This is a genomic window from Streptomyces malachitofuscus (assembly GCF_055571035.1).
Window position 1 is genome coordinate 338,450 of sequence record NZ_JBVIGA010000002.1, and the last position, 113,391, is coordinate 451,840.

The 113,391-nt window shown below is 69.3% G+C and carries 119 protein-coding genes and 3 pseudogenes (2 of these 122 only partly in view); 78 read left to right on the plus strand and 44 right to left on the minus strand.

What is annotated here, in order from left to right; genetic code table 11:
- Together ACZ44S_RS04085 and ACZ44S_RS04090 are read left to right on the plus strand one after the other, a co-directional pair.
- A protein-coding gene (locus ACZ44S_RS04085; protein WP_285512841.1) for a helix-hairpin-helix domain-containing protein crosses the window boundary here: on the plus strand, positions 1-625 show its 3' end. The gene continues 1,217 nt to the left of window position 1, outside the view; 625 of the gene's 1,842 nt are visible here — the last part of the coding sequence; the start codon falls outside the window, past its left edge; its stop codon occupies positions 623-625.
- A gap of 425 nt (positions 626-1,050) precedes the next feature.
- On the plus strand, positions 1,051-1,188 hold the full coding sequence (locus tag ACZ44S_RS04090) for a hypothetical protein (RefSeq protein ID WP_352230210.1): 138 nt from the start codon (positions 1,051-1,053) through the stop codon (positions 1,186-1,188).
- 304 nt (positions 1,189-1,492) lie between these two features.
- Here the strand turns inward: ACZ44S_RS04090 and ACZ44S_RS04095 are convergent, their stop codons facing one another.
- From ACZ44S_RS04095 to ACZ44S_RS04190, 20 genes are all read right to left on the minus strand, one after another.
- Positions 1,493-2,485, minus strand: coding sequence for an MSCRAMM family protein (locus tag ACZ44S_RS04095; protein WP_285512842.1), 993 nt, complete (start codon positions 2,483-2,485; stop codon positions 1,493-1,495).
- 36 nt (positions 2,486-2,521) lie between these two features.
- Positions 2,522-3,307: an SPDY domain-containing protein gene (locus ACZ44S_RS04100; RefSeq protein WP_466924211.1), complete on the minus strand. Its 786-nt coding sequence runs from the start codon at positions 3,305-3,307 to the stop codon at positions 2,522-2,524.
- A 60-nt stretch (positions 3,308-3,367) separates the two neighbouring features.
- On the minus strand, positions 3,368-3,856 hold the full coding sequence (locus tag ACZ44S_RS04105) for a hypothetical protein (RefSeq protein WP_285512844.1): 489 nt from the start codon (positions 3,854-3,856) through the stop codon (positions 3,368-3,370).
- 29 nt (positions 3,857-3,885) lie between these two features.
- Positions 3,886-4,755: an SPDY domain-containing protein gene (locus tag ACZ44S_RS04110; RefSeq protein ID WP_285512845.1), complete on the minus strand. Its 870-nt coding sequence runs from the start codon at positions 4,753-4,755 to the stop codon at positions 3,886-3,888.
- Positions 4,756-4,779: 24 nt separating this feature from the next.
- The gene (locus tag ACZ44S_RS04115) at positions 4,780-5,400 is read right to left on the minus strand and encodes an HAD family hydrolase (protein ID WP_285512846.1); all 621 of its coding nucleotides are present in this window, start codon (positions 5,398-5,400) and stop codon (positions 4,780-4,782) included.
- Positions 5,397-6,542, minus strand: a complete 1,146-nt coding sequence (locus ACZ44S_RS04120) for an MFS transporter (protein WP_285512847.1) — start codon at positions 6,540-6,542, stop codon at positions 5,397-5,399. The genes ACZ44S_RS04115 and ACZ44S_RS04120 overlap by 4 nt, the downstream gene beginning before the upstream one ends.
- Complete coding sequence (locus ACZ44S_RS04125) at positions 6,539-7,765, minus strand: ATP-grasp domain-containing protein (RefSeq protein WP_285513052.1); 1,227 nt, start codon at positions 7,763-7,765, stop codon at positions 6,539-6,541. Before ACZ44S_RS04125 ends, ACZ44S_RS04120 begins: the two co-directional genes overlap by 4 nt.
- Positions 7,766-8,065: 300 nt before the next feature.
- Positions 8,066-8,368, minus strand: a complete 303-nt coding sequence (locus tag ACZ44S_RS04130; protein WP_285512848.1) for a hypothetical protein — start codon at positions 8,366-8,368, stop codon at positions 8,066-8,068.
- Positions 8,369-8,400: 32 nt separating this feature from the next.
- Complete coding sequence (locus ACZ44S_RS04135) at positions 8,401-9,636, minus strand: MFS transporter (protein WP_285512849.1); 1,236 nt, start codon at positions 9,634-9,636, stop codon at positions 8,401-8,403.
- Positions 9,633-10,151, minus strand: coding sequence for a regulator (locus ACZ44S_RS04140; protein WP_285512850.1), 519 nt, complete (start codon positions 10,149-10,151; stop codon positions 9,633-9,635). Before ACZ44S_RS04140 ends, ACZ44S_RS04135 begins: the two co-directional genes overlap by 4 nt.
- Positions 10,148-10,990, minus strand: a complete 843-nt coding sequence (locus ACZ44S_RS04145; protein WP_285512851.1) for a winged helix-turn-helix transcriptional regulator — start codon at positions 10,988-10,990, stop codon at positions 10,148-10,150. Before ACZ44S_RS04145 ends, ACZ44S_RS04140 begins: the two co-directional genes overlap by 4 nt.
- Positions 10,991-11,032: 42 nt before the next feature.
- Entirely contained in the window at positions 11,033-11,446 is a 414-nt protein-coding gene (locus tag ACZ44S_RS04150) for a hypothetical protein (RefSeq protein ID WP_285512852.1), read from the minus strand.
- A 9-nt stretch (positions 11,447-11,455) separates the two neighbouring features.
- The gene (locus ACZ44S_RS04155) at positions 11,456-11,899 is read right to left on the minus strand and encodes a hypothetical protein (protein WP_285512853.1); all 444 of its coding nucleotides are present in this window, start codon (positions 11,897-11,899) and stop codon (positions 11,456-11,458) included.
- Positions 11,896-12,378, minus strand: a complete 483-nt coding sequence (locus ACZ44S_RS04160; RefSeq protein ID WP_285512854.1) for a hypothetical protein — start codon at positions 12,376-12,378, stop codon at positions 11,896-11,898. The genes ACZ44S_RS04155 and ACZ44S_RS04160 overlap by 4 nt, the downstream gene beginning before the upstream one ends.
- A 100-nt stretch (positions 12,379-12,478) precedes the next feature.
- Entirely contained in the window at positions 12,479-12,820 is a 342-nt protein-coding gene (locus ACZ44S_RS04165; protein ID WP_285512855.1) for an SH3 domain-containing protein, read from the minus strand.
- 147 nt (positions 12,821-12,967) lie between these two features.
- Positions 12,968-13,717 carry a hypothetical protein gene (locus ACZ44S_RS04170; protein WP_285512856.1) on the minus strand — a complete coding sequence of 250 codons (750 nt, stop codon included), beginning with the start codon at positions 13,715-13,717 and terminating at the stop codon, positions 12,968-12,970.
- Between the two features lie 17 nt (positions 13,718-13,734).
- On the minus strand, positions 13,735-14,433 hold the full coding sequence (locus tag ACZ44S_RS04175; RefSeq protein ID WP_285512857.1) for a hypothetical protein: 699 nt from the start codon (positions 14,431-14,433) through the stop codon (positions 13,735-13,737).
- A gap of 18 nt (positions 14,434-14,451) precedes the next feature.
- The gene (locus tag ACZ44S_RS04180) at positions 14,452-14,937 is read right to left on the minus strand and encodes a hypothetical protein (RefSeq protein WP_285512858.1); all 486 of its coding nucleotides are present in this window, start codon (positions 14,935-14,937) and stop codon (positions 14,452-14,454) included.
- A complete protein-coding gene (locus ACZ44S_RS04185) occupies positions 14,934-15,485 on the minus strand; it encodes a DUF4913 domain-containing protein (RefSeq protein WP_285513053.1) in 552 nt (183 codons plus the stop codon). Before ACZ44S_RS04185 ends, ACZ44S_RS04180 begins: the two co-directional genes overlap by 4 nt.
- Before the next feature lie 249 nt (positions 15,486-15,734).
- A complete protein-coding gene (locus ACZ44S_RS04190; protein ID WP_285512859.1) occupies positions 15,735-16,490 on the minus strand; it encodes a DNA-methyltransferase in 756 nt (251 codons plus the stop codon).
- Between the two features lie 510 nt (positions 16,491-17,000).
- Here ACZ44S_RS04190 and ACZ44S_RS04195 point away from each other — a divergent pair.
- The 51 genes and pseudogenes from ACZ44S_RS04195 (at position 17,001) to ACZ44S_RS04445 (ending at position 63,905) form a co-directional block, all read left to right on the plus strand.
- The gene (locus ACZ44S_RS04195) at positions 17,001-18,134 is read left to right on the plus strand and encodes a C40 family peptidase (protein ID WP_466924222.1); all 1,134 of its coding nucleotides are present in this window, start codon (positions 17,001-17,003) and stop codon (positions 18,132-18,134) included.
- A gap of 169 nt (positions 18,135-18,303) precedes the next feature.
- Positions 18,304-18,669 carry a hypothetical protein gene (locus ACZ44S_RS04200; RefSeq protein ID WP_285512861.1) on the plus strand — a complete coding sequence of 122 codons (366 nt, stop codon included), beginning with the start codon at positions 18,304-18,306 and terminating at the stop codon, positions 18,667-18,669.
- A 222-nt stretch (positions 18,670-18,891) separates the two neighbouring features.
- A complete protein-coding gene (locus ACZ44S_RS04205; RefSeq protein WP_285512862.1) occupies positions 18,892-19,206 on the plus strand; it encodes a DUF6112 family protein in 315 nt (104 codons plus the stop codon).
- A complete protein-coding gene (locus ACZ44S_RS04210; protein WP_285512863.1) occupies positions 19,206-19,898 on the plus strand; it encodes a hypothetical protein in 693 nt (230 codons plus the stop codon). The genes ACZ44S_RS04205 and ACZ44S_RS04210 overlap by 1 nt, the downstream gene beginning before the upstream one ends.
- A 35-nt stretch (positions 19,899-19,933) precedes the next feature.
- Positions 19,934-21,313: an SCO6881 family protein gene (locus ACZ44S_RS04215; protein WP_285512864.1), complete on the plus strand. Its 1,380-nt coding sequence runs from the start codon at positions 19,934-19,936 to the stop codon at positions 21,311-21,313.
- A gap of 81 nt (positions 21,314-21,394) precedes the next feature.
- Positions 21,395-22,867, plus strand: a complete 1,473-nt coding sequence (locus ACZ44S_RS04220; protein ID WP_285512865.1) for an SCO6880 family protein — start codon at positions 21,395-21,397, stop codon at positions 22,865-22,867.
- Positions 22,868-22,979: 112 nt separating this feature from the next.
- Positions 22,980-23,441, plus strand: a complete 462-nt coding sequence (locus ACZ44S_RS04225; protein ID WP_285512866.1) for a DUF6238 family protein — start codon at positions 22,980-22,982, stop codon at positions 23,439-23,441.
- A 28-nt stretch (positions 23,442-23,469) separates the two neighbouring features.
- Positions 23,470-25,005: a VirB4 family type IV secretion system protein gene (locus ACZ44S_RS04230; protein ID WP_285512867.1), complete on the plus strand. Its 1,536-nt coding sequence runs from the start codon at positions 23,470-23,472 to the stop codon at positions 25,003-25,005.
- Positions 25,002-25,568 carry a hypothetical protein gene (locus ACZ44S_RS04235; RefSeq protein WP_285512868.1) on the plus strand — a complete coding sequence of 189 codons (567 nt, stop codon included), beginning with the start codon at positions 25,002-25,004 and terminating at the stop codon, positions 25,566-25,568. The genes ACZ44S_RS04230 and ACZ44S_RS04235 overlap by 4 nt, the downstream gene beginning before the upstream one ends.
- Before the next feature lie 106 nt (positions 25,569-25,674).
- The gene (locus tag ACZ44S_RS04240) at positions 25,675-25,845 is read left to right on the plus strand and encodes a hypothetical protein (RefSeq protein ID WP_285512869.1); all 171 of its coding nucleotides are present in this window, start codon (positions 25,675-25,677) and stop codon (positions 25,843-25,845) included.
- Positions 25,835-26,764 carry a hypothetical protein gene (locus ACZ44S_RS04245; protein ID WP_285512870.1) on the plus strand — a complete coding sequence of 310 codons (930 nt, stop codon included), beginning with the start codon at positions 25,835-25,837 and terminating at the stop codon, positions 26,762-26,764. Before ACZ44S_RS04240 ends, ACZ44S_RS04245 begins: the two co-directional genes overlap by 11 nt.
- 238 nt (positions 26,765-27,002) lie before the next feature.
- On the plus strand, positions 27,003-27,389 hold the full coding sequence (locus tag ACZ44S_RS04250) for a hypothetical protein (RefSeq protein ID WP_285512871.1): 387 nt from the start codon (positions 27,003-27,005) through the stop codon (positions 27,387-27,389).
- Positions 27,390-27,533: 144 nt separating this feature from the next.
- Entirely contained in the window at positions 27,534-28,238 is a 705-nt protein-coding gene (locus ACZ44S_RS04255; RefSeq protein ID WP_285512872.1) for a hypothetical protein, read from the plus strand.
- A 48-nt stretch (positions 28,239-28,286) separates the two neighbouring features.
- Positions 28,287-28,796: a hypothetical protein gene (locus ACZ44S_RS04260; RefSeq protein WP_285512873.1), complete on the plus strand. Its 510-nt coding sequence runs from the start codon at positions 28,287-28,289 to the stop codon at positions 28,794-28,796.
- A 184-nt stretch (positions 28,797-28,980) separates the two neighbouring features.
- Positions 28,981-29,892, plus strand: coding sequence for a DUF8094 domain-containing protein (locus tag ACZ44S_RS04265; RefSeq protein WP_466924382.1), 912 nt, complete (start codon positions 28,981-28,983; stop codon positions 29,890-29,892).
- Positions 29,893-30,116: 224 nt separating this feature from the next.
- Positions 30,117-30,563 (plus strand): hypothetical protein, encoded by a 447-nt coding sequence (locus tag ACZ44S_RS04270; RefSeq protein ID WP_352230211.1) that lies wholly within the window; start codon positions 30,117-30,119, stop codon positions 30,561-30,563.
- A gap of 47 nt (positions 30,564-30,610) precedes the next feature.
- Positions 30,611-31,354, plus strand: a complete 744-nt coding sequence (locus ACZ44S_RS04275; RefSeq protein ID WP_285513055.1) for a glycosyltransferase family 2 protein — start codon at positions 30,611-30,613, stop codon at positions 31,352-31,354.
- Positions 31,347-31,664, plus strand: coding sequence for a hypothetical protein (locus ACZ44S_RS04280; protein ID WP_285512875.1), 318 nt, complete (start codon positions 31,347-31,349; stop codon positions 31,662-31,664). The genes ACZ44S_RS04275 and ACZ44S_RS04280 overlap by 8 nt, the downstream gene beginning before the upstream one ends.
- A gap of 9 nt (positions 31,665-31,673) precedes the next feature.
- The gene (locus ACZ44S_RS04285) at positions 31,674-32,159 is read left to right on the plus strand and encodes a hypothetical protein (protein ID WP_285512876.1); all 486 of its coding nucleotides are present in this window, start codon (positions 31,674-31,676) and stop codon (positions 32,157-32,159) included.
- Positions 32,160-32,490: 331 nt separating this feature from the next.
- Positions 32,491-32,949 carry a hypothetical protein gene (locus ACZ44S_RS04290; protein WP_285512877.1) on the plus strand — a complete coding sequence of 153 codons (459 nt, stop codon included), beginning with the start codon at positions 32,491-32,493 and terminating at the stop codon, positions 32,947-32,949.
- The gene (locus tag ACZ44S_RS04295) at positions 32,946-34,133 is read left to right on the plus strand and encodes a hypothetical protein (protein WP_285512878.1); all 1,188 of its coding nucleotides are present in this window, start codon (positions 32,946-32,948) and stop codon (positions 34,131-34,133) included. Before ACZ44S_RS04290 ends, ACZ44S_RS04295 begins: the two co-directional genes overlap by 4 nt.
- Positions 34,134-34,571: 438 nt before the next feature.
- Positions 34,572-35,069, plus strand: a complete 498-nt coding sequence (locus ACZ44S_RS04300; RefSeq protein WP_285512879.1) for a hypothetical protein — start codon at positions 34,572-34,574, stop codon at positions 35,067-35,069.
- 100 nt (positions 35,070-35,169) lie between these two features.
- Positions 35,170-35,595 (plus strand): hypothetical protein, encoded by a 426-nt coding sequence (locus ACZ44S_RS04305; protein ID WP_285512880.1) that lies wholly within the window; start codon positions 35,170-35,172, stop codon positions 35,593-35,595.
- Entirely contained in the window at positions 35,592-36,437 is an 846-nt protein-coding gene (locus ACZ44S_RS04310; RefSeq protein ID WP_285512881.1) for a relaxase/mobilization nuclease, read from the plus strand. The genes ACZ44S_RS04305 and ACZ44S_RS04310 overlap by 4 nt, the downstream gene beginning before the upstream one ends.
- Positions 36,438-36,650: 213 nt before the next feature.
- Positions 36,651-37,409: a hypothetical protein gene (locus tag ACZ44S_RS04315; RefSeq protein ID WP_285512882.1), complete on the plus strand. Its 759-nt coding sequence runs from the start codon at positions 36,651-36,653 to the stop codon at positions 37,407-37,409.
- A 654-nt stretch (positions 37,410-38,063) separates the two neighbouring features.
- Positions 38,064-38,471 carry a hypothetical protein gene (locus ACZ44S_RS04320; protein ID WP_285512883.1) on the plus strand — a complete coding sequence of 136 codons (408 nt, stop codon included), beginning with the start codon at positions 38,064-38,066 and terminating at the stop codon, positions 38,469-38,471.
- Positions 38,472-38,491: 20 nt separating this feature from the next.
- Positions 38,492-38,728 (plus strand): hypothetical protein, encoded by a 237-nt coding sequence (locus ACZ44S_RS04325; protein ID WP_285512884.1) that lies wholly within the window; start codon positions 38,492-38,494, stop codon positions 38,726-38,728.
- 19 nt (positions 38,729-38,747) lie between these two features.
- Positions 38,748-39,131 carry a hypothetical protein gene (locus ACZ44S_RS04330; protein ID WP_285512885.1) on the plus strand — a complete coding sequence of 128 codons (384 nt, stop codon included), beginning with the start codon at positions 38,748-38,750 and terminating at the stop codon, positions 39,129-39,131.
- The gene (locus ACZ44S_RS04335; RefSeq protein WP_285512886.1) at positions 39,128-39,931 is read left to right on the plus strand and encodes an SPDY domain-containing protein; all 804 of its coding nucleotides are present in this window, start codon (positions 39,128-39,130) and stop codon (positions 39,929-39,931) included. Before ACZ44S_RS04330 ends, ACZ44S_RS04335 begins: the two co-directional genes overlap by 4 nt.
- 25 nt (positions 39,932-39,956) lie before the next feature.
- The gene (locus ACZ44S_RS04340; RefSeq protein WP_285512887.1) at positions 39,957-40,313 is read left to right on the plus strand and encodes a hypothetical protein; all 357 of its coding nucleotides are present in this window, start codon (positions 39,957-39,959) and stop codon (positions 40,311-40,313) included.
- The gene (locus ACZ44S_RS04345) at positions 40,304-41,125 is read left to right on the plus strand and encodes an SPDY domain-containing protein (protein WP_285512888.1); all 822 of its coding nucleotides are present in this window, start codon (positions 40,304-40,306) and stop codon (positions 41,123-41,125) included. Before ACZ44S_RS04340 ends, ACZ44S_RS04345 begins: the two co-directional genes overlap by 10 nt.
- 73 nt (positions 41,126-41,198) lie before the next feature.
- On the plus strand, positions 41,199-41,711 hold the full coding sequence (locus ACZ44S_RS04350) for a hypothetical protein (RefSeq protein WP_285512889.1): 513 nt from the start codon (positions 41,199-41,201) through the stop codon (positions 41,709-41,711).
- Positions 41,712-41,713: 2 nt separating this feature from the next.
- Positions 41,714-42,484 (plus strand): SPDY domain-containing protein, encoded by a 771-nt coding sequence (locus ACZ44S_RS04355; RefSeq protein WP_285512890.1) that lies wholly within the window; start codon positions 41,714-41,716, stop codon positions 42,482-42,484.
- 32 nt (positions 42,485-42,516) lie between these two features.
- Positions 42,517-44,307 (plus strand): type IV secretory system conjugative DNA transfer family protein, encoded by a 1,791-nt coding sequence (locus tag ACZ44S_RS04360; RefSeq protein WP_285512891.1) that lies wholly within the window; start codon positions 42,517-42,519, stop codon positions 44,305-44,307.
- Positions 44,304-44,561, plus strand: coding sequence for an XF1762 family protein (locus tag ACZ44S_RS04365; RefSeq protein ID WP_285512892.1), 258 nt, complete (start codon positions 44,304-44,306; stop codon positions 44,559-44,561). The genes ACZ44S_RS04360 and ACZ44S_RS04365 overlap by 4 nt, the downstream gene beginning before the upstream one ends.
- A 169-nt stretch (positions 44,562-44,730) precedes the next feature.
- Positions 44,731-44,952 (plus strand): hypothetical protein, encoded by a 222-nt coding sequence (locus tag ACZ44S_RS04370; RefSeq protein WP_285513056.1) that lies wholly within the window; start codon positions 44,731-44,733, stop codon positions 44,950-44,952.
- Between the two features lie 202 nt (positions 44,953-45,154).
- Complete coding sequence (locus tag ACZ44S_RS04375; RefSeq protein ID WP_285513057.1) at positions 45,155-46,297, plus strand: AAA family ATPase; 1,143 nt, start codon at positions 45,155-45,157, stop codon at positions 46,295-46,297.
- Positions 46,294-48,093, plus strand: coding sequence for a hypothetical protein (locus ACZ44S_RS04380; RefSeq protein ID WP_285512893.1), 1,800 nt, complete (start codon positions 46,294-46,296; stop codon positions 48,091-48,093). The genes ACZ44S_RS04375 and ACZ44S_RS04380 overlap by 4 nt, the downstream gene beginning before the upstream one ends.
- Before the next feature lie 235 nt (positions 48,094-48,328).
- Entirely contained in the window at positions 48,329-48,931 is a 603-nt protein-coding gene (locus ACZ44S_RS04385) for a restriction endonuclease subunit S domain-containing protein (RefSeq protein ID WP_285512894.1), read from the plus strand.
- Positions 48,932-49,122: 191 nt separating this feature from the next.
- On the plus strand, positions 49,123-49,533 hold the full coding sequence (locus ACZ44S_RS04390; RefSeq protein ID WP_285512895.1) for a hypothetical protein: 411 nt from the start codon (positions 49,123-49,125) through the stop codon (positions 49,531-49,533).
- A 67-nt stretch (positions 49,534-49,600) separates the two neighbouring features.
- Complete coding sequence (gene trpA / locus ACZ44S_RS04395; RefSeq protein WP_466924385.1) at positions 49,601-50,368, plus strand: tryptophan synthase subunit alpha; 768 nt, start codon at positions 49,601-49,603, stop codon at positions 50,366-50,368.
- Positions 50,361-50,804 (plus strand): hypothetical protein, encoded by a 444-nt coding sequence (locus ACZ44S_RS04400; RefSeq protein WP_285512897.1) that lies wholly within the window; start codon positions 50,361-50,363, stop codon positions 50,802-50,804. The genes trpA and ACZ44S_RS04400 overlap by 8 nt, the downstream gene beginning before the upstream one ends.
- 216 nt (positions 50,805-51,020) lie before the next feature.
- Positions 51,021-51,782, plus strand: a complete 762-nt coding sequence (locus ACZ44S_RS04405) for a hypothetical protein (protein ID WP_285512898.1) — start codon at positions 51,021-51,023, stop codon at positions 51,780-51,782.
- Complete coding sequence (locus tag ACZ44S_RS04410) at positions 51,779-53,050, plus strand: DNA cytosine methyltransferase (RefSeq protein WP_285512899.1); 1,272 nt, start codon at positions 51,779-51,781, stop codon at positions 53,048-53,050. Before ACZ44S_RS04405 ends, ACZ44S_RS04410 begins: the two co-directional genes overlap by 4 nt.
- A pseudogene (locus ACZ44S_RS04415) lies at positions 53,050-54,167 on the plus strand (DnaB-like helicase N-terminal domain-containing protein). The gene ACZ44S_RS04410 and the pseudogene ACZ44S_RS04415 overlap by 1 nt, the downstream one beginning before the upstream one ends.
- A gap of 61 nt (positions 54,168-54,228) precedes the next feature.
- Positions 54,229-54,456 (plus strand): hypothetical protein, encoded by a 228-nt coding sequence (locus ACZ44S_RS04420; RefSeq protein WP_285512901.1) that lies wholly within the window; start codon positions 54,229-54,231, stop codon positions 54,454-54,456.
- A 107-nt stretch (positions 54,457-54,563) separates the two neighbouring features.
- Entirely contained in the window at positions 54,564-58,160 is a 3,597-nt protein-coding gene (locus tag ACZ44S_RS04425; protein WP_285512902.1) for a DEAD/DEAH box helicase family protein, read from the plus strand.
- Positions 58,157-59,602, plus strand: a complete 1,446-nt coding sequence (locus tag ACZ44S_RS04430; protein WP_285512903.1) for a restriction endonuclease subunit S — start codon at positions 58,157-58,159, stop codon at positions 59,600-59,602. Before ACZ44S_RS04425 ends, ACZ44S_RS04430 begins: the two co-directional genes overlap by 4 nt.
- A gap of 23 nt (positions 59,603-59,625) precedes the next feature.
- Positions 59,626-61,146, plus strand: a complete 1,521-nt coding sequence (locus ACZ44S_RS04435) for a class I SAM-dependent DNA methyltransferase (RefSeq protein WP_285512904.1) — start codon at positions 59,626-59,628, stop codon at positions 61,144-61,146.
- A gap of 40 nt (positions 61,147-61,186) precedes the next feature.
- The gene (locus ACZ44S_RS04440) at positions 61,187-62,731 is read left to right on the plus strand and encodes an AAA family ATPase (protein WP_285512905.1); all 1,545 of its coding nucleotides are present in this window, start codon (positions 61,187-61,189) and stop codon (positions 62,729-62,731) included.
- Complete coding sequence (locus ACZ44S_RS04445) at positions 62,706-63,905, plus strand: restriction system modified-DNA reader domain-containing protein (RefSeq protein WP_285512906.1); 1,200 nt, start codon at positions 62,706-62,708, stop codon at positions 63,903-63,905. The genes ACZ44S_RS04440 and ACZ44S_RS04445 overlap by 26 nt, the downstream gene beginning before the upstream one ends.
- Positions 63,906-63,975: 70 nt before the next feature.
- Here the strand turns inward: ACZ44S_RS04445 and ACZ44S_RS04450 are convergent, their stop codons facing one another.
- The gene (locus ACZ44S_RS04450) at positions 63,976-64,410 is read right to left on the minus strand and encodes a peptide deformylase (RefSeq protein ID WP_285512907.1); all 435 of its coding nucleotides are present in this window, start codon (positions 64,408-64,410) and stop codon (positions 63,976-63,978) included.
- Between the two features lie 313 nt (positions 64,411-64,723).
- On the opposite strand from ACZ44S_RS04450, the gene ACZ44S_RS04455 reads away from it, so the two are divergent.
- The 4 genes and pseudogenes from ACZ44S_RS04455 (at position 64,724) to ACZ44S_RS04470 (ending at position 69,959) form a co-directional block, all read left to right on the plus strand.
- Positions 64,724-64,963, plus strand: a complete 240-nt coding sequence (locus tag ACZ44S_RS04455) for a DUF317 domain-containing protein (RefSeq protein ID WP_466924247.1) — start codon at positions 64,724-64,726, stop codon at positions 64,961-64,963.
- A gap of 133 nt (positions 64,964-65,096) precedes the next feature.
- Entirely contained in the window at positions 65,097-66,449 is a 1,353-nt protein-coding gene (gene istA / locus ACZ44S_RS04460; RefSeq protein ID WP_435834921.1) for an IS21 family transposase, read from the plus strand.
- Positions 66,446-66,685 (plus strand): annotated as a pseudogene (locus ACZ44S_RS04465) (ATP-binding protein); the annotation flags it as partial. The gene istA and the pseudogene ACZ44S_RS04465, both read left to right, overlap by 4 nt.
- Before the next feature lie 133 nt (positions 66,686-66,818).
- On the plus strand, positions 66,819-69,959 hold the full coding sequence (locus tag ACZ44S_RS04470) for a Tn3 family transposase (RefSeq protein ID WP_101253924.1): 3,141 nt from the start codon (positions 66,819-66,821) through the stop codon (positions 69,957-69,959).
- Positions 69,960-69,986: 27 nt separating this feature from the next.
- On the opposite strand, the gene ACZ44S_RS04475 is transcribed toward ACZ44S_RS04470, so the two are convergent.
- From ACZ44S_RS04475 to merA, 4 genes are all read right to left on the minus strand, one after another.
- Positions 69,987-70,502, minus strand: coding sequence for a hypothetical protein (locus ACZ44S_RS04475; protein WP_006554636.1), 516 nt, complete (start codon positions 70,500-70,502; stop codon positions 69,987-69,989).
- Between the two features lie 64 nt (positions 70,503-70,566).
- Entirely contained in the window at positions 70,567-71,208 is a 642-nt protein-coding gene (gene merB / locus ACZ44S_RS04480; protein WP_101253925.1) for an organomercurial lyase MerB, read from the minus strand.
- A 70-nt stretch (positions 71,209-71,278) separates the two neighbouring features.
- Positions 71,279-71,701, minus strand: a complete 423-nt coding sequence (locus ACZ44S_RS04485) for a MerR family transcriptional regulator (RefSeq protein WP_285512909.1) — start codon at positions 71,699-71,701, stop codon at positions 71,279-71,281.
- 21 nt (positions 71,702-71,722) lie between these two features.
- Positions 71,723-73,159: a mercury(II) reductase gene (gene merA / locus ACZ44S_RS04490; protein ID WP_101253926.1), complete on the minus strand. Its 1,437-nt coding sequence runs from the start codon at positions 73,157-73,159 to the stop codon at positions 71,723-71,725.
- A gap of 121 nt (positions 73,160-73,280) precedes the next feature.
- On the opposite strand from merA, the gene ACZ44S_RS04495 reads away from it, so the two are divergent.
- The 11 genes and pseudogenes from ACZ44S_RS04495 (at position 73,281) to ACZ44S_RS04545 (ending at position 80,996) form a co-directional block, all read left to right on the plus strand.
- Positions 73,281-73,664: an ArsR/SmtB family transcription factor gene (locus ACZ44S_RS04495; RefSeq protein WP_039958748.1), complete on the plus strand. Its 384-nt coding sequence runs from the start codon at positions 73,281-73,283 to the stop codon at positions 73,662-73,664.
- A 22-nt stretch (positions 73,665-73,686) separates the two neighbouring features.
- Complete coding sequence (locus tag ACZ44S_RS04500; protein WP_006554631.1) at positions 73,687-74,013, plus strand: hypothetical protein; 327 nt, start codon at positions 73,687-73,689, stop codon at positions 74,011-74,013.
- Positions 74,010-74,555, plus strand: a complete 546-nt coding sequence (locus tag ACZ44S_RS04505; RefSeq protein ID WP_006554630.1) for a TlpA family protein disulfide reductase — start codon at positions 74,010-74,012, stop codon at positions 74,553-74,555. Before ACZ44S_RS04500 ends, ACZ44S_RS04505 begins: the two co-directional genes overlap by 4 nt.
- On the plus strand, positions 74,552-75,544 hold the full coding sequence (locus ACZ44S_RS04510) for a cytochrome c biogenesis CcdA family protein (RefSeq protein WP_006554629.1): 993 nt from the start codon (positions 74,552-74,554) through the stop codon (positions 75,542-75,544). The genes ACZ44S_RS04505 and ACZ44S_RS04510 overlap by 4 nt, the downstream gene beginning before the upstream one ends.
- A gap of 78 nt (positions 75,545-75,622) precedes the next feature.
- Positions 75,623-76,984 (plus strand): dihydrolipoyl dehydrogenase family protein, encoded by a 1,362-nt coding sequence (locus ACZ44S_RS04515; protein ID WP_101253927.1) that lies wholly within the window; start codon positions 75,623-75,625, stop codon positions 76,982-76,984.
- A gap of 182 nt (positions 76,985-77,166) precedes the next feature.
- Positions 77,167-78,261, plus strand: coding sequence for a recombinase family protein (locus tag ACZ44S_RS04520; RefSeq protein ID WP_420882448.1), 1,095 nt, complete (start codon positions 77,167-77,169; stop codon positions 78,259-78,261).
- The gene (locus ACZ44S_RS04525; protein ID WP_285512910.1) at positions 78,258-78,410 is read left to right on the plus strand and encodes a hypothetical protein; all 153 of its coding nucleotides are present in this window, start codon (positions 78,258-78,260) and stop codon (positions 78,408-78,410) included. Before ACZ44S_RS04520 ends, ACZ44S_RS04525 begins: the two co-directional genes overlap by 4 nt.
- Positions 78,411-78,496: 86 nt before the next feature.
- On the plus strand, positions 78,497-78,709 hold the full coding sequence (locus ACZ44S_RS04530; protein WP_240958103.1) for a hypothetical protein: 213 nt from the start codon (positions 78,497-78,499) through the stop codon (positions 78,707-78,709).
- Positions 78,706-79,281, plus strand: coding sequence for a GNAT family N-acetyltransferase (locus ACZ44S_RS04535; protein ID WP_240958102.1), 576 nt, complete (start codon positions 78,706-78,708; stop codon positions 79,279-79,281). The genes ACZ44S_RS04530 and ACZ44S_RS04535 overlap by 4 nt, the downstream gene beginning before the upstream one ends.
- 662 nt (positions 79,282-79,943) lie before the next feature.
- Positions 79,944-80,480 (plus strand): annotated as a pseudogene (gene istB / locus ACZ44S_RS04540) (IS21-like element helper ATPase IstB); the annotation flags it as partial.
- A 63-nt stretch (positions 80,481-80,543) separates the two neighbouring features.
- Positions 80,544-80,996, plus strand: a complete 453-nt coding sequence (locus ACZ44S_RS04545) for an SPDY domain-containing protein (RefSeq protein WP_285512911.1) — start codon at positions 80,544-80,546, stop codon at positions 80,994-80,996.
- Between the two features lie 177 nt (positions 80,997-81,173).
- On the opposite strand, the gene ACZ44S_RS04550 is transcribed toward ACZ44S_RS04545, so the two are convergent.
- The 6 genes from ACZ44S_RS04550 to ACZ44S_RS04575 all read right to left on the minus strand — a co-directional run bounded on the left by ACZ44S_RS04550 (position 81,174) and on the right by ACZ44S_RS04575 (position 90,003).
- Complete coding sequence (locus ACZ44S_RS04550) at positions 81,174-82,070, minus strand: DUF5655 domain-containing protein (protein WP_285512912.1); 897 nt, start codon at positions 82,068-82,070, stop codon at positions 81,174-81,176.
- Between the two features lie 311 nt (positions 82,071-82,381).
- Entirely contained in the window at positions 82,382-83,899 is a 1,518-nt protein-coding gene (locus ACZ44S_RS04555; protein ID WP_285512913.1) for a UvrD-helicase domain-containing protein, read from the minus strand.
- Positions 83,883-86,015 (minus strand): ATP-dependent nuclease, encoded by a 2,133-nt coding sequence (locus ACZ44S_RS04560; protein ID WP_466924258.1) that lies wholly within the window; start codon positions 86,013-86,015, stop codon positions 83,883-83,885. The genes ACZ44S_RS04555 and ACZ44S_RS04560 overlap by 17 nt, the downstream gene beginning before the upstream one ends.
- A 177-nt stretch (positions 86,016-86,192) precedes the next feature.
- Positions 86,193-88,196: a Shedu anti-phage system protein SduA domain-containing protein gene (locus ACZ44S_RS04565; RefSeq protein ID WP_466924260.1), complete on the minus strand. Its 2,004-nt coding sequence runs from the start codon at positions 88,194-88,196 to the stop codon at positions 86,193-86,195.
- A 375-nt stretch (positions 88,197-88,571) separates the two neighbouring features.
- A complete protein-coding gene (locus ACZ44S_RS04570; protein ID WP_352230214.1) occupies positions 88,572-89,705 on the minus strand; it encodes a hypothetical protein in 1,134 nt (377 codons plus the stop codon).
- Positions 89,596-90,003: a DUF6233 domain-containing protein gene (locus ACZ44S_RS04575; RefSeq protein ID WP_352230212.1), complete on the minus strand. Its 408-nt coding sequence runs from the start codon at positions 90,001-90,003 to the stop codon at positions 89,596-89,598. Before ACZ44S_RS04575 ends, ACZ44S_RS04570 begins: the two co-directional genes overlap by 110 nt.
- Positions 90,004-90,154: 151 nt before the next feature.
- On the opposite strand from ACZ44S_RS04575, the gene ACZ44S_RS04580 reads away from it, so the two are divergent.
- A complete protein-coding gene (locus ACZ44S_RS04580; protein ID WP_285512917.1) occupies positions 90,155-91,378 on the plus strand; it encodes a hypothetical protein in 1,224 nt (407 codons plus the stop codon).
- 157 nt (positions 91,379-91,535) lie between these two features.
- Complete coding sequence (locus tag ACZ44S_RS04585) at positions 91,536-91,700, plus strand: hypothetical protein (protein WP_285512918.1); 165 nt, start codon at positions 91,536-91,538, stop codon at positions 91,698-91,700.
- Positions 91,701-92,086: 386 nt separating this feature from the next.
- On the opposite strand, the gene ACZ44S_RS04590 is transcribed toward ACZ44S_RS04585, so the two are convergent.
- Positions 92,087-92,770, minus strand: coding sequence for a DUF6308 family protein (locus ACZ44S_RS04590; protein WP_285512919.1), 684 nt, complete (start codon positions 92,768-92,770; stop codon positions 92,087-92,089).
- Between the two features lie 765 nt (positions 92,771-93,535).
- On the opposite strand from ACZ44S_RS04590, the gene ACZ44S_RS04595 reads away from it, so the two are divergent.
- Positions 93,536-93,730, plus strand: a complete 195-nt coding sequence (locus ACZ44S_RS04595; RefSeq protein WP_285513059.1) for a helix-turn-helix transcriptional regulator — start codon at positions 93,536-93,538, stop codon at positions 93,728-93,730.
- An 864-nt stretch (positions 93,731-94,594) separates the two neighbouring features.
- Here ACZ44S_RS04595 and ACZ44S_RS04600 read toward each other — a convergent pair.
- Both ACZ44S_RS04600 and ACZ44S_RS04605 read right to left on the minus strand, forming a co-directional pair.
- Entirely contained in the window at positions 94,595-94,723 is a 129-nt protein-coding gene (locus tag ACZ44S_RS04600; RefSeq protein WP_466924265.1) for a hypothetical protein, read from the minus strand.
- The gene (locus tag ACZ44S_RS04605) at positions 94,720-95,859 is read right to left on the minus strand and encodes a PucR family transcriptional regulator (RefSeq protein ID WP_466924267.1); all 1,140 of its coding nucleotides are present in this window, start codon (positions 95,857-95,859) and stop codon (positions 94,720-94,722) included. Before ACZ44S_RS04605 ends, ACZ44S_RS04600 begins: the two co-directional genes overlap by 4 nt.
- 87 nt (positions 95,860-95,946) lie before the next feature.
- Between ACZ44S_RS04605 and ACZ44S_RS04610 the strand changes: the two genes are divergently transcribed.
- Both ACZ44S_RS04610 and ACZ44S_RS04615 read left to right on the plus strand, forming a co-directional pair.
- On the plus strand, positions 95,947-97,002 hold the full coding sequence (locus ACZ44S_RS04610) for a ferredoxin reductase (protein WP_466924269.1): 1,056 nt from the start codon (positions 95,947-95,949) through the stop codon (positions 97,000-97,002).
- A 7-nt stretch (positions 97,003-97,009) separates the two neighbouring features.
- The gene (locus ACZ44S_RS04615) at positions 97,010-98,128 is read left to right on the plus strand and encodes a fatty acid desaturase family protein (protein WP_466924271.1); all 1,119 of its coding nucleotides are present in this window, start codon (positions 97,010-97,012) and stop codon (positions 98,126-98,128) included.
- A gap of 218 nt (positions 98,129-98,346) precedes the next feature.
- Here the strand turns inward: ACZ44S_RS04615 and ACZ44S_RS04620 are convergent, their stop codons facing one another.
- The 6 genes from ACZ44S_RS04620 to ACZ44S_RS04645 all read right to left on the minus strand — a co-directional run bounded on the left by ACZ44S_RS04620 (position 98,347) and on the right by ACZ44S_RS04645 (position 103,021).
- The gene (locus ACZ44S_RS04620) at positions 98,347-100,032 is read right to left on the minus strand and encodes a ribonuclease J (RefSeq protein WP_466924273.1); all 1,686 of its coding nucleotides are present in this window, start codon (positions 100,030-100,032) and stop codon (positions 98,347-98,349) included.
- A 199-nt stretch (positions 100,033-100,231) separates the two neighbouring features.
- The gene (locus ACZ44S_RS04625; RefSeq protein ID WP_466924276.1) at positions 100,232-100,555 is read right to left on the minus strand and encodes a sulfurtransferase TusA family protein; all 324 of its coding nucleotides are present in this window, start codon (positions 100,553-100,555) and stop codon (positions 100,232-100,234) included.
- Positions 100,552-101,817 (minus strand): MFS transporter, encoded by a 1,266-nt coding sequence (locus ACZ44S_RS04630; RefSeq protein ID WP_466924279.1) that lies wholly within the window; start codon positions 101,815-101,817, stop codon positions 100,552-100,554. The genes ACZ44S_RS04625 and ACZ44S_RS04630 overlap by 4 nt, the downstream gene beginning before the upstream one ends.
- Positions 101,818-101,907: 90 nt before the next feature.
- Positions 101,908-102,006, minus strand: a complete 99-nt coding sequence (locus ACZ44S_RS04635) for a hypothetical protein (RefSeq protein ID WP_466924389.1) — start codon at positions 102,004-102,006, stop codon at positions 101,908-101,910.
- Entirely contained in the window at positions 101,958-102,272 is a 315-nt protein-coding gene (locus ACZ44S_RS04640) for a hypothetical protein (RefSeq protein WP_466924282.1), read from the minus strand. The genes ACZ44S_RS04635 and ACZ44S_RS04640 overlap by 49 nt, the downstream gene beginning before the upstream one ends.
- A 71-nt stretch (positions 102,273-102,343) precedes the next feature.
- The gene (locus ACZ44S_RS04645; protein WP_466924285.1) at positions 102,344-103,021 is read right to left on the minus strand and encodes an ArsR/SmtB family transcription factor; all 678 of its coding nucleotides are present in this window, start codon (positions 103,019-103,021) and stop codon (positions 102,344-102,346) included.
- A gap of 195 nt (positions 103,022-103,216) precedes the next feature.
- Here ACZ44S_RS04645 and ACZ44S_RS04650 point away from each other — a divergent pair, with 195 nt between their 5' ends.
- The 4 genes from ACZ44S_RS04650 (at position 103,217) to ACZ44S_RS04665 (ending at position 106,012) form a co-directional block, all read left to right on the plus strand.
- Positions 103,217-103,708 carry a VOC family protein gene (locus ACZ44S_RS04650; protein ID WP_466924287.1) on the plus strand — a complete coding sequence of 164 codons (492 nt, stop codon included), beginning with the start codon at positions 103,217-103,219 and terminating at the stop codon, positions 103,706-103,708.
- The gene (locus ACZ44S_RS04655; RefSeq protein ID WP_466924289.1) at positions 103,705-104,058 is read left to right on the plus strand and encodes a YciI family protein; all 354 of its coding nucleotides are present in this window, start codon (positions 103,705-103,707) and stop codon (positions 104,056-104,058) included. The genes ACZ44S_RS04650 and ACZ44S_RS04655 overlap by 4 nt, the downstream gene beginning before the upstream one ends.
- Positions 104,059-104,065: 7 nt before the next feature.
- Complete coding sequence (locus ACZ44S_RS04660; protein ID WP_466924292.1) at positions 104,066-105,286, plus strand: RNA polymerase sigma factor; 1,221 nt, start codon at positions 104,066-104,068, stop codon at positions 105,284-105,286.
- 462 nt (positions 105,287-105,748) lie between these two features.
- On the plus strand, positions 105,749-106,012 hold the full coding sequence (locus ACZ44S_RS04665; protein WP_466924295.1) for an SHOCT domain-containing protein: 264 nt from the start codon (positions 105,749-105,751) through the stop codon (positions 106,010-106,012).
- A gap of 598 nt (positions 106,013-106,610) precedes the next feature.
- Here ACZ44S_RS04665 and ACZ44S_RS04670 read toward each other — a convergent pair.
- Positions 106,611-108,047 (minus strand): MFS transporter, encoded by a 1,437-nt coding sequence (locus ACZ44S_RS04670; RefSeq protein WP_466924298.1) that lies wholly within the window; start codon positions 108,045-108,047, stop codon positions 106,611-106,613.
- Positions 108,048-108,158: 111 nt separating this feature from the next.
- Here ACZ44S_RS04670 and ACZ44S_RS04675 point away from each other — a divergent pair, with 111 nt between their 5' ends.
- Entirely contained in the window at positions 108,159-108,815 is a 657-nt protein-coding gene (locus tag ACZ44S_RS04675; RefSeq protein WP_466924300.1) for a TetR/AcrR family transcriptional regulator, read from the plus strand.
- Positions 108,816-108,978: 163 nt separating this feature from the next.
- On the opposite strand, the gene ACZ44S_RS04680 is transcribed toward ACZ44S_RS04675, so the two are convergent.
- The 3 genes in view from ACZ44S_RS04680 to ACZ44S_RS04690 are tightly spaced (at most 4 nt apart) and all read right to left on the minus strand, a layout consistent with a single transcriptional unit that may run on beyond the window.
- A complete protein-coding gene (locus ACZ44S_RS04680; RefSeq protein ID WP_466924302.1) occupies positions 108,979-110,403 on the minus strand; it encodes an NADH-quinone oxidoreductase subunit N in 1,425 nt (474 codons plus the stop codon).
- Complete coding sequence (locus tag ACZ44S_RS04685; RefSeq protein WP_466924305.1) at positions 110,400-111,905, minus strand: complex I subunit 4 family protein; 1,506 nt, start codon at positions 111,903-111,905, stop codon at positions 110,400-110,402. The genes ACZ44S_RS04680 and ACZ44S_RS04685 overlap by 4 nt, the downstream gene beginning before the upstream one ends.
- A gap of 4 nt (positions 111,906-111,909) precedes the next feature.
- Positions 111,910-113,391, minus strand: partial view of an NADH-quinone oxidoreductase subunit 5 family protein gene (locus tag ACZ44S_RS04690; protein WP_466924307.1) — the 3' portion only. It continues 468 nt past the right edge of the window; 1,482 of the gene's 1,950 nt are visible here — the last part of the coding sequence; the start codon falls outside the window, past its right edge — the gene reads right to left on this strand; its stop codon occupies positions 111,910-111,912.

Sequence of the window (113,391 nt, forward strand, 5' to 3'; positions counted from 1 at the left end):
CACGGTGGCGTTCCGCTCGGTGGCCGACGTCGCCCGCCGCACGCGGCTGTCGGCGAAGCTGATGGAGCAGCTGGCCACCGCCGGGGCATTCGATGGCCTCGGAGTGAACCGGCGCACCGCCCTGTGGTCGGCCGGCGCCTATACCGGCGAGATCCAGGACGTCCTGCCGGGGTTGGACGACCTGGCGCCCGCGCCGGAGTTGCCGGTCATGACCGCGGCCGAGGCGACTGCCGCCGACCTCGACGCCTCCGGTGCCAGCGCCACCACCCACCCGGCACAGCACCTCCGTGCCCTGCTGGCCTCACACGGGGCACAGCCTGCGCGCGAGGCCCGTGACCTGGCCGACCAGACCCGGGTGCGGGTCGGCGGTCTGGCCAAATACATCCAAAGGCCCCCGACGGCCAAGGGAGTGGCGTTCGGCGCCCTGGAGGATGAGACCGGCATGATCAACCTGGTCTTCTCTCCCCCGGTCTGGGAACGCACGCGCGAGGCAGTCCTCGGCGCCCCTGCAGTGCTGCTGGACGGACACATCGAGCGAGACCGCGGCTCGGTCAACATGATCGTGCACCGCGCGCACGCACTCGATGGCCCGGCTCGGGCCCATCAGCCGGGGCGCTTCAGGTGACAATCCGAGGGAAACGAAGCTTCACCCGCGCCCACGACAGGGGCATCGTGAAGCCCACCGGGCACGCCCAGCGCTGCGGGTCGGGCGCGAGCGTGATGACCATCCAGGGCGCCGCCGCATCGCGATAGCTGTGTCCACCCGGGGCCAATTCGGGGTCCCGGGTGAGGCCGAAGATAGTCACTATGACCATGTCCGAGCCGTCCGCGACAGAAGTGGGCTGGGTGCGGCACCGGCGACAGGTCCCCCGGTGCAGCATCGGTCGACCTCGATGCGGTCCCTGGCCAGGGCGTACTCGTGCAGAAGGTCAGCGACGCGGGGCGCCATGCTTCCAGGCCGCGGATGGGCCGCCCGACTTGACCAGACCGTGCCAGAAGCTATCCACAGGACGGCACCCATCTGTGGATTAAGTCGTACGGTGCTGAGAAATGATCACGAGCACAGGGTGCGCGATGCGGTGTGGTGTGGTGGTGGAGGAGCTGGCCTCCGAGGTGATGGGCGAGCTGCCGAAGGAGGCTCTGCATGAGGTCCTTGCGCTCGTTGAGCGGGTTCGCGCCGCGCCGTAGGCGTGGCCCGATGTGCGGGACCGCGGGAGTATCGAGGAGATCCGCGAGGCATTCGGGGCGCGCTGCTGGATCCAGTACATGCCGTACGACGGGGCCATCGAGGTACGCGAGATCGGCTGGGTCGGGTAGGGAATCCCCTCCGCTGCCAGAGCGGGAGAGCAGCAGCGTGCGCCGGTCCGAGCCGGGGCTGCATAACCGGATGGAGCACGGCAGGAGCACCGGCCTATCCGTCTGTCGGCGGCCACGACAAAGCCCCCGGAACCAAGTGATTTCGGGGGGCTAAGGGCGGCAAGTGCCGGAGAGGCTAGCTCTCGGCGGATCCGTCGTCGGTGGAGCCGTCTGTACGCCGTCGGCGGGCCACGACGAGGGCACCTGCGCCAGCGGCGATCAGGACTCCGGCGCTGCCGATCAGCCACGGGGTGGCGTCGGCGCCGGTGTGCGCGAGCGCGCCGGTGGGGGCGGGCGCCGCGGTCCTCAACGCGGTCTCGTCCAAGGCCGGGGCAGCCGAGGAGGACGGCGCCGGAGTGCCCTCGTCCTTACCGGGCTTGTCCGGGGAGGGCTTGTTGCTCGGCTTCTCGGTCGGCTTTTCCGTGGACGGCGGACTGGTGGCGGTCTTGGCGTTGGTGACGGTCACGGTCACGGGATCGCCCGGCTTGGCCTTGAACGCCTTCGAGGGCTTGTAGATGTTGTAGCCGGCAGGTGCCTTCACCTGCTTGACCCAGAAGTCCGTGCCGGTACGGGAGTTGATGGGCAGCTTGCCGGTGGCCGTGCCGTCGGCGCCGGTGGTCAGCGTGAGGATGGTCTTGTCGCCGCTGCCGATGTTGACCGTGGATACTGCCAGGAGCTTGCCGGTCTTGTCGTCCTTGGCCTTCAGCAGGACCGAGGCGGCCTTGAACGGGTCGACGATCGTGAGCCGGGTAGCGGTACCCGGAGTGACGATCACGTCCTGGTCATCGACGGTGTCGTGCAGGCTGCTGCCGCTGGAGACTTCTTTGAGGCGGTAAACGCCCGGGACAAGGTCGGAGAAGGTCAGCTTCCCCTGTCCGTCGGTCTTGCCGCGTCCGGCTTCCTCGCCAACGGAATCGAGCAGCAGGAACGTGGCGCCGGGGAGCGTGTCACCGGCCGTGTCCTTGGTGGTGATCTCGACGCTGCCCGCGTCCGGGGCCGGTGTCTCGGCGGGGACGGCGGAGGCCAAGGGGGTCGGTTCGGAGGGCTGAGCGCTCGCGGCCGGCGCCCAGGTGAGGGTGCCGGTCACCGCGACGGCGACGGCGGCGGATCGGACGAATCGTGCGTGCACGAGGAGGAGGACTCCTTGGTCAGGGGGCGGGGAAGGTCAGCGGGTTCGGCCAGAGACCGGGGCGGGAGGTGGCGAGGCGACAGGTGTGTTGCCGTTCGGCTGCTTGGTGGTCGTGGTGGCGACGTAGAGGGCTGCGCGGGTGTGGACAGGGACGTCCTGGACGGTGCGGTGCAGTGGCTCGGTGGAGATGAGCGAGGCGGTGAAGGCCGCGACGAGCGTGGTGGGCGTGCCGAACGAGAAGTGCGCCCTCCAGTGCGGCTCGCTGGGGTACCCGCCCCAGGCCCGCCAGGCTGGCCCGCTGGAGCCGCTGATGGCGTAGCGGTGGCGTAGGCCGCCGAGTCCTTCCGGGGCGAGGAATGTCTGTGTGCCGTCGGTCTTGACGTCGTGGCTCCACCCGCGGGTGAGCAGCGGCACGTACGCCTCGTGCGGCGCCGTCTCGTCCTGGAACAGCCGATCGTGGTCGCTGTGCCGGTCTTCGAGGTAGAGGTCGAGCAGCTCGGTGTGGACGTCATGCAGCAGTTCGACGGGAGTGGTGGCGTCGAAGGTGATCCGCCAGGCCGGCGGGGTGAACGGGGCCCGGTGCGCGCTGACGGTCCACGTGCCCTTGCCGGGCTTGTCGGGTTGGGGGTCGTAGGTGGTCTGCAGCCGCAGGCACGGGCTGAACGCGGCGGCCGTGCCTTCGTCGGTCCGGGCGAAGTGCCAGCCCTCGTCGTAGGGGAAGGCCCAAGCAGTGCGCGGGTCGACGGTGCCGGGCCCAGCGAGGTGGCGAGGAAGGACTCGTACGGTCTGGGCCGCGTCGAGGTCCTCAAAGGGGTGGGTCATCACGGGCAGGGCTCCTGCTGGAAGTGTGCGGAACGCCGCGGCTCGCGGTGTAGGCGCGGCTCAGCGGGCACGGGTGCCGCTGCGGGTGACCGGAGCGGCGGGTGCCGTGTGCGCGGTCCGGCCAGCGGTGCGGCTCGACGCGGACGCGGCCCAGGCACCGGGGAACCAGACGGCGGTGTACTGCTCGACGGCGTCGCGCAACCCGGTGGTGACGGCTCCCTCCCACGGTGGCCGCCCGGGGCGGTGGTACGTGTCGAAGGTGCCGTACTGCTTGGTGTTCGGCCCGGTGTTGGCCGCTTCGTCGCGGCGGTGGAAGGTGCCGTGGTCGAGGAAGCTGAGGGCGACTGCGTCGATCTCGCCGCGGTCCGGGTGGACGACTGCCAGGCGCAGGCCGCCGTAGGTGTCCGCGTGGATGGTGCGGGTGAAATCGATCCGCAGCCGCAGCGGTACGCCGGGGACGGGGGCGGCGAAGTAGGTGTTGCCCACGACGGTGCTGTCGTGGAAGGGAAGGCATAGCTCGGCGAAGAACTCCGGGGCCTGCAGGGACAAGAGGGTCTCCGGTAGGGGTCGGGCAGGGTCTATCGGCGTGGACCGGGCAGGGCCGGTCGGCTGGTGGTGCTCCAGCGCGGGACGCTGGCCGCGGGGAGCGCGGCCGGGCGGCGGGATGCGGCGGCCCGGTGCACGTCGAGCGGGGTGGGGGCCTGCGGTGCGGGCGGCAGGATCGGGGTGAGCTGGGCCATGCCCTTGATGTAGCTGAAGGTTGCCTCGCGCCATCGGGGCAGCGGAGCCGGATCGGCGACGCACTCGGTGACGGCGGTGAGCAGGGCGACGGGGGTGTCGGTGCTGGCCGTGGCGTACCAGACGGGCCGGTCGATGGACTTGCCCGCCCACAGCTGCCAGCGGGCGTCCCGCGTCGTCAGTTCGGCTTCCGGGTCGAGGTCGCCGGTGGTGAACTCGAGGCCGGCGAGTCCGTCCGGGGCCTGGATGGCGAAGACGCCCCAGCGCGGGCGGTCGATCTCCCAACCCTGTTTCAGCAGGGGCACGACGGTGAGGAAGGGATCGTGCTCGTCCGTTCCGGAGACCGGCCGCGCCAGGTAGGTGTCTGGCCCCTGCTTGTACGCCGTGGCGAGGACCGTGGTGAACGCCTGGACGAACTCGGTGGGGACGCGGTCGTTGAAACAGACGCCCCAAGTCGGTGGTCCGAACGGATCCCGGTAGGCGTTGATGCGCCAGAGCCCGTCATCCTCGCCCTCGGGAAGGTAGCCCAGGCGGACCTTGCGGTCGGGGGCGTTGACGTAGGCGTTGCCTAGGTCGTCGTTGTTAAGGTCCCAGCCGAGGTCGATGAGCGGGGCGAGGGCGGGGTCGCCGATCCCGGTGGTCGAGGCGAGGTGGCGCGGAGAGACGAAGACGTCTCCGTCAATCGTGGGCAGGTCGTCGTGAGAGGTCACAGGTTCCTGAATGGTGAAGGTGGGTCAGGCAGCGAGCACCAGGGCTTCTTGAAGGGCATCGCTGGAGCCGGTGTAGTGCAGCGTCCGCAGGCCCAAGCGGGCAGCGGCCTGGCAGTTGTCGGCACGGTCGTCCACGAACAGAACGCGTCGTGGATCGCGAACTCCGGTGGCCTGCAGAGCGTGGTGGTAGGCGGCCGGGTCGGGCTTGCACGCCTGAAGTCGGGCTGAGTAGAGCGCCTGGGTCATCATGAGGCGCCATTCGTGGGTGTCGAGCACGTTACTGAGGTGGGCGGGTGCGTTGGACAGCAGCAGCATCGGCAGTCCGGTGGCGTGGGCGCGGCGTAGGACGGCCAGGACTCTCTCGTCGGTCTCGGTCCACATGGCTGTGTCCGCGGCGAGGAGTTCGCGCAGCAGGCGGGAGCCGGGGTGGGCGCCAAGGACGTGTGCCCAGTACGCAAGGTCGCTGAGCTGGCCGGCGTCATAGAGGTCGCGGGCGTTCCAGAAAGCTCGCTGGAAGCCTGCGAGATCGTCTTCGGGCCAGGAGGCGGTGCGGGCCAGTCGAAGCCAGTTGGCGCGGGTGGGCTGCAGTCCGATGACGCCGTTGTAGTCGAGGATGACGGCATCAAGGCTGGTGGGGCGGATCAAGGGGTGGTGTTCTCCAGGGCGCGACGAGCGAGGACAGCGACGGCGGCTGCGAGGAAGGCGGGCAGCAGCAGGGCTGTGGGCAGGGCGGTGATGCTGGCGAGGGCGCCGATGAGGGCGGGGCCAGCGAGCAGGCCGAGGTAGCCGGTGACGGATACCGTGGCGACGGCTCTCGGCCCGCAGCTGCCGGCGGCGGTGATCAGGGAGGGGATGGTGCCGGACAGGCCGAGCCCGAAGACCGCCCAGCCAGCAAGCGCCGCAGGCACGCTGTCGGCCAGGACGCCGGTGGCCAGTCCGGCAGCGGCGAGGACCGCGCCGGCGCGGACCACGGCAGAGGCACCGCAGCGGGTCGTGAGCCGGTCGCCGGTCAGCCGGCCGATCGCCATGCCGGTGCTGTAGAGGGCGAAGGAACTCGCGGCGACAGCCGTACCGGCGTGCAGGCCGTGCACGTGCACGGCGGCCCAGTCGGCTGCCGCTCCTTCCCCCAGCAGACTGGCAGCCGCCAACGCACCCAGCAGCCAGACCCTCCCCGGCGCCCGGTCCCGATCGGCCTCCTGGGGGTCGAAGGTCTTGGGGTCGGCGCCGCTCAGCGTGAGGGTGCGCGGCCCGGCCACGAACACGCTCGCCGTCAGTGCGGCGCCGACCGTCAGGAACAGAGCACTGTGGGCTGTGCCGGCGGTGGCGGCGGCCAGGGCGGCGCCGCCGAGCGCGCCGATCGAGTACGCGGCGTGCAGGGACGACATGATGGGCTTGCCGTAGGCGTTCTGGCAGCGGACCGCCCCAGTGTTGACGGCGACGTCCAGGACACCGTGCGCGGCGCCGAAGGCCAGCGCCGCTGCGAGCAGCGAGGCCAAAGTCCGGCATTGCCCCACCAGGGCGAGGGCTGCCGCCAGTGCGGCAGCTCCACCGATCAAGAGCGTGGGGAGGCGTTCGGGCCGGGCGAGCCGGCCACCGGCTTGCAGTCCGGCGACCATGCCGAGAGCTGCGGCGAGCAGGACGAGGGACAGGCTGCCGGTCGTGAGGTGGGCTGCGTGTTGCACGGCTGGCATCCGGGCGCCCCAGACAGCCATCACTACACCCAGGCCGAGAAAGTAGCCGGTCAGCAGGACACGGCTACGCCGGAGCGAAACATCAGTGAGGCTCATGCGGGGCGCCCACCGGCAACAGGCTCCTCGGCAGCTCGGGGCTCGACGTGGACCTGAATGCGGCGGGCAGCTTGCTCGGCGCGTGCCTGCGCCAGGTCCGCGGTGGGCGCGGTGGTGATCAGATAGCCGATCCGCGCGGTCCACATGTTGCCGCCGTCGGCCGGGAGAAGCAGCTGGTCGCCGACCTGGTGCTGGAAGTGCACGCGGTCCAGCCAGCGCGGGCTGATGCCGTCGAAGCCGAGACGGAGCAGGGTGCCGGAGGTGTCCGGGTAGAGCATGTGGATCGCCGCGGCCGAGGACCGGGTGGGGGTGAGGTCGGGGGCCCGGCCGCAGGCGATGTCGGCGGCGGCGCGGGGCAGGTCGATGCCCAAGGCGAGTCGGACGAGGTGGCCGATCATGTCGCCGGCGAGCCGGCCGTTGACCTCGACCAGCCGCGGCCGGCCGTCGACCAGCCGCATCTCGACATGACAGACGCCGTCGGTGATCCCCAGAGCACGGATCGCGGCCCGTGCCACGGGGGTCACCACGTCGAGCAGCGGGTCGGCCGCGGCCACGCAGTGGGCCAGTTCCTCGAAGAAGGGCGGAGCGCTGACCGTCTTGCGGGTGACCGCCACCACGGTGGTCTCGCCGCGGTAGGTGACGCACTCGACCGACACCTCGGGCCCGTCGAGGTACTCCTCCACGAGCACGCTGGTGGACTCCCGCCCGAGCCCGGCCGCCTGGTCGGCGAACGCGAAGGCTGCGGTGAGCTGTTCGGGTGTGTCGGCGCGGATCACTCCGATACTGGCCGCGTGCGCGGCGGGCTTCAGCACGAGCGGGTAGCCGATCTGCTGGGCCGCCGCCTCGGCCTCGGCCTGGGTGCGCACGCTCACCGAAGCAGCCGACGGCACGCCGTGCCGCGCGAACAGCGCACGGGATGTGGCCTTGTTGCGGCACGCCTGCATGGCCTCCGGGGCAGTGGTGGGCAGGCCGAGCTGGCGGGCGAGGCGAGCCACGGGCACGAGGTACCACTCGGTCCAGGTGAACACCCCGGCCAGGTCGTAGCGTTCGGCCAGGGTCCGGCCGGCGGCGGACAGCGCCGCCTGGTCGGTCGGATCGGACACGACTATGCAGTCCCGCAGATACGGAACCTCCCACGACGGCTCTTCGCCGGTGATCAAGACAACGTCATAAGCGGCGGCCACGGACTGAAGGCAGTACCCGCGGTATGCCTCGGCCTCCATGTCGGCTGCGGCAACGACCAGGACGACAGGGCGGTCGGACAAGAGCAAGCTCCTCGGGATCGGAGGGTGGGAAGGCGGAGGGTGGGAAGGCGGCGGACCGCAGCGTCGGAGGACTGCTGCTCGGCGAGCAGCCGACGCGCGGCCAGCGGCATGGTGGGACCTCGGGCCGAAGCTGCTCACGCAGCCCGGGAGGCTGCACGTGTCTGACGAAGCCCTACTCGGCGCCCCGACCGGCCGCCTTCGTCCAGCCGAGGGAGGGCGCGGAAGCGAGGGGAGAGAGGGGATTGTCAGGCGCGCCCATTAGGCGGCGCGGCGGCGGCGCAGTTCGAACACGCCGGCCCAGTGGGGGTGCTCGTCGATGAGGCGGCGGGCGTAGAGGGCGGTGAAGTTGTTGTTCAGCCCGGCGACTCCGTAAGGGAGTTGGCGGCGCAGGTCTTCGAAGAGGTCCTTCAAGCTGACTCGTGTGGCTCCGGAAGCAAGGCGGCGGGCGGCCATGCGTTCCAGGGCGCGGTAGACGTGCGGGTTGTGCGCGTCGAAGGCGTTGAACTGCTCGGTGATAGTGCGACCGCTCGCACGGTTCGGGCCAAGGACGACGGCAGACATGAGGTTCTCCACAGGCTGAGGGTGCGATGGGGTCAGGTACGCAGGGCGGGATCGGTGCGCAGGCGGGCGAAGGCGCAGAAGAGGCCGAGGGCTTGTAGTGCGGCGCAGGCGGTGATGACGTGGCCCAGTGCGTCGGGTGGGGTGAGGGCGGTGAGTACGCCGGCGACGGGGAAGGGCAGCAGGAGGATGAGGATGGTCGCCGACAGGGTGCTGCCGAACGTTTCCGCTGGGATCAGGCGGGAACGCAGGGTGCGCAGGACCACCGTCATGCCGCCGTCTGCCGCCATGAGGACCGCGACCAGGACCAGGTAGGACAGGTATTCGGGGGCCTGGGAAGCGGCGAGACAGGCGAGTGAGGCGAGGGCCGCGCAGGTGGCGCCGACCGGCCACAGGCCCAGGCGGTCCAGCGCGAACCGGCAGAGCGTGACGCTGAGGAGGGTTGCGCCGGCGGCCGCGGACCAGACCAGGCCGACGGCAGTGGTGGACTGCCCGAAGCGCTCGACGACGATCACCGGACCGGCCGCTTGGAGGAGCCCGGTGGCCAGGTTGGACAGGGTCAGCCCGGCTAGGAGCCAGCCGAGCGCGGGCAGCGAGCGGATGGTGCGCCACCCAGTGAGGAGACCGGCGCCGGGCCGCCCCTTCGGAGCGCGGGCCGGAGCCACGGGCGAGGAGGGTGTGCTCAGAGCGAGCAGCGCGGCGAGCAGCGAAAGCATGGTGATCACCGCGAGCATCGGCGGCGGCCCGGCGAGCAGGAGCAGTCCGGCGAGCGCCGGGCCGGCCAGCGTCGCGGTCTGGTCGATACCGAGTAGCACGGCCTGGACACGGTGAGCGCGTGCACCTGCCCGGCGGCCGGCGGCGGCGCCAGAGGTCTCGACCGCGATGTAACTGAACTCGGTGAGCACGCCGGTGGCCGCCGCGAGCACCATCACGGTCACGCTCGCCACGGCGTCGGACGGGTGGAAGTGGAGAAGGACTGCGCCGACGGCGAGAACCAAGGCGCGTCCCAGGGAGGCGAGGTGGAAGACCACGGATGCCCCGCGCCGGTCGACGACCGATCCGGCCCACCCGAACGCCGCCAGCCGCGGGATCCACTCCAGGGCGAACGCGGCGCCCGTCAGCGTGGTGGAGCGCGTGGTGGCCAGGACCAGCAGCGGAATGCCGTAGGTGGACATCGCGAACGCGAGAGCGTCCGCCGTGCGCGGCAGGTAGATGCTGCGCATCAGCCCGGCGGTGTGGCGTGCATGCCGGGGTGTAACCGCTGCGCTCACGCGACCGGCTCGGGCTCGGACACCCGGGCGACCTGGGGGTTGCCGGCCAGCCACTGGATCAGGAGAGCGCGGGGACGGGCAAGGTCTGCCTCGGCCTCGTCGCTTGGCAGCCGCGCGGCGGACGGCCGCGGGAGGCCGTCGGCGCGCTCGGCCGCGAGCGAGGGTGCCAGGAGGTCGAGGACGTGGCGGATGCGACTGCTGAACTCGCAGACCGGCCCCGGGTAGGCGTGGCGTCGACCCCAGCGTGCAGCCGCGTCGTACAGGTCGGCCAACTCCGACCCAGCGTCTGTGAGTTCCAGTCCCGTGCCGGGTGCGGTCCGGATGAGTCCATGAGCGCGGGCCGCTTCGGTAGCCCGGCGCAGCTGGTGCGAGGAGAGGTCGGGGAGGGTACCGGCCAGCCGCCTGGGCGGTATCGCTCCGTTGTCGTCGATCTCGGTGACCAGGCGGATCAAGGAGCGAGAGGCCAGCAGCTCGACTGCGTTCCGTACTTCGGATGTGGTGAAGAGGGTGGTCATCGGCGTGGGCCTCCCGCCGGGACGGCCGCCATCGGGCGGGCGGCCGTGGCATGGGAGAAGAGATCGCGGTTCTGCCAGGCCGGAGCGGATTCGCCAGTCCGGGGTGGGGGGATCGCCGCGGGCGCTGGCCGGGACTGGCTGCTGACCCACGGCCTCGACGCGGTCTTCGCCAGCGAGTGCCCCCAGACCGGATGGTGGGCCGCCTGGTCGAGGGGCTGCCCGGCGGACCAGGCGGACAGGGCGCCGAAAACGGGGCCCAGGCCGTCGCCCGCCGCGGACAGCCGGTACGGGTGGCCGGCTCCCTCGGTGTGGACCAGGCCGTCGGCCACGAGCTGCCGCAGCGGCGGGTACACGTTGGTCCAGTCGCTGCTGGGCATCACGATCCGGGCCAGCGCCCGGCCGCTGACCTCCTTGCGTACCTTCAGCACCCACAGGATGGCGGCGGCGTGCCGCCGGGTGAGCAGGGTGAGGCTGTCCTCGATCTGCTCGATCGCGGGCAGCGGGCGGTCCGCCGTCTCCAGATGCTCCTCGGCCCAGGTAACGATCAGCGGCAGAACCGGCAGCAGGGCAGCACCACGCTCGGTGTGGCCGTAGGTCACGTGGCGTGCGGTGTGTTCGGTGCGCTCGACAAGCCCGGCGTCGCACAGCGACTTGAGCTTGGGGTGGAGCTGGCCGTTCTGCAGCCAGGACACCTTGGCCGCCAACTCGCTGTAGCGCAGTGGCGGGCCGGAGAGTGCCAGCAGGATCCTCACGTTCCAGCGCGGGGTGATCATGGCGAGGACTTCGGTGACCCGGGCGATGTCGCTGTCGGTGTCAGGTGGCAGAGCGGTGATGGCCAAGGGAGGAACTCCTGGGAGGGTGAGGGGGAAGTCGCCTACGGGTCAGCGGCTGTGCGCCGTGCTCTGCACCGGGAGGGGCGGAGCCGGCAGTGGCGGTGACGGTGTCGGCGGGGACGGCGCCGGGGCCGGGACACGGGTGAGGCTTTGCAGCACGGCGGCGACCGACTTGGCCTGGGCGTCGCGGACGGCGACGGCTTCGGCGAGCCGTCGTACACCGTCGAGAAGGTGGGAGACCTCGTGCCGACCGATGTGCCGCTCGGTGTCGATGAGCCGGGCGAGGCGGTCGCGGTGGAAGTCGATGCTGCCCTCGGCGAGCGCGAGGTCGTCGTGCATCCCGAGCAGGGCGGAGAGCATGCCGGGCGGCTGGCCCTCGGCGTGGGCGGTGAGGTCGGCGAGCGGTGCGCCGTACAGGTCCTCGATCCGTCCGGCAATCTCGGTGGACGTGAGGTGGGGCAAGCGGGGCTTTCAGGTGCGGCGGGCCCGGGCCGCCCCGGCACGCGGCGGTGCCGGGGCGGCGGGCGGAGGCAGGGTGGCGGTGGCCTTGAGCTGCGTCATGCTCACGGGCCGGGCGTGCTGGTCGGGCGGGGGCATGGTGCGTAGCAGTTCGCCGAGGGCTGCGCGGTAGCCGTCGCGGGCGTCGAGCGCGGCCTCGAGCCACTGCGCGTCGGAGCGGAGTTTGTCCCCCGACAGCTCGCCCATGTCGCGGTCCGGGTCCATGTCCGCGTGCACGCGATCGCGGACGCGGGCAACCTGCTCCTCGGTCAGAGCCAGGAACGAACGCAGTTCCAGGGCACGGGCGAGGGCCGGAGAGGCATCGGGGCCGACGGCCGCCTCGTAGAGCTCCGCAACCGGGTTTCCGAAGACATCCTCAAGGTCGACGTCCATGGTGCTGGCCTTGACCGGGCTCATCGAACAGCCCTTCCCGCCCGCCACGCCGTCGCCGGCACGGGTGTACCCGCGGGTCGGTGAGGAGCACTGGTCTGCACCGCCGGACCGGTTCGGGGGCGAAGGCGGGCGAGCCGTTCGGCGGCGAGGTCCTTCTTGCCCGGAGCGTTCGGGTCGAGGAGCCACCGCACGACCAGGGCCCGGCCGTCGCGGGCGGTGACGGCCGCATTCACGCGGTGGGCGAGACCCATCGTCGGGTCGTCGACCTCGCTGGGCTGGCTTTCCAGCGCGGCGAGGAGGTCGTCCTCCGCGTGATCGAGCACGGACTGGGCCTCGACAAGGAGGCCGTGCCACTTGACGACATCGGTGGCGTCAGGATTCGCCAGCGGCGCGGCGGTGACCGCGGCTTTCAGCTGGTCCATGTCCATACCGAAGCGCGCTTCGATCCGTTCGGTGAGCACGCTCACGACATCCTCAGCGTCATCGAATATGCCGTCGGACAAAAGGGAAGCTCCTGTTCTGGAAAGGCCGATGCCTGGAGGAAGATGAGAGGGCGCTCGTGCCCGGCGACTCAGCCGCTTTCGGGCCACCTATTGGGGCCTGTCAGTCGAGGCACATCCGGACGTCGCGGTAGACGTACGTGCCGGAGACCCAGCCCTTGACGCCGGTCGTCTTGTCCGTGATGTAGAGCCAGTTGCCGCTCTTCCTGTGCACGGTGAACTTGTGGCTCTTGTAGAGCACTCCGACGGCGGTGGACTTCGTGGTGGCCTTGGACCGGATGGTCACAGCCGACGCGTGGACGGTGTACGGCAGCGGCGGGAGGTCCGGGCAGGGCGCAACGATCGTGGCAGCGGCGGGAGCCGCACTCGCGGGTGCAGTGGACAGCATCGGCAGAGCGAGTGCGCCGAGCATCGCTGCGGATATGGCAATTCGGGTGGAGCGCATGCGAAAGAAACCTCCGTGAAGGCATAGGGATTGCGTGGAAGGCGCCGCGGGTGTTGTCCCGGCGGCTGTATAAGAGTCCGGAGAAACGCCGGTTTGGCTAACCGGCGATCGTCGGCTATGTTGCGCCGCCCGACTCGGCCTGGGCGCTCAGCGCGAGCGGCCGGGCGGGCGCAAAGCAGGGGCCTTCGCCACACCGGCCGGGCGGCCTGCTGCGGCTGCCGGGCGGACCGGCGGGAGGGGACCGGCCTCGCCGGTCAGCCGGTCGTCGCACCACTGCAGGGCCTCGCCCACCGTGTCGAAGCCGCCCTCGCGCAGCGTGCGTGTCCAGACGTCGGTGTCGACCTCCTCGACGATGACGCGGAACGGCGAAGGGGCTCGCTCGTCCAAGGCGCGCAGTGCCACGACGGTCACCATGTCGTCGGGGTCGTCGCAGGTGTAGGAGTAGCCCATGGCGTAGTGGTCGCCGTCGTCGGCGAGGCGTCGCTCCAGCGCTCGTGTGGCCTCGTCCGCCGGCGGTAGGCCCAGCTCGGGGTTGAGGCTGATGGCGTCGCGCGGGCAGCCGCGGTGGATGAGCCAGGACTGCGCCATCGCGGGCAGCGGCAGGGGGGCCTGCTCGAAGGCGAACGTCCGCTTCTCGCGGTCTCGTTGCAGATGTACGGCGAGCACTTGCGGCATGCCGGGGTGTCCCCAGGTAGCGGTGCGGTCGAACAGAACGTAGTAGCTGTGCGCGCCGTTGGGGGTGTGGTGTTCGGCGAGGGGGACGAGCATGTCCTCATGGACGGCGACCTTGCGGTAGAAGTCGAGGTACTTCTCCTCGTCGGCGTCGAAGTCGTCCAACTCGAAGTCGACTTGGGGGATGGACTGCCGAGCCGGCGCCGGTTCGGTGGGGGACAACAAGGGCCTTTCGGTGGAGTTCAGCACCGGTGTGCCGGGGTGGACGGCGGCGTGCCGGGGCGAGTCGGGAGCGTGGGTGCACGGGTCGTGGGGGTCCGCCGGGCGGCGAACAGCGCGGCACGTCCGGCATCGGTGAGGGCGACCGGCTGGCCGGCGTGCACGGGGTGGCCGGTGTCCCGAAGGACCAGGCCGGCGTCCTCCAGCCGCTGCAGCCTGGCGTGAGGGATACGGGTCCCGGAGGCAGCGGTCACGGACACCCGTCCGGTCAGCAGGTGTTCGTAGAGCTTGGCGCCGCCAGCGATGGCGAGCAGCGCGGCTTGGTCGTCCGCCGAGAGCTGAGGCGCACGGGGCGTCGAGGCCGTCGCGGCGGCCTCGATGGGCTTCAGGGCGGCGAGCACCTGCCGCGCAGCGGCGTCGCGAGCGCCCGCAGCCTCCTCCAGTTGGTCCACCGTGCGGTTGATGCGCGTGAACAGGGCGTCGTCGACGTCGAACTCGCCGCTGGACAGGCGATTGAGGAGGCGGAGGTAGAAGGTGACAGCGGTCTGGGTCTTGGCCAGTTCGCGGTGCCGGTCGACTAGGTGGGCGTGGGGCTCGTCGAGGACGCCGCGGTCGCGGTAGGACCACAGGGTGTCGATGTCGTGGCCGGTGGCGGCTTCGAGCCGGTGATCGAGCGGGGACACCGCACGCCGGGCTGGTAGCGGCGCGGGTTCAGGGGGCATAGGCGACACTCCGTGCGTTTAGCGGGTGTGGTGGTGCGCGGGGTTGTGTGCGGGACGGGGCAGACCCGGCAGTGCGGTGGGCGGCGGACCGGGCCGGGGCGCGGGAGTGCGGGTGGTCAGCTGCGGGGAACGGGAGCGGGCCGCGTGGGTGCGGGCGCTCAGCGGCCGGCGGGTCATCCCCAGGCGGCGGCCGACCTCGTCGTAGACGTCGTTGCCCGCACGCGGCCGGATGGCAACGACGTGGATGTCCTTCGCGTGCGCGGACTCCGCGGGTGCCGGACGGACGCCGTAGACGACGCGCCAATCCTTCCGGGAGTCCACAAACAGCTTTCTATAGCCCTCCAGGTCGCCGTCGAGGCGTAGCCCGAAGCGCTGCGCGTTCACGACTTCCTGCAGGTAGGCGAGGGTGAGGTCGCGGATATCGCTGGGGGCCTGGAGGAGATCGGTCAGTGCGCGGGGGTCGAAGCTCAGTCCGAAGGCGGGCTGTCCCACTCCCGCGGTCATGACGTCGGCTCGTCCGGCTCGGCGGCGTCGGCGGCTTCCGCCGTGGACGCCGTCTCCGTACGAACGGACGGCGGCGGGCCGGGCAGAAGACGGTGCGCGGGCCGGTCGGGAGAGGTCATGCACGCCGACAGCGGGCCACCAGGCGCGCGGATCGCCGCAACGGCATGGGTGAGGAAGTCCCGGTGCCACACGAACAGACCGCTCAATCCGGCTTCGGGGTCCTTGTGCTGCTGGTAGGCGAGCCACAGGGCGTGGAGCCAGGCCACGACGTCGTCGTGCTCCTGCCACTGCAGGCACCAGGGCGCCGCGGTGGTGACCTCAGCCCCGTAGACCGGGAGGAAGAAGTCGTCGACCCAGTCGCTGAGCGCGTCGAGTTCGTCCTCGCGCTCCTCTCCGTCCAGCTCCAGGATCGGGCGAGGCTCTGGTGGCGCGGCGGGAGCTGGCCCACCGAGCCCCGGCATGCCGAAGGCCGCGAACGGCGATCCGCCCGGCGCCGGCGAGGACGCGAGATGGTCGAGCTGCTGTGCCTGCTGCGCCGACTGCTCCATGAGCCGTCGGACGCTCGCCTCGATCCCCTCCAACTGCGGGTCCGGGATGCGAACCGGCTCCATTTCCCCGCCGTCTGCGGGTTCTATGGATTCGGGCATGAAAAGTACGGCCTCCTACGAGACGCGAAATGACAAGTGGGCGGAATCCACGGCGCACGGACCCGCCGGAAGGTTGCACGAACATCCCGGCGGGCTCCGGAAAAACTGGGAGGGTGCGCGGGGCCCCGGAGCGAAATACGGCAGAGCGAATCAGACGGTGAGAACCACGTCGTCCTGGGTGAGCGTTTCGCGGATCGTCTCAGTGAGCCGGTCGGCCGCGATCGACGCGTAGTGCTCAGTCTTCTCCACGCCGATGAAGTCGCGGCCTTCCAGCAGGGCCGCGACGCCCGTGGAGCCGGAGCCGGCGCAGAAGTCGAGAACCGTACCGCCCTCGGGGCTGATCTTGACCAGCTCCCGCATCACCTCGACGGGCTTCTGAGTGATGTGCTGGCGCGCCTTGCCGCTGGGCTGCGAGGCACTGTAGAGGCCGGGCAGGTAGACAGGGTTGCGGGAGCCGTCGATCGCTCCCTTGGACGCCCAGACGATGAATTCACAGTTCTGGGTGAACCGGCCCTTCTGCGGCCTGGCCTGCGGCTTGTGCCAGGCCAGCACCCCGCGCCACAGCCATCCGGCCGCCTGGATCGCGTCCGTGGTGACGGGGAGCTGTCGCCAGTCGGTGAACAGCAGCGCAGTGCCGCCGGTCTTCGTGAGGCGGTGGGCTTCGGTCATGATCTGCGTCAGCCAGAACCCGTACGACCTTTGGTCCATGTTCTCGCCGGTGAAGTCCGGCAGAGCATGCTGGGCGTCGGCGGACGTGTACTTCTGCTTCGCGGAGCGGGTGGTGCGCTCCTTCGCGGTCCGCCCACCGGAGTTGTACGGCGGGTCGGTGATGACGGAGTCGACACAACCGTCCGGGAGGCCAGCGAGAACGCTGAGGGCGTCGCCCTGGTGCAGGGAAAAAGGCAAAGAGGAACCCCAATTCGGGTGCGGAATCGCGGAGGGAACTACCCGCCTCGCGCAGAGTCCTCGCGGGCCGGAAGTGGGCATGCAGAAGCCCAAAGCCACAGGCCGAGGAGAGCGAGAGGGAGTCCAAAAACTGTAGAGGCGAAACCGCCGACGACCAAGAAGTGCTGTGCTGGGGTATCGGGTTCCGGCACCTCACGCCGGCTTTTTGGTCAACCGCCGATCTGGGCCTACTGTTTTTGAACCGCCCGGCGCACACCGCCGCTGGCTACTCCCGCCACGCCTCACGGAGGTACCCCCTGCCCCGGCACACCTAGCTCACGGCCCGGCCTCGCAGAGCGAGCGGCAACTCGCCCGCGTCGGCCCGTCCCAATCGCCCACCCCGGCCGCCGCGGCCTTCCAACACGCTTCGCGCACGCGGCACGCCGGACACCGCACCCCGAAGGACACGTTCATGACGTCTCGTTACCCACCCCTGCCCGACATCGCTGACCGGCGAGCGGTCCGCTCCGGTTGAAGGGGCTCGCCGCCAGTATCGGCGTCGTCTTCCTCTCCCCGATCCTGATCGCCGGCACCGGCATGATGCTGGCCTCCTCCGCCGACGCCGTGCAGAGCAACGGATCCTTCAGCAGCTGCCTGACCGACATCGACACAGGCAAGGTCGCCGAGCAGGTCACCAAGATCCTCGACGGCGCGTCCGGCAAGGACGTCCACGTCGAGGGCCTAGACCTGCCGGCCGAGCAGGTCCCCAATGCGCAGACGATCGTGGCCGCCGGCCTCTCGCTCGACGTCCCCAAGAAGGGACAGATCATCGCGCTCGCCACGGCGATGCAGGAGAGCCGGCTGCGCAACCTGAACTACGGGGACCGCGACTCGCTCGGCTTGTTCCAGCAGCGCCCTTCCCAGGGCTGGGGCAGCGCCCAGCAGATCCACGATCCGGTATACGCCTCCGAGCAGTTCTACAAGCACTTGCTCAAGGTGAGCGGCTGGCAGCAGATGACCGTCACCCAGGCCGCCCAAGCCGTGCAGAAGTCCGGGCTGCCGGACGCGTACGCCCAGTGGGAAAACCTGGCCACCGCATTGCAGGCCGCCATCGCCAAGACCTTCCCAGGCGGCGCCAACGACACGGATGGCAAAGACGCGGACCAGGGCAAGCAACCGCCGCCCGGCACCACCGGCTGCACTCCCTATCAGGACGGCTCCGGCTTCGGCCGCATCCCCGAGGGGAGCGTCCCCAAGGGCTACAAGATCCCCAAGGACGCCGATCCGAAGGCGCGCAAGGCCATCACCTGGGCGATGCAGCAACTCGGCACGCTCTACCAGTGGGGCGGCTCCTGCACCAACGCGCATGGTCCTGACCCCATGGGCCGCTGCGACTGCTCCAGCCTGATGCAGCAGGCGTACGCCCATGCCGGCGTCACCCTCACCCGCACCACGTACACGCAGGTCAACGAGGGCAAGGCGGTCTCGCCCGCCCAACTCAAGCCCGGTGACCTGGTCTTCAGCCGCGGCACTGCCGCCCGGCCCGAGCACGTCGGCATGTACCTGGGCGAGGGCCTCGTGATCGAGGCGCCCCGCACCACCAAGCCGGTCCGGATCACCCCGATCAAGGACTGGACGATCCTCGCCGCCCGCCGCGTCATCTGACCCCGGTCCAGGCCCGCGAGCCACCGTCACCAGGACGTCGCCGGTGATCTGCCCGACCGCTGGCCCTGGTGGCCAAATCCCCATCCCCCTCAATCACTTCGCCCGACGGCCTCCCAGCAGGACGAGCCGACGGCCCACTCCCTATCCCCCAACACCCCGGAGCATCCACGTGACATTCCACTCCCGCGTCCGGCGCGCCCTCGCGGCCAGCTCGATCGGCCTCGCAGTTGCGGCCGGCGGCCTCGCCAGCGCCTCCGCAGCCCAGGCGTACGACACCGGCCACACGACGATCTCGTGCAAGGCGGTCAAGGTCCGCAAGGATCCTTCGAAGAATGCCACCGTCGTGGGCATCGCCTACCGGCACGACAAGGTCGCCTACGACCAGTTCGCGTACAAGCGCGCAGAGAAGACCTGGTACACCCGCGGCACGGTGACCCGGAAGTCCGACGGCAAGAAGATCCGCGGATTCATGATCTACGACTGCGCCAACCCGTACGAATCGAACCCGGCGCCGAAGCCCTCGATCCCGAAGTAGCCCGAAGTAGAACGCCTCGGCAGCCCTCCCTAACCCCGAGCCGAAAAGGCGGGTTCAAAGCCGCGCCCGGCCCGAGGAGTGACCCCTCCCCGGCGCTCGGCGCCGCCCCGGGTGGGGCTGCCGCCGCGGCCACTTCCGCGCCCCACGCGCACCTCCCTCTCCGCTTTCCCCTTCCCGTCGGCCCTCGCCTGGCCCGCGTAAGCAAGGAGCCCCGCCACACCTATGTCCGTCCCTCTCGCAGACCGCGTCATCGAGCTCGCCTACGACCCAGGAATCTCACCCAAGGGCGGTGGCCTGCCCGGCCTGAGCGTGCTGAAGAACGTGGTCAACAGCATCAACATGTTCGGGATCATCGCCGTCGTCGGCGCCCTCGCCGTCTCACTCGGCGTATGGGCCTGGGGACACCACACCGGTGGCCACCAGGCCGAAGCCAACGGCAAGAAGGGCGCGGTCGTCGCCGCCGGCGCCGCCCTCGGCCTGGGCGCCGCGAACGGAATCGTGGCCTTCTTCTCCGGCCTGGGATCGCAGGTCCACTAATGCGGAAACGATTCCCCGCCTTCTCCCTGTCCTCGTACGGCACGAGCTGGTCAGCCAACCGGCGCATCGCGATCGTCGCCGCTGCCGTCGCCGCCCTGCTCGCCATCGCCGTGATCGTCGCCCTGCTGACCGGCGGCAGGAACGGCCACCAGAGCCCGGCCGCCACTGCGCCCGCCCCGACCGGCAGCCCGATCGCCTCCGAAGCCGCACCGAAGCCTTCCTCCGGATCCGGTTCCGTGCCCAAGCCTCCGCAGATCGCCGAGCCGGTCGCCTACGCCAAGGCGGCTGCCCGGATGCTGTGGACCTACGACACCCGCGACACCAATCGCGACCAACAGCTCGCCGGCATGCGCGCCTGGATGATCACCGAGACCAAGTACGCCGACTGGGCGTCGGTCTCCGGCCAGGTTCCCGATCCGCTGCTGTGGTCGCGGATGGCAGACCAGGACCAACACGCCACCGCCGGCGTCACCGAGGGCCATTACCCCTCCGCGTTCAAGCAGGCCCTGGCCGACGACCCGTCCGCGATCACCGAGGCGTACATCTACGTCGTCACCGTCAACGGCAAGCAGCAGATCGCCTGGAAGAAGGGCGGCGGCGGGGCCGAGGAACGCGCCGTGACCCTCGCCGTGCAGTGCCGCCCGAATCACGACTGCACCCTGGCCGCCATCGCTCCGAGCGTCACGCAGTGACCCGCGCCTGAGACAAGAAAGGAGGGCAACTCCCCGTGGGTTTCTGTGATTACCCCCTGGCCGACAAGCTGTGTGCTGTCGGCGACGCGGTGGATTTCGCTTCGGATCCCGGCAAGGCCATCGGTGACTGGTTGGCGAAGTCCGCCGGTGAACTGGCCGCCGCCGCAGCCGACTTGGCTGCCGAGGCAGTCGACACCACCACGAAGGTGGACCTCAACGCATCGTGGTTCGTCGACAACTACGAGATGCTGCTGCCACTCGGCCTGGTCCTGCTGGTCGCCACGTTCTGCGCGCAGCTGGTCCGGGCCGCCGTCCGGCGCGACGGACAAGCACTGACACAAGCGTTCACCGGCACCATGAGCGGCGTCCTGTTCGCCTTCTGCGCCATCGCCCTGACCACGGTCGCCGTCGAGGTGGTCGACGCCGTCTCCGACGGCTTGTTCAAGACCGCACACCTGAACATCGAGTCGGCCGTGCGCCGCATCGTGAAGGTAGGCCAGATCCCGTCCCTGTCCGGGCTGGGCTGGCTCGTCCCAGTCGTCGTCGGCCTCGGTGCCGCCATCGGCGCCTTCCTGTACTGGTGCGTGATGATGGTCCGCAAGGTCGGCATCCTCGTCATGGTCACGCTGGCCGTCTTCGCGTCCGCCGGCGGCGGCTGGGAGGTCGCCCGACGCTGGCGCAAGGGCTGGATCGAGGCCACCGCCACCCTCGTGGTCTCCAAGCTCCTAATGACGGTGATCTTCGTACTCGGCATCGCCGCCATGGGTAGGACCGAGGCCAAGGACGGCATCGCGGCCCTCGCGGACGTCATGTCCGGCATCGTGATCATGATTCTGGTCCTGCTGTGCCCGTATGCCGTCTTCAAGTTCGTCCACTGGGCGGCCGACGGCACCGACGGCGAGTCCATCCACCGCGCAGGCGGAGCCGGAGCTCAGATCGCCAAGGCTCACGCCGAGAAGGCCGCCCGCAAGGCCGCCGCAGCCGCGGCCACCGCCGGAACTGGTGGCGCTGCCGCCGGAGCAGGCGCTGCACCGCAGGGCCCTGATGCCGCTGGCGGGGGCGGCTTTCCCGGCGACATTGCCGCCAGCCCGACCGGCGGAGGCGGAGGGGGCAAGGAAGGTTCGCAAGGCGGCGGAACGGGCGGCTCGCCCGGTGGCGATGCCATCAAGTCCGGCCTGGAAAAGACAGTACCGCCCGCGCCGACGAGTGTGTCCGACAACACCAGCGGCCAGGTGGGAGGCAGCCCGGGGCCGGGCGGAGCCGGGGCGAACGCCGCGTCCGGCATGGGCGGCGGATGGCAGTCCGTCCCCCCGACCACGACCCCGCCGCCGCAGGGCGCACCACCGTCCTCCGGTTCACAGAACGCTGCGTCCAGCGGGGCGAGCGGACCGCCGCCGCCTCCGACCGGCCTCTGATCCCCTGCCCGACTACCGGGGGCGGGATGTGCACGCCACCTCCCGCCCCCGGGTTCCACCCGCGCCTCCAGGACCCGACCTTTGACTGATCTGTCCGTCGCCCCGGTCACGGTGAAGTTCCCGCACCGGTCCCGCCGCGGCATCCTCCTCGGCCTCTCCCTGCCCCAACTCGTCCTCGTTTCATGCACGTTGGCCCTGCTGCTGATGACGGTGATCTCCACCGGACTGCTCGGCGCCGTCGCCCTGGCCCCCCTGTGGGCGGCATCCGGTGCACTCGTCGCGATCCGCCGACACGGCCGCTCCCTGATCGACTGGGCGCCGATCGTCGCCCGCTACGCACACCGCCGCCGCACCGGCCAGACCCTCTGGCTCGCGAGGCCGGTCACCCGGCCTCGGCAGGACGGCATCCTCCATCTGCCCGGTACCGCCGCCTCCCTCAAGGTCGTCACCCCCGGCGACTCCGCCAACGGCGCCGCGGCCATCCACGACCCGCACCAGCAGACCCTGACCGCCATCGCCCGCGTCACCAGCCGCGCCTTCGCCCTCCTCGACCCCGCCACCCAGAACCACAACGTCACCAGCTGGGGGCGCGCACTCGCAGGCATCGCCCGCACCGGTCACGTCGCCACCGTGCAGGTCCTGGAGCGCACCGTCCCCGACAGCGGCGACACCCTCACCCGCCACTGGACCCACAACGGGCAGCCCCAGACCCCCGTCGCTGGACAGATCTACTCCGAACTGGTCGCCTCGGCCGGCCCCGCAGCCGCCCCGCACGAGACCTACCTCGCCATCTCCCTCGACCTCAAGGCCGCCCGGCGCCTGATCAGCCAGGCCGGCGGCGGGCTGCCAGGGGCGTTCACCGTGATGGAGCAGACGACTGCGTCCATCGCCCAGGCCGCCCGTAACGCCGGGCTTCAGGTCACCGGGTGGCTGACCGCGCGGGAGATCGCCGCCGTGATCCGCACCGCCTACGACCCGGGGGCGCTCGGTGCCCTCCAGCAGTGGTCCGAGACCGGCCGTGCCGAGGCCGATCCCGCCGCCGCCGGGCCTGTCGTCCAGTTCGAGGAGTACGACCGCCTCGCCACTGACAGCGCCCGGCACGCGACGTACTGGGTGGAGAACTGGCCGCGCACCGAAATGGGAGCCGGGTTCCTGCACGGGATCATGTTCACGGCCGGCGTGCGGCGCAGCCTCTCCCTCATATACGTGCCGCAGGGGCTCGAGTCCGCGCTGCGGGACGTCCAGCGGAAGAAGGCGGCGATCATCGCCGATGCCAACGAGAGGGCCCGGCGGGGACAGGTCGACAGTGAGGAAGACTCCGTCGAGTATGCCGACGTCAAGCAGCGTGAGCGCCAGCTCATCGCCGGGCATGCCGACGTGGCTCTGACCGGCCTGGTCACAGTCACTGCCGAGACCGACGCGGCCCTGGACGCCGCCTGCGCACAGATCGAGACCCATGCTGTCACCTCGGGCGTCGATCTGCGACGGCTCAACTACCAGCAGCCGGACGCCTTCACCCTCGCCGCGCTCCCGCTCGCTCGGACCGCCCTGTGAGTCGGGCTCGTCCCTGCACTGTTGCCGCCCTCACCCTGGCCCGCCGCTCTTCGATAACTCGCGACGGACCACCCGTCGCCGCCCTGCCTCCCGGCAGGAAGGACCACCACCTTTGACCTCCCGCACACCTCCGGACAACGCGCACCCATACCTCCGCGCCGCGAGCGCTGGCGTCCGCCACCACACCCGGGCTCTTGCCTCGTCGGACGCGACCCTGCCCCTGCCGGCGGACCGCCTGCACCTTGACGTACTGCACGCCCACCTCACCGCCCTGCACCAGCTCCTGGACCGCCTCGCCGTAGCCACCCGTCCGCCGCACCCCGCCGCCGGCCGTCACCTGGCCAGCGCGCACACCCGCCTCTGGCAGGCCACCAGCGAGGTCCACGCCGCCTTCCACCTGCTGCCCAGCACCACCGTGGCAGACGCCGAGGCGAGCGCCTGCCATCCAGAACAGCTACCCGAGGGGCCGCCCGTACTGACGATCTGCCAGCGCCACCTCGCCGCCGGACACGTCATCCGCCGCAAGACCACCCCCACCGACCTTCGCCCGCACACCACGGCCTGCGTGCGATGAGCACCACCCGCAGAATCGAAGGCCCTCGATGAACCACCGGCCCGCCCGTCGCGCCCGTCGCGCGTCCGCCAGCCCCCTGTTCACCCCCCACGGCACCGACCGTGCCAGCCGCAAGGCCGCCCGTCGCCAGCTCGCCGAGGCCACCGCCAAGGCTCGCGCGGAAGCCAGTGCCCACCAGACCGCGAGCACGTCCGCCGCCCACGAGATGCCCACCGCGCTCTACCCGGCGAGCGGACGTCCCGGACCCGCCTCCGCGCGGGGGAGCCGGCTGAAGCTGCCCGCCCACCGCATGACGACGGCCGTGGCCGCCGGCGCATATCCCTTCCTGGCCGAAGGCGGACTCGGCGCGGAGGGCATCTATATCGGGCGCGATGTCCACGCGGAAGCGTCCTTCGTCTTCGATCCGTTCGCGCTGTACGGCAAGGTCGAAGGCTTCACCAACCCGAACCTCCTGCTCGCCGGGGTGATCGGCCAGGGCAAGAGCGCGCTCGCCAAGAGCTTCGCGCTGCGTTCGGTGGCCTTCGGATACCGCGTCTACGTCCCGTGTGACCCGAAGGGCGAGTGGACGCCGGTGGCGCAAGCCCTCGGCGGCCGGTCCGTCGCTCTCGGCCCCGGCCTGCCCGGCAGGTTGAACCCCCTGGATGCGGCCCCGCGCCCGCAGGGCGTGGCGGAGGCCGACTGGGTCGGCGAGATCCGCAAGCGGCGCCTGCTCCTGCTCGGTTCCCTGGCACGGACGGTCCTGGGCCGGGACCTGATGCCCATGGAGCACACCGCCCTGGACGTCGCCCTGGACGCCGTCGTCACCCGCGCCGCCGCCACCGGCCGCACCCCGCTGCTCGGCGATGTCGCCGCCGCCCTCAACAACCCCCGCGCGCTCGACGAGGCCGCCGGGATGATGTCGGGCCAACTCGGCGACGCCGCACGCGACCTGGCCCACGCCATGCGCCGTCTCGTCCACGGTGACCTGGCCGGCATGTTCGACGCCCCTTCCACCGTCGCCTTCGACCCGCACGCACCGATGCTCACCATCGACCTCTCCCGGCTCGGCGGCTCCGGCGACGACACCGCCCTCGTCCTGGCCATGACCTGCGCGAGCGCCTGGATGGAATCCGCCCTCTCCGACCCGTCCGGCGGCCGGCGCTGGATCGTCTACGACGAGGCGTGGCGATTGATGCGGCACGTCGGCCTGCTGCAGCGCATGCAGGCCCAGTGGAAGCTGAGCCGCGGCCTCGGCATCGCCAACCTCATGGTGATCCATCGACTGTCCGACCTGCTCACCGCCGGCGACGCAGGATCACAGGGCCGGGCCTTGGCCGAGGGCCTCCTCGCCGACTGCAGCACCCGCATCATCTACCGCCAGGAGACCGACCAACTCCACGCCGCAGCCTCGCTACTCGGCCTGACCTCCGTCGAAATGGACGCCATCGCCCACCTCAACCGAGGGCGTGGCCTGTGGAAAGTCGCCGGACGATCTTTCATCGTGCAGCACCTCCTGCACGCGCACGAGCTTGCACTCTTCGACACCGACGCTCGAATGCATACAAAAACCGCAAAAGGCTCATGAAACCTGATATCCAGCGTGAACTGATCCCGCGCGCCACCACCCTCCACCTCATCGACGCGCTCAACGCCGTAAGAGGCAAACTCTCCGGCGCGTTCGAGCAGTGGGAGCTGCTGGACGACACCGGTCACGTCCCGGCCTCGCCGTCCTACACCGCGCTTCTCCAGCACGTCACCGGCGCACAGGCTCTCGCCCGTGATGTCGTCCAGCTGACCGCAGACTTCGCCCGGACCACCTCCAGTACGAACCGTGCCGGCAGCGCCGTCCTCGCCCATCTGGCGTCGGCGGTCACCCTGTCGAGCCAGGCCGTACCGCACTTCGCCGAGACCGCACAGACCGCGCTCTCACTGCCGCGGTCGCACAGCGAGCACGACAGATACTTCCGAGACAAGCGCATGGTCATCGAGCACGCAACGGCGCGTTCCTGTCTGCGGCGCGCGTCCGAGTCGCTCGGTGACGCCGTCCAGGAACTCACCGATCACCTCGACTTCCACCGCTTCTTCCTCCCGCCCTCCCACCGCCAGAACCCGGTGCCGCCGCCCAAACCGGGCGGTCGCCACCGCTGACCCGGCCGCCCCCACCCCTTCAAGGAGTCCTCTGAACCGCCCCGCCCACTTCAGCGACGCCGACTGGGCCGACTACCAGCAGTGCCAGGCCGAGCACGACGACCTCATGGCACAGATCGCCGAACGCGAAGCCCAGATGGAGCACGACCTGATCGCCGCCTACGACGAGTACGAACTCGATTTCAGCCCGGTGCCGAAGCCGGAAGCCAGCCCCGCTCGCCAGATACCTCCGCCCCACCGCCCGCCGGGCTACCGCAGGAGGAACCGTGGCCGCTGACGAGGCGAGCACTCCAGACGCCCGCCGCGCGGCTACGCTCGCACCGCTTCCCGACCATCACAACGTGGACACCCCGTGGTGGCAGGACCTCTGGCACCGCCACGCGCACATCACCACGCCGCTGCGAGAGCGCGGGCTGGAGTGCGACATCGAGTTCGGCCTCAGCACTTACATCGTGCGCGTCTCGCTCCCCGACGACAGCTACCTGATCATCGGTCCGCCGCAAGAGCCCTCCTGCGACCGCCCGCCAGGGGACCCACAGGGGTGGATCGTGACCCGCCAGCATCCCGACGACCAGACGCTGTTCGAAGTGATCTACGACTCGGCCCCCGCCGCCGACCCCGGTGCTCCTAAGCGGCCCGAAGCACGCCACGGCGGCAACGCCACGCCCCTGATCGAGGCGATCGGCCAACGCCTTGCCCAGCTCGGGCTGCTGCCCCCTCCCGTCTCACCCAATGCAAACCCGCACGCGCTCCTTGTTACGCCGACACTCCGTGCATCCCGGGCCCCGGATGCCCCCGACACAGCAGACCGCGCCCCTGTCTACGTCTACGGCGAGGCGATGCTCACTCTGACCGACCGGCTCAACGGGGCCGAGTCGCACGCGGACGCCGCTGCCCTGCTGCACCAAGTCCTGGCTCCTGTCAACGGCCTGCTCGAACGGCTCGGCGAGTTCTTCGAAGCCGCCGGAGAGAAAGCCAAGGAAGCCGAGGAGGACGACGGCTTCGACCTGTCCTACGACCTCGCCGACGCCGCCGCCGAGATCCGCAACCTCGCAGAGGTGCTGCACGTGGCCGAGGACCGGATGCGGGCACTGACCCCGCTCCTGCCAGCACCGCGGCTCCCGTCCGCCTCGGCCCGTCCGCCGTCCCCTCCCCCGCGAGCCCTGCCGCCGGGACCGCCGCGGCACACGCGCTAACGCCGGACTGCTGCCTCCCTCCCAGGAACACATGGCCTCACCCCGCAGTGACCTGTCCGCCTTGGCCGTACGCCTGCCCGGCCCACGGCTATGAGCACCGAACACCCTCGCCCTCACGACCCCCGTCGAGCCCACCGGTCTCGCACTCTCCGCGCTCGGTGCCGCCATTCACCACCTCGGCCATCTCGCCGACCGCGCCCACCCGGCCCCCGCACGCACAGAAGCGATCCAACGGCCCATGTCCTTCTCCTACGTTGAGCACCACACCCTCACCCCTGACGACCTGGCCTTCTTTGAAGCCCTGCTCGCGCACACCCAACTGCCGGACCACCCTCGTGGCGAATGCTGCCCCGGGCCCGAAGACCCCTGGTCTCTGAGCATCACCAGCACCTGCCACGACCACGAGGGCACCTGGCGGGAGACCCTCTGCGTCTTCAGGCGCACCGATCCCGAAGACGACCTGCACGCGCAGTACGTCGAGGTCCACTTCAGCCAGGACGGCCGCGTCCTGCCCAGCGTCGGGCTCGACGGTCTCTCCGCCACCGAGCACGTCACTCAGCACGCACCCAGTCAGGTCGCCTATCCCGTCATACGCCCACGCCAGAGCCGTCCGCGCAGCCGGTGACCGGGGCCCGCACAGGACGAACAGGCCCTTCCTCCGCCGAGCACCAAGCCGTCCCTTTTTCCGGCCGAACTCGTCATCCGCCTGCCGGGGAGGTGCCCGGTGCTGTATCTCGGCACTCCCTCGGGGCCTGACATACGGGCCGCGATGAGCGCCGGACGCATCGGCTGCATGACCACCCCCGCACAAGGCAGCCGCATCCCCGACGGCGCCCTGTACGCCTGCGACAACTCCAAGTTCGGCAGCGACGGCAAGGGCCGCTACTGGCCCGGCGCCGAAGCGTGGTTCGCCTGGCTGAGCCGGACCGTTGAACGGTACGGACCGGACCGCTGCCTGTGGGCACTCGCCCCGGACCAGCCGTTCGACGCCGCCGGCACCCTCACCGAGTCCCTGCCGTGGCTCGCCCGCATCCGCGAACTGGGCATCCCCGCGGCCTACGCGGCCCAGGACAACTGCGATGCACCCGGGCTGCTGCCGTGGGACAACTTCGACGTCCTGTTCCTGGCCGGATCAACCGAGTGGAAACTCGGCCCCGTCGCCGAACGGCTGGCCCGCGAGGCGAAGGCCCGCGGCAAAGGCGTACACATGGGCCGCGTCAACTCCCGGATACGCCTGGGGATCGCCGAGTGGTTCGGCTGCGACAGCGCCGACGGCACCTACCTCGCGTACGGGCCTGACAAGAACCTGCCCAAGCTCCTCAGCTGGCTCGACGAACTCGACGGCCACCCCTCCCTCATCGGCGGCACGCAGCCCCTCGCCGCCCCCGCTTCCGCCCGCCCACCGACTCGCCTGCCCACAGCGGCGCTGGGCACGCAGCCGACGGCAGGCACGCCGTGCTCAGCACGGCGGTAGACGCCCCCACCCATCCTGGAGTTCCCGCTGTCCGATCCTGACCAGCGGATGCTGCTGCACGACATGGCCGACCGGCTCAACACCGTAGCCGACCACCTCCCGCTCCCCGACCAGATCCCACCGGACCCGGCCCTGAGCGAGATCCTGGACGACGAGGTCCGCCACCTAGCCCAGCTGCTGACCTACCTCGTCGGCGAGAGTGCCTTCCGACACCGGGTCACCGCCCGCTACCCGACCCGCATCACGGCCACCCACCGCCGCACCACGCTCGCGCTCGTCCAAGCGGCCGAGCCCACCGGTGCCGCGCTCGCCGCCCTCGGCGCCGCCGTCCACCACCTCGGCCTTCACGCCGACCTCACCCACCAAGCGCCTGGTCCCGCCCGCACCCGGGCGATCGCCTCCGCGCACCAGGGTCTCGTGGACCGCCTCCGTGAGAGCCGCACCTGCCTCGTCCGCGCCGCGAAGCAACTGCGTGCCGCCGCCGATACCCGCCTGGCACCCGCCGTGACCGCGCCGTCCCCGCCGACGGCATCCGCCACCGCATCCCGTACCCGCTAACCCGCTACTTTCCCGGAGCTCCCTGATTCCCCTGCACACCTCCGCCCGCCGCACCGCCCTCCTGCTCACCGCCGTATCCGTCGCGCTCAGCGCGTCCGCCTGCGCCACCTCCGGTAGTCCCGACGCCCACATCACAGCAGCGGCCCCTCGCAACGCCTCCCCCGCGCCGGCCGCCGAGCCGGCGCTGACGAAGAAGGAGGCCCTGGCCCAGATCGCCCACTACTCGAAAATCAACAACGAGGCCAACACCGAACGGAACCGCCACCTGCTCGACACGGTCGAGGACGGCCCGCTGTACGCGATGTCCGTATCGGATTACAGAGAGACCGAGGGGCTTCCCGCGGCAGACCGCAAGCCGTACAAGCCGTGGTCCTACGACTTGGCGAGCGCCGAGCTGTACATCCCGCGCCTGAGAGTCGGGCAGGACCGCTGGTTCGCCGCCGTGCTCTCGGACCAGAAGGGCAAGGCCCCCTCGCGTCTTGCGGTGTTCGTCGAACGGCCCCAGCACAAGCGCTGGGAGATGGTCTCCGTCGTCGACCTCGACAGCCAGAAACTGCCCGACATCGCCCTCGACCGGGACGGGTACGCGACGGCCATCGCCGCCAACGGCAACAAGCAACTGGCAGCGGACACCGACCTGCTGCGCACAGCCGTGCTCGACAACTTCGCCACCGGAGGCGCGCACACCGGGACGAAGGTCTTCGCGCCGACCAAGGCGAGCAAGCGGCAGATCGAGGTCCACGACAAGACCGGCACCCACTACGGGAACCAGGGCACCACCGTCTTCGCCGGCGCCGCCAACCGCTACACGGACGCCTACGCCCTCAAGACCACCGACGGCGGCGCGCTGATCCTCTTCTCCCACACGCACACCCAGACCGACGCCGTCGCCCACTCCGGCCTCCAGATCAACCCCGGCAAGGACGACCGGGCCTGGCTCCACGACGTGCCCCGCACCTCCATCACGTACACGTTCGTGTGCAACGACGCCGCCACCGTCCCAGCGAAGGCCGAACCGTCCCGACTGATCGGCTACACCTGCGCCCGCATCAAAGCCTCCGGCCCCCCGGTCGCCTCTTGGTCGAACCGCGCGTAGACGCACCACCCCTGATGCGCCGCACACCACCTTGACGGCCGCCCAACGCACCGCCCCTCTCGCTCGATCCGGAGAACTCCCTGTCCACACGTTCCTTCATCGCCCGCCCCACCACCGGCACGGGATACAGCGGCATCCACGTCCAGCTCGACGGCCTACCCAGCCACCACCTCCCGCTGCTCCTGGCCGCCTACCAGTACAAGTTCGGACGCAACGTCGAGACCATGTCCCGGCACCTCATCGACGACGTCGCCGTCGGCTGGGACGAGCTGGGCACCGACCTCCTCGACGGCGCCCCGCCCACGCTTGTGGCCGCGCTGACCGGCGGCGAGCAGCGGCCCAGCCGTACCCTCGACCACCTGATCACCCCGGACGGCTCCCCGCCGGTGCGGATGTCGGTCACCGCCTATACCGCCGACGAGCAGGACATGCAGTGGGGGTACGTCCTGCACAAGGAGGGCGTCGAGGTGATCAGCCTCCTGCACAACGACATCGGCCCGGTCGTGGACTGGGCCACCGACCCGCGCACCGTTTTCAGCGACGATCCGGCGGCCTGGTCCTCCCTCGCCCCCGCGCCAACTATCCGGGCATCGCGCAGCACGCCGCCCCCGAGCGACCCCGCCGCAGCCCCGGCGAAGGCTGGCACCCCGCGCCCCGCCGCCCGCCGCTAGTTCTCCTCGTCTTCCCGGAGCCCTCCCTGTCCCCGCACACCACGCCCCTGATCACCGTCGTCATCGCCAGCCGCCTGCGCGAAGACCGGCTTGAGTATCTGACCGCCATGCACGCCAGTCTTACCCGGCAGTCCGTGCCGTGGGAGGCCGTGATCGCCCTGGACGGTGCCTCGCCCGACCGACTGCCGGCCCCGCTAGCGCAGGACCCCCGCATCCGCATGCTTGCTCTGCCCCGCCCGGTCGGCGCCGCCTGCGCCCGGAACCTGGCCCTCACCCATGTCCGCACCCGGTACACCAACTGGGCTGATGACGATGATGAGTTCACCGACGACGCCATGTCCGTACGGCTGAAGACCCTGGAATCGACCGGGGTCGGCTGGTGTGCGGGATGGAGCGAGGACCGGCACCCCGACGGCTCGACCACCCCGTGGCGCTGCCCCACCCCGCCCGGCCGGCACGAGGCTGGCGACGTGTGGACGTACTGGAAGTCCCCGGCGGACACCATCCCCATCGGGCCGACAACGATCCTCGCCCGCACCGACCTCGTGCGCGCCGCTCCAATGGGCGGCCTCGTCCAGGGCGAGGACTACTGCGCGGCCCTCGGCGTCACCGCTCTTGCGCCCGGAATCGTGCTGCCGGTCCCCGTGTACAGATATCGCAAATGGGGCGGGCAGATGACGGCCCAGGTCGGATACGACCAGCTGGAGGCGGCTGCCCGCGAGCACGCCTGGGACTACGGCCGCAGCCTGCGCGCCGCCCTGCGCCGCCGTGAGGACCTCGTCCATGGCTGAAGCACAGATCATCCTGTCGCACAGCCGGGAATCGGGCATCGTCGCCATCGCCTCGGGCGAGCAGTACCCGTGGGCACACACCGCCCTCGCGGAGAGCGGCTTCCGGCGAGACGACGAGGGCGTCTACCACCTGCCGGCAGATGGCACCGGGACCACCGTGGTCGACCTGGTCACGTGCGCGAAACGGCACCGCACCAGCGTGCACACGAGCAGCCGGCGTTTCATCGGCGATGCCGCCCGCGACCTCGCCCGCCAGCTGCCGGGCCAGTGGCATGCCTCAGTCGAGATCTACTCGCACCCCGCCTGGTAGGAAGACCTCGTGCCCTGGATCTGGGACAGCGGCGAACTCGGCCGCGCCCTCCAGAGCGAGCGCATTCCCTACGCCGCCACGCTCACCGACACGGTGCAAGGCACCACGTTGCTGTTCATCGAGCGCCCCGGCCGTCAACTCGACTACCTGGTCGGCGCCTTCGCTCCAGAGGGCCTCGAAGAGGGGTACGGCGATCCGCACGCCCCGCACAGCATCGTCCTGCCGCCGTTCGCCGGTCGCGCGGCCCAGGCCGTCGCCGACCGGTATCTGCCCTCCTACGAGCAGGCCGTCCATGCCCGCCGGACCGCAGCCATCGCCGCCGTACTCGGGGACATCCGCTCCGAGCGCGACACCTGGCAGGCCATGGTCGCCTCCGGCCGCTACAGCGACGCCACCCCTCTGAGCGCCGCTGCTCTTGACTCTCCGCGACCGAGGAATTCCTCGACCATGCCTGGCGCCGTTTCCTGGTCGTCGTCGACCACGCCCCGACGCTGATCGACCAGTGCCGTCCTGCCAGCAGCCCGTGGCCCGACGACGATACGGCGCTGTCCCGCCTGGCCGACGCCGTGGCCGATGCCGAGACCCTGCTCGACGAGGTGGTCCACGGTTCTGTGCCGCCGCAGGAGCGCCGTGCACGCGCGTGGCCGGCCATCGAGACCTGGCTCACCGACGGCGAGACGTTCTTGCGCCAGGCCCGCGTGAGCGCACCTCACCGCCGCCCGGCCCTTCCCGTCGCCGCGCCAACCCGCCCCCTCACCACGGCCCGGCCCGCGCAACGCAGTCGCTGACAGTTCCACTCCGACAACGCGAGGAGAACCCCGCCCCCTTGCAACCCGGCCCCCACTTCGCCTTCGGCGACCACGCCACCTACGGCTTCGTCGCCTCCTTCACCTCCTACGTGCCCGCGCACCTCGCCCACTGGTACCTGGTGCGCGAGCAGTTCGAGCCCGTCCCCGATGAACCCGGCTTGTACCGGCTCAGCGAGCCCGAGCGCGACGGCCCCCGCCGCACCCGCCAGGCCGTCCACGATCTCCGCCGCCAGGGCTACACCGTGCAGGCCGACATTCGCCTCGACCCATCTCTCTCCGCCGGCCCGCCGCGCCCTGTCCGGCCCAACGGGCTCCAGGAGCGCCGCAGCCGTCTCGCCCAAGCCTCCGCCGGGCGAACGACACAGCGCTCCACACCGCCCACCACCTCCCCGCCGTCGGCCCGGCCGATCCCGCCGAAGCCCACCTCCGCACCGACCGTCCACCTGACGGCTCCGGGCGGCGGGCGGTCCCGATGACGCCCGCGAGAAATCCGGTCGCCGACGGCCCCCTGACGACACCGGAACTCGCCAATGCGGCCCGTGACTTCCGGCTACGGATGGCGGTCATCGCCCGTGAGACCGAGGTCGCGCTCGACATCACACGAGACCGCTTCGGCCGCACCGTCCATCCAGACGCCGCGGCAGCCGCACGAGGACACCGCGACAAGGCTGCGGTGGAGGCGTACACCACCCACCTCGCCCCACACGCCGAGGCTCTGCTCGATGCCGCCCGCCTTGTGCTCGACGACCTGCCACCTGCCCGGCACCTGGCCGGGTGGCGTGCCGTGCTGGACGGCCTGGCCTCCTCCGCCGCCGAGATCCGCCGGGCCCTCGACCGGCCGGCCGCCCCCGGCTCCCCGGCCGAACGCGCTCAGCACTCGGCCCTGTGGCCCCACCTCACCGCCTGGGCGGACCACAGCTCCATCGCCAGCAACCTCGCCGACCAGCGCGTTGGCCAGCACCACAAGGCTCCGCTGACCGACGAGGAACAGCGGATGTGGACCGAGATGGCCCAGGCAGCGCAGAGGCGAGGCGAGCTGGAGCTGACCGAGTCGTGGTACGCCGCCGACGGGCAGCCGATCACCCTCGCCCACCTGATCGAGGACGACGACTCGACGCTGGTCGCGCTGCGAGGCGACCCGGACGCACCGGGCTGGCAGGTGATCGGGCACTACGCGAACGAATACGAGGCAGGGAAGGTACTGCCCGCCCCGGTCCCGCCCGGCGTGCTGCGCGCGGACGTCTCCCGGTTCAACCGCCCGGCGCCGGCCCCGGAGGTGTCCCTGCAGGAACTCATCCGCGACGTCGTCGAAGGCCAGACCGCAGGAGACGCCTCCGATGCCCTACTCGGCGCCGTCCAACGCGGCTACGACGCCGGTCCGATGATCCGCCTCCAGGAACTCCTGGAAACAAGCAGCCAGTTCGCCAGCGCCCTGGAGACCATGCAGGGCCGCCAGATCGCCGCCCGCCTTTCAGCGCTGGGCCGGCAGATCGAGTTCCTCACCCGCGAAGTCAAAGAAGCTGCTGAGGACCTCGGCGCGACCGTTGCCGTCCTGCCTCCACACCGCACCCCCGCGCTGCGCGCCCGACCGCGCCCCGCCGTGGATACCACACCCCCCACTCCGCCGCCCCGTGCCAGCACAACCGCCCGCCACCGCTGAACACCGCCCCCGGCGGCTTGCCCCGATGCCGCGTTCCTCGCCGGGTGGCTCCCGCTTGTGGCTCTGCCGGGGCCCATCGCGGCCACCGTCGCGGTCGCCGTGCGCGGTGCGTTCCTGACCGTCGTGGTCGCCTGCGCCTACGTGACCACGGACACTCTTGCCCCTGCGGGCCGGTCCAGCGAGGCATACCCGTGGCTGATCCTGTCGGTCGGCGTCGGACAGTCCGCCGGTACCGCCTTGCTGAGCAGTCGCTTGCCAGCGCTGTACTCCCCGCCGCTAAAGCGGCCTTCTCGCCGTCCTTCTCGCCGCGCGCTGACGTCTCGGCCCCGCCGGACAGCTGGCGTGCGGCCGACACCGCCGCCCACTCCGAGGCCGGCACAAGACGCCCTGATCAGGGCGCAACCCCACCACTTCCAACCCGTTTGAGGAGACCCGCTTATGGCCGTGCGTACGCAGTGGACCGTGGAGCACGCCTGCTCCCACCGTGTGGATCATGACCTGTCCAATCGTCCTGCCGACAAGCGAGCCGGTTTCGCCCGATGGCTCGCGTCGAAGGACTGCACCGACTGCTGGAAGGCGGCGCGCGACACCGACACCGAGTCCAAGCAGGAGTGGCTCGCGGCGAAGCGCACCGAGGAGCAGGAGGCGGCCGTCGCGTGGGCGAAGCAGTTCGACATGCCGCAGTTGGAGGGCCCGCAGAAGGCCCTGGACTGGGGCGAGCGCTCCCGACACCAGCTGATGACTGCCGCACACACCGCGCTGGTCATAGAAGGGAGTTGGGACGAGACGGACTGGGCGGCGCTGGAGGAGAAAGCCCGCTCCATCACCCGTGCCGGATGGTGGATCGACCAGCGCGATGCCGAAGGCACTGACCTGCTCGAACTCCTCGGCGCAGCCACCGAGGCGGACCGCGGGACGGAGAACCCGTTCCGCTGACGGCGGGGGAACATAGCCGGGAAACGCCGGTTAGCCAAACCGGCGTTCCTCCGGACCATTGTTCCTCCCACCCCGCCACCGACTGCGTGGAAGGAACCGCATGTCCCAGCCGCCGCCCACTTCGGCCTTCGCGCCGACGCCCGACCCGCTCACTCCCGACCGGGACATCACTCACGCCCACTTCCAGGCCGGCGACACCGTCGTCGTCCTGAAAGGGGTGGCCGGCGGGGAACTGTGGGGCGATGCGATGCGCGTCGTGGCCCCGTCCTGGCACACGCCGACCGACGAGGACGGGTGGCGGCTGCGTGATGCGACCGGCGGCACTCAGTCCTACGTCACCGGCCACCCCCGCTACCTCGTGCACCTCTCACGCCGCTGCCCGGACTGCCTGATCTACCTGCGGGCCATGGAGGACGCCCTCCTTGCACGGTTCGCAGGCCGCGACGAGCTGATCGACTGCGGCTGGTACACCACCACCGCCCTGGGCCAGCTCGTGCACATCGCCGACATCCGGAGCGGCCGGTGATCCCCCGCCTGCACGAGCGGACCCACCGGCCCCACGACCCGCTCGAAGAGGCGCTCGGCCGGCCGGTCTCACCGAACGAGGGCCTGACGGAGTACACGGTCGTCGCCCACTGGCCGGGCCTGGATTACTTCACCTTGGACGACGAGCAGAAGACCTGGACAGCCGTCCAGTGGGCCGAGCACCTCGAAGACCCCTACCTGGAGCACCCGTTCGCCGCCAGCCCAGAAGACGACCGGCGGGCGATCCTCCACCTCGACGTCCGCCTTCACCCGGACGACCGGGAACTGACAGGACCCGAGTGGGCCGAAGTCGCTCACCGGCTCGCGCGGGCCGCCGGCATCGAGATTCCCGGTAAAGATCACGGCTGCCGGTGGATCGCCGTCCATGCCCAGCCCGGGCGCCTCGACCTGATCGCCAACCTGATCCATCGCGACGGGGCGTGGCACGCCCCTCCCGCCGACAAACTGCGGCGCCTTGCGAACGAGGCGCGTCGCATCGAGCAGGACCTCCACCTGATCCCCGTTCACTCCGGCCCCGCTCCGCGGCCTGCCATTCGCTCCGCACCCACGGCATCGGCACAGCTCGCGAGCGTCCTCACACAGCTCGCTGACGAACAGGCAGGCCCGCTGGCCACGGTGCGCGGACTCGTCGAGCACACCGCGCACCGGATCGCCCGCCAGCCAGGAGCGGCCAGCAGCGATACGGCACACCGCCTGGAGCTGATTGCCCGCCGCCTCCATGCCATCCAGCAGGACCTGGACAGCACCGCGGCCCACCTGATTCAGCCCCCTGCCGTCGCCGTCCCGGCCGCCATCCGGCACACCGCTCACCGATCACCGTAGGGGAAACGTCTCCTTGCCCCGTACCGACCGCTTCCTGGACATCCGCCGCGACCCGCATTCCGGCCGCAGCACCTGTACCAGGGAAGTTCCGTCGACCGCGCAAGAGCGCTCCGCCGTGTGCGCCTGCCCGCCCCCGCCGCGCACGCTCCCTGCCCCGCCGCCCCCGTTGGCCGCCGGACTGCGCCGCTGACTCCCACCTCGCCCAAGGACACCATGCACGACCACGACACCTCCGAGCGCCTCGCCTCGTACGCCGACGTTCTCGCCGGCGAACTCCCTGACACCTGGACCAGCTCCCACCTCCCGCCGGACGCTAAGGACGACCTCGCCCAACTTGCCGACCGTATATGGGACCTGGACCTGGTAGCCGCCTCCCTCGCCGAGCACCCGCTCCAGCAGGCCGCCGTCCTGAGCCGCCCGGACGGAGCCCAGCTCGTCGTCCTTGACCGGCATGACGAACGCGAGGGATTCCTCATCGCCGCCGTCGCCCCCCGCGCCCTGCCCGACGAGGCGTACCGCGCCGTCCCCGAGCCCAACGGCATCGCCCTGGCCGACGACCCGTTCCTGAGCGCCGAGCAGGTCGCCGGCGACCTACTCGCTCGCTACGACAGCGCCCTCGCCCAGGTCCGGCACAACGCCCTGGGCGGCATCCAGCCCTCCCAGCCGGACCGGGTCGTCCTTACCTGGCAGCAGGACGGCAGTGTCGCCGCTGCCCCTGCCGACGACCGTGCCGGCACCATCCTCATGGCCCACGGCTTCGTCCAGGACCCGCAGAGCGGCATCTACCGGCTCAACGGAGACGACACCCAAGCCCAGGCCCGCGCCCTGCGCGAACTCGGCCCGCAACTCGACGCACTCGGCATCGGCACCGCCCTCCAGCACCCCGCGGGCCGGACCACGCCCACCGCCGCCCCAGCGTCCATGCCGCCGGTACCGGCTGGCAGCCGTACGCCGGCCATCAGAGGTCGATGAAGCAGCCGGAGCCCGACTTCTGGGTGCTGGAGTACGTCACCATCACCAAGGATCCCCCGCACCGACCTGGTCGTCGCCGTCGGCGGCACCGAGAAGGCGGCGGACATCGTCCAGCGAACCGGGGGCTTCCTCTCCGCTGCCGGACCTCGCGGGGACTACCACCGGCTTCCACATGGCCTGCCCGTCGAGCAGCGCCTGAAGGCAACCACCGCTTCATACGCCCTGCTCGGCGCCGGTCACAGCGTCCACCTCGCCCCGTCCCTGAACATGCTGGCCACAGCGGACGGCGAACGCGACGCGGCCCTGCGCTACCTGGCCCGGCTCGCCGAGCGAGTCGCTGCCGCCGAGACCAGCAATAGGCAGAGGTCCTGACCGAGGTCGCTGCCCCCGTCCATGGGCTGCTGACCCTCACCAGGGAAGTGGTCGTCCGCGCCTGGATCTCCGCCGGTGACCTCCAAGGGTCCGCACCCGGCGAGGAACTCGAGCCGATCGCGCGGCTCGAGGACACTGCGAGATCCATGAGCGAGGCCGCCCACGTGATCCTCCGCGCCCGCAATCACGCCACACGGTCGGCGCAGTGGCCGGCCGCCGCACCGCCGCCGAGCCGCGCCCAGTCCTCGGTATCCCGCCGCCGTTAACCCCGGAGAGAACTGCATGGCCAACCTGGCCGACGAGTACGGCACGGACGTCGAGATCTACATCAAGGCCCTGACGACCACCATCCACGCCGACACCCCGACCGGCGCCCCAGCCAAGCTCCACGACCTGCTGGAAAGTCTCGGCCTGGAGCGCCACGCATACCCCACGGACGCCCCGCTCTACATCTGGCACACCGTGCCCGAACACCTCGATGCCGACGAGCAGAAGCGCCTGGTGACCCGCGCCATCCCTGCCCTGCTTCTGGCCGGGTATGAGGTCAACTGCGCGCCTGGTGTCTTCGACGAAGCCACCTATCGGCAGGCCGTGCACGACATCCGCACCCGTACGGCCCGCCCTGCCGCGCTGCAACGGGCACCGGTCGGCTGCCCCTCGCGCCACGCACCGGCCCGCCGTACTCCGTAATACGCCCGGGCGGCCCCGGCATGACTCCGGGGCCGCCCGGTCACCGCACCGCCCGATTCCAGGAGAACCCAGTAGTAACCCGCACACCCCCACCGATCAGCCACCGGCTCAAACCCCGGCTCGCCACGGCCCTGTTCCGTCGCTACCTGCGCGCCTGCATTCCCACCGGCCCCGACCGCGCCACCCCGCTGGCCGGCGCCCGCCCGGAGGGCGTCCTCGCCGAGACGCAGCGCGTCGGCCACCGCCACCACCACTGATCATCCGCCCCGGAGGAGCATGTCCCACCCCGTCCCCTACCCCGTGAGACTGGCCGACGAGATCACCCGCCAGCTCGGCCAGCTCGCCGACCACCTCTCGCAGCTTCCCCCGCCCCAGGCCGCTCAGGTCATTGCCCGCGTTCTCGACCCGGACACCGGAGTCCTCGGCGGCGTCACCCACCTCGTCTCCACCGGAAGCCTGTTCGCAAAGGACCAGGCGGAGCGAGGCGCGCTCCCCGCGGAGGTGTGGCTCGCCCTGGGCCGCGCGTCGAACGAACTGCACGACGTCGCCCTCGACCTGGACGAGCACAAGGACACCTTGCAGCACGTCGGCACCCAGCCCACCACTGCGGCGGCAAAGCCCCCGGCACCCGCACCGCTCGTCGTCCGGCGGCACCGGTGAAGAAGAGGCAGTGGCAGGGCTGGGGACCGGGCGAGCAGGCCGAGCAGCACTACCTCGTCCAGCCCCGTGGCCTGGCTGGTGGCGGCGATGTCCGGCACGTCTCGGAGTTCCTGCGCGCCTCGGGCTGGCGGGACAAGTCCAAGTCGGGCGGCCCTCTGTTCATGGAGAGTCCGGACCGCACCATCCGCGTCTCCTACGACCCTTACCTCCTTCCCGGCGGGTGGACCATCCACGGCCAAGCAGACGGTGCCAACGGCGAGTGGTCGGCGCACCTGGGCCGGCAGACCCCGGTGGAGATCGTCGCCGGTCTGACCGACGCCCTCACCCGGCCCCGCTCCGCACACGCCCCCAACGTCTGGGCGCCGTTGCAGGAGCAGAATTGGCACACGCGTTTCGAGGGCGAGCACTACATGGCGACCAGCCCCGACGGCACCGCGTGGATGCAGTACCACCAGGGCGCCGACGGCTCGGCGATGTGGTGGACCGGAGCGCAGGACAAGCAGGGCAATGGCTGGACAGCCAACTTCACGCCGAACACCCCTATGTACCTGGTGCAAGCCTTCTCGACCGAACTCGCCAGCCCCGACCCCGTGATGCGCCCGCGCGGACGCGTGCCGCACAGCGCGCAGATCCGTACCTGGTCGGTTTCCGTCAAACCCTCCCAGCTCAGTGCGTGGCAGCAGGCCCGCATCACGGCCGCCCGCGCCGCCACCTGGGCCCGCAACAGCGCCCGAAGCGCCCGGCCGCGCACCAGCCCCCGTCCCTACACCGCGACCGGCCGCGCCCGGAACCGCCGCTGACCCCCGCCCCCTTGCAAGGAGCCCGATGCCCGCACTCACCCCGGACACCATCCGCACCCTGACCGAAACTCTGGCGGACCTCACCGACTACCTGCGCGAGAACCCCGAGCCCGCGGAGGCCCTCGCCCTCGTCGACCCTCTCCTCGACGAGTACACGGGCCTGCCCGTCCAGCTCGCCGACACGCTGCGCGCCCTCGCCCGCGCAGTACAGGAACACTCGGACACCCCCGGCAGCGCGCAAGTTGACCTCCTGATTGCCGAGTTGCGCACGGCCGCGTGGGAACAGACCGACCAGCACACCCTCCACTACGTCGTGGACGACCTGCGCCACCTGTACGGCAGCGCCGCCACGAGCGAGCCGGGGTGCTGCTGGTGCCGCTGAGCGAACGGCAGCTCGCCTCCTTCGCCGACAAGCACGGGGGGCAGATCCCGTTCGACACCAGCCCCCGCCACCTCGCCGGTCCCGGAGACGCCCGCCACGTCACCCACGGCCTGGCCGCCGCTGGATGGAGCGCCGTCTCCGATCCCCTGAGCGCCGAAATCGTCCTGCGCAGCCCTGACCTTCGCTACCGTCTCCAGTTCGACCCGCAGTCCCGCACCTCGGCGTGGTGGCGGCTACGGGCGGAGCCCGCCGGCACCGAGCCCGGCTGGTACGCCGAGTTCGGCGAACTCGTGCCCGCCGAGGTCCTCGCCGCGTTCACCGACGCCCTCGTCGCCCCGCTGCCACAGCAGCCGGACCCGTGGCAGCCGGTGGCCTCGGCGGGATGGCACCACGACTCAGGCGGCACCGCACGCTCGCCGGACTCCATGTGCCACATCGAACTGCGCCCGCTGAGCGAATTCCATGACCGGTCGTCCTGGCACATCGAGACCCGCGAGCCCGGCCACGGAGAGTTTCCCGGCCCGCGCATCTGGCACGCCTACCTCGACGAGCACACCCCCACCCGCCTGGTCAGTGCGTTTCTCACCGCACTGGCCGACCGCAGCCCGCTCCAGCGCGGCATGTACGACCGCACCGGCCACTACAGCGCCGTACAGGAGCCCAGCCCGCTGCGACCACAGCAGGTGGTCGACGCCCACGCCACACGCCTCAAGTCGCTCCGCACCCGGGCACGCTCCGCCCGCCGCCAGCAGATGAAACCCACAACGCCCCTGGTGCACGCCGGCAGCGCGCAGCCGGCTGCTCGCCGCTGAACCGACAGGACCCCTCCCCATCTCCCGAGACCACCACGCACACCGCGACTTCCTGCGCCACCTCGACCACTACGTGCGCGACAGCAAGAAGATCCTCGACGCCTGGGACGCATACTCCGACGAGCACACCGACCTCGACGGCTGGCCCTACGACGACCACGCCTACGGCATGCGCGCAAGCCAGCGCGACGCCGACACCGCCGAGGCGTTCGAGCCGCTCCGCTACGGCGCCCGTCACCTGCTGGCGACCGCCGAGACACAGCTGGCCCATCTGCCCGAGAACACGGTGCAGAGCCGCTGGGTCTACGAGTTGGGCGTCCTGCGCGACGCCCTCGACCGGCTCAACGAACTGCACGAGCAATGGCTGGTCACCCGCGACGCGCTCCCCGCCACCGCCAAGCCCGGCACCGCCGAATTCAACGACGCCCTCGCCGAGCATCACGCCGAGTCGTGGAGCTACCTCGACGACTGGGCCACCCATGGCAAAGCGCTCCGGGAGATCAACACCGCTGCCCGCAAGGCCCATTCGCCTCTGGCCCCTATACCGGCCCCTGCGGCCGTCCGGCGAATCGCGGCACGGAAGTGAACATGCCCGCGACTCCCGAGACCGTCGAGGTCGACTTCATCACCCCGCGCCACCTCGCCGGCGGCGGTGACCCCGCCTGGATCACCGTCCCCCTCCACCGCGCCTGCGGCTGGAGCCACGGCAACGACCTCCTGATGCCGCGCGTCCTGCTTTCCAGCCCCGACCAGAAGGCCATCCTTCGCCTGGAGCCCGACCCCGACGGACAGTGGTGGACCCTTCACCACGCAGCCGAGCCGGACCGGCCCGCCTGGTACGCCAGCTTCGGCGCCCGCACCCCCGTCGAACTCATCGCCGCCGTCACCGACACCGTCACCGACCCGGCCCCAGCCGCTGACGCGCCTTCCGACCCGTACGGAGCACTCCGACAGACCGGTTGGTCACCGTACGGCGACAACGGCCTCGTTTCCCCCGACAAGACGGCGTACATCGAGCGCCTGGGAACGCCGGCTGATCCGGAAGCCTGGTTCGTCACCGTCACCCTCGGCATGCATCAGAAGGTGTGGCAGGCCCGCTTCGGCGAGCACACCCCGCCTCACGTCGTCGCCGCGTTCACCAGTGCGCTCGCCGATCCGAAGCCCGTGCTCCGCATCGACCGCGGGCGCAGTCTGCCGACCCTCGCCCCCAGCGTCGTCCAGTCCACGGACGTGCGCGCCGTGTACGTCGCCGGGGCGCTGGAAGAACGCGTCCAAACCCTCGCTGCCCGGCACGCGATCGCGCCGACGGTCTCGATCCCCTGGCGGCAGCAGTCGGCCAGGAACACCCGCAGCCGCTGACCCTCACCTCCCCGCCCGGAAGCACGTAGCCCTTGCCCCCTTCCTCCTCCAGCAGCAACACCGACGGATACGACCTCGTCCTGCGCCTTCTCCTCGGCGTACTCGCCGTCGTCGTCCCCCTGTCCCACCTGGCCTGGCTGTCCGGCAACATCACCGCCTACCTCACCGGCACCAGTTGGGCCCCGTACCAACCGACCGAGGCCCTGCTCCATCCCGAGCAGGTCTGGCCCCACACAGGCGAAACCTCCCGGCTGATCGGTGCCCGCATCGTCCCCGTTCTCCTGCTCCTGGCCTTCGGGGTGGCGGCGGGCATCCTGTGGGCCCGGCACAAGAACCGAAGCGGCGGCCGGAAGAAGATCACCGACATGGCCAAGGCCCGGGACATCGAGCCGCTGATGGCCAAGGCGATCACCGACAAAGCCCGCTCCCTGCGCCCCAGCCTCAAGGACAGCAAGCACATCGACGCGAGGGACACCGGCATCCTTCTCGGCAACCTGCAAGGCAGCCGGCACGAGGTCAGGATGGGGTTCGAGGACGTCGCAGTCGCGATCATGGCGCCCCGGTCCGGCAAGACCACCTCGCTCGCCATCCCGTCCATGCTTGGCGCACCTGGCCCGGTTCTGCTGACGTCGAACAAGGCCGCCGGCGACGCCTTCACCACCGCCTACGAGGCGAGGGCCCGGGCGGGGACGGTGTGGACCATGGATCCACAACAGATCGCGCACGCCGCCCGCGAGATGTGGTGGAACCCCCTCGCCAGTGCAACCACCCTGGACGGGGCGAACCGGCTCGCCGGACACTTCCTCGCCGCCTCGGTGGACGCCTCCCAGCAGGGCGACTTCTGGTCCAAGGCCGGCAGCAACATCCTCTCCCAGCTGCTCCTCGCCGCAGCGCTCGACAAGCGGCCGATCACCGACATCATGCAGTGGCTCGCCTTCCCCGCCGACCGCACGCCGCTGGACATCCTGCGCGACCACGGGTTCACCGCCGTCGCCGCTCAGCTCAAGGGCACCGTCGAAGGGCCGCCCGAAACCCGAGACGGCATCTACGAGACCGCCCGGCAGTACGCCTCCGCGCTCCTGAACGCGGAAATCGCCGCCTGGGTGACACCGCAGAAGGACGTCCCGGAATTCCGGCCGGAGCAGTTCGTCACGTCCACCGACACGCTGTTCCTGCTCAGCAAAGACGGCGGAGGCGGAGCATCGGCGCTGATCGCCGCGTGCGCGGACTCGGTGATGCGGGCCGCGACCGCGCAAGCCGAGCGCGCAGGCGGACGCCTCGACCCTCCGATGCTGGCGATCCTCGACGAGGCCGCCAACGTGTGCAAGATCAGCGACCTGCCGGACTTGTACTCCCACCTCGGCAGCCGCGGGATCATCCCGATCACGATCCTGCAGTCCTACCGCCAGGGCCAGAAGGTCTGGGGGGACGCGGGCATGGACGCCATGTGGTCGGCCTCGACCGTCAAGGTCATCGGTTCCGGCATCGACGACCCCGACTTCGCGGACAAGCTCAGCCGCTTGATCGGCGACCACGACGTGGAGACCACGTCCACCTCGCACTCGGAGTCAGGGAAGTCGACCTCGGTCAGCATGCGGCAGGAGCGGATCCTGCCCGCCGACGCGATCCGCGCCCTGCCCAAGGGAACCGCGCTCTGCTTCGCCACCGGCATGCGCGCCGCCATGCTCGACCTACGGCCGTGGTACCGGGAGCCCGGGGCGGAGGAACTGTCCGCGGCGTCCGCCCGCGCGTCCGCGGCGATCACTGCCCGCGCCGTCGCGAAGCACGCACCGAAGCAGTCCGACTTCGGGAAGGCCGTGTGAGCGCCACTTCGCTGTACCTGGTGCCGGTCCGCTCACGCCTGGCGAAGGACTTCGTGCGCACCTGGCACCGCCACCACCCAGCGCCCGCAGGGCAGATCTTCGCCGTCGGCGCCGCCGACGAGACCGGCATCCTGCGCGCCGTGGCCATCGTCGGCCGGCCCGTGGCCCGCCACCTCGGCGACGGCGCCACCCTGTTGGTGCATCCGGCTATCAGAACGTGCGGAAAGGCGAGTCAGGTAGCTGCGGGGCGGTGAGGCCCGCCCTGGAGCATGTCGGCAGTCATTGCCCATCGTTCGTGGTCCAGCCACGCGCCGTTGATGTGCTGGAAGCTCCGGGCCCGCCTCGCCTTCGCCCAACACCCCACCACTTCCCGCCACCACCGATAGGAGATCCGCCTTGCACGAAGCACCAGCAGAGCCGTTCATGACGATCCGGCACGCCATCACCGGCGAGATCACGACCACCGGCTACAACGCCGCCGCCCGGCGGATCCTGCTCCAGGCCGGCTTCGAAGAGGCGCCAGGCTGCGCCTGCCGAGCGACGGAACCCGGTACGGAGCGGATGCACGGGCCTGCTCGGCAGCCAGCGAGCTGCTCGTCGCCGGCCACCCCCTGCACCTGGACCGAGCCCTCGGTCGGCCGGTGAGCGCCGACGGTACGCCCCGGTTGGCCCGGTCGCCGATGTCGGCACAGTCCGTGATCCGCTTCGAGAGCGGCCAGCCTCTCCAGTGCATCGCCAACCCAACCCAACCCGCACCCGCACCTGTTGAAGGGGCCGCCTCGTTTTGACCACACCCGGAACGCCTACCCGTCCAGCGCGCACCAAGGGCGGCGAACTACGGGCCAAGGTGGCCCGACTGCTGGCCGACCGGCCGGCGGACACGCTCACCATCGGGGACATGGCCAGGCAGCTGGGCCACTCCCACGGCGCCGTCCGCAACGCCGCCCTCACCCTCGTGCGACGCGGCGAGGCCGACCAAAGCGGAACCGGACAACCGGAGTTCCGCGCGAACGCGAAAACCGCCGCAGCCGCGCAGACCGCTGTGATCAGCCCACCGGGCACCCACGCTCCCCGCGCCCAGGCGGCCACGCCCCGCACGACCATTCCCGCCACAGCCACGCCCAGGCAGAGCGGCCCGATCCGCCGCGCGGGGGGCCAGCTCTACCACCCCCGGGAGCTGGCCGATCTGCCCGACGTCGAGGCGTTGAATCGCTTGCGCGACGCCGACGTGCCGGTGCTGCTCTACGGCCCTCCGGGCACCGGCAAGACGAGTCTGGTCGAGGCGGCGTTCCCGGACCTGCTCACCGTCGCCGGCGACGGCGACACCACGGTCGGCGACTTGATCGGCGAGTACACACAGGACGACGCGGGAGCCTACGTCTTCCAGTACGGTCCGCTGGTCACCGCGATGACCGAGGGCCGCGCCCTGCTGATCGACGATGCCACCTTGATCTCACCGAAGGTCCTGGCGGCGCTGTACCCCGCGATGGACGGGCGCAGGCAGATCCAGGTCAAGGCCCACAAGGGCGAGACCATCAAGGCCGAGCCGGGCTTCTACGTGGTGGCGGGCCACAATCCCGGCGTCCACGGGGCGGTGTTGACGGAGGCGCTCGCGAGCCGGTTCAGCGTGCAAATCCAGATCGGCACGGACTACGACCTCGCCCTGGCCTTGAGGATCGATGCCCGGGTGGTCCGGGTCGCCCGACACCTCGCCCACCAAGTCGAACTCGGCGAGCTGGGCTGGGCCCCCCAACTGCGAGAGCTGCTCAGCTACCAGAAGACCGAGGCCGTCCTCGGCGCCAAAGCCGCGCTCGCGAACCTGGTCGGCATCGCTCCTGTGGAGGACCGCGACGCCGTCGCCGCTGCCGTCATCAAGGCTGTCGGCGTCAAGGAGGTCGCGCCCCTCACCCTCGGCAAGCAGCTTTCCGCCTCGGCCGTCCGGCAGCCCCCGGGCAGCATCGGCTCCGCACACCGAGGCCGCGCGCGATGAGCGCCCACCACCACGTCCAGTCCCCCGCCACCACGCCGGACGACGACGCCGACCTCGCGCGCTGGGACGACGACGGAGCCCCGCCCGCGCAACCCCGTTCCTCCCCGGCCGCGTGGCTGCGCGTGGGAGCCGAACTCGGCGATCGGCTGGTCGACCTCTCCGGCCGCCAGGACCTCCTCGTCACCTGCCGCCCCGGCACGCGCAGCGGCGCACCGGCCGCGTTCTTCCCCACTCTGGGCGAGGTCGAGTTCGACGCCGGTCTGTTCGCCCCGCTGAAGCCCCACGAGATCCATCCGCGGATCGTGGGCGACGAGGAGCGGTATCCCGCCGCCTGGGGCGTGTTCGTCCACGAGGCCGCGCACGCGGCCCACTCCGTCTGGACGGCGCCTGCCGGAGCGAACCCCCACGTCGTCGAGGCCGCGCTCCTGCTGGAGGAGAGCCGTGTCGAAGGCGCACACCTGATCACGCGGCCAACGGACCGCACGTACCTGCGCACCAGTGCCCGAACCCTGGTCATGCCCGACATCGCGCACCCCACCCTCCAGGGCATCGAGCACGCCGCCGCCGTGGCGGCCCTGGTCCTCGGCCGCCGTGACGTCGGCATCCTTGACGCCGGCGAGACCCGGGCCGTCGCCGATCTGTGCGAAAAGGTGCTGGGCGCAAACCTGCTGGCCACACTCACCCGCATCTGGACCGCAGCCCACCAGTGCGCCGACCACGACGCCACGACCATGCTCGCGCACGCTCAAGAATGGTGCGACGCTCTGGACACCGCGGCCCCCGCCCTGCCCGTGCCGGACAACCTCACCGATCTGCTGTCCAGCGCCGTGGGGGTCGTCATGGACAGCACGGCAGCCACCGACGCCGCCGACCTCGCGGCACAGGCCGCAGCGACCAACGCCATGGCTGCGCAGTCCAAGGCGCAGGCACAGGACCGCGCCCAGCGGGCCGGCCAGCGACGCAAAGCCGCCGCCACCGCCAAGTCGGTCTTCAACGCCCGTGGCACCACCGTCACCCCCGACGGCACACCGGCGCCCTACGGCAATCCGGTCACCGGCACCCGCCGGCCCACCGCCGCCGAGCAAAGTGCCGCCGCGCGCCTGAGCCGCGCCCTGCGTGCCGCCGCCTACCGCGAGCGGACCGAGGAGCGGACCACCAGCCCCACCCCGCCCGGCCGCCTCAACATGCGCGCGGCCCTCGCCCGCGACGCTCAGCGCGCGGCCGGGTCGGTCCCCACCGCGGAACCGTTCACCCACACCCGCCGCCGGAACACCCCCACCCCACCGCTGCGTGTGGGTATCGCCGTCGACGTCTCCGGCTCCATGCGTGCCGCCTGCGCGCCCGTCGCGTCCGCTGCCTGGATCGTGGCACGCGCAGCAGCCCTGACCGACCCCGACTCCCTTACCGCCACCATCGCCTACGACAGGCACCTAACCGCACTGATCCGGCCCACCCACCGAGCACCAGAGCGCGTGACGACGTTCGATGCCAACGGCGGCCACCACAACCTCGGCGACGCCATCGACGCACTCGACCACGGCCTCGAACTCAGCCGCCCCGGCGCCGGCCGCCTCCTCGTGATCGTCACCGACGCCCGGTACGGCAGCGACGAAACCGCTCAAGCCGTCACCCGCGTCAAGCAGCTCACGACCGCCGGCTGCGCCGTACTCCAACTCACCCTCACCGCGAAGTCCCACCACTTGCCGGGGACCACCTTGCTGCACCTGCCCCAGCCCTCCAGCGCTCCCGCCGCCATCGCCAAGGCGGCCACAGACGCCATCCGCAGGACACGCTGAGACGACGCAGAAGGCGGAAGCGTCCCCGAGACCACCGCCAAGCACTCCAACGGCTCCCTGCACTCACCACCGCCCGACCAACCAGCAGCCCGATCACGAGCGCGGCACGCGCGGAGACCCGTTGGTCGTCCCCTTTCCTCCCATCTGCTGCACGCCCTGACGTTCCAGTCAGTCCGTCCCAGCGCGCCGCTGGCGCCCCTCCCGGGCTGCAGCCCGCCGAACCCCTTGGACCACCGTGTCTCTTCTGGACTTTCCCGATGTATTCATCGGGTCCACCGATGACGGACACACCTTCGTCGTCCTCAACCGTCGCATCCGCGACGCCGATCTGCTGCTTACCGAGGCCGGCTTCCTCCTCCGTGAACACCTCGGCTGCAGGCTCTACCTGCTGCCACCGGGCACCGCGCAGGAGGCACACGAGCGCGCCGGAATTGCGATGTACGGGCTCCTAGCCCACACACACGACCTCATCGACCTTTCCTGGACGACACGCTGGAGCCCCGACCATCAGGCAGTCGACCCAGACCTTCACTTCCAGTTCGGTGACGGCACCGTTGCGGTGACCGCCAAGACCACCAGCGCCCGTTCGCTCCTGGAGCAGCACGGCTTCGCACCCACGGCAGACGGCTCGCTCTACCGCCCGCAGGAGGGGCTGGACGAGCGCGGACTGCTCGGCGTCGTCACGGCTGCCGAGGCGCACGCATACGCCCACGGTCTCAGCGCGCGCGTCCAGCTCGGCATCCCCACACCAGCCGACATCCCCGCCAGCGCCCGCCGCCGCCCAACTGCTGGCACCGGCCCGCAGACCACGTCCTCGGCCCGTCGCCGCACCCGCTGACGACTTTCGCAGACGCCATCACCGCCATCCGAGGAGTTACCACGTCCTCCGACACCCCCACCGTGCATGCTCTCGCCCGCGCTCTCGCTGACCAGCTCCACCCCGGTGCCGCTCCCCGAGACGTGACCGTCAGCTTCGGTGCCCGCCGTCAAGCCCCCGTCGAATACCGCAGCCGAGGTCGGGGCGGGCCCGTGACGGTCTACGCCCAGGCGCTGCACGCCGCCCTCTACGGCCTCCCCACGCAAGACGAGCCGTTGCCCGCCGCCTTGGACTCGCTGCTGCAGGCCACGCACACCGCGACCGCCCCGGAGCAGAAGACCGCAGTCCTGCGGCAGGTCGCCGAGCAGCTGCGCAATGCCGCCGAGATCATCCAGCGCTACCAGTACCGAGCCCAATGGGACCGGCTCCCCGACGACGTCGCCAAGCAGCTCGCTGACGCCCACGACCAGGCCCAGCAGATCGCCCAGGCCCTCGACCGGGTGGCTCCCGCCTTCAGTAGCCCGCCCACCGCGGACAACGCACCCGGCCAGCAGCCCACTCACGGCCGGAACGCCAGCGCTCCGGTGCCCTCCCCGACTTCACCGGCCGCGCGCCACCGCTGACCTGCAGCGACAGCCCGCCTGCCGAGAAAGGCACCCCCTGGCCACCACTGATTCCCTTCGCACCATCCTGGCCCAACCCCCATGCGCGCTGGGCGTGTTCGTTCCCGCCGGATTGTGCCCACCTCACGTCGAGCGCCGTCAGCTCGACCAGATCGCACGGGCAGGTGCCGACCTGTTCGAGGTCGGCCTCGCCCACCATGACGCGAGCCTCGACGGACCCGTCATCCAGGCGGCCTACCGCCGCGCCCTGCAGCACGCGAACGTCCTCGACCATACGGTCCGCACGGTCGAGCATGCCGCGCGCCTGCGGCCGACCGTCGTCATGACCTACTGGGAACCCGTCGGCCGACACGGCCCCGAGCGCCTGGCCCATCTGTTCGCCGACGCCGGTGCCGCCGGCGTGATGGTCGTCGACCTGCCCGACCACCAGGCAGCCCGCTGGCAGGACGCAGCGAAGTCCGCGAACCTTCACACCGCACGCCTCGTCCCGCGCCACAGCGCTGACACCGACCTCGCCAGGGTGATCGCCGGCGCGTCGGGATGGCTCTACGCGCCCGCAAGCACGGCTCCCACCGGCTACCGCGGGCCGCTCGACATCCCGGCTCTCGCCGACTTCACCGAGCGCCTGCGCGCCGCGAGCCCCCTGTCCGTGGTCTCGGGCGTAGGGATTTCCACCCCCGCCCTCGCGGCACGCGTCGCTCCGCTGGTGGATGCCGTCGTCATCGGCACCCCCGTCGTCCGCGCCCTGACCACCGACCCCGAGCGGGCACCAGCACTGACCGCCGCGTTCGCCCAGGCCCTCAACCTGCACACCGCCATGGAGACCCGTGCCTGACCCCATCAACCCGGCCCTGGCCCGGATCACGGCCGACGCGTTCACGCTGCGCCGGGCCCTGCGCGCCCGCCCCGCCGAACAGGCGCACACTCTGGCCGCTCGGATCACCGAGGCCCAGCAACTCGCTGGCACCGCCCTGCGGCTGTTCCTCGACCTCGCCCCGCACGCGGCGCAGTCCTCGCCCACGGTCCTGCTGCTCCTTGACCGAGTCGCGCAGATCGCCAAGGCCGCCCAGGACGCGGGCGCCGAACTGACCGCAGCCCTTGCCCGCGCCATAGAAAACCGGCGCCGCCAAGCCGACGCCAGATCAGGACGGGTCGTCCTGGTCGGCCCGTCACCACAGCAGTTCATCGAGTCGGCCGTCGACCTCCTCGACCGCATCCCAGCCCTCTACCACGCCATATCCCGCGACCGGCTGATTTCCTTCAGCCGCTGACGCATCGGCGGCAATTAGGGCATACCCCAATTTCCCCACCCCCCAGGACAGATCATTTCAGACCAGCCCCAATTCCGCGCCCTTTCCCTTGGCGCGGGGGTTCAATCCAGCACCCTCCTCGCCCTGTCAGCAGAGGGCGTCCTTCCAAGGGTCGACTACGCGATTTTCGCAGACACCGGATGGGAACCCGAAGCCGTTTATAACCACCTTGACCGTATGGAAAAGGAGATAGCCAGGCCCGCCGGAATTCCGGTACTTCGCGTATCGTCCGGAAACATTCGCAGCGACGCCCTGAACCCGGATCACCGGTTCGCATCCATGCCTCTCCACATCCTCAACAAGGACGGGCGACCTGGAATGACCCGGAGGCAGTGTACGGGCGAATATAAGGTGAAGCCGATAAAGCAGAAGGTCCGCGAATTGCTCGGCTACCCCTACCCGGCCCGCATCCCCGCGGGAGTGTTCGTCGAACAATGGGTGGGAATCTCGACCGATGAATTCCATCGCGCCAAGGATGCCGACGTCAAGTACATGCGCAACCGGAATCCTCTTCTGGATCTGTCCTGGAGCAGGTCCGACTGCGTGCGATACCTGACCTCGCTCGGTCTTGCAGATACGCCGAAATCGAGCTGCCTGGGTTGCCCGTTCCACGGAAATGCACAGTGGAGGCATATCAGGGACACATCGCCGTCCGAGTGGGCGGATGTCGTCGAATTCGACGCGGCCATCCGGCAGGGTAATGCCCGCGCCAACGCGTCGGGCAGCCGTCTGCTTGGTGAGGCATTTCTGCACCGCTCCCGCGTCCCGCTGAGCAAGGCGCCGATCGACCACGTCACCGCGGCGGAGCGGGCCACCCTGCGGATCGGTGCGGACGAGGCCGACGTACTGGAGAAGGGCGTCGAGGACGGCTGCTCGCCCTGGGCGTGCCGGGGCGACGCCGATGCCCTGAGTCAGGACGACTTCGGGCTAGCCACGTGATACTCGATCTCTTCGCGGGGCCTGGCGGCTGGAGCCGGGCACTGCATGTCCTTGGCGCGCGCGACGTCGGGCTGGAATGGGATGAATGGGCGTGCAAGACCCGTGCTGCGGCTGGACAGTTGACCATCCGGACCGACGTGGCGACGTATCCGACCTGGCCGTTCATCGGCCGCACGCGCGGGCTGATCGCTTCCCCGCCGTGCCAGGCGTGGAGCATGGCTGGCAAGCGTCTCGGCCTGCTTGACCAGCCGCTGGTGCATGCGGCGGTCGAAGACCTGGCCGCCGGACGCGACACCCGCGAACGCCTCCTCGCCGCGTGCCGTGACGAGCGTTCCCTGCTCGCGGCCGAGCCGATGCGCTACCTGCATGCACTGAACACGGTCGACGAGCCCGACTGGGTCGCCATGGAGGAGGTGCCGGACGTCCTGCCGCTGTGGAAGCAGTATGCGGCCGTTCTGCGCGGGTGGGGGTTCTCGGTCTGGTACGGGATCCTCAACGCCGCCGACTTCGGTGTTCCGCAGACCAGGAGGCGGGCGATCCTGCTGGCCTCCCGGGTCCGTACAGCGCAGCCTCCCATGCCTACGCACGCCCAAGTCGCCGAGCCGGAATCACTGTTCGGGCCGGGCCGCGCCCGCTGGGTGAGCATGGCCGAGGCCCTGGGGTGGGGCGCGACCGACCGGCCCGTTCCCACCGTCTGCGCCGGTGGCGGGCCTGGCGGCGGACCCGAACCGTTCCCGTCGGGCTCCCGCAAGACACTCTCCGACGCCCGGGAGCGCGGCACCTGGATGCCCCGGACGGACGGAGGGGTCCTTCGGTCCCGTCGTCAAGGCGCTGGATGGGCGGACCGGCACAGCACACACGAGCACCGGGCCGCCCACCTTCCGGCTCCGGCGTTCACCGCCGAGACGCACCGCTGGTCCTGGTCCCTGCGCAGCAACAACCAGGCCAACGCCACCGTCCGTCCGCTGTCCGAGCCGGCAGGCACGCTGTTCTTCGGGCACCGTGCCAACGAGTGCACCTGGGTCGCCGAACCCACCTCGCCTCCGACTACGGACACGGACGCGTCGGCAGTGCCGGAGCCGATCCGGATCACCGCCCGCGAGGCCGGCCTCTTGCAAACCTTCCCAGCCGACTACCCCTGGGTCGGCAACAAGGGCCAACAGTTCTCGCAGATCGGCAACGCCGTACCGCCGCTGCTCGCCGGCCACCTCCTCGCACCGCACCTCGGCGTCGCCCTCGACCCCGACGACTTCACTCTCGCCGCCTGATGCCACAAGCCTACGAACCCGACGAAGACGACCTCTACGCCAGCGCACCACCGCAGCCGGTGTTCCACGTCGAGCAGGCCCTGCTCGGCGCCCTCCTCCTCGATCCGCACCGTCTCGGCGACGTGACCGGCATCTCCGCCGACTCTTTCTCCACAGCCGCACACTCCGCCCTGTTCGCCGCGATCAACACCCTGCCGCCGCCCGACCCAGCCGACCACGCGAAGAACACCAAATGGCTCGACCGCGTACTCGCCACGGCCCGCGAGCAGGCACGCGGACTGACCGCCTCAGACCTGCACGCCCTCGTCCAGGTCTGCCCCTGGCCCCGCCACGCACCGGCCTACGCACGCATGGTCGAAGCCGAACACGCCCGCCGCCGCCTACAGGCAGCCGCCGAACGCCTCGTCCAGACCGTCCACGATGCCTCCCTCCCACACCCCGTCCAGACAGTGCTCGCCGAGGCCGACGCGCTCACCGCGGTCGTGGACGACATCGCAGCCCGCTTCCCGCCACGCGCCGGCGTGCTGCCCCGCACCGGGGCACCATCGCCGCCCGTCCACCTGACTACACGGAGGCGGTCGAGGAGGAGCGATTGCTGCTCGCGACCGCCACCGCCTGCCCCGCCGACATCGAGTCCGTCCGGTGGCTGCTCCCGGACGACCTCACCCTGCCCTTGCACGCCGGTCTCTGGCAGTGCCTGACCGCCCTGGCTCGCCGCCACGAGCCCGTCGACCCCGTCACGGTCCTGTGGGAGGCCCAGCAGCGCGGCCTGCTAGGCGACGGAAGTGACCCGGGCGAGGTGCTCCGCATGCTGGCCGAACCGGCTGGAAGCGTGGAGCACTGGGGCGAGCGCGCCCTGCAGCGTTCCCTCCTGGCCACTGCCGATCTCACCGGCCAGCACATCCAGGCGTACGCCGGCGACCCGGCGAACACCCCGTTCCAGCTCGTCGTCGGCGCGCGCCGCTGCCTCGCCGACATCGGCGCGGTCCGCACCCGTTGGCAGCACGCCACCGGCACGGCCCCGACACCACGACCGCGTCCCGCGCCCACCACCCGTGCCGGCCCGCCGACCACCACGGCCGCGCCCGTCTCCCGCACCGCGCGAGCAACCCGATAGCACCCCGCACACGCCGGTGGCCGGACCCGAAGGCCCGGCCACCGCCAGAGACGACACCCACATGACTCCCACCATCGACGCCCACGTATGCCTCGACACCCACTCCACCCATCCCAGCGCCGTGACCGCCGTCCTGACCGGCACCCGGGCCCACATTGCCCACCTGGGTCTGGAGGGAGCCGACTGGACCGCCGTCGCCGACAACGTCCTGGTGCTGGTCCTGGTCCGCATCGACGGAGTTTCCAGCGCAGGATCCCCGTCACTCGGTGTGTCATCGGGGAGCCCGTGACAAGATCGGGATGGCTGTCTACCGACAGGACGCCTGGTGTTCGGTACATTTGTCACCGCTAGGACACGAGCAAAGCGCTGGGCGGTCGAGCGAATGTGGAGGGCTTCGTGAGCCAGGGGCGAGGCCCGATCGACACCCGGGTCAGGGAGCTGGCCGCTCGATCTGCGAACTTCGGTTTCTTGCTGCCTCACGAGCCTCTCTTGGTCCTGTATGGAGCGAGCGCAGAGGTAAACCTCTTCACTGACCCGAGCATCACACTGCTCAAGGGGCGTCAATTCGGGGAGACACTCGCAACTGCCCTGGCCCGGCGGTCTGGCATCACGGTCGGCAAGGACGATCAGGCCAACAGGGTGCATGGGCTGGCGCGGGCCGGCTTCCTCGACGAACCAGTACGGCTGATGTTCGATGCTCTTCGACGCCCAGTGTCTGAAGCCGTGGACACAGACTTCGCCCTGGAGCGAGAAGCTCTGCGCGCAGTCAGGCATTGCTTCCAGCTGGGGGTCTGGTTCCACCGCCTTCTTACCGGCGACCGGGAACAGATTCCTTTCATCCCGCCAGACGCTCCGGACTGGATCCAGACAGCAGAGCCAGAAGATACAGACGCCCGTGCTGAGCTGCACGCACTCCGGAGTGAACTGGAGGCTGCCCGCGCCAGCCTAGAGCTCTCTCGGGTCAGCTATTCAGAGCGGGAAAGCAGCCGCGAGGAGGCTCTGGAGAAGGCTCGGCAGAGCGCCTCCGACGAGTTGGCACGTGCGAGAGCCGCCCTCCCCGAAGTATCGACCCTGGTTACTTCCCTGGCATCAGAAGCATCACGGCTCCAACGTGGATTCGACGAAGCTCCGCCACCGCGTAAGCCAACGGCGAGCCAGAGAGAACTGCTCGTCTCCAATGCTCGTCGGGCCGCCCAGGAACCGCTGAGCGAAGCGCGGGTACGCGATCGAATCGACGAGATGCTGAACGATGCGGGCTGGTCAGTCCAGGACGGAAAGGGTAACCAGAATCTATACGCAGCACGAGGCGTTGCCGTCCGCGAGGTGACCACTGCAGCAGGCCGAGCAGACTACTTGCTCTACGTCGATACGAAACTCATCGGCGTCATTGAAGCCAAACACGAAGGCGCCGACCTTGCGACTGCCGAGCGGCAGGCTGATCGCTACGCGGAAGGACTGACCGCCCGACAAGACCTGCAGGCTTGGCGGACGCCCCTCCCGTATCGCTATGTAAGCGACGGGGGTCTGGTCAGGTTCCGCAATGACCTCGATCCGGATTCGCGTACCCGCGACGTGTACTCCTTCCACCAGCCTGAAACCATCGCCCGATGGATTCGGGAGGCCGAAGCCGATGCGGCAGCGCCCACTTATCGAGCTCGCATCAGGGAACGCCTACCGAAACTCGACCCCGCGGAAGTGGCTGCTGGGCGTCTCAGGCCAGCTCAATTCGAAGCGGTCCATGGATTGGAGGAGTCTCTGCGTCGTGGAGACCAGCGATCCCTCATCCAGATGGCAACGGGCGCTGGCAAGACGTATGCAGCGGTCACCGCCGCCTACCGCCTATTGAAGCATGCCAAGGCACAACGGATCCTCTTCCTCGTGGATCGCAACAACCTAGGTTCCCAGGCCCTCACAGAGTTCACTAATTACACGACTCCAGACGATGGCCGGAAGTTCACCGAGCTCTACAACGTCGACCAGCTCACCGGCTCGACGGTATTGGACTCATCTAAGGTCGTCATATCCACCATCCAGCGACTCTCCAGGCTCGTTTCCGGTCAGGAGCCGGGCGATCCCGACGATTACAGCGACTCATCTGCATTTGAAGAAGAGGAACGCGGCACCGCAACAGCAGCAGCTGAGGTTACCTACAGTCGCAGGCTTCCGCCGGAATCGTTTGACCTAATCATCATTGACGAGTGCCACAGGTCCATTTATGGCCGGTGGCGTTCAGTTCTTGAGTATTTCGATGCCCACCTCGTCGGGCTTACCGCAACACCCGTTGCTCAGACCTTCGGATTCTTCCACCAGAACCTGATCAGCGAGTACACCTATGAACAGGCCGTGGCGGACGGGGTAGCGGTCGACTACACGACGTATCGCATCAGAACATCCATTACCGAGCAAGGCTCAGTAATCCCGGTCGAGACTCATGTCCCGATCAAGAATCGCCGGACTCGACGCCGCCGGTACGAAGAGCTGGACGACGACTTCTCCTACAGCGCGAACCAGGTTGGCAGCAAGGTCATCAGCACGGGGCAGTTGCGTACAGTTCTCACCGCCTTTCGGGACAGCCTAACCGTTTTCTTCCCCGAGCGTGACAACGTTCCCGCAGATATGCGCATGGTGCCGAAGACGCTTGTATTTGCACGCGACGACAACCATGCCGACGAAATCGTCGAAATGGTGCGTGATGTTTTCGGGCGAGGCAACAGCTTCTGCAAGAAGATCACAGGAAAAGCATCCCAGCCAGATCAGCTACTGTCCGAGTTCCGTAACGCTCCCGAGCTGCGTGTCGCAGTAACAGTGGACATGATCGCCACGGGCACCGACGTTCGGGCTATCGAGTGCGTATTCTTCCTGCGAGATGTCAAGAGTTGGGCCTACTTCGAGCAGATGCGCGGCCGTGGTGCACGAGTGATCGATTCAACGGAACTACGTGCAGTGACGCCGGACATCCGAGAGAAGACCCGGTTCGTCGTCGTGGACGCCATCGGTGTCACGGAAAGCCACAAGCGGGAAACTCCGGTAGTGGAGCAAGATGACGCGAAGCGCACATCGCTCCGCAAACTGCTGGGCAAGACCGCCGGCGGCACCATCGACGAGGACGAGGCCGAAGAGCTGGGACTCAGACTCTCACGGTTGTCACGCACGCTCACTGCTGAAGACCACGCCGAGATCACTCGCTTGGCCGGGGAACCGCTGGACGCAATCACCGGCAGAATCGCCACGGCCGTCGACGTAGATCACGTAGACAGAGTCCGGCAGGCAGACGGCGCCAAAGGTGTGCACTGGATGGTCCAGCAAGCTGTGCAGCCTTTGGCAGCCAACAAGGATCTGCGCGACCTGCTGACCTACATCAACACCGACCAGCGCATCGTCTACGACGAGGTGAACCCGGACTCTCTTCTGTCCGTCGGACCAGTGGAGATGGCTCAACAGACCGTGACCAGCTGGCGCGAGTACCTCGCCGAGCATCACGACGAGATCACTTCCATCCAAGTCGCTCTGACGGGCCACGGAGGACGTGACGTTCGCCCACGCGCGGCTTATCAACAGCTCAAGGACTTGGCCTCACGCATTGCCCGGCCGCCCCACCAGTGGACCGTCGAACGACTGTGGCAGGCATACGAACAGCTCGGGGCGGCCTCAAGCGAACCAGGCATCAAGCATGGGCCGCCAGACCTGGTGTCCCTGATCCGCTACGAGCTAGGACTGGACACCGAGGTGCGCCCCTACCGATCAACAGTGGAAAGCCGGTTCGCCAACTGGGTCGAGCGCCAGAGGCAGGCTGGCGTCACCTTCAGCGAGGACGAGCTGTGGTGGCTGGAGCGGATCGTCGACACGATGGCCACCAGTGTCAGGTTCGATGTCGCAGACCTGGACCGCGTACCCTTCACCGAGCGTGGAGGAACCGACGGGTTCCTTCGCGTCTTCGGTGACGACCGTGCCGAGGCTGTCCTCAACGAACTAGATCAGGAACTGACCGCATGACCGAACTGCCGCCCGGGTGGGCGCGGTGCGCGCTGCAGGACTTCTCAGAAGTACGGCTCGGCCGGCAGCGTTCGCCCAAGAACCACAACGGCAGCAACATGCGGCCCTACCTGCGCGCAGCCAACGTGGGGTGGCAGGGACTACTCCTCGACGACGTGAAGTTCATGAACTTCACCGAGGCCGAAGCAGAGATCTACAGACTCCAGCGTGGCGACATTGTCCTGAGCGAGGCATCCGGCAGTGCTGGCGAGGTCGGCAAGCCGGCACTGTGGAACGACGAGATCGATGACTGCTGTTTCCAGAACACGCTGATTCGAGTCCGAACCCACGAGGCCAATCCCCGTTTCTTGGCTCACTTCTTGCGATACGAGGCGCTCAGAGGAGCCTTCGCACAGGATTCACGCGGTGTCGGAATCCACCATCTTGGAGCGGCACGCCTTGCCAAGTGGCAGATCGACCTTCCTCCGCTGGCAGAGCAACAACGAATCGTCGACGCGCTCGAAGATCACCTCTCTCGTCTGGACTTCGTCGAGTCGTCTCTACGCAACGTCATCGCCCATTTGTCGGTCCTTCGCGACAAGATCACCAACATGGCAACGACTGGTGGTGTGAGCGCCGCGAACAGGGTGGCAGCCAAGATCCACGAGGTAGGGATAGATGACGGTCCGCTGCCGCTGCTCCCGGGCGGCTGGCGCTGGTCCAGGTTGGGCGACATCGCACATGTCGTCGGCGGCGTCACCAAGGACAGCAAAAAGCAAAACGACTCCGAGTACATCAGCGTCCCCTACCTGCGCGTCGCGAACGTGCAGCGCGGGCACCTCAACTTGACTGACGTCTCGACGATTCGGGTTGCGCCGAGGAAGGCTGAGCAACTACGCCTCAAACATGGCGACGTCCTGCTCAATGAGGGTGGAGACCGCGACAAACTCGGCAGGGGCTGGATCTGGGAAGAGCAGATCCCCGGATGCATTCACCAGAACCATGTCTTCCGCGCACGAGTTGACCAAAGCGTTCTCCACCCGAAGCTCCTGGCATGGCACGCAAACGGCTTCGGACAACGGTGGTGCGAGCTCAACGGAAAACAGAGCGTCAACCTCGCATCGATCAGCCTCAGCAAAATCAAGCTACTTCCAGTAGCGGTCCCCCCGCCGGAGGTACAGCTGGATCTCGTCAGCCACATTGAGGAACGGCTGAGCATGGCCGACGCCGCGCTTGAAACAGCGGAAGCTGGTCTGCTCCGAGCCAAAGCCCTGCGCAGGGCTGTCTTGCGAAGGGCCTTCTCCGGAAAGCTTGTTGAGCAAGACCCCTCCGACGAGCCCGCGTCAGCGCTGTTGGACCGCCTCCGGTCAACGCGGCCGGCGAAGGCACCTCGACGACAGACACGCAAGCCGACCGCGGCACCCCAGCGTGAGAGCCAGGCAGTACAGGAGACCCTGCTGTGACCCCACCAACGACCTCGACTCGAGTGAGCGTCGACGCTCAGTCTCTCGTCAACAAGCTCTGGGGCTACTGCAATGTCCTGAGGGATGACGGTGTCTCCGTGCTCGATTATGTCGAGCAGCTGACCTACCTCCTGTTCCTCAAGATGGCCCACGAGCAGAAAAACCGGCGGTTCAATCAGGTCGACATCCTCGACGGTCTCGATGCCTGGCAGATCTTGCTGGACGCTGAGGGACAGGAACTTGAAGACCGGTACAGCGAGATCCTCAGTGTCCTCGGCCGCAGCGGCGGGACACTCGGCCGGATCTTCCAGAAGGCGCAGAACCGCATCCAGGATCCCGCCAAACTGAAGCGCTTGATTCGTGAGCTGATCGGCAAGGAGAACTGGTCCGGAACGGGCGTCGACATCAAGGGCGATGCTTACGAAGAGCTGCTCGCGAAGAGCTCGGAGGACGTCAAGTCCGGCGCTGGGCAGTACTTCACCCCACGAGAACTTATCCGTGCCGTAGTCGACTGCGTACAGCCGGCCCCAACCGACACGATCATGGACCCGGCATGTGGGACCGGGGGCTTCCTGCTGAACGCCTTCGAGTACATCCAGCAGCACTATGAGATGGGTCTTACGCCCGAACTACGGGAACGGCTCAGCACAGGGGCAATCTGGGGCAACGAGCTCGTCGATGGCACGGCCCGCCTCGCCGCCATGAACCTCGTACTGCACGGCATCGGCCAGCCGAACGGTGAGTCACTGATCGAGGTGGGTGACGCGTTGGCAAAGCCACCAGTTCGTCACGCATCGCTCGTTCTCGCCAACCCTCCGTTTGGCAAGAAGTCCTCAATCATGATCATCGGTGAAGGTGACGAATTTGAACGCAAGGATCTCACCTACCATCGTCGGGACTTCTGGGTAACTACGACCAATAAGCAGCTCAATTTCGTTCAGCACATTTATACCTTGCTGCAGACTGGCGGCCGAGCAGCTGTGGTAGTGCCCGACAACGTGCTGTTTGAAGGGGGCGTGGGTGAAACCATTCGCCGGCGACTCCTGCAGCAATGCGACGTGCACACGCTACTCAGGCTCCCCCCAGGGATCTTCTACGCCGGCGGGGTAAAGGCGAACGTCCTGTTCTTCGAAAAGCTGCCGCCACGGGCAGACGGTGAAGCGCACACTCGGAAGCTCTGGGTCTACGATTTCAGGACCAACCAGCACTTCACGCTCAAGCAGAACCGGCTTTCCAGGGAAGACCTGGACGATTTCGTAACCGCCTACGCCCCGGGCAAGGACCGCAGCGAGCGGACCGAGACAGACGCTTTCAAGGCGTACGACATTGAGTACCTCCTGAGCCGCGAGATGGTCAATCTTGACCTGTTTGCGAACCTCAAGGACAAGTCGGTCGAGGACGCCGACGATCTGATCGAACCTCACGTCCTCGCCCAGGAGATCGCAGTAGAACTGGAAGCAGCTCTGTCCGAGCTGATCAACCTCACCGAAGCATTGCGCCCTGCAGTGACACCAACTGAGGATGCGCCCCAGGTCACCTCGTAACCACTACTAGTGCGATAGACGGGTCCCGCGGGGAGGGGACGTGCAACTGCTGGAACTCCACTTGCCTAGATATCGTGGCCTTCAGGACTTCACTCTCGATCTGTCCGAAGGCGGCGACATTTACGTCCTCGTCGGGCGCAACGGCCGCGGCAAGTCACGCGTTCTCCAAGCAGTTGCTGAAATCTTCGGGAGTCTCTGGCGTGGGCAGCGCGCCCCATTCGGTTACCGGATCAAATACAGTCGCGGCGGACATGTTGTAGAGGTTTCCCAGCCTGCAATCCGTTCCACGCCCAAGATGACCGTGACCAACGGAGATTCAGTCAGCATAGTCGTTCATAAAGCTGACTGGAGCGTGCATCTCCCAGACCATCTCTTCGGCTATCAAGCAGCGAGGGAATCCGGTTGGGGAGAGGAGTTTGATCGCCATAAACGCGACGACATGGCGGCGGCCCGGGGTGCCGACCCAGCCGCTGCCGGGCAATCCCTCGCCCGCGGCGTCAGACCCCTCTTCCTGTGCGATGTCACCCATCTTCCGCTGATCCTGCTCGCGCTTCTTTCGAACTGGTCGGAGAAGTTCGCGCATCTCGCGGAGAGGGATGTTCACATCTCCGGCTTTGCGTCCGCCGATATCACTATCCGGAGGCCGAGCTGGTTCAAACGCTCCCGGGATACAGACAAACCCTATTGGGGACTAGAAGGTGACGCTCCGGCACTTTTCGACGCGATTGCCACACAGGGCCGATTCGGTGCCATTCCTGATGCATCAGCTAGCAGTACGTACACGGATTTTCGAATCACCATAGCGACGCCCGACGACCTCAAAAGCTTTCGTCGGCTGTTCGCTTCCGACGTCGCCATGTTCGCAATGTTTGAAAGACTCCACTCGGCCGGACTACTGACGGCCAGCGTGCGTCTGAACATGGTCGACGGACACCAGATCAGGCCGGAAGAACTGAGTGCCGGCGAACAGCAAATCCTCACCATCATGGGAATGCTGAGGCTGCAGCGGGGCGAGGAATCCCTTTTCCTGCTTGACGAGCCAGCCTCGCACTTTCACCCAGGCTGGAGCAAGCGCTGGCACTCGACCGTCCAAGACATGTTGGAGGACGGACAGAATTCCCAGTTCATCGCGGCTACCCATGATCCGGCACTCGTGCTGAACATCCCCCGCGGCCAGATTCGCATGCTCCACGGGTCATCAGTGGGTGCCGTCCGGGCCGAGATGCCGACGGTCGACCCGCGCGGGCATGGTGTGGGCGCATTGTTGACCACCGAGCTATACGGCTTGAGCACGCAATTGGACGACCACACCCAGAGCCTCATCGACATGCAGTACGAGCTTTCCCGAATGCCTGCACTGAACGAGGAAGATAACCGACGACTGCGCAGTGTAAATCAGGAGCTTGAATCCCTCGGGTTTGACACGATTCGCCGCGATAAGGTGGTCTCACTATTTCTTGCAGAGCTCGACCGCCGACGCAAGGAGCTTTTGAGGAGCGCAGGCAGCGCAGACCCGCCTTCTTCCGAAGAGCTCGCGGCCATGGTAAGAAGACTCTTCGATGAAAGACTTACCCGGGGTTTGTGACGACGTGCGCTACGTAGATGTGAGCAATTTGGTTGTTCCGCCCGCCTGGGCTCGTCATGCAACTGTCCTCAAGAATCGCGTAGCGCAATGCGGCGCCGACAAGAAAAAACTCACGGCATTGTTCAAGAGATCCTCGTACTGGACAAAGCTGCGCCCACAACTCATTGCACTGGCGGGTCGAAGATGCTGGTACTGCGAAGGTGAAGTTTCCAACAGCCGTCTTGAAGTTGATCATTTCAGGCCGAAGGGTGGCGTGGTCGAAGAGCCAGAGACTGCGCATATCGGGTACTACTGGCTAGCGTACGAAGTTGGCAATTTCCGGCTCATCTGCGAATTTTGCAACTCGTCAACGGATGACGATGCGACAGGCAAGCGCGTTACGAAGATTCACCATTTTCCTCTATTGAACCCGAATTCCAGGATTCGAGCACCAGGCGTCAGGCCGGAGGTAATCGAGAAAGAGCTTCCAGTCCTCCTGGACCCCATTAATTCGAGCGACTGCGACCTTCTCGACTTTGATTCCTCGGGTGCCGCACGCCGAAATGACCATCGTCCACGATCCGCCCTTGAGCGCGCGGTAGGAATATGCCGGGTCACCGAATCGATCCGCATCTATGGCCTTGATCGGCCAGGGTTGATCGATGGGCGCACCAGAGCATGGAAGGAAACCGTCCTCAAAGCAAATTTGCTCGAATTGGGGATTGATATAGGTGATGGCGTAGATCCCGTGGACAGAGTCCGGGATCTCATTACGCCGAAGGCGCCCCACAGCGGTGCCGCGCTCTCGGCTTTGCGTGCTAGCCGACATCTCAAATCCGTCGTAGACCACTTCGCCAATGAGCTGCGACTTGAGCCAGCCTTTGATGGCATCATCCAGCCAGAAGCTCACACCACACTCGACCTGATCAATGCAGGCTCGCTGAAGAGCGGAGTCGAATTGGTCGGAGCCACCGACATCGGCGAGGTCGTGGCCGTACTCTTGGCTGACGGACGGTTCGAACTGGGACCCCGGTCGTACGCCACCCCAACATCCGCAGCACGAGCAGCTACAGGGAGCGCAGATGTAGATGGGTGGGATTTCTGGCATATCGGCGTTGCGAATAGTCGAATTTCGCTATCTCAGATTCGGCGGGAATTCAACGAGTCTCGGACTCAATCGCCGTCCGGGCAGTGACGGAAGGCAGACCGCTGCAAAGCCGCGCTCGCGGTTGCCATGTGGCGTCCGGCGTTGTACGCCGTCCCGATCAGGCGGACGGCAACTCCTCGGCCTCTCGCCCACATCGCGGGCAACCAAGGGCAGGAGTCGTAGCCCAGGCACGGCCAGTCTGCCGGTACTCCACGACGCAGATGGGTAGGACACCCGGCCGCACGCGATCCGTATATAGCAGGCCGTTGAGGTGGTCGATGTCGTGCTGAATGAGGCGGGCAAGACCGAGCTGGTAGACGGTGTTCACCGCGGCACCGTCGAGGGACGTGCTCTCCGTGGTGATTCTCAGTGGCCGATGCACCTGCTCTCGCACGTCGGAGAAGGACAGGCACCCTTCGTACTGCTCATCGCTCTCCTCCGACACGTCGGTGACACGGGGGTTGAGGAGAATGATCGGGCCGACCCGGGACTCGGCAGGCTGGACGACAGCGGCAGCACGGGCGATGCCGATCTGAGGCGCGGCGATCCCCATCCGCCACGGCCGGCTCCTCGTCCAAGCCCACAAGGTCCACACCACCGTCGCGGTCGGCACCTGCCTCGGCCGCAAGGGCAAGTCCGTCTACCTCCACGGAGAGGACCACCTGCGCCAGGTCGCCGACACCTACGACTCGAGAAGGTCCACGGCCGGGCTCCCCTGACCGACACCGAACGCGCCGCTGCCGAAGCCCGCGCCCCACTCGCCCTCCCTGCAGCCAAGCCCAACCAGCCCGCCAGGAGCCGCAGACCGTCCCGGCCTACCTGGCCGACGTCGGCAACCACGACGCCCTCCTCGATGCACACGGCGAATGGGAGAAGTGGCGAACCTGGTTGGACGAGACCTCCCACGCCATCCACAAGTCCCAGACCCTGCGCATCGAACGCGCGCCCACGAAACACCCGCTCACGAAACAGCCTGGACCTTGGCCGCCTACGAGACACCCGTCTCCGATCGCATGTGGGTCCTCACCGCGACCGGCGCCACCCCCGCTGTCGGCGTACACCTGAACGTCCCCACCCGCGTACGGATGAACGTGGCCAGTTTCTGATGCGCTGAGGCGACTCGGTCGGCACTCTGCTGCTCGGTCGGTGTCGGGCGGCGGAGGGCGGTTGGCGGTGGTCTTGGATCCGCATCGCTGGTTGGAACTGCGGCGTTTCCGTGGCCTGTTGGAGTCCGGGGCGATGAGCCTGTCGGAGATCGCCCGGGAGACGGGACTGGACCGCAAGACGGTCCGTAAGTACCTCTCGGCGCCGGGTCCGGCAACCCCGCCGCGCCGGTCTGTGAACGGACGGTCCCTGGCGAGGAAGATCGACGAGTTCGCGCCGCTGATCGACTCGATGCTGCGGGCCGAGGTCCTGATGAAGGCATCGGTGATCCACGAGCGGCTGGCGGCTGAGTACGGGTTCAACGGCAACTACCAGCGGGTCAAGCTCTACGTCCAGGAAGCCCGCCCCCGGATCGCCGAGGAACTCGGCATCACCCCGAAGGAGTTGGCGGGCATGCACCGCCGATTCGAGGTGATCCCCGGGGCCCAGGCTCAGGTGGACTGGGGCGACGAGGGCAAGATCCTCGCCCACCTGGGCATCGCGAAGGTCTACTCCTTCCACATGACGCTGTCGTACTCACGCGATCCGTTCTGCTGCTTCACCACCAGTCAGGACCTGCAGACCTTCTTCGAGTGCCACCGCCGGGCGTTTGCCCACTTCGGCGGGGTGCCGATGACGATCGTTTACGACCGCACCAAGACCGTCGTGCGCCGTCACGTCGCCCCTGGTGAAGCGGTCCCGCTGCATCCTGAGGCGGTCGGCTTCGCCGGCCACTACGACTTCGACATCGACGTGCTGGCTGCCTACCGGCCCACCGGCAAGGGCCGTGTCGAGCGACAGGTGCTGATCGTCCGTGACCACGTGCTGTCCGGACGGGCCTTCTCCTGCGTGGAGGAGATGGACGCCGCCTTCGCCGCCTGGGTGCCGCAGCGCAGGTCCCAGATCCACAAGACGCACCGGGAGGTCATCGGCGAGCGGGCGGCCCGCGACCACGCGGCGCTCAAGCCGCTGCCGCCGACGCCTTATCTGGTGGCCGAGCGGCATCTGCGGCCGGTCGGCAAGGACTGCCTGGTCGCCTTCGGCGGCAACCTCTACTCGGTGCCCGCCCGCCGGGTCCGCCCCCGCCAGCTGGTCGAGATCCGGGCCACGAAGTCCCAGGTCATGCTGCACTCCACCGTCCCCGACGCCAGCGGCGAGACGCTGCTGGCCATGCACCCGCGGGCGGTCGGCCGCGGGGTCCGCGTCGTCGAAGAACAGCACTGGGACGGCCTGCCCACCGGCAAGGGCCGCCGGACCACCACCGGCGACGTCCCGCCCCGGCCCCGCCACGAACGCTCTCTGGGTGGGGAGAGCGGCCCGGTGCAGGCCCTGCTGAACCGGGCCGCGGCCACCCGCGTCGAGGTCGGCCGCCGCCCCTTGTCGGTCTATGACGAGCTGACCGGCACCCGGCCCTTCACCACCAACTCCCCGACGAAGGAGTCTTCTTGAGCGAGCTGACCGGCAACCGCATCCGCACCACGGCCGCCAAGCTCGGCCTGCCCCACCTGGCGGAGACCATCAATGAGTACACCCGCCGGGCGGACGAGGCGAAGATGGGCTACCTCGACTTCCTCGACCTGGTGCTGTCCGAGGAACTCGCCGTCCGCGACGACCGCCGCTTCCGCCAGGGCCTGCGGCTCTCCAGACTGCCGCACCACAAGACGCTCGACGAATACGACTTCTCCGGCCTCGGGGAACAATGGAACAGCCGTTGGCGCTAAGGAACGATCTTGTGCGCCTAGCACAGTGATCCACTCTGCGGCTGGGGTTCGGTGAAAGATCGTATGAGCGGTGTGGCGTGGGGCTACCGTCCGCCGCGTGCCGGTGGAATTTCTGACTGATGAGCAGGCCGCAGCGTACGGACGGTTCGTGGAGGAGCCGACCCGTCCGGAGCTGGAGCGGTTCTTCTACCTCGACGACGTGGACCGGGAGCTGATCGGGAAACGGCGGGGTGACCACAACCGTCTGGGGTTCGCACTCCAGATGTGCACGGTCCGCTACCTGGGGCTGTTCCTGGAGGACCCGCTGGATGTGCCGTGGCCGGTGGTGGAGTACCTGGCCGAGCACCTGGGCGTGGAGGACGCCTCGTGCGTGAAGCGGTACACCGAGCGGTTGAAGACGGCGTACGAGCACGCGTGGGAGATCCGGGACGCCTACGGCTACCACCAGTTCGAGGATCGCGAGTGGGGGCGGAAGTTCCGTACGTTTCTGCACGGGCGGGCGTGGACGGCCGCCGAGGGGCCGGTGGCGCTGTTCAACCAGGCGGTGGGCTGGCTGCGGCGCAACCGTGTGCTGCTGCCCGGGGTGAGCGTGCTGGCCCGGCAGGTGGCCGAGGTGCGGGGCACGGCCGAGCAGCGGCTGTACGCCACGGTGGCGGGGGCCGCGCGCCGCGCGGACGGCGCACTGCCGGCGGACCTGGTGGCGCTGCTGGATGTTCCGGAGGGCCGTCGGGTGTCGGAGCTGGAGCGGCTGCGCCGGCCGCCGACGCGGACGACAGGCACGAGCATGGCGAAGGCGCTGGAGCGGGTCGATGAGATCGCCGCGTTCCGTCTGGGCCGGGTGCGGATCGACAAGGTCCCGCCGAACCGGCTGGCGTCCCTGGCCCGTACGGGGCTGGGGTCGAAGGCGCCGAACCTGGAGCGCACCCCGGAGCCGAAGCGCACCGCGCTGCTGACCTCGGTGGTCCGTCACCTGGAAGCATCCGCAATCGATGACGCGCTGGATCTGTTCGCGCTGCTGATGCAGGTGAAGCTCATCAGCGCCGCGCGGCGGGCGACAGACCGGGAGTGGGTGGCGGGCCGGGCCCGGGTGGTGAAGGCGTTCCGCATGGTCGACGGGGTGTTCCGGCTGTGGAGCGAGCAACTGGATCTGATCGCCGAGAGCGCCACGGACTTCGATCCGGGCGCGATGTGGCGGGCACTGGAGACGGAGATCGGCCCCCGCGCGGAGATCGAGGCCGCGTCCAAGCTGGCGGCGGAGATGATCGGGCCGGGAGACGACGAGGCCGAGGCGGAGATGCGGCGCCTGCTGGCCACCCGCTACAACACCGTCCGCCCGTTCCTGTCGCTGCTCGGGGAGTCGCCCGCGCTGGGCGCAGCCTCCGCCGGCAAGCGCATCCTGGAGGCGGTACGGCGGCTGCCCGCGCTCGCACGGCGGAAGGTCAAGGTCAAGCCGCTGCTGCCGCGTGAGATCGACGCCAAGCTGGTGCCACCGGCGTGGCGGTCGGCGGTGTACTCCAACCCGGAGCTGCCCGAGGGTGCGGTGGACCGCGACGCGTACGTGGTGTGCGTGCTGGAGCAGCTGTACAGGGCGCTGAACTCCCGGAATGTGTTCGCCTCGCCGTCGAACCGGTGGGCCGACCCGCGGGCGCGGCTGCTGGCCGGCAAGCAGTGGGAGGCCGTCGCCGACGACGTCCTGCACGGCCTGAGCCTGGACGAGCCGGTCGAGGAACACCTCGCCGGGCGGGTGCGGGCGCTGGACGCGGCCTGGCAGCTGATGGCCGAGCGGCTGGAGGAGGCCGGGCAGGACGCGAAGCTGAGCTTCGAGGTGCAGCCAGGCGGCCGGCTGAAGCTGAACGTGGACCGGCTCGGCGCGGTCGGCGAGCCGAAGTCCTTGCGGTGGCTGCGCAAGACCACCGCGGCGATGCTCCCGAAGATCGACCTGCCGGACCTGCTGTTCGAGGTCGACTCCTGGACTGGGTTCCTGGACGCGTTCGTGCACCTCGGGGACGGCCGCACCCGCATGGAGAACCTGAAGACCTCCCTGGTGGCGCTGCTGGTCGCCGAGGCGTGCAACATCGGCCTGACCCCCGTCATCGACCCCGAGGACGAAGCACTGACCCGGGGTCGGCTGGTGCACGTCGACCAGTACTACCTGCGCGCCGACACCATCGCCGCGGCGAACGCGCGCCTGATCGAGGCCCAGGCGCGGGTGCCGATCGTCTCCCACTGGGGTGAGGGCCTGCTGGCCTCGGTGGACGGGCTGCGGTTCGTAGTGCCCAAGCGGACCATCAACGCCGGTCCCTCGCCGAAGTACTACCACTTCAAACGCGGGATCACGTGGCTGAACGCGGTCAATGACCAGGTCGCCGGGATCGGGCAGATGGTCGTGCCGGGCACCCCGCGCGACTCCCTGCACATCCTGGACACCCTGCTGAACCTGGACGCCGGGGTGAAGCCGGAGATGGTCGCCACCGACAACGCCTCGTACTCCGACATGGTGTTCGGCCTGTTCTCGATGCTCGGCTACAACTTCTCGCCCCGGTTCCGGGACCTGGCCGACCAGCGGTTCTGGCGGGCGGAGATGCCCGGTGTCGAAACCGGCGGCTACGGCCCGCTGGAGCCGCTGGCCCGCAACAAGGCCAACCTGGGCAAGGTGGTCACGCACTGGCCGGACATGCTGCGGGTGGCCGGCTCCCTGGTGACCGGGCAGGTCCGCGCGTACGACCTGCTGCGGATGTTCGGCCGCGAGGGCCGCCCGACCCCGATGGGGCAGGCGTTCGCCGAGTACGGGCGGATCGCCAAGACGCTGCACCTGCTGCGCGTGGTCGACCCGGTGGACGACACCTACCGCAGGCAGATGAACCGGCAGCTGACCGTGCAGGAGTCCCGCCACAAGCTGGCCCGGGACATCTGCCACGGCAAGCGCGGGCAGATCATGCAGGCGTACCGGGAGGGCCAGGAAGACCAGCTCGGTGCGCTCGGCCTGGTCCTGAACGCCGCGGTGCTGTGGACGACCCGCTACCTGGACGCCGCCGTAGAGGAGCTGCGGGCGCTGCCCGCCGAGGAGCGGGAGTACGACGTCCTGGACGAGGATGTCGCCCGCCTGTCCCCGCTGCGTCACGCGAACCTCAACTGCCTGGGCCGCTACAGCTTCCGCGCCTCCACCCCCGTGGGCGGGGGCCTGCGGCCGCTGCGTGACCCGGACGCGGCCGGGGTGGACGAGGACGGGGAACAGTGAGCCTGCCGGCCGGGCCGCCGGTGGCTGTCAGTGCACGGGGCGGCGGCCGAGGATGGTCCAGGCGGTTTCGGTGACGGCGGCGACGGCGATGCCGAAGGCGAGGTGGGCGGCGAAGCCGCGCAGGTGGGTTACGGCCGGGTAGTCCCGGTTGGGGGCGGAGAAGCCGGCCAGTGGGGTGATGCCCTCGTCCACGATCAGCGACATCGCGGCTCCGGAGGCGAGTCCGGCCGCGACCGGTGTGAGGCCGGTGGTGCGGCGCAGCAGCGCGTACACCGGAGCCCAGCTGATGGCGAGCCCGTAATGGAACGCCGTCCCGGCCCGCTCCCGCGCCTTGTCGTCGAGGTGGATGCCGAGCAGGCCGAGGGTCTTGTCGGCGGCGATCTGAGAGGGGGAGCCGGGCCGGGCGGCGTCCTCACGCCGGCGGGTCTCGTCGGATTCGAGCTGGTAGAGCTTCATGCTCACCGGCTCCATCACCTTCGTCGCCGCGTACCCGGCGACCGGGGCGATGACGGCGTCGGTGAGCAGATCAGCAGTGGTCTTCATGGTGCTCTCCTTCCTGTCGGCCCCCTTCGGGGTGGCCGCGGGCCGCGACCACCCCTGGGGGTGCTCAGCAGCAGCCGGACGGGGAGGTGCCGGTGAGGATCTGGTGGATGAGCGGCTGTTCGATGGCGTAGGCGTCGGCGACGGGCAGCACTCGGGAGCCGGGGTGGCCGGCCAGCCAGTCCTCGGCGGCCGCGGCGCTGGTGAAGAAGTGGATCTCGTTGCAGAAGCTGGTGCGGATGGAGGCCGGAGTCTCGCAGGCGACGAGGGAGACGACCGCACCGGCTGGCTCCACGCTGGTGGGCCCGTCCGGGGGCACGGTCAGCCGCACCGGCTCCCCGGTGGCGCGGCAGGGGGAGGTCACCTGGGCGGTGTGGCCCAGGACGGCGGGGAAGACCAGGGTGTCGAGCGCGCACCAGGTGTACAGGGTGCGGCCGTCGGTCTCGTAGCGGTGCGGGGTGGGGTTGAGCGTCAGGCCGTAGCCGGTGACGCGGCCCTGAGTGTCGTACTCGGTGTCGGGCATGGCCGCGAGCGCCTGGCGGATCTCCTCACGGGTGCGGCCGGTTTCGGCGGCGAGCTGGTCGACGGTGACCGGCTCACCGGCCGCCAGCAGCGTCAGCAGGGGCCGCAGCAGAGCCAGTTCCAGGCCGGGAGCGCTGGTGAGCGAGTCGGTGAAGCGGGTGGGGAAGTCCTGGGTGTCGGTGTCCACGACCGCGTTCCTTCCTTGGGTGGATGGGTCCGATGCGTGCCGACCGTAGGGTCTGCCCCCGGGGTGAGGGTCAAGTGCGCTGCGGGTCGCCGGCCCAGCACAGGTCGCCCTCCGCCAGGTCCGCCCGGTGTTCGGCCTGGAACTTCTCGATCCGGTCCAGGATCTGCTGCTGGGCGGCGATACGCTGGCGCAGCCGTTCGCGGGAGCGGTGCAGCAGCTCGGCCAGGTGCGAACCCACCGGCCCGGGGGGGCCGTCGAGATACGCCGTGGTCGGTTCCCGGATCTCGGCGACGGTCAGGCCCAGGCCACGCAGCTCGCCGATGAACCGCACGCACCACAGCGCGTCGGCGGTGTAGAGCCGGTAGTTGGCCGGGCTGCGGCCCAGGGTGTAGATCAGCCCGAGGTCGGTGTACTCGCGCAGCGTCTTGACCGGCACCCCCGTCCGGCGGGACAGCTCGCCGACCGTCATCGGCCGCGTCCGGCTCCCACTCATGATCGATCCTTCCCGGCGGTTTCAGCTGGCGCAGCAGGACAGCTTGGTGACGTCGCGGGTGTAGGTCTGGGCGGCGAGCTTCAGGCCCTCGGCCATGGTCAGGTAGGGGCACCACAGGTCGGCCATCTGCTGCACCGTCATCTGGTTGGCCAGCGCGTAGACGGCGGTGGCGACGACGTCACCGGCGCCGTCGGCCAAGACGTGCGCGCCCAGCAGGCGGCCGGTGGAGGCGTCGGCGACGAGTTTGATCAGGCCGCGGGTGTCGCGGTTGACCAGCGCGCGCGGCACGTACTCGAGCGGCAGGACGCGGCAGTCGCAGGTGTAGCCCTGGGCGACGGCCTCGGCGTCGGTCAGGCCGGCGGAGGCGATGGCCGGGCTGGTGAAGGTGACCCTGGGCAGGTGGCGGTAGTCCACCGTGCGCCCGGCACCGTCGAACGCGTTGTCGGCGATCAGCGCGCCGTGGGCGGAGGCGACGTAGACGAACTGGGGGTGCCCGGTGACATCCCCGGCCGCCCAGATCCGCGGATTGGCCGTACGCAGATGCCCGTCGACGACGACTTCGCCCCGCTCGCCGGTCCCCACTCCAACCGCGTCCAGGCCGAGTCCGTCGGTGACCGGACGGCGGCCGGTGGCCACCAGCAGCTCGTCGGCGCGCAGCTGAACCTCGCGGCCGTCGCCGGTGCGGGCGGTCGCCACGACCTCGCCCGAGTCACGGCGCACCGCGGTCAGGCGGGTGTGGGTGTGGACGGTGATGCCCTCGTCCGCGAAGACGTCCTGCAGGGCGGCGGAGATCTCGGGTTCCTCACCGGAGGTCAGACGACTGCGGGCCACCACGGTGACCTTGGCGCCCAGGCGGGCGAACAGCTGAGCCTGCTCCAGCCCGACATACCCGGCACCCAGGACCAACAGGCTCTTAGGCAGTACGTCCAGGTCCATGGCGGTGGTGGAGGTCAGGTAACCGGCCTCCTCCAGGCCGTCCACGGGCGGCGCCCACGGAGCGGATCCGGTCGCGATCAAGTAGTGCGCGGCCTCGATCCGGCGGCTGCCGCCGCCGACAAGCGCCACGTCCAGGGCGGGGCTGTCCGGGCTGCCGGTGAAGCGAGCGGTGCCCTCAAGGATGTCCCAGCCGTACTCGGCGGCCAGGTCCGTGTACTTCTCCGCCCGCATCTCCTGGACCAGCTTGTCCTTGCCGTCGATCAGCGCGTCGAAGTCAACCGGCCCTGCCTCGGTCCGGATGCCGGGGAAACGCTGCCCCTCCAGCGCGCTGCGGCGGGCCTCGGCGGCGGCCAGCAGCGCTTTGGACGGCACACAGCCGGTGTTCACGCACGTCCCGCCGGTCGTGCCGCGCTCGACCATCACCACCGAGCGGCCCTTGCGACGGGCGGCGATCGCGGCGGCGAACGCCCCGCCGCCGGAGCCGATGACCGCCAGGTCGTAGCCGTTGTGCGCTGCGTTCACCGCAGCACCTCCTCGCGTCCCGGGTCCCGTGTGACCGGGACCGCTTCTATGCGCCTTGCCGAATAGCTCACCACGACCATACTATGCGGCCAGGCGAATAATTCCAGTTGTGGAGGCCCGCATGTCCGACCGCGTCACTGCCCCCGCCCCTTCCACTCAGGAGGGCCCGCAGGAGATGCCGTGTACCCATCTGGACACGGTGGCGAAGTTCTTCCGCGCCCTGTCGGACCCCACCCGGCTGAAGCTGCTGGAGTACATCCTTCGCGGCGAGCGGACCTCCGCCGACTGCGTCGCCTACGCCGGCATCTCCCAGCCCCGCGTCTCGGTGCACCTGTCCTGCCTCACCGACTGCGGCTACGTCACCGCTCGCCGCGACGGCAAGAAGCTGCGCTACTCCGTCGGCGACCCGCGCGTGGCCGACCTGATCATCCTGGCCCGCTCGCTGGCCGCGGACAACGCCGCCGCCCTGTCCTGCTGCACCCGCATCCCCGACAGCCAGGACTGACCCAGCAAGGAGCACCACCGCCATGCCCGCCACCCACCGGCCCCCACGCCGGAACAACTCCGAGCCCTCCGGCGCCGGCCTGGCCGGCGCCGGGATCGGCGCCGCCCTGCTGATGATCGCCTGCTGCGCCGGGCCCGCCCTCATCGCCGCCGGCGCCCTCGGCGCGGTCGGCGGCATCCTCGGCAACCCCTGGGTGATCGCCGCCGCGGTCCTCGCCCTGGCCGCCGCCGTGACCGCCGTCATCCGCCACCGCGCACGGCGCAGTGCCTGCTGCCCGCCCACCACGCGCTCCGCCGACCGGGACCGCTCGCCCACCCCGGCTGACCAGAAAGGCCCCCGCTCCCGATGACCATGTTCCCGCCCCGCCGCCGCACCCTCCTCGCCCTGGCCACCACTGCCGCCCTCGCGGCCGGCGCCACCGCCTGCGGCACCGGGACCACCCCGGCCAAGACCACCGCCGCAGGCGGCACCGCCAAGGGGTCGGTGTCCAAGGACGGCACCGAGGTGACCACGATCAGCGACGAGAAGATCCAGGTGCCGGGCGAGAAGCCGACCGCGGTGTTCTTCTTCTCCGTCGGCTGCGGCGAATGCTCCGAAGGAGCCAAGTCCCTGGCCAAGGCCGGCAAGGAGCTGAACGGCAAGGCGAACGTCCTCGCGGTGGACATGGACCCGGGCGAATCACCCCAGCTCATCCGGCAGTTCCTCGACTACATCAAGGCACCCCAACTGCCCGCGGTCATCGACAAGAACGCCACGCTCTCCCAGCGGTACCAGGTCGCCGCGCTGTCCACGCTGATCGTCGTCGACCCGGCCGGCAAGGTCACCTACCGGGCCACCGACCCCGGCCCCGAGGCGATCCAGGCCGCCCTGGAGAAGGCGGGCGCCAAGTGAACGGCCTGCTCACCCTCGCGTTCGCCGCCGGGATGATCGCACCGGTCAACCCCTGCGGGTTCGCCCTGCTGCCCGCCTGGATCACCTCTGCCCTCGGCGACACCGACACCTCACCGCTGCCCGTGCGCCTCGGCCGCGCGCTGCGCTCCGGTGTCGCGCTGACCCTCGGCTTCGCCGGAACGCTCGCCGCCGCCGGGCTCGTCGTCAGCGCCGGAGCCCGCGCCCTCATCTCCGCCGCCCCCTGGCTCGGGCTGGCCACCGGCGTCATCCTGCTGCTGCTCGGCCTGGCCGGGCTGACCGGCCGGACCCTGACCCTCCGGCTGCCCGCCTCCGGTGGCCGGGCGGCCGAAGGCCCGCCCACCGCCCGCCGCATGGCCGTCTTCGGAATCGGCTACGCCGCCGCGTCCCTGTCCTGCACCTTCGGCGTGCTCCTCGCCGTCATCGCCCAGGCCCAGGCCACCGCCAGCTACGCCGGTCTCCTGCTGCTCTTCGCCGTGTACGCCGCCGGATCCGCCACCGTCCTGCTGCTCATCTCCCTGACCACCGCGGCCGCGGGGTCCGCCCTCACCCGGAAGGTCACCGCGCTGGCCCGCTACGGCCCTCGCGTCACCGCCGCCGTCCTGGTCCTGACCGGCGCGTATCTGACCTGGTACTGGTGGACCCCCGCCACCGCCGGCAGCACCTCCATGAGCACCACCTCGGGCGCTCTGGCCGGTTTCTCCGCCACCGCCTCCGTCTTCATCCAGGCCCACACCACCATCCTGGCCACCCTGGCCGCCCTCGCGGTGCTGGCCGTGATCACCGCCTACTGGCGCCACCACCGGCGCGTCCCCGCACCCCGACAACCCGCCTCCGGCTGCTGCACGGCGAACGACGACACCGCCCCCGCCGCTGCGCCCGCCGGCCGCCCGGGCGAAGAACCCTGCTGCACCCTCCCGGCTGCGGCCCGGCAAACAGCAGGCCAGGCTGAACACCGGACCCGGCACTGACCCACCCGCCGGCGGGAAGCCGCCACCGTACGGACCACAGCCCAGACCCGGGCCGGGCGCCCGGATCGGAGGAGGATCATGAGCGAGCACTTCGACGCCATTGTGATCGGCATGGGGCCGGGCGGGGAGGTAGCCGCCTCACGGCTACTGGCCGCAGACCGGCGCGTCGCCGTCATCGAACAGGAACTGATCGGCGGAGAGTGCGCCTACTGGGCCTGCATCCCCTCCAAGACCCTGCTCCGCCCCACCGAGGCACGCGCGGAAGCCACCCACACCGCCGGTCTCGAGCGGCCCGCCCTCAACTGGCCGCAGGTACGCGACTACCGCGACTACATGATCCGCCACCTGGACGATTCCGCCCAGGCCGACGGCTACCGCAAGCAGGGCGCCACGGTCATCAAGGGCACCGCCCGCCTGACCGGCCCCGGCCACGTCGACGTCGACGGCCGGCAGCTCACTGCCGAACACATCATCCTTGCCACCGGCTCCGAAGCCACCCGGCCCCCCATCGAGGGCCTGGAGACGGTACCGGTGTGGACCAACCGGGAGGCCACCACCCTTACCGACATACCCCAGCGCGCCCTGATCATCGGCGGCAGCGCGGTGGCCGCCGAACTCGGCCAGTTCCTCGCCCGCATGGGTACCCAGGTCACCGTCGTCCAGCGCGGCCCGCTGCTGCTGGGCCGCGAAGAGCCCCGCCTGGGCGAGATCGCCGCCGAGCACCTGGCTGCGGACGGCATCGACATCCGCCTGAACACCCAGGCCCGCGCCGCCCGCCGCGACGGCACGGACACGGTCGTCGAACTCGACGACAACACCACCGTGCGCACCGACGTCATCGTCCTCGGCGCCGGCCGCACCCCCCGAACCCGCGGACTCGGCCTGGAAAATGCCGGTGTTCAGACCGGCTCCCGCGGTGAACTCGCCGTCGATGCACACGGCCGCCTGACCGATGGACTGTGGGCGCTCGGCGACGTCACCGGCGTAGCGATGTTCACCCACGTCGCCAAGTACCAGGCCCGCATCGTCACCGACGCCATCCTCGGCACCCCTCGCCCCGCCGACTACACCGCAGTCCCCCGCGTCATCTTCACCGAACCCGAGATCGCCGCCGTCGGCCTCACCACCGAACAGGCCCGCCACCAAGAAATCGACACCGCCACCACCGAACTCGCCCTCGCCGACGCCATCGCCCGCCCCTGGACCTACCAGAAAGACCCCTCCGGCACCCTCGGGCTGATCGCCGACCGCAACCGCCGCACCCTCATCGGCGCCTGGGCCATCGCACCCCAGGCCGGCGAATGGATCCACACCGCAGCCCTGGCCATCCGCCACCGCCTGCCCCTGGAGGCCCTCACCGAGTCCATCGCGCAGTTCCCCACCTACAACGAGGCGTACGCCCAAGCCGCCGAACGCCTCACCCGTGACCTCGCCCGATAGCGAGACGGCCCGCGCTCGGCTTGGGCAGCCGGCGCAGGATCACCCTGGGGGTCTCTCATAAATGAACAGTTGCGAGAGTTCTGCGAGAGGCCCGAAGTGGATCACGTTTCCGCAGGTCGCCGTTCGCAGAAGTCCTCTCAGAACCCGCACGTTGTGCGAGACAGTTCTGACAGACTTCCGGGGTGGATCTGACGCCCGATCAAGCCGCAAACGCGGTAGAACGAAACGACTGTCCGAAGTGTGAAGCCCCGGCGGGCAGCGCCTGCCGCACCCGCGGCGGGAAGACCGCGACGAAGTACCACACCGCCCGCTTCATCCTCGTGCCCGCGCTCCGCGAGGAACTCGACGTCCTCGTGCCCGAGGACCGCGGCCCGGGACGGCCGTGGAAGCCCGGTCCGCCCGCCGAGGCTCTGCCGGCCGCCGCGGCGGCCAAGCCGATCCGGATCGGGTACGCGCGCTGCTCGACCGCGCAGCAGGAGTTGCAGAGCCAGCTGGATGCGCTCGAACCGGTCTGCAAGCGGATCTTCTCCGAGAAGATCAGCACGCGCGTGAAGACGCGGCCAAAGCTGGAGGCGGCGCTGAAGCTGGCGTACGACATCAAGGAGGCCGCCCCCGACCAGGAGGTCATCCTCACCGTCCACGAGCTCAAGCGCCTGGCCCGCAACGCCGCCGAGCTGATGACCCTGTCCAACCAGCTCCAGAAGGCCGGCGTCCAGCTCGAACTCCTCACCGGCCCCCTCACCGGCATCTACGACCCCAACGGCATGGGCGCGATGTTCTTCGCCGTGCTCGCCGTCGCCGCCCAGCTCGACCGCAACTACATCCGGGAGAAGACCCTGGAGGGCCAGGTCGCCGCCGCGACCAAGGGCAACCACGGCGGACGGCCGAAGGTCATCGACGACGACATGCTGCTGTTCGCCCGCGCGCTCAAGGACAGGGGCGTACCCGTCCCCGAGATCGCCAAGAAGCTGACCATCAAGACCGGGAAGAACGCCGGACAGCACCCCTCCGTCGCCTCCGTCTACCGCGCGCTCGCCGACGCCGAGGAGACCGGCGCCCCGGCCGGGCCGGAGATCATCGCCCCGCGCCGCCCGATGCGGGTGGACCTCACCGGCCCCGGCAGCGGCACCGACCCCGAGCTGATGGAACGGCTCACCCGGCAGGTCCTCGAAGGCGACGGCGTGCTGGACACGCTCGTTGAACAGAGCGAGGAACAGACGGACGACGTCGTGGCGGCGCTGCTGGCGCAGGCCCGACGCGAAGGGGAGGACGCGTGATCCGCACGCCGCACCGTACGAAGGGGCCCGGTGTGCTCGGAGCCGAAGGCCCGGGCCGCATCGGGCCGTTCGGCCGCTGGCCCGACGACCGCGAGGACGAGGACCAGGGCGAGCCCGACGAGGAACGTCCGGCCGGAAACCGGCGGTAGGCCGCCCGGCGACCGGGACAAGATCCATCTCAGTGTCGGCGGCCGTACGCCGCCGGCCACACCACCACCAGGGGGGAACGAAGACCATGGGCAAGACGACCAAGAAGGCCCGGCAGGCGCCGCCGCTGTCCGCCGACCGGGTCCGCACCGGCTGGCAGGGCCCGGCCGGCACCCGCATCCGCCTGGCCCGCGGCCAGGACGTCGAGGCGGCGAACGCGCTGATGGCCACCACCGGCGACGGCGTCAGGGTCATCCCGGTCCTGCGGGCCGCCATCGAGGACGGCTCGGCGGCGGCATGAAGGCGTACCACGACGCCGCCGCCCACACCTTCACCGATCGGCCCATGAACGAGGCCCTGACCACCGTCTCCATGACGCTGGTCGCCACCGACGAGACCGACCGCACGATCGGCGTGCTCTCCGCCACCGCCCCCGGAACGCTCATCGACATGGCCATGAACAACGGCTTCACCGCCGAGAAGGCCATGGCCCTGAGCCTGTTCGTCGCCAAGATCCACGGGCTGGCCGTTGCCGAACAGGCCCGCGGCCAGGGCATCGCCGCCGCGCTGCTCAAGCGGACCTGGCAGGTCCACCAGCAGCTCGGTTACAGGCTGCTGTACGGCTCGTACGAGACCGATCGCGACCTGGCCGCCTTCTATACCCGCGCCGGCGCGTACGACGCGATCCGCGCCGCCGTGATCCGCCTGATCCGCTCGCGGGAGATCCGCTCCGACTCCTCCGCCGGCCCCGTCTACTTCGTCCTGTACGACGTGGAGAGCGAACCCCGGGCCCGCGAACTGGCCGCCGCCCTGCACGCCGCCCTCTACGGCGACCTCGAACCCCTCGCCCGCGCCGTGCCCGAAGCATCCTGACGCGCCGCTACCGGAGGCCGTACCGGACCCCGAGGCAGCGAGGCCGGAGCGGGCGGGCCCGGGTGAGATCACCAGCTCCGGCTCCACACCAACGCCTCTGGGACGCCAGGAAGCCGCAGCTCCGGACCATGATCAATCTCACCGATAACCGCTGTACCGATGTTCCCCGGACTAGGACGGACCCCACCCGGGCGCGTGATGCTGGAAGCGTGGCCCGTATCCGCTTCTGCGCCTCCTGCGGTGCCCGGCTGCCGAGAAAGGCTTCACCGCGACGCCGGTACTGCGATGACGTGTGCCGAGCCCAGGCGTACAGGGACCGGCGGACCAGCGATCGGATCATGGGCCTCGCCCTGATGCTCGGCGAGGCAGAGTGGACCGGTGACGAGGGCATGATCCAGCTGCTGACCTGCCCGGAGTGCGGGCGAATCACCTTCGCCGGCGCCAGCCGCCGCCAGGACACCGTCTACTGCTCAGGACGCTGTCGATCAAGAGCCTGGCGCCGTCGTGAGGCCCGCCGCGCTCGCATGCGAGCGTGACGTCCAGCCGTCACAAATCGGCGCTCTACCAGCGAGTATGACGTCTCCACGTCACGCTACTGGGGCCGCCGACCGGACAAGATCATCCCTTAGCGCCAACCGCTGTTCCATTGTTCCCCGAGGCCGTTCTCCTTCCAGCCCGAGCTGGACCCGCGCAAGGTCAAGGACCTCGCCACCCTCTCCTTCGTCGACGCCAAGGCCAACGCCGCCCTGCTGGGGCCGCCCGGGGTCGGCAAGACCCACATCGCCGTCGCCCTCGCGGTCGCGGCCTGCCGGGCCGGCTACTCGATCTACTTCACCAGCCTCGACGACATGGTCCGTAACCTCAAGGCCGCGGAAACGGCCGGACGGCTGGTCAACAAGCTCGGCACCTACCTGCGGCCCAGCGTCCTGGTGGTTGATGAGGTCGGCTACCAGCCCCTCGAACGCGCCGAGGCGAACCTGGTCTTCCAGGTCATCTCCAAGCGCTACGAGAAGGGCTCGATCATCCTGACCTCGAACAAGACCTTCAGCGAATGGGGGCAGGTGTTCGGTGATGAGGTCCTCGCGACCGCCATCCTCGACCGGCTCCTGCATCACTGCGAAGTGATCGCCATTAACGGCCCCAGCTACCGGCTGAAGAATCGCCTCAAGGCCATCGAGCGGGAGACCGAAGTGGCCTGACAGCTGGGGACGTTCGTCTGTACGCAACTGGGGAGAGAAGTCCGTACGCCGACACCCGCCCCAGTGTTGGAGGGGTTGCTGGACCACCTCGCCGATGGCGACGGCTGGGACACGCCCATCGGTGCCGCGGTGGACGAGAAAATGGTCGCCGCGGCCACGCAGCCCCTCTCCGACGCCGGATGGAAGCACACCGTGGACGGGCGATGGATCCGCTGGACGTCCCCCGCCGGGGACGCGGGCGTCCAATTCGACGCCTTCACCGCCCAGCACCCGAGCCAGAATCTGGCCACCTGGACCGTCTGGGCCGGCCCCGGTCCTGACCGACCCACCTGGACCATCACCGCCTCCCCGCACACCCCGAGTTCTCTACTGGCCGATCTCTCAGAGACCCTCGCCACCGAGACCGGCACGCGCCAGGTTCAGCCCGCGGGCCACGAGCACAGGACCCGCCTCGCTACCAGTCCGCCAGCCGCTCCGGCGGTCGCAGCCGGCCCAGCCGCCAGCCGTTCACGCTGATCATTAGCGCACACGAGCGGGGCAACATAGCGCGGGATCGCCGGTTGGCCAAACCGGCGATCCCGCGCACCATTGATAGTCCACCGCCACGCCCTGCCCACACGTCGAGAGGCTCCACCTACGACCGCAGACACGTCACGAAGCGCAGCCCGCCGAGAAGCAGGCAGCGGCATCCGATCACGCCGCCGCGTAGCTTGCCCGGAACAGATCCTGCGCCCGCTCCACGTCCCTCGGCGTACGGAGCTGCACCTCCAGATCACCCGTCCCATGGTGACCGAGACCCGACACGTCCCGGGTGAAGCCCGGAACCAGATCGACGTCCTTAGGGTCGACCTTCAGGTAGACCAGCAGCTTGCTCCGCTGCGGCGGGCACAGGCAGGCGAAATTCCGCAGCCGCTGATACGCCCGGTACTGCTTACGCTCAACCCGGTTCACACCGTCCCCGAGCCCGAGCAGGACCTCGTCGACCGCGCCCGCCAACTCCACCATCGACGCGCCCTGGATGTCGGACGCCGCGCGGGCAACCGCCTGGCGCCGCACTCGTCGGCCCACCTGCATGCCGCCGCTCACGGAGGCCACCGTCTCAAGCCCGAGCAGGTCACTGCCGAAGAGTCGGTAGCGGACCAGGTCGATCGAGCGCCGGTGCTCGCGCACGGCATGCACGTCGTAGTGGGTGAAGTCGCCAGCGATGCAGATCAGGCGTGGACCGCTCCACAGGACCTGGGACGCGGCCGTCACCCCGAGCCGGTCGCGGACCAGGTGCTCGAACTCGGCACGGTGGTCCATCAGCCACGCCAGGTAGAAGAGACCCTGGTTGATGACGCCGGCATCGACGCCGCGCTTGTACTCGACGATGACCGGCGATCCGTTCTCGTCCAGCCCGAGCGAGTCGATTCGGCCCCCGTGGACCGGCCCGGTGCCGTACTCGCTCGCCAGGAAACGGACGCCCAGCAGCGTCTCCATGTGCGCCTCGACGAGGCCCTGCACATCTGCCTCGACCTCAGCAAGACGCGGCGTGACCTCGGTCATACCGCCATTCGTCGTATCCGTGCGGAACAGTTTCAGGCCCGACACCTTCCCCTCCTCGGCTCGGAGATCACCAACGCCGAGCCGGGGCGGGATTGTTTCCGCGAGGGGCTTCGGGAGTGTGAAGATGGCGTGAGAAGCTACCGGCGGGCCGCCGCGAGGAACCCGTCGTCCCACGGCCCCCAGGGATCGCCCAGACCCCACATACGTCCCACAAGATCGCGGGGCGAGCAGCCGAAAGACTGCGTTTTCGCAGGCCAGCCCCCGCAGTTCAGTGGATAGAACACTGCCTTCTAAGCGCCTGCTCCGTCTCAGGCACAGGCAGCCGACCCTTCGGGGCCACCTACCTCAAGACGGTGTCAAGTCGCCCCAACCTCAACGCTGATGGATCCGCTTTCCGCGAGCCCGTGAGTCGCCTGCTTGGCTCTGGTCAGTGCCACATATAGCGTGCGATGATCTTCCCTGTTCTGGACGAGTCCTGCTGCCAGAGTTTCGCGCTCTGAGTTGGTCAAGAGAACGCCAACCTTTGTCCACTCGCGGCCCTTGGCCTGGTGAGCCGTGAGACCAGGGATCAGCCGATTCCCATCGGCATGCAGACGGGCACGGAGGTTCTCCAGACGTGCCGTGTGGTGACGATTTCTCTTCTTCGGGAGTTTTCGCCGAGTCTCCGCCCCGACGACCTCATTGAGGTCTGACCAGATCTCCGCGATTCCGGCCGACCCAGCCAAATCAGTGATGAACTGCTGCAAGTTGGGCCTCAAGCGCTCCAATGCTTCAGCGTCAATACCAAGCGCGATGAGTGCCTCTTTGTGGAATGTGGCGTCGACTCCGAATTTTTGCTTCGTCACTTCGCTGAGCAGGAGCGTGCAAGCTGCTTCGTGCACTTGTCCCGTGGCGGATCCGTACGCCAGCGGGAGGACGTGGGGTCCGGAGGTCCACAGAGTCTTCCACTGCAACGACAACACGACGTCCATGTCCTCCGCTCGCCCCCGCGGAAGGATCACTCCATGGCCGGCCCGCAGCTCATCCGCCAGGCGCTTCTGCCCGTCAGTTGTCCAGCGGAAGGACCTTCGCAGCGGGCGCTGGACGAACTGGGCATCGCGTACCAGCTCCGGTACGAGATCGGGTCGAGCTCCGCGAAAGCCGTAGAGGGCCTGCCACGGATCACCGACGACGGTGACTTCGAGCCCGGCGTCCACCGCGAGCCGTACGAGGGAGAGATCGAAGGCATTCGCGTCGAAAATTTCGTCGACGATCAGTGCGCCTGCGGTATTCGCGAGACGGGCCAAGACCGCGTCGCGAGCGCCTTGAAGTGCTAGCGCCGCTTCGAGGAGAGTGCGAGCGTCCTGGTGGGTGCAGAAGCCTTCGGCCAGAGCCGCGGCGACGTCCTGTCTGCTGGGTCTGTTCGCTTGGGTACTCCGTCGCAGGGTTTGGACCACGACCTGATTGCCGTACAGTGCCACGACTGGTTCTATGCGCGACCACTTGGTGGGCAGCTGCACTGGCCAAGAGTCGATGACGGTGAGACTGCGGTGTCCGCTTGGCCAGCAGATGTGTCCCGTATCCAGCAAGTAACCGAGCAGGTCACAGACGACGGTGTCCAGCGTGACAATGCGGTGCGGCCAAGCAAGTACATCCGGGCCCCACTGACGGAGCACACGGTCACGTAGCTCAGCGGTGGCGGAGCGGGTGAAGCTCACGGCCAGCACGGCACGCTGGTCGCCACCGTGAAAGCGCTGGATGCCGAAGCGTTGTGCGGCCACGGCGGTCTTTCCTGAACCCGGCGCTGCTTCGATGTAGACGCGGCGGTGCGGTGTTCCGGCCGCGACCAGTTGTTCACCGGTGAGTCCGCCGGCGATGTCATTCCGTGTCCTCACCGAATTCCTCCCACGGGTCCGCCGTCGCAGGTTCGGTTGCCCACACGTCGGTGTTCCATGGGTTGGTTGCCCACGGATCACTAGGAGCAGGGCCAGAAGGAGTGGCTGGCCAAGTTCCAACTGGCGGAAGATCGGACGATGGAACGGCACTGGGGCTGAAAGAGAAGGGTTCAGTAGCCGTGGGCCAGATTTGCGTCGGTGTCTGTGATTTCGGTGCCTGCTGTTCCTGGGGTTCGTTCTCCGATTCCGCCACGGGCTGCGGGTAGAGGAAGTCGAAGAGCTTCACCAGATGGTCCGGAACATGGATGGACTCGTCACGTTCGATGGCGTCGGCGAGGCGAACGGCGAGGGCATCCGCGAACGCGCCCTTGTCCTTCGCATGGGGACCCGCCGGTGTATCCGGGGCGCCCCCCTTGCCCTTGCGTGCACTCTTGAACAAGTCGTAAACAACCCGATCGGTGACCGGTTCGGTGAGCGGTTCCGCTCTGATGTCAGCCAGGGCTAGCTTTATGAGACGCTCATTGCCCTCCGTGATGGACGGCTCCAGCGTCGGGTGGCTGATGAAGGCTTGTACGACCTCTGAGTCGTGGTCATCCAGCCATTCCGGATCGATTGGCTGCTCATCAAATGGCTTGTCACTGTCGCGCAGTACGGCCAATCGCGTGCAAATCTCGGCCCCCTTTGTGGCCAGGAAGCGGGAGGTCCACGGACCGACTTTGTTCCCGGTGTAGACGATGCTGAGAGCATCGATGAAGGCGTGCTTCGCCGGGTCCTGTCCGGCCCATGCCCTGCCGAAGTCACGGATGATGGCGGCTTCGGTCACACCTTCGACCACCACGAGTCGCTCGGCGAACAACGCGGCAGACCGACTGGCATCCATGTGGAGACGGGCCATACGCAGCGTCTCGGCACGCTTGATCATGGGGATCTTGGTGATCGGACGGCAGACTCTGCTGCCGTCCGCAGCGCGCCGCAACACCACGAGTTGTTCCGGATCACAAGAGGTGATGACGTCCGTCGCATGGCTGGACAGCACCACTTGCAGTTCCGGACGCTGCCGTACGGCCTTGCGCAGATAGCGGACGAGCGCGTGCTGCAGCTGAGGGTGAAGGTGGGCCTCGGGCTCCTCGATGATCACTGTGGCGTGAAAGGGGGTGCTCGGAAAGAACGAATCAGCCTCGGACTCGGCTTCCGCCGCAGCCTGCTCCAGGCGTTCCCGGGCCATGCGCTGCTCGTCTTCGTCCGTCATTTCTCCAGGAGCCTCGCCACGGTGGGGCGACTCCTCCGTTGCCGGGGCACGGCGAGTGGAGTCAGGTATCGCGGCAAGAGTCACCGCGATGTGGAGCAGATTGACGTACCCGAGGCCCGAGACTTCCAGCGGCCGGGCCGCGGCCCGGCCTTCTATGACGGCCAGCATCAGCTCAAGGACGCGCGCAAGGTAGGAGTCGTCTATGACTTGGCCCCGCACGTAAGGCCACTGGCGCTGCACTCCTCCGGACAGGGAGGCCAGGTGATTGCCGATGCGTTCTTCGACTGCTGCGATGAGTCCGTCCTTGGCCAAGTTCTCCAGCAGGCGGGACGCTTTAACGCGCAGCGGCACGAGGCTGCGGCTGCCGTCAAGTCGCTGCTGCTCCGCTCTCAGCAACTCGATGAGGATGCGGGTCTCGCGACGGGCCAGCTCGTCCAGCGGATGCCGCCACGCCGGCAAGTAGATGAACTTGAAAGGGTCCGTGCCCAGTGCCGTGTCATGTACTCGGTTGCGGTCCACCCTGGCGCGGACTGTTCCCAGATTGCGCTGAAACTCCGTGAACCATTTCTGCGCGACACCGTCCGAAGTATGACGCCAGGATTGCTGGATCTGCTGACCCAGAGGTCCTTCGGATGCGGTGCCCTGCTCAAGGCTGTACTGCACCTCTACGCCGGGGCTGCCATCAGCTCCGAGAACCGCAGTCCCCAGGCGGGGCAGGTGTGGGAAGCGGCTGGTGTGGGCCAGGTACAAAGCATCCATGACTGTCGTCTTGCCCGCGCCGTTCGCACCGATCAGGACGCTGAAGCGTCCCGGCAGCTCACACTCGATCGCCCCCTCCGCACTCGCGCGCAACCCGGAAACGCTCACACGGCTCAGAAACAACGCAGCCCCCTTGACGCCCCAATCGCATCTGACTGCTCCATCATCCCCTCGGGCACTGACAACGGCATGCCCCCATGTCCGCTGGCCGCCCAGCCACGCACACCATGACCGCTGCCAAACGCGGACAGGGCGATCGGGTCACGCCTGGGTGTCGGGTGCGCCTCAGCGGTCCTCCACGATGAAACAGGCCCGTTCGTAGAGCTCGTCGAACGTGATGACTTCGACGTCCTGGATAGATCGCCTGTACTGCTCGAAGGAGGTGATCTTCTCCGGGTTCGCTGTGCCTCCGTCGGTGAACTCGCTGAGGATTCCGATCACCACCACCTGTCGGGGGCGCACAGTGGAGACTTCGGTATCAGTCGGGGAGCCATCGTCCCGGTAGTGCCTATGCAGTTCGCCGCTGACTAGTCGTCGGGCCTTGTCGGCGGTCTTCTGCACCTGCGCCACGGCGCCGACCACGTCCTTGGAGACCTGGTACACGTCTGGAAGCCGGTACGGCGCGCCAGCCAGCAGAGATGTCCGGTGGGTCTTGATCTCGCAAAACAGCAGGCTGCTGATGAAGCCCTTGGAACGCATGACGGCGTCGCTGCGCTTTCCCGCCCCCGTGAAGATGTTGGCGCCAGTGGTGATGCGCTCCAGCTTGCCGTCGTCGATGGGGCCACAAGCGACGAGGGTGAGGCCGTAACCGAAGATCCACGGATTCTCCTCGAAGAAGCCCTGCCAGACCGCTTCCGGCCCGGCCACCCGGCCGCGCTCCCGTTCGAAGAACTCCGGGTCGTTCAACAACTGTCTGAACCGCTGGAGTTGCGACTTGCGGTTGCTGATCAGCCGGATGTCCTCTTCCGTGAGGGCACCGCCGACAGCGGTCTTGACAGCTTCGAGGAGCGTGGTGCGGTCCTGGTCGGCCAGGAGCCGAGCCAACTCGGCTTCGTCGTCACGGACCAGTCGGAGGCTGCTTCCGGGGAGGTCCAGCCCGACGCAGTCCTGGAGGAAGCTGATGACCTTCCAGAAGTTCTCGTGGACATCGCTGGTGTCGACAAGCGCCTTAACGATCTGAGAGGCGTCAGTGTGAGGAATCGCCTCCGTGGCCGGCGTCTTCGAAGCCTTGGTCTTGTCCTTCTTCCACAGCTTGACCCTGGGCGAAAGGACGCCGTCCTTGTTGATGAGGGTGACATGGCACAGGGTGGCCACCTGCGGCCGGTCGTCGAGGAGGAATTCGGTGATCAGACGGCCTCGGCCCGTGTCGTAGAAGTAGGGAAATCCGGTGCCGCGGATCTCAAGGTCCGAGAAGTCCTGCCGCATGACGTCGAACTCTGGTGCCAGCAGACCGATGCGGAAACCCCGAACGATGGGCGGATCAGCCTCAGCTGTCTGGTTCCTCCAGTCCGGTGGGACGGCCGGCAGGTTCCGTAGGTCGCCTTCGACCACGAGGGACTGCACATCTTGGCGCTGGAGCCGGATGAGCACGGGTTGCAGACGCTGCCAGATCGCGTTGGTGACCGCCGTTGTGAACGAGGGCAGCAGCACACGATCCACGGTCAGGACAGCCTCGTACGTATCGGCCGTCCATCCGTCGCCGGGCATGGGGTGGTAAAGGCCGCCGTCACGGCGCAGCGTCAGGGCGGTCGCGCGGAGCAGGTCGCGGGCCACTTCCTCGCCATCGCGGTCGAGGAGGCAGTAGGTCTGCCCTAGAACGAGGTCGAGTTTGCTGGTGTCGTCGTCGGCGAGCGGCAGCGAGACCATGGGGCCAGTAGGCTCCGCGGGAACCGCCTTGTAGATCGGTCGGCTCGACAGGAACTCGAAGGCGCGGAAGGTCCAGCCGTCCGGCCCGAGGATGCGGTTCAGTTCCTCGACTCGTCGGGATGACTGGTCGACATCGGGCTGTACCTCTGGATGAACGAGGCGAGCCAGAAAGGCAAGAAGTACCTCATCGGGGCCATCGAGGAGTTGGAAGCGTGGGTCCTCGAAGACCCAGTCGTCGGGCAAGTCCAATGGATTGTTGACCCGGTGCTGGACTATGTCGCGACGCGCCGTCTTGTACCGGGAGTCCCTCGACGCCAGCTTGTCCAGGTCGTACAGGCCCTCCAGGAAGTCGATCTCGTCGAGCCGTCCCCACCAGGGGCCGCCCTCGCCGCGCAGGTAGTCAAAGATGTCGCGTCGCGTCACCGCCGTGATTCTCGGCGTGCTACGCGGAGCCAGCGAGGGGTCAGACTGAGTCATGCACCCAGGATGGACGTACGCTGGCTCACCAGGCGGACTATTGGCGACTCTTAGGTCCCTTGGCCGCAGCAGGTGACGTCGCCATCCAGCGCTCACGTGACGGGCTCAGTCCGACGCGCCAAGCCATCGCAGTCCAGGGGACGCTGACGGCGAAGACGGCACCGTGTCCGTAAGCCCCAGCTAGACATGCGCTCCTGGCCGAGGGAACTCTCTCTCACCTCGCGGCTGACGCTCGCCCGAACCAGCATGTGACACGCCACACTGATCTGGCTGGCCTGCAGGGTAACTGGCCCGCCAGCCGAGGTGCGAGATACGGGCGCGTCAGGTCTGCTCCAGCAGTTGTGCGCTGATCCGGCCCCAGCTCGGTCGAGGGCCGTCGACCGGGCGTACGGCTGTGAGCCGGCGGCCGTCAAGAAACGTATCGAGCCGCTCACCCGTCAGGGTGGCCAGCCGCTCGCGTTGAGCACGGCGGTTCATCTCTACCCGCTCGCCCAGAACTCCGAGCAGTACCTCGTAACGCGCCTCGCCGAGGACGTCGGCGCTGATCCACCGTCCTCGGACCGGTACACCGGCGAGCGTGCCAAGTTGGTGCTCCTCGCGACTAAAGGCCCGGTCCATCGCCTCCTCGGCCTCCGGTCCCACCCGGCTGATCGCCGCCCGACTGGCAGCCCCCTCACCGCTGAACTCCAGGCGCGGAAGGTCAACCATGAGGCCCCCCTCCGGTGCCGGGCTCACCACACGTCGGGGGTCGGGCCGGGGAACACGGAAGTGCCAGGGCTTCGCGTCTCCTGGCAGGTCGATCCATCCGGTCTTAAGACCCGCCAGGGCGGCGGAGCTGTCGGGCAGGAAGATATCGACGTAGACACCCCCCGCGCCGAGCCAGACCCAGCTCATGAAATAGGCATGATCGCCGTGGTCAACGGACCACTGCGCGAGCTTCTCCAATCGCTTCCTCTGCTCAGGGGTGCCCTCGCCCTCCGGGAACATCTTCTTGGCGCGCCGTCGCCGCCCCCGCGCCTCTCCGGCAACCGGCCCTGCGGCCAGGTCGTACAGCAGATCTGGCCGCACACCCGTCTTCGCGTATACCCCGGAGAGTTTGCCCGGCAGCACGTCGAAGCTGCTCACTCCGCTGGCCTCGGGCTTCCAGTCGAACAGTGCCTCGCTAGCGGCGGTCATCACGCCGAGACCGGTGCACTCGCTGACGAAGCGCTGGATGTGGCCGGCGCTGGAGTCGAGGGCGGAGCACTCGACTCCGAGCGGCCCTTTGCCCTGGCCGCCGATGATGTAGCTGAGGAGAAGGCTGATCTCGTAATCGCGCACGCGCTGGTCGACGGTCTTGCGCAGGTCACAGGCCAGGGCGTTGATGTTGACCATGGCGGCCAAGGAGACCGGCAACGGGCCCTGCCCGATCTCGACGGCCCGGACAGCCTCCGCGCCGGCCTGTCCCTTCTCGATCGTGAAGCGCCACACCCGGGCGCGCACCGTGCTCATAGGAGAAGCCTAAGATCACCAATGCGTCAATTCGTGCGTCCGCACGTAGGTCTGGGGCCGCCAGAGCCTGCAGCGCGAGGTCCCGGGGCACGCGGCGGCACCGCTTGCCCGCCATGTGGCAGCCGCCAGCATGGACGTACACCGCGCGACTGGTGTCGATGCCGGACTCCAGCAGCCAGTCCGCTGCGAGCAGCCGGGCCTCCCGACCGGGCTGCGGTTCCCGCTCGCGCCTCCCGGACCCGGCGATCGCCTGCCGCAACATCGGTGCGCTGTGAGCTGTGCAGACCTGACCCGCTGTAGGCCCACTGCCCACTGTGTCTTTCAGTGCGCCCTGTTTCCGCGGGACAGCCCCGATTGTCAGACCCTCCCCGTAGCGTTGTGAGTCCTACTCGTGGCGGCTGCGGGGTGTACTGGTGGACGACGACCTTCAGATCGACAGCGACGAAGACCTCTTCCGCAACCCCGTCTACTACGAACCAGCCGGCCGCAACCTCGACCTGGACCGCCCCGATCTCGGCGTCGCGCAAGGCCAAGACCTCCTGAACGTGCTCCTGCGCATGCGAGGACGTGTCCCCGTCGAAAAGCGCGGGCTCATCTGCCCCGACTGCCGGGACCTCCGCGGCCGGCGCGTCCCCATGTACCTCGTCCAGCGTGACGGCGTATGGCTTGCCTCCCACTACAGGAAACCCGGAGAGAAGCCCATCAGCCACGAGTCCGACGAGCACCTCGCCCGCAAGGAACGCGTCGCGAAGGACTCCGAAGATCACGGCTTCCACGCCGACATCGAGTCGCAGACCGCCGACGGGCACGCGCGCCTGGACGTACGCATCAACGGCGCCAACGGCATCGTCTTGGGCTACGAGCCTCAGCTGAGCGCCCAGACAGCCCGCGGAATGCGTGCACGGGAGAGGTTCCGCCGCCGCGTCGGTATCCAATCGGTTTGGGACTTCGCCGACCCCGACCACGCAGGCATCGGCACCGTCCCTTACGTCCGCACGCCCAACCTGCCGGCTTCCGTCATCCGCGTGCAGAAGAACCCCATCGCGGTCCAGGACGGCAACTTCATCCTGGAGGAGGGCCAGTGCAGCCAAAACGGCGCGCTCACCCGGTGCCCGGAGAAGCCCTACGACCCGGAGAACCCCACCGACGCCGGGTACTGCGGAGGCTGGCACCGCGTCCTCATGCCCGCCCATCAGTCGAGCACCTTCACAGGTGAAGGCGGCCTGACCCTCACCCGGTTCATCGTGGAAGCTGCGGCCGGTGAGCGGATCCCGTTCCAGCGGGGCGGCCACCACGGTTGGCTCCCCGCACGGCAGTGGCAGCAGTACCTTGAGGCGAACGGGCCCGCCCTGGACGACAAGGAGCGCCAGCCATCCTTACGACAGGGGGACCGGCGCGACAGGTGCACCGAGGACCGTCCGGCTTCGGAGGTGCGGGCTGAACCGAAGCAGAGGCGTGGCAGCCGCGCGATCGTCCTTGAGTCTCGCCCCCGGGAAACCGAGGCCGCCAGGGTTCCGGTGGATGCGTCGGGTCAAGCGATCCCGCTCTGCCGCTTCGACTGCGGTCAGCCTGCAAGCCTCCGAGGACCCGAAGGGCTGCCCGAGCACTTCTCGTGCCGCAGGAAGCATGAGGCGTGATCTACCGGCCACCGCTGACCGTCCCTCGCTGCGTCACCTGGTGCCAGAGCCCCTTGCCCGGTTCGGGTGGGGGATGTCGTGTTTCCGCCCGACATGCCAGTCTCCGGTGCCACAGTGGGTGCAGCACACCCAGCACCCCTCTCCCGAGGAGCCGACCGTGGCCCAGAGCACCACCTTCCGCACCAGCACCAAGCAGGACACCCTCGCCGACCACGTTGTGGAGTTCCTCGGCCGGGTCTCCCGTGCACTCCGTCACTTGGCCGACTCGGCTGACCACGCGGCGAAGATGGTGCGGAAAGCGGACGCGGCACGGCGCAGCTGAACCGGCACACCCGTGTAGCCAGCAGACGTGCTCTCCGCGCGAGCGGAGGTGAGTCGCCCATTGCCGCGGAGGACCAAAGCCGACCTCCAGCGCACGGCCCCAGCCCCGCCGCGCTGCCCTACGTCGAGTAGAACCGAAAAGGGCATCCGTCAGCTGAGGGAGTTTTCTGGGACTTCCGGCTTCATCAACCGGCACGAGCATGAAAGAACTGAAAAACCATTCGCGCAGTTCAGCAACCGAATACCCCTCATCGTGGCAAGTCAGTCACCGCGCTGGCTGGTCTTTTCTGGGACATCTGACCGGCAGGTCTCAGTAGGTCTGCGCTCACCGTCGCCCGCCCTCGATTCCCATCGACCTCCGCATGCGCCTCCCCGCCACACTCCAGCTCAGCTCGTCGCGACCTGCCCCTGCCGGCCTTGGTGCATCCAGGCGACGACGTCGAACACACGCAGGACGCCGATGTCCTCACCGAGACCCGCCTGATCACGGAGATGGACTAACTGATCACGGAATGCACCGTTGTCCACCCGCAGGGCCGCAGCCAGAGCGGTCCAGAAGGAGTGGTCCGCCTTCGGTCGCTCGAACAGCTGCTTGATGCGGATGTCGTAGATGGGGATGAGATGCGGCCGCTTGCGGGCCAGCAATTTGCCTGCGACAACCGGGCCGCTGCCGTCGGGTTTGCCAGGGTACTGCTTGGTGCCGGCCAGGCGTTCCCACAACTCCCATGCGGGTCCACCCTCCTCCATGAGCGCATCGCTTCCAGGATTCTCCAAGTGCGCGTCACGAGGGATGAGCGACAGCAGACGCGCCCAGTGCCCCTCAGGGTCGGTCAGCAAGTTCATCGCCCCGTGCGGCTCGAGGGACACACTGAGCGTGGTGATGGCCACCAGGTCGTTGCTGTCAAAGGAGTCCGCGACGTGCTCAGCATCCCCGCCCCCGCCCAGGCGCTCGAAGTGTGCGCCTGAATAGAACAGGTCACCTCGTGAGCGTCGTCGGGTGAAGTACTCAACCAGCAGGCTCACGGCGGCCTCGTCATCCCAGTAGATCTCCGGGATCTTCAATTCGATCACCGAGAGGCCCCCAACTCCCTTGCGCCCAGCGATAAGCCGGTGGACTGTACACCATCTGAGATCATGCAGTGGCTCGGGCGGAATGCGCCGCAAACACGCGCACCTGTCCTGCGCCGTTGAGATGTGGGCTCCTGGAGTTGGTCCAGGCATAGGCGTCGGTGTCGTTGCCGACGGAGCAGCGGAAGGCCGGAGCGGTGGCGGGGCCAGCGCTGCAACAGTCGACTACACGAGCGGACGCACATTGCGCGGGCATGTGGCGAAGCGAAGCAACATAGCGCGGGATCGCCGGTTAGCCAAACCGGCGTCTCCCCGGATCATTGATGGTCCACCGCCACTACCTGCACCTACGTCAGAAAGGAATCGCGAAGACGGCTGTTAATTCAAAGCGTCGCACGGCTGTCAGCTCTCTGCGCTGCCGCAGAGCTGCTGTGGAACAGGTGCCGTGGGCGCTCAAGATCCCGCGATGCGCGTAACGGCATCCCCACCTTCCCCGTACCGCAGGGGACCGGTTTCTATCGCATCCGGGAGTGCACCCGGGAATGAAGTTGACATGCAGCTGTTTTGATCATTCGGGTCGGCACTCTACTGGCCCTGCCACAGGCATTGGCGATAGACGTTTTCAGCAGCATCAAACGCCATCAGCTGCGCGCAAGCCGTACCGCCTTAGCAACTGGAGAATCCGAATTGCACGGACAGACCAACGAGGTGCAAGGCACCCGCTACAGCCCCACACACATCCGCGCCACCTGGGACGGAACGGGCAGCGTGGAAGACGCTTCCAGGGCATTGGGGTTCTCTCGGGCGAAGGGCTACGACCTCGTGCGTCGCGGAGAGTTTCCGTGCCGCGTGCTACGCATTGGGCGTGCCACGCGTGTCGTCACCGCGTCCTTGCTCCGCGTGCTCGAAAGCGGAGAACCGGAGTACAACGGCGCCCACACCAGCCGCTGCACTCCGTCGTAACCCCTGCGCACAGAAGCCCCGCCGAGCCGGCGGGGCTTCGTCATGTCATGAGCCCCTCATAACGAGCGCCTACAGGAAGAGGACCGCACTGTGGCACAACTGCCTTGGCGTTCCACGCCAGGTCCCGGGTTGCGGGCAGCGTTCGACAGCGGGCGACGTGCAGGAATGCCACCCGCTACAAGGCCGGCGGAGCGATGCGGTCGCGCGTTGAAGCGGGCAAAATCCTCCGCGGTGACGCATGGCAGGCTGGCGACCGTCGCCTCCGGCAATGCCGTCGCGGTCGCTCCACGCGGGCCGCGCAACATCGGAGGGAACAGACAGTGCTGCGGACGCCTCCACAGGCGTTGGACTTTGCAGACGTGAAGGTTACAACCCGATTGGGTGCGAAGAGTTTCTGGGTCGGATGCCGCGCGTCGACAGTAAAACGCATGTCGCCATCGCGTCCTTACTTCGGGTGCTCAAGAGAGGAGAACCCGAGTGCAACGGTGCCCCCGACGGACACTGAATCCCGCCGCCTCAGAAGCCCCGCGGACCGCACCTGCGGGGCTTCTCGTCGCACGCCGCTCTCACACGCCTATCACCGACTGCATCGACTCCCCCGGACCAGAATGCCCTGACCTGGCATTGCGCGCTCATCTTGGACTGACCTGGACGCCCACGGACGGTCTCTACAACCTGTGCCAGGTGGTACCCAGTGAGGGACCGAGGATCAGGACCGGGGCCTCTTCCGGCCCGTCAAAGCGGTATTGCAGGGTGTTCGGTGGTGTCTCGCTCACGCCCCAGACCCTCTCACGTCTCACGACTGCCCCTACAACGGAGGTTGCGTGCGCACAGGTGGGCGACTCGTGGTGGAACGCTCCCGTGTCAGCCGACCTGCTGCACCTTGATCGCGTCGCTCCCCCGAACCGTCCCGGCTGCGAGGACGTCCAGGTGGACACCGAGCACGATGCCGGGACCCGCCAGGAGTTCGTGGACGGTCGCAGTACGCGTCAACTGGCCCGGAGACCGACCGCCAGGGTCAGTTCAAGGACCCGGTGTGGCGATGCGAGATCCGGGAACAGCTCCCGCAGCTGCGACATCCGGTACCGGACGGTCTGGGGATGGACGAACAGCGCCGCCGCCACCTCGTCCCGCCTGCCCTGGTGCAGCAGCCACGCCCGCAACGTCTCCTCCAGACGCCGTGCGGTCGCGACAGGCAGGGTGCGCAACGGTGCGAGGGCTCGGGCGCGCAGGTCTGCGAACGCGTCCGCGTCGGCGGTCAGCACCAGCTCGGGGAGGTGGTCCTCGGTGTCGCGGATGTCGGAGGAGAGGGAGCGGGCGCGTACGGCCCGTGCGTACGAGGCGGACGCACGGGTCCATGGCCGGGCCGGGCCGACCACGGCGGTGCGGTCGGTCAGCTGCCGCAGGAGATGTGATCGGTCGACATCGGGGACGAGCAGCACACCGGTGGCGTCCGGCAGATCGTCAAGGACGAGGGTGCCCGGGTCGAGCGCGCGGTAGGCAGGCCGGGCCTGGGCGGCGGGCAGCAGGACCGCTGTCAGCGAGACCGGAGGCTGCCACCCGGCCCGTTGAGCAGAGGCCAGCAGCACGTCCGGGCTCGCGCCGGCGAGAAGGTCGCGGGCCAGGTGTTCCAGGTGGAGCTCGTGGGCCCTGCCGCGAGCAGCCAGTTCGTCGGCGTGGCCCGCGGCGCTCGCGGCGGAGAGCTCGTCGATGTACGCGAAGGTCAGCTCGGCGAACTTGGCGACCTCCGCGGCGGGCAGACCTGCGGGTACGGCACCCGCTGCCAGGCATCGCCAGGCCACGCGGGCGCCGACGCGGTAGGCGCTGAGCAGGGCGTCCATGGAACGGCCGTCGCGCACCTCGCCGCGGCCCAGCTCGTAGGCCGCGTCACCGCCGTCGCCGCCCGTGGCGTTCCCGCTCGCGAGGTCCAGGTAGTGCCCCAGGGCGGTGCGGACGGCTCGGCGGATGGTGGCGCCCATGTGGCCCGAAAGGGCGTTGGCGTAGGAAGGGACCTCGTCGATGATCGCCTGGACGACTTCGTCGGCGGTGGTCTTCAGCGAGGCCCGAAGTGCGGTGACCGTCGTCTTGTCCAGGGCCAGTTCGCCGGCCCTCCGGATTGCATGGCTCACGTCTTTGTTCCCTGCGAACAATTCCACCCACCAGATTCACGTCCTGCGGTCAGGACTTTACGCCCTGAGGCACAGCAAGCTGGAGTCATGACGAGTACAGCCCTGCGCAGCAGGGCGTGGAAACTGCTGGAGATGGTCACGACGCCGCTGCTGCCGTCGGACTACCTCGACCTGGTGAGCCCACTGCGCGCGGGCGCTGACCTGCGTGGGCGCATCGAGGCCGTGCGCCCCGAGACGGGTGACGCCGCGACCCTCGTGATCAGGCCGGGACGTGGCTGGCGCGGCCACACAGCCGGTCAGTACGTGCGGATCGGGGTCGACGTCGACGGCGTGCGCCTGTGGCGTGCCTACTCCCTCACATCGCCGACGAACCGCCAGGACGGCCGCGTCACGATCACCGTGAAGGCGATCCCGGACGGCAAGGTCAGCAACCACCTGGTCCGCAGGGTGCAACCGGGCACGTTGATCCAGCTCGACCAGGCGACCGGTGATTTCGTGCTGCCGCAGGACAAGCCCGCCAAGGTGCTCTACCTGACGGCCGGAAGCGGCATCACACCCGTGATGGGCATGCTGCGCGACACCGAGTTCGACGACGTCGTCATGGTCCACTGCGCGCCACAGCCGCAAGACGTGATCTTCCGCAAAGAACTGCACGACCTGGTCGCGGACAGGAAGCTGCGGCTCACCGAGGTGCACACCGCCACAGACGGCATGCTCGACATCGCCCGTCTCGACGAACTCGTGCCCGACTGGGCCGAGCGCGAGACCTGGGCTTGCGGGCCCGCGGGACTGCTCGACGCCGCCGAAGAGCACTGGACCGGGCACGGCGTCCAAGAGCGCCTGCACACCGAACGCTTCCGCCCCGGCATCGTCGTCGCCGGCGACGGCGGCGAGGTCACGTTCAGCGCCACCGGCAAAACCGTCGACGCGGACGGCGCCACGCCGTTGCTGGACATCGGCGAAGACGCCGGCGTGCTCATGCCCTCCGGGTGCCGCATGGGCATCTGCTTCGGCTGCGTCTCACCGCTCAAGACGGGCGCCGTCCGCGACCTGCGCACCGGCGAGATCACCGAGGCCGAGCCGGGCGTCCTCATCCAGACCTGCGTGTCCGCCGCGGCGGGCCCCTGCGACATCGAACGGTAGGAACACCTTGACCGCAATCGACCCCACCGCCCACCTGACCGCGGAGCAGATCGAGGAGCTCGGCCGCGAGCTGGACGCGATCCGCGACGAGGTGATCGCCAGCCGTGGCGAGAAGGACGCCGCCTACATCCGTAAGGTCATCGCCGCCCAGCGCAAACTGGAGCTGGTCAGCAGGGGCGTGCTGCTGTTTTCGATGTTCCCGCCCGCGTGGCTGATCGGCACCGCCGGTCTGTCCGTGGCGAAGATCATGGACAACATGGAGATCGGCCACAACGTCCTGCACGGCCAGTGGGACTGGATGCGTGATCCGAAGATCCACTCCACCACCTGGGAGTGGGACCACGTCTCGCCGTCCGACCAGTGGAAGCACTCGCACAACGAGCTGCACCACACGTACACCAACGTGATCGGCAAGGACAACGACCTCGGCTACGGCATCATGCGCGTCGACGAGGACCAGAAGTGGCACCCGTTCCACCTCGGCCAGCCGCTGTGGAACTTCATCAACGCCTGCTTCTTCGAGTACGGCATCGCGGCGTACGACCTGGAGCTCGGCAAGAACCTGCACAAGCGCCGCCGCAAGGACCCGGAGTTCCGCGCGCGGGCCAAGGCCGTGGGCCGCAAGATCCGCAAGCAGGTGCTCAAGGACTACGTCATCCACCCGCTGCTGTCGGGCCCGTCGTTCCTCCCCACGCTCGCCGCCACGTTCACCGCGAACCTGGTCCGCAACATCTGGTCCCACTCGGTGATCATGTGCGGACACTTCCCGGAGGGCGTACAGGTCTTCGAGCGACGGTCGATCAAGGACGAGACGCGCGGCCAGTGGTACCTGCGCCAGATGATGGGCTCGGCGAACATCAGCGGCAGCAAGGCCATGCACTTCATGACCGGCAACCTGTCGCACCAGATCGAGCACCACCTGTTCCCCGACCTGCCGAGCAACCGGTACGCCGAGGTCGCGGTGAAGGTGCGCGCCCTGTTCGAGAAGTACGAGCTGGAGTACGTCACAGGGCCACTGCCCAGGCAGGTGTTCTCCGCGTGGCGCAAGGTCTTCCGGCTCTCGCTGCCGAACAAGAAGCCCGAGGTCGGAACGCCGGACCGCGAGCAGGAGCTCGTCGCCGCCTGATGGTGACAAGCGCCTGGCTCACGAACCCGAGGTCAGGCACCCTTGTCCGCAAGCTCCCGAAGCAGCAGGTCAGTCAGATGAAGTCATGTCTGACGGACTTTCTCCCCCCTTTGGCCGGTACACGGGGCTGTCCGCGTTTCTGATGCCCGTGGCCGTCATGTCGCTGCTCGCACCTCATGCACATCGGCGTCCGCCCCGGACGCCTGCCCGGGTGTTGCTCAGGCGTCGATGATGACGGGGATGATGAGGGGCTTGCGGCGATGGGTGCGGAACGCCCAGTTCGCCACGGCGCGGGCCACGAGCTGTTCGAGCTGGCGCGCGTCCCCGACGCCTTCCTCGGCAGCGGTGGCCAGCGTCTTCTCGATGACGGGGATGACCGGCTCGAAGGTGGCGTCGTCGTGGACGAAGCCCCGGGCCAGGAAGTCGGGGGCCTCGGCGAGGGCGCCGGTGTCCGCGTCGACGATCGCCACCACCGTGACCACGCCTTCGGCGGCGAGGGTGAGACGGTCCTTGAGGGACGCCTCGGTGGCACCGCCGACCTCCATGCCGTCCACGTAGACGTTGCCTGCGGGAACCTTGCCGGTGACGGACGCCCGCCCGTCGACCAGGTCGACGACGACGCCGTCCTCGGCGATGACCACCCGGTCGGGGTCCACCCCGGTGCGGATGGCGAGGTCGCCGTTGGCCCGCAGGTGGCGCCATTCGCCGTGCACGGGCATGACGTTGCGGGGCTTGACGATGTTGTAGCAGTAGACGAGTTCGCCGGCGCTGGCATGCCCGGAGACGTGCACCTTGGCGTTGCCCTTGTGGACCACGTGGGCACCCCACCGGGTGAGTCCGTTGATCACCCGGTAGATGGCATTCTCGTTGCCGGGGATGAGAGAGCTCGCGAGCAGGACGGTGTCGTCCTTGCCGATGCGGATCATGTGGTCCCGGTTGGCCATCCGGGACAGCGCGGCCATCGGTTCGCCCTGGGAGCCGGTGCACACCAGAGCGATCTTGTGATCCGGGAGCTTCTCCAGCTCCTTCGTGCTCACGACCAGACCGGAGGGGACCTTCAGATAGCCCAGGTCACGGGCGATGCCCATGTTGCGGACCATCGACCGGCCGACGAAGGCGACCTTGCGGCCGTGCTGGTGGGCGGCGTCCAGGACCTGCTGGATGCGGTGCACATGGCTGGCGAAACTGGAGACGATGACCCGGCGCGGCGCGGTGCGCATCACCTGCTCGATCGCCGGGTTCAACTCACGCTCGGAGGTGGTGAAGCCGGGTACTTCGGCGTTGGTGGAGTCGGTGAGGAACAGGTCCACGCCCTCCTCGCCGAGGCGGGCGAAGGCACGCAGATCGGTGATGCGGTCGTCGAGGGGGAACTGGTCCATCTTGAAGTCGCCGGTGTGCAGCACCATCCCGGCCCGGGTGCGGATCGCGACCGCGAGGCTGTCGGGGATGGAGTGGTTGACCGCCACGAACTCGCAGTCGAAGGGCCCGAAGCCGCGCCGGTCGCTCTCCCGCACCCGCACCGTGCGCGGCCGGATGCCGTGCTCCTTGAGCTTGGCCTCCAGGAACGCCAGCGTCAGCTTGGAGCCGACGACCGGGATGTCCCGCCGCTCGCGCAGCAGGTACGGCACGCCGCCGATGTGGTCCTCGTGGCCGTGGGTGAGGACCACGGCCACGATGTCGTCCAGCCGGTCCCGGATCGAGGTGAAGTCCGGCAGGATCACGTCCACGCCGGGCTGGGTCTCCTCGGGGAACAGCACCCCGCAGTCGACGATGAGCAGCTTGCCCGCGTGCTCGAAGACGGTCATGTTGCGGCCGATCTCACCCAGGCCGCCCAGGGCGATGACCCGCAGCCCTCCTTCGGGAAGAGGTGGGGCGGCTTTCAGGTCGGGGTGTGGATGACTCATACCCTGACGGTACCCGGAGAGCGGGAAAGGTGATCCATTGCCTCCTCCCGACAGGGTCGGGGCACCACAACGGGTGGCCGCGGGGAACTGAGGGGCGGGCCGACCCGGGCCCTGCGGACCGGACGCGGCGCCCGCCACGAAGCCGCCACCGGCAACCTCGACCTCCACGCCCGCCAGTACAACACCACCACCGGCCGCTTCACCCGATCCGACCCGTATCCGCAGGCGGCGGTCGGTGCCAAGGGGCATCGGGACGGGTCGGGGTCGGCTGGGCTGTGAGGCGGAGCGCGTAGACGTCCCGGTCGTCCTCCGGAACGGGGCCGAGGTAATCATGTCCGGTCATATGGCACCAAGCGGGCAGGTCGAGCGGGGCGGCCGGATCGGTGGCGACGACGTGCACGACGGTGCCCGGCTCCGCGCCGTCGATCTCTCTGCGCAGGCGCAGTAGGAGGGTGACGCAGAGCAGCCCGGTGCCGTCGACGGTGATGCCGGGCGCGAGGGTCTCGGGGTTCGTAGGGTTCATCGGCGGTAGGCGGTGGCGGCGACGGTGGGCAGGAGGGCGAGGGAGAGGATGCCGCCGGTGAGGGCGAGGGTGGGGTAGCTGGTGGCGGCGACCATGAGGCCGGAGGCCATGCCACCGGTGGCGCCGGCGACGGCGATGGAGACGTCGACCACGCCCTGGGTCTTGGCGCGGGTGGCGAGCGGCACGGTGTCGGTGATGATCGCGGTGCCGGAAACGAGGCCGAAGTTCCAGCCCAGCCCGAGCAGGGCCAGCGCGAGCGCGAGCAGGGCGACGGAGTCACCGGGCGCGAGCGCGGCGAGGATGCCGGAGGCCAGAAGGGTGACCCCGGAGGTGGCAGCGACCTTCATCGGGCCGTGCCGGTCGACGAGCCAGCCGGTCAGCGGGGAGGGCAGGTACATGGCGCCGATGTGAACGGCGATGACGAAGCCGGAAGCGGCGGTGCCGTGCCCGTGGCCGTCCATGTGGACCGGCGTCATGGTCATGATCGCGACCATGACGAGCTGGGTGAGGACCATGACCAGTGCGCCGAGGACGACGCCTCCACGGCCTTCGGCCGCGCCGGCGTCGTCGGAGGCGGCCGGGCCTGTGGTGGCGTCGGCTTCCTTGGCCCGGGCGAGGGTGCGGGCCAGGAGCAGCGGGTCGGGGCGCAGCCACAGGGCGAGGACGAGCGCGGCCAGCGCGTAGGCGGCGCCGGACAGGATGAAGGGGCCGGCGAGGTTGGGGATGCCGAGGGTCTCGGCGAACGCGCCGGTCGGCGCGGCCAGGTTGGGGCCGGCGACACCGCCGAAGGTGGTGGCGACCAGGACCGTGGAGACCGCGCGGGCACGGTGGCCCGGCGCAGCCAGATCGGCTCCGGCGTAGCGGGCCTGGAGATTGGTGGCGGTGCCGGCGCCGTAGACGAACAGCGAGATGAACAGCAGGACGGGGTTGTCCAGCACCGCGGCGGTGATGACACCGACGGAGCCGATCGCGCCGGTGAGGTAGCCGGCAGCCAGGCCCGGGCGTCGCCCGCGGGCCTGGGAGACGCGGCCGACGGCGACGGCGGCGAGCGCGGATCCGGCGGTGAACAGGGCACTGGGCAGCCCGGCGAGGCTGGTGGAGCCGAGCATGTCCTGGGCGAGCAGGGCACCGACGGTGACACCTGCGGCGAGGCCGGCGCCGCTGAGCACCTGGGAGGCGACCAGGACGCGCAGGATGCGGCGCTGGGCCTGGTCGGGGGCGGGTATGGGGGCCGTCGTGTCGGCAAAGCCGGTGCTGGTCATGTTCTCTTCCGGAGCAGGGGCACAAGCGTGGTGGCGCACTGGTCCTGGCCCTCTTGGTGGCGTGCGGGCCGGTGCGCGCGGGGTGGTACGTCAGCCGGCGTCGAGCGCATGGGCGAGGTCGGCGATCAGGCCGCCGGCGGTCAGGTCGGAGTGCCCGCCGAGGTACTTCGTCGCGGAGTGGACGACCAGGTCCGCGCCGTGTGCGAGCGGATTGTGGTCGACGAGCGGAGTGTGGACGGCTCCCTCGGCGTCGCGGCGTTCACCGGCGGGTGGACACTGCGGTGGACATTCCGTGTGCGGTCGTGTCGCTCATGTCTCTCCTGCTCGTCGTCGGCGGCCGCTGCCAGCGCACGGCGCGGGATGTCGGCGTAGGGGTGGCCGCTGGACGGGTTGCCGAAGAAGTCGGTCAGGTACGGCGGCATCGCTTCGGCGACGCGCGGATCCACCGGGGTCATGGCGTTGCAGTCGAGGTGGACCGGCCCTCGGCCGGCCCCCGGGTGCGGCGGAAGCCCACCCGGCCCCCCGGTCACGTCAGGTCCGAGGCGTCGACGGGCAGCTCCGACAGGCGCCACTCCAGCATGCCGTCGTCGAGGCGGATCGCCCGGAGCCCGCGGTCGGTCAGCAGCCGTACGGCGTCGTAGGCCAGGACGCAGTACTCGCCCCGGCAGTAGACGACGATCTCCGTGTCCGCGGGCAGTTCGTTGATCCGCCCGGCAAGTTCCTCGACCGGGATGGAAAGCGCGCCAGGAATGTGCCCGGACCGGTACTCCTCCACCGGCCGCACGTCGAGCACGGCGACATCCCCGGCGGCGATCCTGACCTGCAGCTCCTCACGGCTGACCTCGTTGCCGGTGTTCTCACCGAGGTAAGCGTCACGAGCGACCGGCACAGCCGCCTGGTGGGCTTCGGCGACCTTGCGCAGCAGCGCGAACAGCTGGGCGACGTCGTCACCGGCCAGCCGGTAGTGGATGCGCACACCCTCGCGGCGGGTCGCGACCAAGCCGGCCTGCTTGAGGGTCTGCAAGTGCGCGGAGGCGGTGGTCAGGTTCAGCCCGGCCGCCTTGGCGAGCGCATCGACGGTGCGTTCACCCTGGGCCAGCAGATCCAGCAGCTCGAGACGCTTTCCGCTGGCCAGAGCCTTGCCGCTGGCCGCGAACGCGTCGTACAGCTGCGCCTTCGCCCCAGTTCTCGTGTTCCCTGGCATGAGATCCTCCATAAATCCATGGATTATCATAGATGAGTTCCAGGGGTGTGACGACACGCCATCGCCCGACATACAGGAGGACGTTCGGGCTTCGTGACCCGTTGGGTGTGGCTGTCGTATCCGCCCACCCTCCGATCGTCTTGTTTGGAGAAGGGTCGACCGACCCTGCGCAAGGACTCGAGTAGGGACAGTCCCATGTCGTCGTCAGCCATCCCCAAGCCGATTCCCGACGCCTACCGTCGGATCACTCCGTGCCTGGTCGTCCAAGGCGCAGCCAAGGCGCTCGAGTTCTACGGCGAGGTGTTCGGAGCCACGGAGCGCATGCGGTTCCCGGGGCCGGGAGGGACCGTCGCGCACGCCGAGATCGAGATCGGGGACTCCGTCGTCATCGTCGAGGACGCCTCCCCCGTGCTCGGGACCGAGGCCCCGCCCGCCGGTGGTCTGGTCGGCAGCCCGGTCTTCCTGTTCGTGTACGTCGAGGACGTCGATGTCGTCGTGGCACGTGCCGTGGAGCTGGGGGCGACGCTCAAGCGGGCGCCGGAGGACCAGTTCTACGGGGACCGGGACGGGTCCGTCGTGGATCCCTACGGCCACTGGTGGACCGTGGCCACGCATGTGGAGGACGTGACGTCCCAGGAGATGGAGCGGCGCATGGCCGCCATGCTGGAACAGGGAGGTGCCTCATGAAGTACGTGCTGCTGTTCGTCGAGACCGAGGAGTTCGCCCGGGAGCTGCGGGACATGGGTCCGGCCGAGCGCGCGCGGGCATACGAGCGGGTCGACGAGTGGTTCGCCCAGCACGCCGGCGCGATCCGGAGCGGGCAGAAGCTTCGAGCACCGGACACGGCGACGACCGTACGGCTGGAGGCCGGGGAGCCGGTCGTGGTCGACGGGCCGTTCGTCGAGGGCAAGGAGGTCGTCAGCGGATACGCCGAGATCGAGGTCGCCGACCTGGACGAGGCGCTGCGCATGGTGCGCGGCTGGCCCGGCTGCCCCGTGGTCGAGATCCGCCCTGTGGAGACCGGGCCGCTGGAGTGACCGTCACATGAGGGCACCGTCGCACGAAGCCGCCGAGTCCCACGACCGGCTGGCCCGCGTGGTCCGGGAGCACGCGGGCCGACTGGCCGCCTCACTGATCCAGCTGACCGGCGACTTCTCCGCCGCGGAGGACCTGGTGCAGGACGCCGTGCTGGTGGCGCTGGAACGCTGGCCGGTGGACGGCATCCCGGAACGGCCCGACGCCTGGCTGTTCACGGTGGCCCGGCGTCGCGGGCTCGACCTGCTGCGGCGCCAGGAGAACTACCGGCGAAAACTGGCGCAGCTGCGGTGGCCGCCCGAGGAGGACGAGGGGCCGGAGCCGGACGAGCGGTTGCGGCTGATCTTCACATGCTGCCATCCCGCGGTGAACCGCGAGGCGCAGATCGCCCTCACCCTCCGTGTGGTGTGCGGCCTGACCACCGCGCAGATCGCTCGCGCTTTCCTGGTCAGGGAATCCACCGTGGCCCAGCGCATCACCCGCGCCAAGCAGAAGATCAGCAGGGCTGGGATCCCGTACCGCGTCCCCGGCGGCGAGGAGCTGGGCGGTCGTCTCTCCGAAGTCCTCGCGGTGATCTACCTGTTGTTCAACGAGGGTTACCTGTCCACCGCCGGCCAGGCGCAGTCGCGCGACCTCGCCGACGATGCCGAGTGGCTGGCCGCGCTGCTGCACCGGCTGATGCCGACCGAGCCGGAGGTGGCAGGGCTGCTGGCCTTGATCCGGCTGCACCGCGCCCGTACGGCCGCCCGCTTCACCCCGGAAGGCACGCTGGTCCGGCTGCGGGACCAGGACCGCTCCCTCTGGGATCACCGGACGATCTCGGAGACCGGCGTGCTGCTGGAACGCGCCATCAGGCGGCGACGCCCGGGCCCTTACCAGCTCCAGGCCGCGATCGTGGCCTGTCATGCGGAGGCCGCGCGCTGGGAGGACACCGACTGGGACCAGATCGTGCTGCTGTACGACATGCTGCTGCACCTCGCCCCGTCCCCTGTCACCCGGCTGCACCGGGCCGTCGCCCTGTGCCGCACCGAGGGGCCGCGGGCCGCACTCACAGAGGTCGACAGCCTCACCGGGGAGCTCGACCGTTACCACCTTCTCCACGCCGTCCGCGCCGATCTGCTGCGCGAGCTGGACCGCCCCGACGAGGCCCGAGCCGCGGACCGGCTCGCACTCGAACTGACCGCCAACCCCGCCGAGCGCGCCGCGCTCCAGGAACGCGCGGCTTTCTGACGGGAGAGACGGATCCCCCCGGATGCTTCACCGCACCGGTCTCCGCGTGCGCGCCGTTCACGGACCTGGCTCAGTGGTCGAAGGGCGGCCGGCTCAGGGCTCTACTGGGCGGCTTGCACCACCCCTTGGACGGCCCGGCGGATGCGGTCGGCAGCGCGTTCCGGGTCGGGCCGACCGGCGTCGAGCCACGCGAGGAGCAAGGATGCGGGAGGCAACCACCTGTCGGGCGCTGCAGAATTGGGGTCTGCTCACGGTCCCCGGAAGAGCGGGCAGTGGAGCATCGTCCTGACGCGCGCCGACCAGCACCACCTCACCCCCCATGGGCCGAACGGCCCACAGGGTCGGGGACCGTCCGGCCCCAGACCGCACCACCGGGCAGCGGGACGATGGAGGCGAAGGCAAGAAGTCTCCGGGAGCCCACCCGACGCCCGGTCGCCGATGAGCCGAAGCAGGTGAGTGGCGATGATGTTCTGGTATGCCGACGGCATGAGCGGGTGGGGCTGGTTCGGAATGTCGGTCGGCATGGTCGCGTTCTGGGCGCTGATCATCACAGCCTTCGTGCTGGTCTTCCGTGCCGTCAACCAGCCCCACGAACACACCCACATCCCCACCGCGCCCACACCTCAGCAGATCCTCGCTGAACGGTTCGCCCACGGAGAGATCGACGAAGAGGAGTACCAGCGTCGCCTCAAGGCCCTGCGCGCCGGCCCTCTCACGCCGTCCTGAACACCTGGAAGCCCTTGATGATGCGCGGCATGCACGGCCAAGGAATGCGCCGTCACTGTCCCGGGCATCACGTGCACGACGGACGACGGCGCCACGGCCATGGGCACGGCCGTCGCCTCATGGTGCATCAGGACGGCTCACGCGGCGGGCAGCGCGATGGTGGCGGCACGCACCCAGTGGACGACGCCACGACGGGCGCGGGTCCGCGAGGCGGGGGTCGCCGGTACCGCCTCACTGATCAGCGGCCGCGGTGGCACTCCTCAGCACCTGCTGCCCACGGGATCCCCGCTGCGCCGGGCCGCGGTGACCGGGGCTCGCGGTCGGCTTCGCGGCGCGGCGTCTCGCTCGGCTGCCCGGTCGGGGCACGGGAGGCGGGGCGGCGGACGCTCAATGGCCAACGGCGTACTCCGGCGGCACCTGGCCCGCATGGCACACGCCTGCCGCTCGTATGAACAGGCGTGCAACGGCCCTCATCCAGGCACTCGGCTGATCAGCGCGGCCACAGGCGACAAGGCAGGGCCACCGGTACGGCGATCCGGCAGCCCTCACTCGCTTCACGGCCGGCGCACCACCGGCCCACCAGGCGGCGGGCGTCGGCTCAGTGCACGTGCGGTCCTCCGGTCAACTGCGGCTTGCCGCGCGGCACGAGCCCCACAGCCACCGCGGCACTGACGGCGGCCACCACTGCGCACACGGTGAACGCGTCGGTGAAGCCGCCCACCGCGCCGCGCTCGAAGCCGGATGCCGCGACGGTGGAGACGACGGCGACGCCGATCGAACCGCCCACCTCGTGGAAGGTGTTCACGACTCCGGAGGCCAGCCCCGCCTCGTGGTGCTCGACCATGGCGAGCGCGGTGGTGGTGGCGGTGACGAAGACCGCGCCGACGCCCAGGGAGGCGATCACGAAACCCGGCAGCAGGCCGGCGTACACATTGCCGGTCCCTTCCAGCCGAGTGAGGGGCACCGTTCCGACAGTCGCGATCACCATGCCGGCGACGGCCGTGGCGCGGCTGCCCATCCGGCCGACGAGGCGGGACCCCAGGTGCGCACCGACGCCGGTGGCAACGGCCACAGGCAAAAAGACCAGGCCGGTCTTCAGCGGACTGAAGCCACGCAGGTGCTGGAGGTAGACGGACCCGAGGAAGAAGAAAGCGATCAGCAGGGCCGTCGCCATCAGCATCAGGAACGCCCCGGCGAGCACGGGCCGCCGGGTGAACATCCGCAGGTCCATCAGCGGGGCCCGACTCGCCCGCTCAACGACGGCGAACAGGACGTACGCCACCACCGCGCCGGCCAGCGGCACCAGCGTGGCAGGATCCGCCCACCCGGAGTCCCCCGCCTCGACCAGCCCGTAGATCAGCGCGCCCGTGCCCCCGGTGACGAGCAGCGCGCCGGGCAGGTCGAGCCGGGCGGGCTGCGGCGCCCGGGCCGCCACGAAGGCGGGGAGGGCGGCCAGGACCAGGAGGCCGACGGGCACGTTGACGTAGAACACCCACTGCCAGCCCGGCCCGTCGGTCAGCGCCCCGCCGACAAGGACACCGGCCGCGGCACCGGACCCGCCGATCGCCGCCCACACGCCCAGGGCCTTGTTGCGCTCCGCGCCGTGGAAGGTCGTGGTGACGATCGACAGCGCGGACGGGGACAGCAGGGCGGCGCCGATGCCCTGAGCGATGCGTCCGCCGAGCAGAACCGGGGCATTGTCCGCCAGCCCGGTGACCAGGGATGCGGCAGTGAAGAGGGCGAGTCCGGCGAGCAGGGTGCGGCGCGCGCCGAGGGCGTCGGCGAGGCGGCCTCCGAGCAGCATCAGACCGCCGAAGCAGAGGGTGTACGCGGTGACGACCCAGGTCAGCGTCTCCCGGCCGAGGTCCAGGTCGGCGGCCATGTCGGGCAGGGCGACGTTCACCACGGTGACGTCGAGGATCAGCATGAACTGGGCCAGGCAGATCAGCGCCAGGGCGCCCCAGCGGCGCGGGTCGGGAGGCGATGGGGCGGTGTGGTCCGGTGCGTGCGGAGTACCGGCAGTGGAGTGGGTCATGGCAGGTCCTTGAGGCGAGGTGACGCGTGGGCGCGCCAGGCCTTATGAACTGTACTGTTTAGTTCATTTGAACTCAACTGTTCAGTTTAGATGAGTGCTAAGCTCCTGGTCATGAGCAGGGAAAGCGCCAAGCAGCCTCCGACCGGCCCCCGTGCGGAGCTCAAGCGGCAGGCCATCGTGCGGGCCGCCCGCGAGCTGTTCCTGCGGGAGGGCTTCGGCGTCGGCATGGACGCCATCGCCGCCGAGGCCGGCGTATCGAAGGTGACCGTCTACAACCACTTCGGCAGCAAGGAAGCCCTCTTCACCGCGGTCATCACGGGTGCCCTGGACGAACCCCTCGCGGGGGATGCGTCGACCGCGCTGGAACGACTGCCGGAGGCCGAGAACCTCCGTACGGCCCTCCTCGACGCCGCACGCGGCTGGGTGCGCTCGGTGCGCACCAATCGCGAGGTAGCGGCACTGCGCAACCTCGTGGCCGCTGAGGCCCAGCGCTTTCCCGAGCTCGGCCGGGCCTGGCGGCAGCACGGGCCCGAGGGACACCATCCCGCAGTCGCGAAGGCGCTGCGCACCCTGGTGGACCAGGGCCGGCTGGTGATCCCGGACCTGGAGGCGGCCATCATCCAGCTCTACGCGCTCCTGGTCTTTCCCCACATGGTCTTCGGCTCCTACGGCACACATATCGACGACGACCTCACCGAGCGCCTCATCGCCGGCGGCGTCGACATGTTCTTGAGCCACTACACCCCACGGCCCGTCAGCACGCCTTGATCACGCGCGCCATCGGACCCGCCGGATCGCATGACTGCGGGTGGGATCACAGGCCCACGCAGATTCATTCCGCTGGGGGTAAAGACCGGGGGGTAAAGAATTGTCGCAGTGCCGCGCCCACCCTGGCCCCGGTTCGGCTCGGCTGGAGGAGGTACCGCGCTCGTCAGGGCAGCAGTGATCCCGTGGTGAGTGGGAGGACGGCCCCGCCCGCGATGCCGAGGAGGAGGGAGGCGGCGCCTGCGGTGTAGGCGGTGGCCGCGGACCAGCGACCGGAGACGGCGAAGGCCCCGGCCGACGGCTCGGCGGGGGTGAGCCGGAACACGGGAGCGAGCCAGCGCAGGTAGTAGAAGAGGGAAGCGACGGTGTTGGCGACGGCGAGGGCGGCGAGCCAGGTGAAGCCGCCGTCGACGGCGGCGCTGAAGATCTCCAGTTTGCCCAGGAAGACGCCGGTGGGCGGGGTGCCGACCAGGCCGAGGAGACAGACGACGAGGACGGCGGCGAGGCCGGGGTGACGGCGGGCGAGGCCGCGGTAGTCGTCGAGGGTGCGGGCGTGCGGGAGTTCGGTGACGACGGCGAAGGCGGCGAGGTTGGTGGCGGCGTAGGCGGCGAGGTAGAACAGCAGGCTCTTCTGGGCGAGGCCGGTACGGGTGGCGACGGCCAGGGCCATCAGGAGGTAGCCGACCTGGCTGATGGTGGAGTACGCGAGCAGGCGTGTGACGGAGCTCTGGAAGAACGCGGCCAGATTGCCCAGTGTCATGGTGACTGCGGCGATGACGGCCAGGAGCAGGGGCCAGTTGACGTCGGTGCCGGGGAGGGCCTGGTGGAGCAGGCGGTAACCGGCGATCAGGCCGCCGATCTTGGGCAGGGTGGTGACATAGGCGGCGACGGGGGTGGGGGCGCCGTCGGTGACGTCGGGGACCCAGAAGTGAGCGGGGGCCGCCCCCGCCTTGAACAGGAGGCCGGCCAGGACGCCGACGAGTCCGACGGCGACCAGCCCGTAGGCGGCGGTGGGCAGCGCGCTGTTCAGTTCGCGGTAGAGGGTGGCGTGGCCGGCCGCGTACAGGAGAGCGGTGCCGGCGAGCATGGCGGTGCCGAGCAGGGCGCCCATCAGGTAGTACTTCAGGGCGGCTTCGGTGCCGCGTTCGTCCTTGGCGTAGGCGGCGAGGGCGTAGGCGGGGATGCCGGCGAGCAGGTAGGCGGCGAACAGCGTCAGCAGGTCGTTCGCGCCGATCAGGGCGAGGGTGCCGGCCCCGGTGAGCAGGAGCAGCACCCAGTACTCGGTTTCGCGCTTGTGGCCGCGGACGGTTTCCACGGACATGCCGAAGATCAGGAGCAGGGCGCCGAGGACGGTCAGGCGGCCGAAGCCGGTGGCGGTGTCGACGGCGAACGCATGGGCGAAGACGGTCTGTTCGCGGTCGGTGGCCATGGTGACGCCGGTGGCGACCAGACCGGCCGCACAGGCGGCTGCCGCCAGGACGGCGATGATCCACTGGCGTCGGCGGGGCAGCCAGGAACCGGCGAGCAGGCCGATGACGGCGGTGCCGAGCAGGGCGAGTTCGGGGACGAGGGCGGCGAGGTTCTCGTTCACCGGGCCACCAGTTCGGTCACCGTGCGGCCGGCGGGTTCGATGACGTCCAGCAGCCAGCGCGGCATGACGCCGATCACCAGCGCCACCGCCAGCAGCGTCACCGTCGGGACGGTCTCGGCGCGTTCGAGGTCGCTGATACCGGCGGTGGGGATGGTGCTCGGCAGTCGCGGGACGCCGAGGAACATCGTGCGCAGGGCGCGTAGGAACAGAGCGGCGGTGATCAGGATGCCGGTCAGGGCGATGGCGGTGGCGACCGTCCGGGAGGCCAGGGAACCGGTGAAGATCTGGAACTCGGCGATGAACCCGGAGAAGCCGGGAATGCCGATACTGGCGAACGCCGCGACGGCCGTGACGCCGGCGAACCGCGGGGCGTGCGCGGCCAGACCGGAGTAGGCGTCGATCGCGTAGGTCCGCCCCCGGTCGTAGAGCACGCCGGACAGCAGGAACAGGGCGCCGGTGATCAGGCCGTGGCTGACCATCTGGGTGACCGCGCCGGTGACCGCGAGGGAACGGGCCTGGGCGTCGGTGCCGGCCAGCGTCCCGGCGGCGCCGACGGCGAGGACGACGTAGCCCATGTGGTTGACCGAGGTGTAGGCGATCATCCGCTTGAAGTCGGTCTGCGCCAGGGCGACCAGCGCCCCGTAGACCACGGATACGGCGCCGACGACGACGATGACCAGGGCGTACTGGCGCCAGCTGCCCGGCAGCAGGGGCATGGCGATGCGGACGAATCCGTAGGTGCCCATCTTCAGCAGGATCCCGGCGAGGATCGCGGAGCCCGCGGCGGGGGCGTCGGTGTGGGCGGGCGGCAGCCAGGTGTGGAACGGCACGGTCGGGGTCTTGACCGCCAGCCCGACACCGATGGCCAGCAGCACGAGACCGGCGTACGGGCCGCGGCCGGCGAGCGGGTTGGCGCGGGTGAGGTCGACGAGGTCGAAGGTGTGGGGTTCGGCGGCGAGGTACAGGCCGATGAAGCCGAGCAGCAGCGCGAGCGAGCCGATGAAGGTGTAGAGGAAGAACTTCAGCGCCGCCGCCCTGCCCCGCTCGCCGTGGCCCCATCCGGCGATCACGAAGAACATGCCGACGATGGACAGGTCGAAGAAGACGAAGAACAGGATCAGGTCCTGCGCGACGAACAGGCCCAGACTCACGGTCTGCAGGAACAGGAACAGACACACGTAACTGCGCACCCGCTGCCGCTCCTTGAGGGAGTACACGGCGACGGCGAGGAACAGCAGGCAGGTCAGCGCGACCAGGGGCAGGGACAGGCCGTCGACACCGACGTGGTAGCCGACCCCGGCGCCGGGGATCCACCGCACCCGCTGCTGGTACTGCATCCCCTCCCCCGGGTCGAAACCGGTCCAGACGGCGACGACCAGGGCGAGGTCGACGGCGGCCGTGGCGATCCACACCCGGATGTACGTCCTGTCGGAGAGCGCCCACGGCAGGAGCAGCAGGAGCGCGCAGACCAGCAGGGGGAGGAACGTGATGACACTCAGCACAGGGCTACCTCACCAACAGCACGATCAGGACGAGTACGGCGAAGCCCACGGCGGCCTGGGCGTAGTACTGGTGCAGCAGCCCGGACTGCGGCCGGCGCGCCGCCCGGCCCAGACCGCGGGCGCCGGCGGCGACCGCGCCCACGGCGGCGTCGATGCCGCCGTCGTCCACCCGGCCGGCGAGCCGGGCGCCGGCGAGCCCGCCGCGGGCGGTCTGCCGTACCGCGGCGTCGATGCCGTCGTCGTCCACCCGGCCGGCGATCCTGGCCGTGGCGAGTCCGCCGCGCGCGATCTGGCGCACCGCGCCGTCGACGACGCGGTCGTCGAAGGCGGCCAGTGCCCGCGCCAGCCCCAGGACGGGCCGTACGACCACCGCGTGCGCGGCCCGCTCCAGGTGCAGCCATCCCCGCGCCCACCGCACCGCCGGACGCGGCACGGGCGCCGGGCGGGAGGCCCACCACCAGGCCAGGCCCGCGGCGGCGAACACCACTCCGGCGCTCAGGCCCAGCTCCCACGGCTTCGGCGAGTGCTCGTCCGGCGCCCCGACCAGCCGCTTCAGCCAGGACGCCGGTCCGGGCAGGGCCAGCACCCCCAGCACGGCGGCGGCGAAGGTGAGAGCGAGCAGCGGGGCAGGGGTCGTGCGGACGGTACGCCGGGTGCCGTGCCGCTCGGTGTCGTAGCCGGCCTCCGGGTCGTCGGGCAGCGGCCGGGTGACGTACCACAGGGCCTTGATGCTGTACACGGCGGCCACGGCGGCCGCCGCGAGCCCCACGGCGTACAGGCCGGTGCTCTCGGCGTACGCGGAGGCGAGGACCTCGTCCTTGGCCGCCCACAGAGACAGCGGCGGCAGTCCGGCCAGGGCCAGCGCGCCGACGGCGAAGGCGGCGCCGACCAGACGGTAGGTGCGGGCGGCGCCGCGCAGGGCCGGCAGGTGCTTGGTGCCGAGCGCGGTCAGCCAGGCGCCGGCGGCGAGGAACAGCCCCGATTTCGTGGCGGCGTGCGCGACGAGCTGGGTGGTGCCGGCGGCGATGCCGCCGCTGCCCGCGGCCAGCACCATGAACCCGAGCTGGGAGGAGGTGGACGCCGCGAGCAGTTGCTTCAGGTCCCGTTGCGCTACGGCGACCACGCCGAGGAAGAGCGCGGTGACGGCGCCGGTCCAGGCCACCAGCGGGCCGGCCCAGCCGGTGGCGGCCAGCAGGGGATGCAGGCGCAGCAGCAGGTAGGCGCCGGCGGCGACCATGGTCGCCGAGTGCAGCAGCGCCGACACCGGACTCGGGCCCTGCATGGCCCGCGACAGCCAGAACGAGAACGGCAGCTGCGCCGACTTGCCCAGCGCGGCCACGACCACACCTGCGGTGATCACGTGCAGCCATGGCGAGGTGGCATCCGGGAGGGCCCGAAGGTCCAGCGAGCCGGCACCGCCGGCCATCGCCGCGCCGGCGGCCAGGTACAGCCCGAGGTCGGCGGTACGGGTGGTGAGGAACGCGGT

Excerpts from the sequence above, each read along its gene's own strand:
- ACZ44S_RS04255 (WP_285512872.1), top strand. The coding sequence starts at position 27,534 with ATGAGCGCCGGACGCATCGGCTGCATGACCACCCCCGCACAAGGCAGC.
- ACZ44S_RS04420 (WP_285512901.1), top strand. The coding sequence starts at position 54,229 with ATGACTCCCACCATCGACGCCCACGTATGCCTCGACACCCACTCCACC.
- ACZ44S_RS04620 (WP_466924273.1), bottom strand. The coding sequence starts at position 100,032 with ATGAGTCATCCACACCCCGACCTGAAAGCCGCCCCACCTCTTCCCGAA.
- ACZ44S_RS04535 (WP_240958102.1), top strand. The coding sequence starts at position 78,706 with ATGAAGGCGTACCACGACGCCGCCGCCCACACCTTCACCGATCGGCCC.
- ACZ44S_RS04500 (WP_006554631.1), top strand. The coding sequence starts at position 73,687 with ATGCCCGCCACCCACCGGCCCCCACGCCGGAACAACTCCGAGCCCTCC.
- ACZ44S_RS04325 (WP_285512884.1), top strand. The coding sequence starts at position 38,492 with ATGACTCCGGGGCCGCCCGGTCACCGCACCGCCCGATTCCAGGAGAAC.
- ACZ44S_RS04625 (WP_466924276.1), bottom strand. The coding sequence starts at position 100,555 with ATGAACCCTACGAACCCCGAGACCCTCGCGCCCGGCATCACCGTCGAC.
- ACZ44S_RS04130 (WP_285512848.1), bottom strand. The coding sequence starts at position 8,368 with ATGTCTGCCGTCGTCCTTGGCCCGAACCGTGCGAGCGGTCGCACTATC.
- ACZ44S_RS04100 (WP_466924211.1), bottom strand. The coding sequence starts at position 3,307 with ATGACCCACCCCTTTGAGGACCTCGACGCGGCCCAGACCGTACGAGTC.
- ACZ44S_RS04270 (WP_352230211.1), top strand. The coding sequence starts at position 30,117 with ATGTCCCGGCACCTCATCGACGACGTCGCCGTCGGCTGGGACGAGCTG.
- ACZ44S_RS04655 (WP_466924289.1), top strand. The coding sequence starts at position 103,705 with ATGAAGTACGTGCTGCTGTTCGTCGAGACCGAGGAGTTCGCCCGGGAG.
- ACZ44S_RS04430 (WP_285512903.1), top strand. The coding sequence starts at position 58,157 with ATGACCGAACTGCCGCCCGGGTGGGCGCGGTGCGCGCTGCAGGACTTC.
- ACZ44S_RS04230 (WP_285512867.1), top strand. The coding sequence starts at position 23,470 with ATGAACCACCGGCCCGCCCGTCGCGCCCGTCGCGCGTCCGCCAGCCCC.
- ACZ44S_RS04185 (WP_285513053.1), bottom strand. The coding sequence starts at position 15,485 with ATGGAGCAGTCGGCGCAGCAGGCACAGCAGCTCGACCATCTCGCGTCC.
- ACZ44S_RS04630 (WP_466924279.1), bottom strand. The coding sequence starts at position 101,817 with ATGACCAGCACCGGCTTTGCCGACACGACGGCCCCCATACCCGCCCCC.
- ACZ44S_RS04250 (WP_285512871.1), top strand. The coding sequence starts at position 27,003 with ATGTCCTTCTCCTACGTTGAGCACCACACCCTCACCCCTGACGACCTG.
- ACZ44S_RS04610 (WP_466924269.1), top strand. The coding sequence starts at position 95,947 with ATGACGAGTACAGCCCTGCGCAGCAGGGCGTGGAAACTGCTGGAGATG.
- ACZ44S_RS04405 (WP_285512898.1), top strand. The coding sequence starts at position 51,021 with ATGGAAAAGGAGATAGCCAGGCCCGCCGGAATTCCGGTACTTCGCGTA.
- ACZ44S_RS04260 (WP_285512873.1), top strand. The coding sequence starts at position 28,287 with ATGCTGCTGCACGACATGGCCGACCGGCTCAACACCGTAGCCGACCAC.
- ACZ44S_RS04165 (WP_285512855.1), bottom strand. The coding sequence starts at position 12,820 with ATGCGCTCCACCCGAATTGCCATATCCGCAGCGATGCTCGGCGCACTC.
- ACZ44S_RS04205 (WP_285512862.1), top strand. The coding sequence starts at position 18,892 with ATGTCCGTCCCTCTCGCAGACCGCGTCATCGAGCTCGCCTACGACCCA.
- ACZ44S_RS04235 (WP_285512868.1), top strand. The coding sequence starts at position 25,002 with ATGAAACCTGATATCCAGCGTGAACTGATCCCGCGCGCCACCACCCTC.
- ACZ44S_RS04660 (WP_466924292.1), top strand. The coding sequence starts at position 104,066 with ATGAGGGCACCGTCGCACGAAGCCGCCGAGTCCCACGACCGGCTGGCC.
- ACZ44S_RS04650 (WP_466924287.1), top strand. The coding sequence starts at position 103,217 with ATGTCGTCGTCAGCCATCCCCAAGCCGATTCCCGACGCCTACCGTCGG.
- ACZ44S_RS04180 (WP_285512858.1), bottom strand. The coding sequence starts at position 14,937 with ATGACCGCGGGAGTGGGACAGCCCGCCTTCGGACTGAGCTTCGACCCC.
- ACZ44S_RS04380 (WP_285512893.1), top strand. The coding sequence starts at position 46,294 with ATGAGCGCCCACCACCACGTCCAGTCCCCCGCCACCACGCCGGACGAC.
- ACZ44S_RS04455 (WP_466924247.1), top strand. The coding sequence starts at position 64,724 with ATGGGAGAAGTGGCGAACCTGGTTGGACGAGACCTCCCACGCCATCCA.
- ACZ44S_RS04485 (WP_285512909.1), bottom strand. The coding sequence starts at position 71,701 with ATGAGTGGGAGCCGGACGCGGCCGATGACGGTCGGCGAGCTGTCCCGC.
- ACZ44S_RS04210 (WP_285512863.1), top strand. The coding sequence starts at position 19,206 with ATGCGGAAACGATTCCCCGCCTTCTCCCTGTCCTCGTACGGCACGAGC.
- ACZ44S_RS04450 (WP_285512907.1), bottom strand. The coding sequence starts at position 64,410 with ATGGGGATCGCCGCGCCTCAGATCGGCATCGCCCGTGCTGCCGCTGTC.
- ACZ44S_RS04305 (WP_285512880.1), top strand. The coding sequence starts at position 35,170 with ATGTCCCAGCCGCCGCCCACTTCGGCCTTCGCGCCGACGCCCGACCCG.
- ACZ44S_RS04515 (WP_101253927.1), top strand. The coding sequence starts at position 75,623 with ATGAGCGAGCACTTCGACGCCATTGTGATCGGCATGGGGCCGGGCGGG.
- istA (WP_435834921.1), top strand. The coding sequence starts at position 65,097 with ATGAGCCTGTCGGAGATCGCCCGGGAGACGGGACTGGACCGCAAGACG.
- ACZ44S_RS04140 (WP_285512850.1), bottom strand. The coding sequence starts at position 10,151 with ATGACCACCCTCTTCACCACATCCGAAGTACGGAACGCAGTCGAGCTG.
- ACZ44S_RS04495 (WP_039958748.1), top strand. The coding sequence starts at position 73,281 with ATGTCCGACCGCGTCACTGCCCCCGCCCCTTCCACTCAGGAGGGCCCG.
- ACZ44S_RS04355 (WP_285512890.1), top strand. The coding sequence starts at position 41,714 with ATGCCCGCGACTCCCGAGACCGTCGAGGTCGACTTCATCACCCCGCGC.
- ACZ44S_RS04240 (WP_285512869.1), top strand. The coding sequence starts at position 25,675 with ATGGCACAGATCGCCGAACGCGAAGCCCAGATGGAGCACGACCTGATC.
- ACZ44S_RS04315 (WP_285512882.1), top strand. The coding sequence starts at position 36,651 with ATGCACGACCACGACACCTCCGAGCGCCTCGCCTCGTACGCCGACGTT.
- ACZ44S_RS04675 (WP_466924300.1), top strand. The coding sequence starts at position 108,159 with ATGAGCAGGGAAAGCGCCAAGCAGCCTCCGACCGGCCCCCGTGCGGAG.
- ACZ44S_RS04295 (WP_285512878.1), top strand. The coding sequence starts at position 32,946 with ATGACGCCCGCGAGAAATCCGGTCGCCGACGGCCCCCTGACGACACCG.
- ACZ44S_RS04120 (WP_285512847.1), bottom strand. The coding sequence starts at position 6,542 with ATGAGCCTCACTGATGTTTCGCTCCGGCGTAGCCGTGTCCTGCTGACC.
- ACZ44S_RS04175 (WP_285512857.1), bottom strand. The coding sequence starts at position 14,433 with ATGCCCCCTGAACCCGCGCCGCTACCAGCCCGGCGTGCGGTGTCCCCG.
- ACZ44S_RS04330 (WP_285512885.1), top strand. The coding sequence starts at position 38,748 with ATGTCCCACCCCGTCCCCTACCCCGTGAGACTGGCCGACGAGATCACC.
- ACZ44S_RS04670 (WP_466924298.1), bottom strand. The coding sequence starts at position 108,047 with ATGACCCACTCCACTGCCGGTACTCCGCACGCACCGGACCACACCGCC.
- ACZ44S_RS04340 (WP_285512887.1), top strand. The coding sequence starts at position 39,957 with ATGCCCGCACTCACCCCGGACACCATCCGCACCCTGACCGAAACTCTG.
- ACZ44S_RS04300 (WP_285512879.1), top strand. The coding sequence starts at position 34,572 with ATGGCCGTGCGTACGCAGTGGACCGTGGAGCACGCCTGCTCCCACCGT.
- ACZ44S_RS04645 (WP_466924285.1), bottom strand. The coding sequence starts at position 103,021 with ATGCCAGGGAACACGAGAACTGGGGCGAAGGCGCAGCTGTACGACGCG.
- ACZ44S_RS04155 (WP_285512853.1), bottom strand. The coding sequence starts at position 11,899 with ATGAGCCCGGTCAAGGCCAGCACCATGGACGTCGACCTTGAGGATGTC.
- ACZ44S_RS04665 (WP_466924295.1), top strand. The coding sequence starts at position 105,749 with ATGATGTTCTGGTATGCCGACGGCATGAGCGGGTGGGGCTGGTTCGGA.
- ACZ44S_RS04125 (WP_285513052.1), bottom strand. The coding sequence starts at position 7,765 with ATGGAGGCCGAGGCATACCGCGGGTACTGCCTTCAGTCCGTGGCCGCC.
- ACZ44S_RS04320 (WP_285512883.1), top strand. The coding sequence starts at position 38,064 with ATGGCCAACCTGGCCGACGAGTACGGCACGGACGTCGAGATCTACATC.
- ACZ44S_RS04640 (WP_466924282.1), bottom strand. The coding sequence starts at position 102,272 with ATGACCCCGGTGGATCCGCGCGTCGCCGAAGCGATGCCGCCGTACCTG.
- ACZ44S_RS04475 (WP_006554636.1), bottom strand. The coding sequence starts at position 70,502 with ATGAAGACCACTGCTGATCTGCTCACCGACGCCGTCATCGCCCCGGTC.
- ACZ44S_RS04370 (WP_285513056.1), top strand. The coding sequence starts at position 44,731 with ATGACGATCCGGCACGCCATCACCGGCGAGATCACGACCACCGGCTAC.
- ACZ44S_RS04505 (WP_006554630.1), top strand. The coding sequence starts at position 74,010 with ATGACCATGTTCCCGCCCCGCCGCCGCACCCTCCTCGCCCTGGCCACC.
- ACZ44S_RS04445 (WP_285512906.1), top strand. The coding sequence starts at position 62,706 with ATGAAAGACTTACCCGGGGTTTGTGACGACGTGCGCTACGTAGATGTG.
- ACZ44S_RS04530 (WP_240958103.1), top strand. The coding sequence starts at position 78,497 with ATGGGCAAGACGACCAAGAAGGCCCGGCAGGCGCCGCCGCTGTCCGCC.
- ACZ44S_RS04280 (WP_285512875.1), top strand. The coding sequence starts at position 31,347 with ATGGCTGAAGCACAGATCATCCTGTCGCACAGCCGGGAATCGGGCATC.
- ACZ44S_RS04090 (WP_352230210.1), top strand. The coding sequence starts at position 1,051 with ATGATCACGAGCACAGGGTGCGCGATGCGGTGTGGTGTGGTGGTGGAG.
- ACZ44S_RS04575 (WP_352230212.1), bottom strand. The coding sequence starts at position 90,003 with ATGTTGCGGCAGGCGATCGCCGGGTCCGGGAGGCGCGAGCGGGAACCG.